The sequence below is a fragment of the Marilutibacter spongiae genome, assembly GCF_014145325.1.
Lineage (GTDB): Bacteria > Pseudomonadota > Gammaproteobacteria > Xanthomonadales > Xanthomonadaceae > Marilutibacter > Marilutibacter spongiae.
Window position 1 is genome coordinate 167473 of sequence record NZ_JACHTF010000003.1, and the last position, 108163, is coordinate 275635.

The 108163-nt window shown below is 69.5% G+C and carries 114 protein-coding genes and 2 pseudogenes (2 of these 116 running past the window's edge); 73 read left to right on the plus strand and 43 right to left on the minus strand.

Translation table 11 applies throughout. The annotated features are described in order from the left end of the window. The 4 genes from H4F98_RS03990 to H4F98_RS04005 all read left to right on the plus strand — a co-directional run. Positions 1-301, plus strand: partial view of a formimidoylglutamate deiminase gene (locus H4F98_RS03990; protein WP_182685341.1) — the 3' end only. 1049 nt of this gene lie to the left of the window's left edge; 301 of the gene's 1350 nt are visible here — the last part of the coding sequence; the start codon falls outside the window, past its left edge; its stop codon occupies positions 299-301. A 134-nt stretch (positions 302-435) separates the two neighbouring features. Next, positions 436-2133, plus strand: coding sequence for a serine hydrolase (locus H4F98_RS03995; protein WP_220479081.1), 1698 nt, complete (start codon positions 436-438; stop codon positions 2131-2133). 2 nt (positions 2134-2135) lie between these two features. After that, positions 2136-3395 carry a sensor histidine kinase gene (locus H4F98_RS04000; RefSeq protein WP_182685343.1) on the plus strand — a complete coding sequence of 420 codons (1260 nt, stop codon included), beginning with the start codon at positions 2136-2138 and terminating at the stop codon, positions 3393-3395. Continuing rightward, on the plus strand, positions 3392-4165 hold the full coding sequence (locus H4F98_RS04005) for a LytR/AlgR family response regulator transcription factor (RefSeq protein WP_182685344.1): 774 nt from the start codon (positions 3392-3394) through the stop codon (positions 4163-4165). The genes H4F98_RS04000 and H4F98_RS04005 overlap by 4 nt, the downstream gene beginning before the upstream one ends. Positions 4166-4186: 21 nt before the next feature. On the opposite strand, the gene H4F98_RS04010 is transcribed toward H4F98_RS04005, so the two are convergent. From H4F98_RS04010 to H4F98_RS04020, 3 genes are all read right to left on the minus strand, one after another. Then, positions 4187-4741, minus strand: coding sequence for a methylated-DNA--[protein]-cysteine S-methyltransferase (locus tag H4F98_RS04010; RefSeq protein ID WP_182685345.1), 555 nt, complete (start codon positions 4739-4741; stop codon positions 4187-4189). Then, the gene (locus tag H4F98_RS04015; RefSeq protein WP_425487566.1) at positions 4738-6294 is read right to left on the minus strand and encodes a DNA-3-methyladenine glycosylase 2 family protein; all 1557 of its coding nucleotides are present in this window, start codon (positions 6292-6294) and stop codon (positions 4738-4740) included. The genes H4F98_RS04010 and H4F98_RS04015 overlap by 4 nt, the downstream gene beginning before the upstream one ends. A gap of 64 nt (positions 6295-6358) precedes the next feature. Further along, positions 6359-7636 carry an alkaline phosphatase family protein gene (locus tag H4F98_RS04020; RefSeq protein WP_343064722.1) on the minus strand — a complete coding sequence of 426 codons (1278 nt, stop codon included), beginning with the start codon at positions 7634-7636 and terminating at the stop codon, positions 6359-6361. A 146-nt stretch (positions 7637-7782) separates the two neighbouring features. Between H4F98_RS04020 and H4F98_RS04025 the strand changes: the two genes are divergently transcribed. Then, on the plus strand, positions 7783-8364 hold the full coding sequence (locus tag H4F98_RS04025) for a YybH family protein (protein ID WP_182685347.1): 582 nt from the start codon (positions 7783-7785) through the stop codon (positions 8362-8364). A 13-nt stretch (positions 8365-8377) separates the two neighbouring features. Here the strand turns inward: H4F98_RS04025 and H4F98_RS04030 are convergent, their stop codons facing one another. Further along, a complete protein-coding gene (locus H4F98_RS04030; RefSeq protein ID WP_246372834.1) occupies positions 8378-9175 on the minus strand; it encodes a ThuA domain-containing protein in 798 nt (265 codons plus the stop codon). A gap of 154 nt (positions 9176-9329) precedes the next feature. On the opposite strand from H4F98_RS04030, the gene H4F98_RS04035 reads away from it, so the two are divergent. The 3 genes from H4F98_RS04035 (at position 9330) to H4F98_RS04045 (ending at position 10601) form a co-directional block, all read left to right on the plus strand. After that, a complete protein-coding gene (locus H4F98_RS04035; protein ID WP_182685348.1) occupies positions 9330-9725 on the plus strand; it encodes a hypothetical protein in 396 nt (131 codons plus the stop codon). 78 nt (positions 9726-9803) lie between these two features. Continuing rightward, a complete protein-coding gene (locus H4F98_RS04040; protein WP_182685349.1) occupies positions 9804-10241 on the plus strand; it encodes a hypothetical protein in 438 nt (145 codons plus the stop codon). Between the two features lie 141 nt (positions 10242-10382). Further along, entirely contained in the window at positions 10383-10601 is a 219-nt protein-coding gene (locus H4F98_RS04045) for a tautomerase family protein (protein ID WP_141516957.1), read from the plus strand. Positions 10602-10628: 27 nt separating this feature from the next. Here the strand turns inward: H4F98_RS04045 and H4F98_RS04050 are convergent, their stop codons facing one another. Together H4F98_RS04050 and H4F98_RS04055 are read right to left on the minus strand one after the other, a co-directional pair. Beyond that, positions 10629-11597 (minus strand): AraC family transcriptional regulator, encoded by a 969-nt coding sequence (locus H4F98_RS04050; protein ID WP_182685350.1) that lies wholly within the window; start codon positions 11595-11597, stop codon positions 10629-10631. Between the two features lie 43 nt (positions 11598-11640). Beyond that, positions 11641-12255 carry a TetR/AcrR family transcriptional regulator gene (locus H4F98_RS04055; protein ID WP_182685351.1) on the minus strand — a complete coding sequence of 205 codons (615 nt, stop codon included), beginning with the start codon at positions 12253-12255 and terminating at the stop codon, positions 11641-11643. A gap of 147 nt (positions 12256-12402) precedes the next feature. On the opposite strand from H4F98_RS04055, the gene hutU reads away from it, so the two are divergent. Further along, a complete protein-coding gene (hutU, locus tag H4F98_RS04060) occupies positions 12403-14079 on the plus strand; it encodes a urocanate hydratase (RefSeq protein ID WP_182685352.1) in 1677 nt (558 codons plus the stop codon). 45 nt (positions 14080-14124) lie between these two features. Here the strand turns inward: hutU and H4F98_RS04065 are convergent, their stop codons facing one another. Then, a complete protein-coding gene (locus H4F98_RS04065) occupies positions 14125-15474 on the minus strand; it encodes a serine hydrolase domain-containing protein (RefSeq protein ID WP_182685353.1) in 1350 nt (449 codons plus the stop codon). Positions 15475-15684: 210 nt separating this feature from the next. Here H4F98_RS04065 and H4F98_RS04070 point away from each other — a divergent pair, with 210 nt between their 5' ends. From H4F98_RS04070 to H4F98_RS04080, 3 genes are all read left to right on the plus strand, one after another. Beyond that, a complete protein-coding gene (locus H4F98_RS04070) occupies positions 15685-16035 on the plus strand; it encodes a metalloregulator ArsR/SmtB family transcription factor (RefSeq protein ID WP_182685354.1) in 351 nt (116 codons plus the stop codon). Positions 16036-16060: 25 nt separating this feature from the next. Further along, complete coding sequence (locus H4F98_RS04075) at positions 16061-17518, plus strand: DUF2867 domain-containing protein (protein ID WP_182685355.1); 1458 nt, start codon at positions 16061-16063, stop codon at positions 17516-17518. A gap of 78 nt (positions 17519-17596) precedes the next feature. After that, entirely contained in the window at positions 17597-17812 is a 216-nt protein-coding gene (locus tag H4F98_RS04080) for an oxidoreductase-like domain-containing protein (RefSeq protein ID WP_182685356.1), read from the plus strand. On the opposite strand, the gene H4F98_RS04085 is transcribed toward H4F98_RS04080, so the two are convergent. Beyond that, positions 17809-19089 (minus strand): MFS transporter, encoded by a 1281-nt coding sequence (locus H4F98_RS04085; RefSeq protein ID WP_182685357.1) that lies wholly within the window; start codon positions 19087-19089, stop codon positions 17809-17811. The two genes, H4F98_RS04080 and H4F98_RS04085, sit on opposite strands and share 4 nt — an antisense overlap. A gap of 207 nt (positions 19090-19296) precedes the next feature. Here H4F98_RS04085 and H4F98_RS04090 point away from each other — a divergent pair, with 207 nt between their 5' ends. Then, positions 19297-19632, plus strand: coding sequence for a zinc ribbon domain-containing protein YjdM (locus H4F98_RS04090; protein ID WP_182685358.1), 336 nt, complete (start codon positions 19297-19299; stop codon positions 19630-19632). A gap of 18 nt (positions 19633-19650) precedes the next feature. Here H4F98_RS04090 and H4F98_RS04095 read toward each other — a convergent pair whose 3' ends face one another. Further along, on the minus strand, positions 19651-19905 hold the full coding sequence (locus H4F98_RS04095; RefSeq protein ID WP_182685359.1) for a GIY-YIG nuclease family protein: 255 nt from the start codon (positions 19903-19905) through the stop codon (positions 19651-19653). A gap of 78 nt (positions 19906-19983) precedes the next feature. Here H4F98_RS04095 and H4F98_RS04100 point away from each other — a divergent pair, with 78 nt between their 5' ends. The 4 genes from H4F98_RS04100 to H4F98_RS04115 all read left to right on the plus strand — a co-directional run bounded on the left by H4F98_RS04100 (position 19984) and on the right by H4F98_RS04115 (position 23593). After that, complete coding sequence (locus H4F98_RS04100; RefSeq protein ID WP_182685360.1) at positions 19984-20664, plus strand: GNAT family N-acetyltransferase; 681 nt, start codon at positions 19984-19986, stop codon at positions 20662-20664. A 33-nt stretch (positions 20665-20697) separates the two neighbouring features. After that, entirely contained in the window at positions 20698-21813 is a 1116-nt protein-coding gene (locus tag H4F98_RS04105; RefSeq protein ID WP_182685361.1) for a DUF1615 domain-containing protein, read from the plus strand. Between the two features lie 64 nt (positions 21814-21877). Then, positions 21878-22966 carry a sulfite exporter TauE/SafE family protein gene (locus H4F98_RS04110; protein WP_182685362.1) on the plus strand — a complete coding sequence of 363 codons (1089 nt, stop codon included), beginning with the start codon at positions 21878-21880 and terminating at the stop codon, positions 22964-22966. Between the two features lie 90 nt (positions 22967-23056). Next, positions 23057-23593: a DUF2058 domain-containing protein gene (locus H4F98_RS04115; RefSeq protein ID WP_182685363.1), complete on the plus strand. Its 537-nt coding sequence runs from the start codon at positions 23057-23059 to the stop codon at positions 23591-23593. Between the two features lie 21 nt (positions 23594-23614). Here the strand turns inward: H4F98_RS04115 and dbpA are convergent, their stop codons facing one another. Further along, positions 23615-25000: an ATP-dependent RNA helicase DbpA gene (dbpA, locus tag H4F98_RS04120; RefSeq protein ID WP_182685364.1), complete on the minus strand. Its 1386-nt coding sequence runs from the start codon at positions 24998-25000 to the stop codon at positions 23615-23617. A gap of 106 nt (positions 25001-25106) precedes the next feature. On the opposite strand from dbpA, the gene H4F98_RS04125 reads away from it, so the two are divergent. After that, on the plus strand, positions 25107-25487 hold the full coding sequence (locus H4F98_RS04125) for an STAS/SEC14 domain-containing protein (protein WP_182685365.1): 381 nt from the start codon (positions 25107-25109) through the stop codon (positions 25485-25487). Between the two features lie 21 nt (positions 25488-25508). On the opposite strand, the gene H4F98_RS04130 is transcribed toward H4F98_RS04125, so the two are convergent. After that, positions 25509-26222 (minus strand): pseudouridine synthase, encoded by a 714-nt coding sequence (locus tag H4F98_RS04130; protein ID WP_182685366.1) that lies wholly within the window; start codon positions 26220-26222, stop codon positions 25509-25511. Between the two features lie 159 nt (positions 26223-26381). On the opposite strand from H4F98_RS04130, the gene H4F98_RS04135 reads away from it, so the two are divergent. Next, positions 26382-27368: a zinc-dependent alcohol dehydrogenase family protein gene (locus tag H4F98_RS04135; RefSeq protein ID WP_182685367.1), complete on the plus strand. Its 987-nt coding sequence runs from the start codon at positions 26382-26384 to the stop codon at positions 27366-27368. 71 nt (positions 27369-27439) lie between these two features. Here H4F98_RS04135 and H4F98_RS04140 read toward each other — a convergent pair whose 3' ends face one another. Genes H4F98_RS04140 through H4F98_RS04160 form a run of 5 tightly spaced genes read right to left on the minus strand, consistent with a single transcriptional unit; the run spans position 27440 to position 30499 of the window. Then, complete coding sequence (locus tag H4F98_RS04140) at positions 27440-27796, minus strand: DUF1428 domain-containing protein (protein ID WP_182685368.1); 357 nt, start codon at positions 27794-27796, stop codon at positions 27440-27442. A gap of 40 nt (positions 27797-27836) precedes the next feature. Then, positions 27837-29114 (minus strand): RNA polymerase sigma factor, encoded by a 1278-nt coding sequence (locus tag H4F98_RS04145; RefSeq protein ID WP_182685369.1) that lies wholly within the window; start codon positions 29112-29114, stop codon positions 27837-27839. A 46-nt stretch (positions 29115-29160) separates the two neighbouring features. Further along, positions 29161-29565: a VOC family protein gene (locus tag H4F98_RS04150; RefSeq protein ID WP_182685370.1), complete on the minus strand. Its 405-nt coding sequence runs from the start codon at positions 29563-29565 to the stop codon at positions 29161-29163. 36 nt (positions 29566-29601) lie between these two features. Continuing rightward, on the minus strand, positions 29602-30042 hold the full coding sequence (locus tag H4F98_RS04155) for a VOC family protein (RefSeq protein WP_182685371.1): 441 nt from the start codon (positions 30040-30042) through the stop codon (positions 29602-29604). A gap of 34 nt (positions 30043-30076) precedes the next feature. Continuing rightward, positions 30077-30499, minus strand: a complete 423-nt coding sequence (locus H4F98_RS04160) for a YciI family protein (RefSeq protein ID WP_182685372.1) — start codon at positions 30497-30499, stop codon at positions 30077-30079. A 557-nt stretch (positions 30500-31056) separates the two neighbouring features. Between H4F98_RS04160 and H4F98_RS04165 the strand changes: the two genes are divergently transcribed. Both H4F98_RS04165 and H4F98_RS04170 read left to right on the plus strand, forming a co-directional pair. Continuing rightward, entirely contained in the window at positions 31057-32139 is a 1083-nt protein-coding gene (locus H4F98_RS04165; RefSeq protein WP_182685373.1) for a COG3904 family protein, read from the plus strand. Positions 32140-32231: 92 nt separating this feature from the next. Further along, entirely contained in the window at positions 32232-33209 is a 978-nt protein-coding gene (locus tag H4F98_RS04170) for a hypothetical protein (RefSeq protein ID WP_182685374.1), read from the plus strand. Between the two features lie 23 nt (positions 33210-33232). Here the strand turns inward: H4F98_RS04170 and H4F98_RS04175 are convergent, their stop codons facing one another. The 5 genes and pseudogenes from H4F98_RS04175 to H4F98_RS04195 all read right to left on the minus strand — a co-directional run. Next, on the minus strand, positions 33233-33463 hold the full coding sequence (locus H4F98_RS04175; RefSeq protein ID WP_182685375.1) for an RNA-binding S4 domain-containing protein: 231 nt from the start codon (positions 33461-33463) through the stop codon (positions 33233-33235). A 19-nt stretch (positions 33464-33482) separates the two neighbouring features. Continuing rightward, positions 33483-34049, minus strand: coding sequence for a hypothetical protein (locus H4F98_RS04180; RefSeq protein ID WP_182685376.1), 567 nt, complete (start codon positions 34047-34049; stop codon positions 33483-33485). Between the two features lie 25 nt (positions 34050-34074). Then, positions 34075-34470: a DoxX family protein gene (locus H4F98_RS04185; RefSeq protein WP_182685377.1), complete on the minus strand. Its 396-nt coding sequence runs from the start codon at positions 34468-34470 to the stop codon at positions 34075-34077. A 65-nt stretch (positions 34471-34535) separates the two neighbouring features. After that, the gene (locus H4F98_RS04190) at positions 34536-35477 is read right to left on the minus strand and encodes a DMT family transporter (RefSeq protein WP_182685378.1); all 942 of its coding nucleotides are present in this window, start codon (positions 35475-35477) and stop codon (positions 34536-34538) included. Next, positions 35451-36427: pseudogene (locus tag H4F98_RS04195) on the minus strand (LysR substrate-binding domain-containing protein); the annotation flags it as partial. The pseudogene H4F98_RS04195 and the gene H4F98_RS04190, both read right to left, overlap by 27 nt. A gap of 157 nt (positions 36428-36584) precedes the next feature. Between H4F98_RS04195 and H4F98_RS04200 the strand changes: the two are divergent. Together H4F98_RS04200 and H4F98_RS04205 are read left to right on the plus strand one after the other, a co-directional pair. Further along, on the plus strand, positions 36585-37463 hold the full coding sequence (locus H4F98_RS04200; protein ID WP_182685468.1) for a DMT family transporter: 879 nt from the start codon (positions 36585-36587) through the stop codon (positions 37461-37463). Continuing rightward, on the plus strand, positions 37460-37693 hold the full coding sequence (locus H4F98_RS04205; RefSeq protein ID WP_182685380.1) for a cyclase: 234 nt from the start codon (positions 37460-37462) through the stop codon (positions 37691-37693). The genes H4F98_RS04200 and H4F98_RS04205 overlap by 4 nt, the downstream gene beginning before the upstream one ends. A gap of 110 nt (positions 37694-37803) precedes the next feature. On the opposite strand, the gene H4F98_RS04210 is transcribed toward H4F98_RS04205, so the two are convergent. Continuing rightward, complete coding sequence (locus tag H4F98_RS04210; protein WP_343064723.1) at positions 37804-38499, minus strand: hypothetical protein; 696 nt, start codon at positions 38497-38499, stop codon at positions 37804-37806. Between the two features lie 117 nt (positions 38500-38616). Continuing rightward, a complete protein-coding gene (locus H4F98_RS04215; RefSeq protein WP_141518411.1) occupies positions 38617-38886 on the minus strand; it encodes a hypothetical protein in 270 nt (89 codons plus the stop codon). A 2947-nt stretch (positions 38887-41833) separates the two neighbouring features. On the opposite strand from H4F98_RS04215, the gene H4F98_RS04220 reads away from it, so the two are divergent. From H4F98_RS04220 to H4F98_RS04240, 5 genes and pseudogenes are all read left to right on the plus strand, one after another. Beyond that, entirely contained in the window at positions 41834-44272 is a 2439-nt protein-coding gene (locus H4F98_RS04220; RefSeq protein WP_343064724.1) for an RHS repeat-associated core domain-containing protein, read from the plus strand. Between the two features lie 527 nt (positions 44273-44799). After that, positions 44800-45738 (plus strand): annotated as a pseudogene (locus H4F98_RS17015) (RHS repeat-associated core domain-containing protein); the annotation flags it as partial. Further along, positions 45735-46061, plus strand: coding sequence for a hypothetical protein (locus H4F98_RS04230; protein WP_182685381.1), 327 nt, complete (start codon positions 45735-45737; stop codon positions 46059-46061). The pseudogene H4F98_RS17015 and the gene H4F98_RS04230, both read left to right, overlap by 4 nt. Before the next feature lie 11 nt (positions 46062-46072). Continuing rightward, the gene (locus H4F98_RS04235) at positions 46073-46510 is read left to right on the plus strand and encodes a hypothetical protein (RefSeq protein WP_182685382.1); all 438 of its coding nucleotides are present in this window, start codon (positions 46073-46075) and stop codon (positions 46508-46510) included. 102 nt (positions 46511-46612) lie between these two features. Continuing rightward, entirely contained in the window at positions 46613-47107 is a 495-nt protein-coding gene (locus H4F98_RS04240) for a hypothetical protein (protein ID WP_220479082.1), read from the plus strand. Between the two features lie 86 nt (positions 47108-47193). Here the strand turns inward: H4F98_RS04240 and H4F98_RS04245 are convergent, their stop codons facing one another. The 5 genes from H4F98_RS04245 to H4F98_RS04265 form a co-directional block, all read right to left on the minus strand. Next, positions 47194-48501: an NTP/NDP exchange transporter gene (locus tag H4F98_RS04245; RefSeq protein ID WP_182685384.1), complete on the minus strand. Its 1308-nt coding sequence runs from the start codon at positions 48499-48501 to the stop codon at positions 47194-47196. Positions 48502-48504: 3 nt separating this feature from the next. Further along, positions 48505-49470 carry an aldo/keto reductase gene (locus tag H4F98_RS04250; RefSeq protein ID WP_182685385.1) on the minus strand — a complete coding sequence of 322 codons (966 nt, stop codon included), beginning with the start codon at positions 49468-49470 and terminating at the stop codon, positions 48505-48507. A gap of 107 nt (positions 49471-49577) precedes the next feature. Then, a complete protein-coding gene (locus H4F98_RS04255; RefSeq protein ID WP_182685471.1) occupies positions 49578-50423 on the minus strand; it encodes a DUF72 domain-containing protein in 846 nt (281 codons plus the stop codon). Positions 50424-50460: 37 nt separating this feature from the next. Further along, a complete protein-coding gene (locus H4F98_RS04260) occupies positions 50461-50886 on the minus strand; it encodes a VOC family protein (RefSeq protein WP_182685386.1) in 426 nt (141 codons plus the stop codon). An 84-nt stretch (positions 50887-50970) separates the two neighbouring features. Next, on the minus strand, positions 50971-52791 hold the full coding sequence (locus tag H4F98_RS04265) for a DUF885 family protein (RefSeq protein WP_182685387.1): 1821 nt from the start codon (positions 52789-52791) through the stop codon (positions 50971-50973). Positions 52792-52902: 111 nt separating this feature from the next. Here H4F98_RS04265 and H4F98_RS04270 point away from each other — a divergent pair, with 111 nt between their 5' ends. Next, the gene (locus H4F98_RS04270; RefSeq protein WP_220479083.1) at positions 52903-53781 is read left to right on the plus strand and encodes a DUF2785 domain-containing protein; all 879 of its coding nucleotides are present in this window, start codon (positions 52903-52905) and stop codon (positions 53779-53781) included. A 7-nt stretch (positions 53782-53788) separates the two neighbouring features. Here H4F98_RS04270 and H4F98_RS04275 read toward each other — a convergent pair whose 3' ends face one another. Then, the gene (locus tag H4F98_RS04275; protein ID WP_182685389.1) at positions 53789-54085 is read right to left on the minus strand and encodes a hypothetical protein; all 297 of its coding nucleotides are present in this window, start codon (positions 54083-54085) and stop codon (positions 53789-53791) included. A gap of 393 nt (positions 54086-54478) precedes the next feature. Between H4F98_RS04275 and speG the strand changes: the two genes are divergently transcribed. Next, entirely contained in the window at positions 54479-55042 is a 564-nt protein-coding gene (gene speG, locus H4F98_RS04280) for a spermidine N1-acetyltransferase (RefSeq protein WP_182685390.1), read from the plus strand. 21 nt (positions 55043-55063) lie between these two features. On the opposite strand, the gene H4F98_RS04285 is transcribed toward speG, so the two are convergent. Continuing rightward, positions 55064-55999: a peptidylprolyl isomerase gene (locus tag H4F98_RS04285; protein ID WP_425487567.1), complete on the minus strand. Its 936-nt coding sequence runs from the start codon at positions 55997-55999 to the stop codon at positions 55064-55066. A gap of 160 nt (positions 56000-56159) precedes the next feature. Here H4F98_RS04285 and H4F98_RS04290 point away from each other — a divergent pair, with 160 nt between their 5' ends. From H4F98_RS04290 to H4F98_RS04300, 3 genes are all read left to right on the plus strand, one after another. Continuing rightward, entirely contained in the window at positions 56160-56525 is a 366-nt protein-coding gene (locus H4F98_RS04290) for a PadR family transcriptional regulator (RefSeq protein WP_141518420.1), read from the plus strand. Further along, positions 56522-57433 carry a sensor domain-containing protein gene (locus H4F98_RS04295; protein WP_182685392.1) on the plus strand — a complete coding sequence of 304 codons (912 nt, stop codon included), beginning with the start codon at positions 56522-56524 and terminating at the stop codon, positions 57431-57433. Before H4F98_RS04290 ends, H4F98_RS04295 begins: the two co-directional genes overlap by 4 nt. Before the next feature lie 105 nt (positions 57434-57538). Further along, positions 57539-57757 carry a DUF6289 family protein gene (locus tag H4F98_RS04300; RefSeq protein WP_182685393.1) on the plus strand — a complete coding sequence of 73 codons (219 nt, stop codon included), beginning with the start codon at positions 57539-57541 and terminating at the stop codon, positions 57755-57757. A gap of 144 nt (positions 57758-57901) precedes the next feature. Here H4F98_RS04300 and H4F98_RS04305 read toward each other — a convergent pair whose 3' ends face one another. Together H4F98_RS04305 and H4F98_RS04310 are read right to left on the minus strand one after the other, a co-directional pair. Beyond that, complete coding sequence (locus H4F98_RS04305) at positions 57902-59146, minus strand: polyhydroxyalkanoate depolymerase (protein WP_182685394.1); 1245 nt, start codon at positions 59144-59146, stop codon at positions 57902-57904. 161 nt (positions 59147-59307) lie between these two features. Further along, positions 59308-59916: a class I SAM-dependent DNA methyltransferase gene (locus H4F98_RS04310; protein ID WP_182685395.1), complete on the minus strand. Its 609-nt coding sequence runs from the start codon at positions 59914-59916 to the stop codon at positions 59308-59310. A 225-nt stretch (positions 59917-60141) separates the two neighbouring features. Here H4F98_RS04310 and H4F98_RS04315 point away from each other — a divergent pair, with 225 nt between their 5' ends. Next, a complete protein-coding gene (locus H4F98_RS04315) occupies positions 60142-60564 on the plus strand; it encodes a CopD family protein (protein ID WP_182685396.1) in 423 nt (140 codons plus the stop codon). A gap of 33 nt (positions 60565-60597) precedes the next feature. Here the strand turns inward: H4F98_RS04315 and H4F98_RS04320 are convergent, their stop codons facing one another. After that, positions 60598-62316: an alkaline phosphatase gene (locus H4F98_RS04320; protein ID WP_182685397.1), complete on the minus strand. Its 1719-nt coding sequence runs from the start codon at positions 62314-62316 to the stop codon at positions 60598-60600. A 138-nt stretch (positions 62317-62454) separates the two neighbouring features. On the opposite strand from H4F98_RS04320, the gene H4F98_RS04325 reads away from it, so the two are divergent. Together H4F98_RS04325 and H4F98_RS04330 are read left to right on the plus strand one after the other, a co-directional pair. Continuing rightward, on the plus strand, positions 62455-63030 hold the full coding sequence (locus tag H4F98_RS04325) for a hypothetical protein (RefSeq protein WP_182685398.1): 576 nt from the start codon (positions 62455-62457) through the stop codon (positions 63028-63030). 85 nt (positions 63031-63115) lie between these two features. Continuing rightward, the gene (locus tag H4F98_RS04330; RefSeq protein ID WP_182685399.1) at positions 63116-63379 is read left to right on the plus strand and encodes a DksA/TraR family C4-type zinc finger protein; all 264 of its coding nucleotides are present in this window, start codon (positions 63116-63118) and stop codon (positions 63377-63379) included. 10 nt (positions 63380-63389) lie between these two features. Here the strand turns inward: H4F98_RS04330 and H4F98_RS04335 are convergent, their stop codons facing one another. Further along, the gene (locus H4F98_RS04335; RefSeq protein ID WP_182685400.1) at positions 63390-63878 is read right to left on the minus strand and encodes an NUDIX hydrolase; all 489 of its coding nucleotides are present in this window, start codon (positions 63876-63878) and stop codon (positions 63390-63392) included. Continuing rightward, on the minus strand, positions 63878-64786 hold the full coding sequence (gene bla / locus H4F98_RS04340; protein WP_182685401.1) for a subclass B3 metallo-beta-lactamase: 909 nt from the start codon (positions 64784-64786) through the stop codon (positions 63878-63880). Before bla ends, H4F98_RS04335 begins: the two co-directional genes overlap by 1 nt. Before the next feature lie 147 nt (positions 64787-64933). Between bla and H4F98_RS04345 the strand changes: the two genes are divergently transcribed. After that, positions 64934-65524: an NADPH-dependent FMN reductase gene (locus tag H4F98_RS04345; RefSeq protein WP_182685402.1), complete on the plus strand. Its 591-nt coding sequence runs from the start codon at positions 64934-64936 to the stop codon at positions 65522-65524. After that, positions 65524-66033, plus strand: coding sequence for an acyl-CoA thioesterase (locus H4F98_RS04350; RefSeq protein WP_182685403.1), 510 nt, complete (start codon positions 65524-65526; stop codon positions 66031-66033). The genes H4F98_RS04345 and H4F98_RS04350 overlap by 1 nt, the downstream gene beginning before the upstream one ends. A gap of 78 nt (positions 66034-66111) precedes the next feature. Here the strand turns inward: H4F98_RS04350 and H4F98_RS04355 are convergent, their stop codons facing one another. Both H4F98_RS04355 and H4F98_RS04360 read right to left on the minus strand, forming a co-directional pair. Beyond that, on the minus strand, positions 66112-66801 hold the full coding sequence (locus H4F98_RS04355) for a C40 family peptidase (protein ID WP_343064725.1): 690 nt from the start codon (positions 66799-66801) through the stop codon (positions 66112-66114). A 127-nt stretch (positions 66802-66928) separates the two neighbouring features. Continuing rightward, positions 66929-67492, minus strand: a complete 564-nt coding sequence (locus H4F98_RS04360; RefSeq protein WP_425487568.1) for a C40 family peptidase — start codon at positions 67490-67492, stop codon at positions 66929-66931. 139 nt (positions 67493-67631) lie between these two features. Between H4F98_RS04360 and H4F98_RS04365 the strand changes: the two genes are divergently transcribed. From H4F98_RS04365 to H4F98_RS04390, 6 genes are all read left to right on the plus strand, one after another. Then, positions 67632-68111 carry an FKBP-type peptidyl-prolyl cis-trans isomerase gene (locus H4F98_RS04365; RefSeq protein WP_182685404.1) on the plus strand — a complete coding sequence of 160 codons (480 nt, stop codon included), beginning with the start codon at positions 67632-67634 and terminating at the stop codon, positions 68109-68111. Positions 68112-68259: 148 nt separating this feature from the next. Further along, the gene (locus tag H4F98_RS04370) at positions 68260-69471 is read left to right on the plus strand and encodes a DUF418 domain-containing protein (protein ID WP_182685405.1); all 1212 of its coding nucleotides are present in this window, start codon (positions 68260-68262) and stop codon (positions 69469-69471) included. A 17-nt stretch (positions 69472-69488) separates the two neighbouring features. Beyond that, on the plus strand, positions 69489-70787 hold the full coding sequence (locus H4F98_RS04375; protein ID WP_182685406.1) for an NAD(P)/FAD-dependent oxidoreductase: 1299 nt from the start codon (positions 69489-69491) through the stop codon (positions 70785-70787). A gap of 60 nt (positions 70788-70847) precedes the next feature. Continuing rightward, positions 70848-72194: a glutathione-disulfide reductase gene (gorA, locus tag H4F98_RS04380; RefSeq protein WP_182685407.1), complete on the plus strand. Its 1347-nt coding sequence runs from the start codon at positions 70848-70850 to the stop codon at positions 72192-72194. Between the two features lie 180 nt (positions 72195-72374). After that, complete coding sequence (hutG, locus tag H4F98_RS04385) at positions 72375-73148, plus strand: N-formylglutamate deformylase (RefSeq protein WP_182685408.1); 774 nt, start codon at positions 72375-72377, stop codon at positions 73146-73148. A gap of 157 nt (positions 73149-73305) precedes the next feature. Further along, positions 73306-74232 (plus strand): DMT family transporter, encoded by a 927-nt coding sequence (locus H4F98_RS04390; protein WP_182685474.1) that lies wholly within the window; start codon positions 73306-73308, stop codon positions 74230-74232. Here H4F98_RS04390 and H4F98_RS04395 read toward each other — a convergent pair. Both H4F98_RS04395 and parE read right to left on the minus strand, forming a co-directional pair. After that, positions 74213-74632 (minus strand): hypothetical protein, encoded by a 420-nt coding sequence (locus tag H4F98_RS04395; protein ID WP_182685409.1) that lies wholly within the window; start codon positions 74630-74632, stop codon positions 74213-74215. The genes H4F98_RS04390 and H4F98_RS04395 overlap by 20 nt on opposite strands. A 176-nt stretch (positions 74633-74808) precedes the next feature. Further along, complete coding sequence (parE, locus tag H4F98_RS04400) at positions 74809-76716, minus strand: DNA topoisomerase IV subunit B (protein WP_182685410.1); 1908 nt, start codon at positions 76714-76716, stop codon at positions 74809-74811. Between the two features lie 173 nt (positions 76717-76889). On the opposite strand from parE, the gene H4F98_RS04405 reads away from it, so the two are divergent. From H4F98_RS04405 to H4F98_RS04450, 10 genes are all read left to right on the plus strand, one after another. Further along, the gene (locus tag H4F98_RS04405) at positions 76890-77294 is read left to right on the plus strand and encodes a globin (RefSeq protein WP_182685411.1); all 405 of its coding nucleotides are present in this window, start codon (positions 76890-76892) and stop codon (positions 77292-77294) included. A 113-nt stretch (positions 77295-77407) separates the two neighbouring features. Beyond that, complete coding sequence (locus H4F98_RS04410) at positions 77408-77689, plus strand: hypothetical protein (protein ID WP_182685412.1); 282 nt, start codon at positions 77408-77410, stop codon at positions 77687-77689. Positions 77690-77856: 167 nt separating this feature from the next. Next, complete coding sequence (pyrG, locus tag H4F98_RS04415; RefSeq protein WP_182685413.1) at positions 77857-79527, plus strand: CTP synthase; 1671 nt, start codon at positions 77857-77859, stop codon at positions 79525-79527. Further along, positions 79524-80357 carry a 3-deoxy-8-phosphooctulonate synthase gene (kdsA, locus tag H4F98_RS04420; RefSeq protein ID WP_182685414.1) on the plus strand — a complete coding sequence of 278 codons (834 nt, stop codon included), beginning with the start codon at positions 79524-79526 and terminating at the stop codon, positions 80355-80357. The genes pyrG and kdsA overlap by 4 nt, the downstream gene beginning before the upstream one ends. An 84-nt stretch (positions 80358-80441) precedes the next feature. Beyond that, positions 80442-81728 carry a phosphopyruvate hydratase gene (gene eno, locus H4F98_RS04425; RefSeq protein WP_182685415.1) on the plus strand — a complete coding sequence of 429 codons (1287 nt, stop codon included), beginning with the start codon at positions 80442-80444 and terminating at the stop codon, positions 81726-81728. 3 nt (positions 81729-81731) lie between these two features. After that, a complete protein-coding gene (ftsB, locus tag H4F98_RS04430; protein ID WP_182685416.1) occupies positions 81732-82091 on the plus strand; it encodes a cell division protein FtsB in 360 nt (119 codons plus the stop codon). Continuing rightward, complete coding sequence (ispD, locus tag H4F98_RS04435) at positions 82088-82807, plus strand: 2-C-methyl-D-erythritol 4-phosphate cytidylyltransferase (protein WP_182685417.1); 720 nt, start codon at positions 82088-82090, stop codon at positions 82805-82807. The genes ftsB and ispD overlap by 4 nt, the downstream gene beginning before the upstream one ends. A 66-nt stretch (positions 82808-82873) precedes the next feature. After that, positions 82874-83347 (plus strand): 2-C-methyl-D-erythritol 2,4-cyclodiphosphate synthase, encoded by a 474-nt coding sequence (gene ispF, locus H4F98_RS04440; RefSeq protein WP_182685418.1) that lies wholly within the window; start codon positions 82874-82876, stop codon positions 83345-83347. A gap of 7 nt (positions 83348-83354) precedes the next feature. Next, positions 83355-84434, plus strand: a complete 1080-nt coding sequence (gene truD / locus H4F98_RS04445; protein WP_182685419.1) for a tRNA pseudouridine(13) synthase TruD — start codon at positions 83355-83357, stop codon at positions 84432-84434. 126 nt (positions 84435-84560) lie between these two features. Further along, positions 84561-84797 (plus strand): hypothetical protein, encoded by a 237-nt coding sequence (locus H4F98_RS04450; RefSeq protein ID WP_182685420.1) that lies wholly within the window; start codon positions 84561-84563, stop codon positions 84795-84797. Positions 84798-84827: 30 nt separating this feature from the next. On the opposite strand, the gene H4F98_RS04455 is transcribed toward H4F98_RS04450, so the two are convergent. Further along, the gene (locus H4F98_RS04455) at positions 84828-85391 is read right to left on the minus strand and encodes a Smr/MutS family protein (RefSeq protein WP_182685421.1); all 564 of its coding nucleotides are present in this window, start codon (positions 85389-85391) and stop codon (positions 84828-84830) included. 179 nt (positions 85392-85570) lie between these two features. Between H4F98_RS04455 and surE the strand changes: the two genes are divergently transcribed. From surE to H4F98_RS04480, 5 genes are all read left to right on the plus strand, one after another. Next, on the plus strand, positions 85571-86356 hold the full coding sequence (surE, locus tag H4F98_RS04460; RefSeq protein ID WP_182685422.1) for a 5'/3'-nucleotidase SurE: 786 nt from the start codon (positions 85571-85573) through the stop codon (positions 86354-86356). Then, entirely contained in the window at positions 86353-87030 is a 678-nt protein-coding gene (locus tag H4F98_RS04465) for a protein-L-isoaspartate(D-aspartate) O-methyltransferase (protein WP_182685423.1), read from the plus strand. The genes surE and H4F98_RS04465 overlap by 4 nt, the downstream gene beginning before the upstream one ends. 79 nt (positions 87031-87109) lie before the next feature. Then, a complete protein-coding gene (locus H4F98_RS04470) occupies positions 87110-87694 on the plus strand; it encodes a YqaA family protein (RefSeq protein WP_182685424.1) in 585 nt (194 codons plus the stop codon). Between the two features lie 73 nt (positions 87695-87767). Next, positions 87768-88526, plus strand: a complete 759-nt coding sequence (locus tag H4F98_RS04475) for a peptidoglycan DD-metalloendopeptidase family protein (RefSeq protein WP_182685425.1) — start codon at positions 87768-87770, stop codon at positions 88524-88526. Positions 88527-88541: 15 nt separating this feature from the next. Next, positions 88542-89006 (plus strand): hypothetical protein, encoded by a 465-nt coding sequence (locus H4F98_RS04480; protein ID WP_182685426.1) that lies wholly within the window; start codon positions 88542-88544, stop codon positions 89004-89006. A 490-nt stretch (positions 89007-89496) separates the two neighbouring features. Here H4F98_RS04480 and H4F98_RS04485 read toward each other — a convergent pair whose 3' ends face one another. Continuing rightward, positions 89497-89871, minus strand: a complete 375-nt coding sequence (locus H4F98_RS04485) for an Mth938-like domain-containing protein (protein WP_182685427.1) — start codon at positions 89869-89871, stop codon at positions 89497-89499. A 25-nt stretch (positions 89872-89896) separates the two neighbouring features. Further along, positions 89897-90202, minus strand: a complete 306-nt coding sequence (gene yhbY / locus H4F98_RS04490; RefSeq protein ID WP_182685428.1) for a ribosome assembly RNA-binding protein YhbY — start codon at positions 90200-90202, stop codon at positions 89897-89899. An 87-nt stretch (positions 90203-90289) separates the two neighbouring features. Here yhbY and rlmE point away from each other — a divergent pair, with 87 nt between their 5' ends. From rlmE to H4F98_RS04560, 14 genes are all read left to right on the plus strand, one after another. Continuing rightward, positions 90290-90937, plus strand: a complete 648-nt coding sequence (gene rlmE / locus H4F98_RS04495) for a 23S rRNA (uridine(2552)-2'-O)-methyltransferase RlmE (protein WP_182685429.1) — start codon at positions 90290-90292, stop codon at positions 90935-90937. A gap of 87 nt (positions 90938-91024) precedes the next feature. Beyond that, positions 91025-92929, plus strand: a complete 1905-nt coding sequence (ftsH, locus tag H4F98_RS04500; RefSeq protein WP_182685430.1) for an ATP-dependent zinc metalloprotease FtsH — start codon at positions 91025-91027, stop codon at positions 92927-92929. A gap of 100 nt (positions 92930-93029) precedes the next feature. Further along, positions 93030-93248: a hypothetical protein gene (locus H4F98_RS04505; protein WP_182685431.1), complete on the plus strand. Its 219-nt coding sequence runs from the start codon at positions 93030-93032 to the stop codon at positions 93246-93248. Positions 93249-93250: 2 nt separating this feature from the next. Then, positions 93251-94147, plus strand: a complete 897-nt coding sequence (gene folP, locus H4F98_RS04510; protein WP_182685432.1) for a dihydropteroate synthase — start codon at positions 93251-93253, stop codon at positions 94145-94147. Between the two features lie 256 nt (positions 94148-94403). Continuing rightward, positions 94404-95915: a sodium/proline symporter PutP gene (putP, locus tag H4F98_RS04515; RefSeq protein WP_182685433.1), complete on the plus strand. Its 1512-nt coding sequence runs from the start codon at positions 94404-94406 to the stop codon at positions 95913-95915. Positions 95916-95949: 34 nt separating this feature from the next. Beyond that, a complete protein-coding gene (gene miaA, locus H4F98_RS04520; RefSeq protein ID WP_182685434.1) occupies positions 95950-96918 on the plus strand; it encodes a tRNA (adenosine(37)-N6)-dimethylallyltransferase MiaA in 969 nt (322 codons plus the stop codon). Positions 96919-97095: 177 nt separating this feature from the next. Beyond that, positions 97096-97389: an RNA chaperone Hfq gene (hfq, locus tag H4F98_RS04525; RefSeq protein WP_141518457.1), complete on the plus strand. Its 294-nt coding sequence runs from the start codon at positions 97096-97098 to the stop codon at positions 97387-97389. 20 nt (positions 97390-97409) lie between these two features. Continuing rightward, positions 97410-98807, plus strand: coding sequence for a ribosome rescue GTPase HflX (hflX, locus tag H4F98_RS04530; RefSeq protein WP_182685435.1), 1398 nt, complete (start codon positions 97410-97412; stop codon positions 98805-98807). A 149-nt stretch (positions 98808-98956) separates the two neighbouring features. Further along, complete coding sequence (hflK, locus tag H4F98_RS04535; RefSeq protein WP_182685436.1) at positions 98957-100066, plus strand: FtsH protease activity modulator HflK; 1110 nt, start codon at positions 98957-98959, stop codon at positions 100064-100066. Next, entirely contained in the window at positions 100063-100926 is an 864-nt protein-coding gene (hflC, locus tag H4F98_RS04540) for a protease modulator HflC (RefSeq protein ID WP_182685437.1), read from the plus strand. The genes hflK and hflC overlap by 4 nt, the downstream gene beginning before the upstream one ends. Position 100927: 1 nt before the next feature. After that, entirely contained in the window at positions 100928-101116 is a 189-nt protein-coding gene (locus H4F98_RS04545) for a DUF2065 domain-containing protein (protein WP_343064726.1), read from the plus strand. Positions 101117-101356: 240 nt separating this feature from the next. Further along, positions 101357-102649, plus strand: a complete 1293-nt coding sequence (locus tag H4F98_RS04550) for an adenylosuccinate synthase (RefSeq protein ID WP_182685438.1) — start codon at positions 101357-101359, stop codon at positions 102647-102649. A gap of 1085 nt (positions 102650-103734) precedes the next feature. Then, a complete protein-coding gene (locus tag H4F98_RS04555; RefSeq protein ID WP_182685439.1) occupies positions 103735-105831 on the plus strand; it encodes a toll/interleukin-1 receptor domain-containing protein in 2097 nt (698 codons plus the stop codon). Between the two features lie 3 nt (positions 105832-105834). Then, positions 105835-106329 carry a hypothetical protein gene (locus tag H4F98_RS04560; protein ID WP_182685440.1) on the plus strand — a complete coding sequence of 165 codons (495 nt, stop codon included), beginning with the start codon at positions 105835-105837 and terminating at the stop codon, positions 106327-106329. 58 nt (positions 106330-106387) lie between these two features. Here the strand turns inward: H4F98_RS04560 and H4F98_RS04565 are convergent, their stop codons facing one another. Further along, positions 106388-108163, minus strand: partial view of a hypothetical protein gene (locus H4F98_RS04565; protein ID WP_182685441.1) — the 3' portion only. It continues 3 nt past the right edge of the window; 1776 of the gene's 1779 nt are visible here — the last part of the coding sequence; its start codon lies off the right edge, out of view; it ends in the stop codon at positions 106388-106390.

Here is a 108163-nt window from a genome sequence, read left to right on the forward strand (position 1 = left end):
TGTCGGCGAGACCCTGCTCGCCGGCGCGGGCGCGAGCGCCGCGTCCTCCTCGGGCCACCGCATCGGCGTACTGCGCGAGGGCGATTGCGCCGATGCGCTGGTACTCGACATGCGCGCGCCGCAGATGCTGGGCGCGCACGATGGCGACGTGGTCGACCGCTGGCTGTTCAGCGGCAACCGCAACCTCGTCGACGAGGTGTTCGTCGGCGGTCGTCGCGTGGTCGAGGGCGGGCAGCACCGCGACCGCGGCGCCATCGCCCAGCGCTATCGCGACGCCCTGGCGTCGCTGATGCAGGACTGAGCGGGCGCGGCGGGATGTTCGCGCCGCCAGCACGCGCCTCGTCGCCCGCAGCGTGCGTTTCGTCGCACGCACGGGCGCGCGCGCGCAGGGACGGGCAGGCTGGTGCCGTCCAGAAAGGAGACCCGACCATGCCCATGCGTCCACGCCCCGTCCTCGCCCTTCCGTTGCTGGCCGCCGCCGTGCTGTTCGGCAGTGCCTGCGCGGCGCCGCCGCCCGCCGCCGCCCCGGATGCCGGCCTGCAGTCCACCCTCGACGCGCGCCTGCGCGGCGATCGCAGCGGTGCCTGCATGGCCGTCGGCGTGGTCGACATGGCCCCGGAGGGCGCGCCGGACCCATCGCCGCGCGTGCGCCGTGCCTATGGGTGCGCCGAAGGCGACGCCGCCCGCATCGGCCCCGACAGCGCCTTCGAGATCGGTTCGATCAGCAAGACCATGACCGCCACCCTGCTCGCGGGCCTGGTCCTGGACGGCAAGGCGCGCCTGGACGACCCGCTGTCGGCCTACCTGCCGGAAGGCACGCCGGTGCCGGATTTCGAGGGACAGCCGATCCTGCTGCGCCATCTGGTGACCCACACCAGTGGCCTGCCGGTACTGCCGCCGATCCCGGTCGCCGATGCCGGCGACCCCTATGCGGCGATGCGGCCGGACGACCTGCTGCAGGCCCTGGGCCGCGTGAGCCTGGCGCAGGCGCCGGGTTCGAAGTTCGCCTACTCCAACTACGCCTCCATGCTGCTGTCGTACGCGGTCGCCCGCCGTGCCGGTACCGGGCTGGAAGCCCTGCTCGACGATCGCCTGTTCACACCGCTGGGGATGGAGGGCGCCCACGTCGCGCATCGGCCCGCGGGCGTGGTCGAGGCGCAGGGCCACATGCCCAATGGCCAGGCGGTGCCGGCCTGGCACTTCGACGATGCGCTGGCCGGCGTCGGCGGCGTGCGCGCGACCCTCGACGACATGATCCGCTACGCCGAGGCGGGCCTGGGCGCGGCGCCCGAGCCGCTGGCCTCGGCGATGGCACTGACCCGGCAACCGATCGAAACCGCGTCCGGGCGACCCATCGCGATGAACTGGATGCGCATGCAGGTCGACGGCCGCGACGTGCTTGCGCACGAGGGAGGCACCGGCGGCTTCTCTTCGCTGATCGCGCTGGACCCGGCGCGCGGTCGCGGCGTGGTCGTGTTGTCCGATACCGCGCTCACCGCGCTCGGTGGGCTGGGCGGGCTGGGCCTGCACCTGGTCGACGAGGCGCGGCCGTTGCCGGGGCCCCGCACCGCCACGCCGGCGCCGGCCGCCCTGGTCGACGCGCTGGTGGGCGACTGGCAGCTCGAAGGCGGGCCCGCGCTGACCCTGCGCCGTCGTGGCGACGGGCTGGAGGTGCAGGCCCCCGGCCAACCGGCGTTCGAGATGGGCCATGACAGCGCAGGCGACTTCTATCCACTGGCCTTCGACGCCTTGCTCTCGCCGACGCGAACGGCCGATGGCCACCACGCGTTCAATTGGCACCAGGGCGGCGCCGTGATGCCTGCCCGGCGCGTGGACGCCTCCGCGCCCACGCAGCCGGCATCGAAGGCGCCGTCGGCCGGGGCGCTGGCCGAGTACGCGGGGCGTTATCCGCTGGCGCCCACTGACATGCTGCTGACGGTCAGCGTGCGCGACGGCGTGCTGCAGGCGCAGGCGAGCGGCCAGGGCGCGTTCGAGCTTTCATCGGCGGGCAAGGACGTCTTCACCGCCCGTGCGTTCGGCATCGAGATCCGCTTCGAGCGCGACGCGCAGGGGCGGGTGAGCGGACTGGCCCTCCATCAGGGCGGCAACGTCCTGCGCGGCGGGAAGCAGTGAGCATGGCCGGGCAGGAGGCGGGCGACGCCTACGCACTGGGCCGTCCATTGCCGCCGGACGTGCTGGTCGGCGGCAACACGGTCTGGGGGCGCTACCGCCAGTACCCGGTCTTCAGCCTGCCGTGGTTGCGCGGACGCAGCGTGTTGTTCGGCGGCCTGATCGGCGCCTATGCGCTGTTGACCGCATTCGGCGTCGGTTTCGCGACGCGCGACTACGGCGTCGGGCTGTTGTCGGGCCTGCACCTGTTCGTCGCCTTCGGCCTGATGGCGACTGCCGGCCCGGTCCTGGCGACGTGGGTGCGCTATCGCCGCTGGCCGGCCACGCGCGAGCGCCGCGCGGTGGTGCTGGCCGTTCTGGCCGGCATCGTCGTCAGCTTCTTCGTCGACCAGTGGGCTTCCAGTTACGTCCAGGCCGTCGTCGGCGACGCGATGCGCGCGGCCGGCCAGCCGCTCCCGAAGGTCGGGGCGGTGTCGGGCGCGGAGCGGCACTTCGCGATCAGCCTGAACCTGCTGATGCTCGTGGCGATCTACGGCATGTTCGGCGGCGGGCTCGCGCTGCGCGCCTACTTCAGCGAGCAGCGGCGCTGGCGCGAGGACCGCCAGCGCCGGGACATGGCGCGGCTGCAACAGGCCAAGCGCGACAGCGACCTGCGCCTGGGCGCCCTGCAGGCGCAGGTGGAGCCCCACTTCCTGTTCAACACGCTCGCCTCGGTGCGCGCCCTGGTGCGGCAGGACGCGGACAAGGCCGAGCGCACCCTCGACGCACTGGTCGACTACCTGCGCGCGAGCATCCCCCGGCTGCGGCCCGGCGAGGACGGCGCGCTGTCGACCCTCGGCGTCCAGCTCGACCTGTGCGAACGCTACCTGGACGTGATGCGGCTGCGCATGGGCGAGCGCCTGGGTTTCGCGATCGAGGCCGACGACGCATTGCGCGACCATGCCTTCCCGCCCCTGCTGCTGATCACGTTGGTGGAGAACGCGGTCAAGCATGGCATCGAGCCGACGCGCGGCCCCGGTGCGATACGCATCGTGGCATCCATCGAAGGCACGCGACTGCGCGTGCGCGTGGAGGACGACGGCGCGGGCCTGCAGCCCGGCGTCGGCGGCGGCGTGGGGCTGGAGAACGTGCGCGAACAACTGCGCGCGCGCTACGGCCGGCATGCCTCGCTGGCGTTGCGCAACGGCAGCGGCGGCGGCTGCATCGCCGAGCTCGACCTGCCGCTGGAGGCGGGCGCCCGGTCCGCGGAGGCGACGCGCCAATGACCGCACGCGGGCAATGCCCCATCGTGATGGTGGCCGAGGACGAGGCGCCGCAGCGCGCCGCGCTGCTGGCGATGCTGGCCGAGGCCTGGCCGGGGGCGGGCGAGATCGTCGCCTGCGAGGACGGCGTGGAGGCATTGCAGGCGGTCGCCGCGCTGCGCCCCGACGTGGCGTTCCTGGACATCCGCATGCCCGGCGTCGGCGGCCTCGACGTGGCGCGCGCGGTGGTGGCCGCGGGCGGCCGGGTGGTCTTCACCACGGCCTACGACGAGTACGCCATCCGCGCCTTCGAGGCAGGCGCGGTCGACTACCTGCTCAAGCCGGTCGCACCGCAGCGCCTGGCGCAGGCCATCAAGCGCGTCCGCGAAGCGCTCGCGCGTCCCGTGTCCGGGGACCTCCAGGCGCGCGTCGACGAGCTCGAGGCCCGCCTGCGACCACAGGGTGCGCAACGCATCCGCTGGATCAGCGCCAGCGTCGGCGACAGCGTGCGCATGATCGGCATCGACGAGGTGCTGTTGCTACAGGCGCAGGACAAGTACGTGCGCGTGCTCACCGACGACGGCGAAGCGGTGATCCGCACGCCGTTGAAGGAACTGCTGGCCGGGCTCGACCCGGATGTGTTCTGGCAGGTCCACCGCGGCATCGTGGTGCGGGTCGCGGCGATCGACCGCGTGCGCAAGGACGAGCTCGGCAAGTGGCGACTGTCGCTGCGCGGGCGCGACGAGGCGCTACCGGTCAGTGCCGGCTTCCTTCACCGCTTCCGCGGCATGTAGCGTGGGGGTGGCGTCGTCGCCTCAGGCGCCGAACAGGTCGGACGGTGCCGCTTCCGCCGGCAGCGCGCCTTCGAGTTCGAGCAGGAAGCGCTTCGTCGGCAGGCCGCCGCCGAAGCCGGTGAGGCTGCCGTCGGCGCCGATGACCCGATGGCAGGGCAGCACGATCGGGATCGGGTTGCGGCCATTGGCGGCGCCGACCGCCCGCATCGCCGCGGGCTTGCCGATCCGGGTGGCGAGCTGGGCGTAACTGACCGTCTGGCCGAAGGGAATCGTCGCCAGGGCATGCCAGACGGTGCGCTGGAAGTCGGTGCCGCGCGGCGCCAGCGGCAGGTCGAACTGCACGCGACGCCCCTCGAAGTACTCATCGAGCTGGGTGGCCAGGACGTCGAGCAGCGGGTGGTCGCCGGCCTGCCAGCCGGCCTGGCCCGGGACCGGGTGGCGCTGGGCGTGGAACTCGACGGCATGCACCCCGGCGTCCGATGCCGCCAGGCGCAGCGGACCGACCGGGCTTTCGTGCAGGCGATGGAACACCGGAGCGTGGATCGGCGCGCCGGCGAGTGCGTGTTGCGCGTTCATGGGGATGTCCTCCGCCGGGCGACCGGCGCTGGGGGTGGCGTGGCCTGTTCGCTGGCCTGTCGCCACAGGTGGATGACAGCGTAGGCGCGCCAGGGACGCCATGCGTCGGCTTCGGCGGCCAGCGCCCGCGCGCCCATGCGGCTGCCGTCGCCCGGCAGCATCTTCTGCAGGACCAGGTCGTCGGCCGGGAAGGCGTCCGGGTGGGCGAGGGCGCGCAGCGCCACGTAATGCGCCGTCCATGGCCCGATGCCGGGGAGCGCCGTCCAGCGCTCGACGAATTCCTGCAGGGTCTGTTCCGGCCGGAAGTCGACCTGGCCGTCGAGAAGGGCGCGCGCGACCGTCCGCAGCGTGCCCGCGCGCGCGGCGGTCAGGCCGATGCCGTCCAGGTCCGCATCGGCAAGGGCGGCTGGCGTCGGGAACAGGTGCTCCAGGCCTTCCGCCAGTGGCGTCGCGACCGGGGTGCCGAAGCGCTGTGCGATGCGGCTGGTCACCGTGCGCGCCGCCGCCACGCTGATCTGCTGGCCGATGATCGCGCGTACCGCGATCTCGAAGCCGTCCCAGCCGCTGGGCAGGCGCAGGCCGGGGTGGCGGCGCAGCAGGGGGCGCAGGCGGGCATCGGCCTCCAGGGTCGCGGCGATGACGCCGGGGTCGGCGTCGAGGTCGAACATGCGCCGGATGCGGCCCACCACCGCCTGCAACTGCAGTGGCGGCACGCCATGGAGTTCGAGCTTGAGGGCCGGCTCGTCCCCGTTCCAGGCGCCGACGCGAAGCCATCCCGGGCGACCGTCGGGCAGGGCCGGGGCGATCACCCGGCGGTAGCTGGCGCCGGTCACCACCTCCACGCCAGGCAGGGCCCGGCCGCGCAGGAAGTCGAGCATCGCGGGCAGGTCGTAGGGCGGGCGGTAGCCCAGGCGGAGGACCAGGGTCTCGCCGCGCGACGCCGCCGGTCGCCGTCGCAACTCGCGCGGCGCCATCCGGTAGGCGTCCTTGAAGCTGGTGTTGAAGCGGCGCAGGCTGCCGAAGCCGGCGGCCATCGCGATGTCGGTGATCGACAGGTCGGTCTCGGTCAGCAACTGCTTGGCGAACAACAGGCGCCGGGTCCCGTGGACCCCCTGCGGCGAGGCCCCGAGGCGCTCGACGAACAGGCGCCGCAACTGGCGCTCGCCCAGGTTCACGCGTTCGGCCAGCGCAGCGACCGGCGCTTCGGCGAGCAGGCCTTCGTGGATCAGCTTGATCGCGCGGGCCACCGCGGCGTCGCCTCGGCGCCAGGCGCCGTCGCCGGGCGCGAGTTCCGGCCGGCAGCGCAGGCATGGCCGGTAACCGGCGGCTTCGGCGGCGGCGGCGTTCGGGTAATAGGTGATGTTGCCGGGCTTGGGGGGCGGCGCCGGACACACCGGCCGGCAATAGATGCCGGTGGTGGCGACGGCGGTGAAGAACAGGCCATCGAAGCGCGCGTCCCGGCTCAGGCGGGCCTGTTCGCAGACCTGCCGCGTGGGCAGGCCCTCGGGCGTGGACGGCATCGGGGTGGACGGCGAGGGGGCGGGAGAGGCCATGGATGCAGGCTAGCACCGCCCCCGGCCCGGGACTCGCCGTTTCCGGACATCAATGCCAACCGGTTCAGTCGCCGCCGGCGGCTGTGGTCGGCGGCGGCGCCAGGGCCGGCAGCAGCGGGGTGATGTCGCCATCGTTGGGGGCCGGCGCGATGCCGACCAGGCGTGCCAGAAGCGGGTACACGTCGACGTTGTCGAAGGCCGGCAACACGACGCCCTCGCGGAAGGAAGGCCCCCGGGCCAGGAACAGCGCGCGCATCGAGGGCAGCGCCGGGTCGAAGCCATGCGAGCCGCGGGTGGCGCCGGGGTCGCGGCGTGCGAGCATCTCCTCCGGCAAGGCGTCCCAGCCTTCGTCCATCTGGCACACGATCGCGGGCACGCGCCGGTTTTCGCCGTATGCCCAGGTGCGCGGCAGGTCCTGCTTGCGCCAGCATTCGTAGTGGTCGTGGCGACCGAGCAGGCGGCGTTCGGCGAAGGCGTCGCGTCCCTGCATGGGTTCGATGCCGACCGACTGGCCATAGGAGACGACCCGCCCGTCGCGCGCGGACACCATGGATTCCACTGCGACCGCGTGGCCCGGGCCCACCGGGGCCATGCCATGGTCGGACACGACGACCAGGTTGACGGCGTCGTCCAGGCCGCGCGCCCGCAGGCCGTCGAGCAGCAGGCCGATCGCGTCGTCGGCTTCGCGGATGGCCGCGGTCGCTTCTGGCGAGTCGGGGCCGTGCTCGTGCCCGGCCTTGTCGACGCGCTCGAAGTACAGCGTCGCCACGCGGGGGCGCGTGGCCGGATCCTCGGCCAGCCAGCCCAGCACCGTCGTTACCCGTTCGGGGAAGGGCATCGACGGATCGAAGGGTTTCCAGCGGTCCGGGCGGACACCCTGCACGGCGGCTTCGCTGCCCGGCCAGAACAGGGTCGCGCTCGGCAGGCCGGCCCGGGCCGCGCCGACCCAGATCGGTTCGCCCGCCCACCAGCGGCCATCGCCCACGGCGTCGCGGTTGCTGAGCATGAACCCGCCCAGTTCCGGATCGGCCATGGTGTTGTGGACGATGCCGTGGTGGTCGGGGCGCAGGCCGGTGACCAGGGTGTAGTGGTTGGGGAAGGTCAGCGAGGGATAGGACGGCGTCATCCATTCCGCGCGCACGCCCCCCTCGGCGATGCGCTGCAGGTTCGGGGTGATGCCCCGCGCGAGGTAGTCGGCGCGGAAGCCGTCGATCGATACCAGCAGCACCGGCGGGGTATCCGGTGCCGGGGCCATCGGCACGCGCGCGGTCCTGCCGCCGGTGGCGCAGGCGGCGAGGAGCAGGAGGGCGCAGAGGGCGGGGGAACGGAGGGCTGGGGGCACGTGATTCTTGGATCGCATGCCCCCGATAGTACCGGGCCCATGTTTCGGGGCGTCGACGGCGGGCATGACTTTGGGCGCTGGGCAGCGGCGGCTGCGTCCGGCGATAGTGGCCCGACCGCGTCCGTCCCCGTCCTGGAGTGCCTTGCATGCGCGCGTTCCTTACCCCCGGTCTCCGGCATCGCCTGGTCCCGGGCGCCCTCGCCATCGCGCTGCTTGCCGCGACGACGGCGCCCGCACAGGGCGGATCGCCGCCATTGCCGTCGTCGCTTCCGGTGCATGGCGATGCCGAGTGCGAAGTGTGGGCGCGGGAGCTGGGCTTCGCCGCCAGCGTGGCCGCGCATGATGTCGAAGCGTTCGCCGCCCATGTCGATCCGGATGCCGCCTTCGGCAGCGGCCAGGTGCGGCCGCTGCGCGGGCGCGAGGCGATCGTGCAGGCCTGGGCGGGACTGATCGCCGGTCGCGAGGTGCGCCTGGCCTGGTATCCCACCCGGGTCACGATCGCGGCGGTGCCGGACATCGCGTGGTCCAGCGGGCCCGCGCTTTACGAGGCCGTCGATCCGGTCGCAAGCCCGCGCCACCGCATCGGTGCCTTCAACTCGGTCTGGCGCCGCGGCAGCGACGGCACCTGGCGGGTGATTTTCGACGACGGCCTGCAGCCGCGCCCGGCGACCGAAGCGGAGGTCGCCGCTTTCCACTTGGGGCGGCGCGAGGCCTGTCCGCGGGGTTGAGGGCGGGCGTGGCTCAGCAGGCGGCGTCGACGCCGCTCGCGAAGCGCAGCCCGCGCGCGAGGTGCCGGCGAAAGCGGGGGTCGGCGTACATGGCGCGGGTATGGCCCAGGCCGGTGTACCAGGCCCGCCCGCGTCCGGGGCGATGGCACCAGGCGATCGGATGGTCGTCGCCCATCGTGCCGCCGTCATAGGTGGTTTCGTCGACCGTGGCGATGACCCGTACCCGGCCCCGTGGATTGCGCCGGTAGTTGTAGATCTCGTCCGTGGCGGGCCACGACTCGCCTTCGTCCAGCACGCCGGGCTGCTCGAAGCGCACCTGCGTGGCCTGCAGGCCCTCGGGGTGGTTCGCGAACCAGGCGCCCACGAGGTCGCCGTACCAGGGCCAGTCGTACTCGGTGTCGGCGGCGGCGTGGATGCCCATGTAGCCACCGCCGTCGCGCATGTAGGCTTCGAATGCGCGCTGCTGTGCGTCGTCGAGGACGTCGCGGGTGGTGCTGGCGAACACGACGGCGTCGTAGCCGGCAAGCGACGCAGGCGAGAACGCGGTGGCGTCCTCGGTGGCGACCACCTCCATGCCGAGCTCGCCCGCGATGGCGCGCAGCGCGGCGATGGCGTCGGGAATGCTGTCGTGCCGCCAGCCGCTGGTGCGGGTGAACACCAGCACGCGGAGGGGCGCGCCGTCCGCCAGCCGCGGGGTGGCGACGGGACGCGATCCGCGCGAACACCCCGCGGCCAGCAGCGCGGCCATTGCGAGGACAGCGCAAGCGGGCAGCAGGATGGACCTGAAGATGCGTGAACGCAGCCTGTTCATGTGTCCAGAGTGCCACACCCGCAGTGGGGGTGAACCCGTATAGTCGCGCTGCCCCGGCCGCCCGTCGGGAAGCAGGGCTGCGACGCCTGGCCGCGTTGCTACGTATCCCATCCATGGCCCGACCGCCCGGGCCCAGACACGGAGTTCGATCGCCATGGATCGCAAGCCCTTCGCATTCCCCCGAGACCCCCGCCATGCATTGCGTGAGCGCGGCGCGTTGCGTGCGCTCGCCGGCCTGGTCGTCATCGCTTTTGCGGCGCCCGTGGCCGCCCAGGCCATCGACGAGCCCGGGGTGCATCTGGTCGATCCCGGTTACGCGCGGACACGACCGGCGATGGAGGCTTCGGCGGATGCGCCGCTGCCGGCACCCGCCGCGCAGGCCTGCACGGTTCGCCCGGGTGGGCGCGACGCCGGGCCCGACGATTGCGTCGCACCCACCGACGCCAAGGCGCGCCAGCGCAACTTGGAGGCGGCAAAGCGCTCGGGCGTCGAGCTCGGCACCCACGTCCGCGATCGCAACCTGCCACGGCCCGCGCAGCGCAGCCACTGAAGCGGCGCACGCGACGGAAGCGCGCACGGGCACGTATCCGGGAGTGCGGTCATGTGATCGCGCCAATGGAGCCCGGCCATGCACGCATCGTCCCCCGTCCAAACCATGCGCCGCCACCGCGGCATTGCGCTTTTTGTTGCCGTCGCCTTCGGCGGCCTCGGCTTCGGCGGGCTACTGGCTGCCGAACCGGTGCAGCAAGGCGATGGCGCGACCACCACCGAGTCGGAGGATGGATCCCAGCAGGTCCACGCCGATGGCGCCGCGGCCTCGCCCGTCGATGGCGAACGCCCGGGAGTTGCCGCGCCCGCGCTCGTGGCCGCTGCCGGCGACGATGACGTGACGGACGCACACTGCATGCGCGACACCGGGTCGCGCATCCGTTCGCGCGAATGCAAGCAGGCGCGGGGGCGCGCCCACGACCGCGCCGCGCGCCAGGCGACGGGCCGGGTCGATGCCGTTCGCCAGGTGCAGGTCGCCGATCCGTCGGCGGTCACCATCAACCGCCTCAACGACTGAACACGGACCTGCCGCGCACGCGTGGCGTTGCGGTCAAGTCCGCTGGCGGATCGGTCATTCCGCGCATCGGCGCCCACGGCGACACTGGACCTGTCGCGGCAACCCCGCCGCGGCATCCCCCGGAAACAAGGAATCCAGACCATGCCGTTGATTACCGTGAAGCTCATCGAAGGCGTCTTCAGCGACGCACAGAAGCAGGACATCGCCACCCGCCTGACCGACACCATGGTGGCGATCGAAGGCGAAGCGCTGCGCCCCGTGACCTGGGTCGTCGTCGAAGAAGTGAAGGGTGGCCACTGGGCCATCGGCGGACAGCCACTGCACGCCGCCGACGTCCACGCGATGGCGAACGCGGCCTGACGCCGACGTCGCCTTCCCGGCGCCAGGTCAAGCCGCGACCGGTTCGACGGCCTGGCCTTGTCGCCATTGCCCGGGCGGCGTCCCGAACTCGCGCTTGAACGCGCGGGTGAAGGCCGCCTCGGCACCGTAGCCGACCTGTTCGGCGACTTCGGCCACCGTCGCGCGGCTGTTGCGCAGGGCCAGCGCGAGACGGTGCGAGGCAAGGTAGCGCATCGGCGGTTCGCCGAGCAGGCTGCCGAACCGCTGGCCCAGCGCCGAGCGCGAGGACGCGGTGGCGCGGGCGAGGCTTTCCACGTTCCAGGCCCGCGCGGGCTGCGCATGCATCAGCGCCAGGGCCTTGCCCACCACCGGGTCGCGCAGCCCCGCCAGCCAGCCGGTGGCGTCGGGCGGCAGCGCTTCGGCATGCCGGCGCAACGCCTCGGCGATCAACAGCTCGGAGAGCTTGGTGAGGATGGTCTGCGCCCCGGCGCTGCCCGCCGAGGACTCGCGCACGCCCATGCGCAGCAGCTCGAGCAGCCACGCGCCGTCGCCGCGATCGAGCAGCGACACCTTGATGACCTCGGGCAGTCCTGCGAGCAGGGCGCGCGACACGCGGCGATTGCAGGCGAGGTAGCCGCAGACGAAACGGACCGCTTCGCCGCCCCCGCCATGGCGCAGCTGGATGATGTCGTCGCTGCGCGTGGGCGGCATCAACGTGTCCGCATCCACGGCGGGCAGGCTCACGTCGCTGCCCACCCGGTGGCGGTGGTTGTGCGGGAACACGACCACGTCCCCCACGTGCAGTTCGGCCTCGCCGCCCCCGCCGTCCAGGCAGGTCAGGCAGTGCCCGTCTGTCACGCAATGGAAGAACACCAAATGGTCCGCGCCCATGGCCCGGACGGCGGCCACCGGCATGCCGTAGCTCGCCATGGCGCACCAGGGCGCGGTGAACTCGGCGTTGACGTATACCGCGCCATCGAGGCGGATCGACTTCAGGACTTCGGAAAGCGGGTCCATGGCAGGTACTCCCGTTCATCGCGCCTGCGGCGATTGGCCGAGGCTAGCACGCCGCGGCGGTGGCATCGCCCGGCGGCGCGGCCAGGCCGGCGAGCAGGCGCTGCAAGGAGTGCTCGTAGAAGGCGGTGAAGGCGCCGGCGTCGAAGGTGAAGCGACCGCTGCGATAGAGCACCACCAGGCCGTGCGTATGCGCCCACAGGGTCATGGTCACGTCCCATACGTCGTCCGGGCGCAGGACGCCGGCGGTCATCGCATCGGCGACGGCATCGGCAACCACGGTGAGGGTCGGCGAGCGCCGGGCCTGGAAGTCCTCGGGATAGCGCCGCGCGTCGCGACGCGGCCGCGAAAACGCCAGGTCGAACAGGTGCGGGTGCGCCAACGCGTAGTCGAGGTACAGCCGGTGCACCGCGATCAGCCGGGTCAGCGGGTCGAGGCCGCGCGCGCGCGCGTCCCAGTGCCGGGCGATGGCGTCGAAACTCGCGTCGCCGATCCGCGCCAGCAGGGCCTCGCGGTTCTCGAAATGGCGATAGATCGCCATCGGCGACAATCCCGCGGCCGCGGCCACGCGCCGCATCGTCACCCCGGCGTCGCCCTCGCGTTCGAACAGGCCGAGGGCGGCGGTGAGGATGCGGTCGGCGGTGTCGGGTCGGGCTGGCATTGTGTACAGCGTATACAAAACAGCCGTGCCGGGCATTTTCGTGGCGGTCCGAGGCGTGTTCGGGGCGCCTGGCCGCCGCGGAAGGGGGCGGCGTGGTGGACGCCGGCGCGATAATGGGACTTCCCAACCACGACACGGAGCCCCGCCATGAGCCAGAGCGCCCACACCCGCCACGATCCCGCGCGCCGCATCAGCGCCCCGCGTGGCACGGCGCTCAACTGCCGCTCGTGGTTGAGCGAAGCCCCGTACCGGATGATCCAGAACAACCTCGACGCCGAGGTCGCCGAGCGCCCCGAGGACCTCGTGGTCTACGGCGGCATCGGCCGCGCCGCCCGCGACTGGGAAAGCTACGACGCCATCCTCGCGTCGCTGGAGACGCTGGGCGACGACGAGACCCTGCTGGTGCAGTCGGGCAAGCCGGTGGGCATCTTCCCCACCCATGCCGACGCCCCGCGCGTGTTGATCGCCAACTCGAACCTCGTGCCGGCGTGGGCGAACTGGGAGCACTTCAACGAACTCGATCGCAAGGGCCTGATGATGTACGGCCAGATGACCGCCGGCTCGTGGATCTACATCGGCTCGCAGGGCATCGTCCAGGGCACCTACGAAACCTTCGTCGAGATGGGGCGCCAGCATTACGGCGGCGACCTCGCCGGCAAGTGGATCCTGACCGCCGGCCTGGGCGGAATGGGCGGCGCGCAGCCGCTGGCGGCCTCGCTGGCCGGCGCCTGCAGCCTGAACATCGAGTGCCAGCAGAGCCGCATCGACATGCGCCTGCGCACGCGCTACGTCGACGAACAGGCCAACGACCTCGACGACGCGCTCGCGCGCATCGGCAAGTACACCGCGGCCGGCGAGGCGAAATCGATCGCGCTGCTGGGCAATGCCGCCGAGATCCTGCCGCGGCTGGTCGAACGCGGCATCCGGCCCGACGCGGTGACCGACCAGACAAGCGCGCACGACCCGGTGCACGGCTACCTGCCGGCCGGGTGGACGGTCGGGCAGTGGGAACGCATGCAGAAGGAGGACCCCACGCGCGTGCGCGATGCCGCCAAACAGTCGATGCGCGTGCACGTGGAGGCCATGCTCGCCTTCGCCGCGCAGGGCGTTCCGACCTTCGACTACGGCAACAACATCCGCCAGATGGCGAAGGACGAAGGCTGCGCGAACGCCTTCGACTTCCCCGGCTTCGTCCCGGCCTACGTGCGCCCGCTGTTCTGCCGCGGCATCGGCCCGTTCCGATGGGTCGCGCTCTCGGGCGACCCGGAGGACATCTACAGGACCGACGCCAAGGTCAAGGAGCTCATCCCCGATGACGCGCACCTGCATCGCTGGCTCGACATGGCGCGCGAACGCATCAGCTTCCAGGGACTGCCGGCGCGCATCTGCTGGGTCGGCCTGGGCCTGCGCCACAAGCTGGGGCTGGCCTTCAACGAGATGGTGCGCAACGGCGAGTTGAAGGCGCCGGTGGTGATCGGCCGCGACCACCTCGACAGCGGCTCGGTGGCTTCGCCCAACCGCGAGACCGAGGCGATGCGCGATGGCAGCGACGCAGTCTCCGACTGGCCGCTGCTCAACGCCATGCTCAACGTCGCCGGCGGCGCGACCTGGGTCTCGCTGCACCACGGTGGCGGCGTGGGCATGGGTTACAGCCAGCACAGTGGCGTGGTCATCGTCTGCGACGGCAGCGAAGCCGCCGATGCGCGCATCGCGCGCGTCCTGTGGAACGACCCCGCGACCGGCGTGATGCGCCATGCCGACGCCGGCTACGAGATCGCCCGCGACTGCGCGCGCGAGCAGGGCCTGAAGCTGCCGATGGCGTAAGCCACGCGGCGGCCCATGCCGGCGCCGCGTGGAATGCGATGGCGCTCAGGGTTCGGCTGTCGCGACCGGCACCGTCGTGGCCTCGCCACCGTCGGCGGGCGAGGCGAGCAGCCCGCCGGCCTCGCCGGGCCGGAACACCACCCCGAAGGCGCGCCAGTGCAGGCCGCCTTCCGCGATCGGGGTGAGGTGGAAGGACCAGTAGGCCGGCTGCCCGGGCATGGTCAGCGTCATGCCGCCGCGGTCGCGGACCTCGGCGATGGCGATGGTGCCGAAGTCGGGATGCACGTAGCGGCCCGCCAGCGCGCGATGCGACGCGGTGAGCGGTACCGCCGCCGGGCGTGCCGGAGACGGCGCCGGGGGCGCCGGTCCCAGCAGGCCGCGCAGCGTCTTGCCCATTCGCAGTACCGGGTAGTCGAACAGATTGCCGGCGAAGGCCACCGACAGGTCCGTGTCGCGCCAGGCGATGGCATTGGCCGAGTAGCCGGGCAGCGTGCCCTGGACCGACACGTAGTCGCCGTTGTCGTCGTGGCCGGTGTCGATCGATCCCAGGGGGTCTTCGTCGACGAAGAGTTCCGGATAGGCGCCATCGGCCAGCGTGCGTGCCCAGCGCGCCAGGTCGGGGGCGGTGGTCACCAGGCCGGAACTGCCGATCTCCAGCGGCGCCGGCACCGGGGTCATGACGCCCTCAGGCTCCGGCCCGGCGGTGTAGGGCAGGGCGCCGCCGGGAACCTGGTCCGCCGTCTGCAGCGCGACCTGGCTGTCGTCCATCCCGGCCGGGCGCAGGACGCGTTCCCGGGCGACCTCGGCGAACGGTCGGCCGCTCGCGCGCGCCACCACCTCGGCCAGCAGGGCATAGCCAACGTTCGAATAGCGCTCCTTGCCGGGCGTTTGCAGGCGATCGGGGTGCGCCGCCAGCCAGGCCGCCACGTCCGCCTCGCCGATGGGGAAGTCGTCGGGCAGGTCGCGCGGCAGTCCCGCGCTGTGGTGCAGCACGGCGCGCAGGCTCATCCCCGGCCGGTCGGCCAGGGCCGGCAGCCAGCGGCCGACGGGCTGGTCCAGCGATACCGTGCCCGCGCGTTCGAGCTGGACGAGGGTCGCGGCCACCACGCCCTTGGTGACCGAAGCGGCGCTGTAGCGCGTGGCGAGCGTGTGCGCCTTGCGCGCAGGCCAGTCGGCGTAGCCGTAATGGCGGACCAGGACCGGACGGTCGCCGCGCATGACCACCAAGGTCCCCGAGAGGTCCGCATGCGCGGCCAGCGGCGCGAAGTAGGCGTCGACGCGCCCGGCCATTGCCGGATCCTCCGCGAGCCTCGCCATCGCGGGCGATGGCGAGGCTCGGGGCGGCGTGCCCGCGCAGGCGCTGGCGAGCAGGACGACGAAGCCCGCCAGGAGCATCGGGGGCGTCCATCGGGGGATTGGGCCACGCATACGCATCATCCATCCTCAACTGTGTTGGTGATATATCACACTATCAAACAAACACACTGGATTGGAAGCGATGCGGCGTTGCAAACGGCTTCCTGGTCCCGGGGTGTCCATCTGCCGCTTGCACGCAACGCCGGGTTGGAGTAAATAGTTAATAAATTAATTAACTATTGTGTCCCGATGTCCATCGACCGTGTCTTCGAAGCCCTGGCGTCCACGCCGCGCCGCAAGATCCTCGCCTACCTCAACGAGGGCGAGATGACGGCCGGCGAGATCGGCGAACGCTTCGATTTCAGCAAGCCGGCGCTGTCGGGCCACCTGCGCGTGCTCGAAGAAGCCGGGCTCATCGTCCGCGAGCGCCGCGGCCAGTTCGTGTACTTCCGCCAGCAACCCGACCGCCTGGCCAACACCCTGTTCGCGTGGGCATCCGAGGTCTGCCCGGTGGCCGGGCCGCTCAAGCGCGAGAGCCAGGGCCGCGCGCGAAGCCTTCGCGCATCGGCGGCGGAAGCGGGTGCACGCGACGATGACTGACACCGCGAACGGCAAGGAGACAGTGATGGAACACACGATCCAGCGCACGGACAGCTTTCCCTCGGTCAGCCTGCGCCACCATGATGGTGGGCTGCCGGTCGAGGTGACCCTGGTCGGGCAGCTCGGCCCCGGCAGCGGCGATCGCCTGATCGCCTCGGTCGGGGCCCGGCAGTCACGGCATCCGCGCCATGTCGATGCGCTCGACGAACCCTCCGCGCGCCTGGGTGCGATCGACCTGGCCCGGGGCGATGCGACGGCGCTGTACTCGTTCGTGGTCGGGCCGCAGGGCCACCCCTTCCATCGCCACGCCGGCCATCGCGTGTTCACCGCGGTGGTCGGAAGCGGTGGCGCCAGCCTGCGTTTCTCGACCGCTTCGCGCGCGCAGCTCGAACGCGATCCCGATCAGTTCTTCCACGCGCTGCACTGCGTGCACGTGCCGCCCGATGCCCTGGTCACCGTGCGTTTCGGTGGCGATACCTGGCACCAGTTCGCGCCCCTGGGCGAGGATGCGCGCAACCCCGTGCTGATGGCCCTGTCCTGCCACACCAACGAACTCGGCGGCATGCTCGATCCCGGGCTCCGCGCACAGGTCGAGGCCGGCGAGGGCGACATACCCACGCTGACGGAACTGCTTCCCCCGTCGCTGGCCGAACGCGTCCCGCGTGCGCTACGCGCCGGTCGCGTGCCGGTGACGTCGTTGTCCTTCAAGGCGCCGGTGTCCAGCCTGTCCTGGCGCGTGTGCATGCACCTGCGCTCGGTGGCCGGTGCGGTCCTGGGCCGTTGGCGACACTGGCGCGCGCCCGTCGGTTTCCTGACGCATCGGCACGTGCGCTACCCGGTAAAGGCACGCGCGACGGTGCCCCCCGACACCCTGCTTGCCGGCGTATTGCCGGGACCGGGCGTGCACGAGGACTGGTTCGAGCTCGGACTGCCGGCCGGCACGCTGGCGCTTTCCCGCGCCACGGACGCCATGGCGGCCGTGCTCGAGGGCTTCCTCGACAACCAGGCGGCCACCGTGTCCGGACTGATGGCCCTGCGCAACGCGCTGGTCAAGCCGTTGGGCCTGCGCACCTCCAGCATCGGCTGTCCCGCCTCGTCACTGCTGGGCAGGCAGGACGGCGCCCGGCTGTTCGCCGCCCGTTTCCCGGTCCTCGACAGTCTGACGAGCGCGGACGGCGCGTGCGTGCAGGTCCTGCTGGGGGCGGACGACCGCCACCTGGCATTCCGCTCCTGCGTCCGCGTGCAACGCCATCCCGACGGACGCGTGGAGGTGGCGCTGGGGACCCGGGTCCGCCCGCTCAACGCCTTCGGTCGCTTCTACATGGCCGCCATCGCGCACGTCCACCGCCACTACATCGCGCCGACCATGCTGCGGTCGGCCGTCGCGCATGCCGTGCGCACGCGCGCCACCCAGCCGCAGCCCGGCCGGGCACCGTTGCCGGGACTGGATGGCAACGTGGCCGATGCGTGGGAAAATGGCTGAGCCGGCGTCGCCCGCCTTGCGGCTTCCCGAGGCGCCGTGCCATCCGCCCTGCTGCCCTCGAACCGACCGCTGTCCGCCATGACGTTCCATAGCGATCCCGATCCCGATCCCGTTGCCGATCCCAGGCCCCTGCCGCCCGAAGAGCCCTTGCCGACCGACTGCTGCGGCAGCGGTTGCCCCGTCTGCGTACTCGATACCTACACCGAGGACCTGCACCGCTACCGGGCCGAACTGGCCGCCTGGCGGGCGCGTCATCCCGGGGCCGACGAGACTCCGCGAACCGACGGCGCCTAGGCCCGCTCGCCCGCCCGTGACGGTCTGGGCTGCAGGGTGACGCGCAGGCGGAGCCCGTCCAAGCGCAGGCGCAGCCCGCGGTGCCGCGCCAGGTAGTGGATACCGACCAGCGCGGCGGCGAAACCCGACGCCGCGCCGATGCCCAGCGACCATCGCGGCCCCCAGGTGTCGGCGACCCAGCCGATGACCGGTGCGCCGACCGGCGTGCCGCCCAGCGCGATCGCCATCAGGATCGCCATCACCCGGCCCCGCATCGCAGGGTCGGTGGACAGCTGCACCGCGCTGTTGACCGACGTGGTGAAGGTCTGCGCGGAAAGGCCGACCAGGACGAGGGTCAGGCCGAACAGCCACTGGCTCGGCATCACCGCCGCCAGGCAGAAGCCGAGCCCGAACACCGCGGCGCCGCCGAGCAGCGCAGTCACCGTCGGCCGCGCGCGCCCGGCCGCAAGCAGCGCGCCGGCCACCGAGCCGATCGCCAGCATCGAGGTCAGGAAACCGTACTGGCCGGCGTCGCCATGGAACACCGTCACCGCCATCGTCGAGATGTAGATCGCGAAGTTCAGGCCGAAGGTGCCGATCAGGAACAGCATCAGGAACATCGCTTTCAGGTCCGGGCGACCCCAGACATAGCCGAATCCATCGGCCAGGCCGATGCGGCCGTCGGCCGGGCGCATCCGTGCCTGCAGCGCGTCCAGCCGCAGCAGGCCGAGCGAGGCGATGACGGCCGCATAGGTCGCTGCGTTGATGAGGAACACCCAGCCGGCGCCGATGTGGGCGATCAGCACGCCCGCCACCGCCGGTCCGATCATCCGGGCGGCATTGAAGGAGGTCGAGTTGAGCGCCACCGCGTTCGACAGGTCGTCCTCGTCGACCAGGTCGGAGACGAAGGTCTGGCGGGCCGGTGCGTCGAACGCGGTCACCGCGCCCAGGGCCAGGGCGAAGCCGTAGACGTGCCAGAGCTGGACGTGGCCGAGGATGCACAGCAGGCCCAGGCCCAGCGCCAGCGCCCCCATGCCGGCCTGGGTGGCGATGAGCAGCTTGCGGCGGTCGAACCGGTCCGCCGCGTAGCCCGTCAACGGCAACAGCAGCACGCGCGGGCCGAACTGCAGCGCGGTGACGATGCCCACCGCGGTGGCGTTGTGGTCGGTGAGCTCGGTGAGGACGATCCAGTCCTGCGCGATGCGCTGCATCCAGGTGCCGATGTTGGACACGATCGCGCCGAGCGCCCAGGCGCGGTAGTTGCGGTTGCGCAGGGAGCGGAACGTACCCCTCCTCATCGGGCGCACCCGCGCACGATGGCAGTGCGGCATGGAGGCGGGCGGTCGCCGGGCATCGGCAGGGCGGGCGTCGGTCGTGCGGGCATGGCGGAAGTGTAGGCGCTCGCGGTGCAAGGCCATGCGAGGACGCGCACCGTCCCGTTGGCGGTCGCACGGCGGCGGGCGTCGCGCGACAATGGCCGGCCATCGCCGCCCGAAGCCCCGCACATGCCCGCACCCTGCACGCAATGCCAATCGGAGTACACCTACGAAGACGGGCACCTGATCGTCTGCCCGGAGTGCGGGCACGAGCAGGCCCGGGATGCCGAGCCCGCGGCCGCGGATGCCGGTCCCGGGGTTCGCGATGCCCATGGCACGCCGCTCAGCGATGGCGACACGGTCACCGTGGTCAAGGACCTGAAGGTCAAGGGCTCGTCGGCGGTGGTCAAGGTGGGGACCAAGGTGCGCAACATCCGCCTGGTCGACGGCGACCATGACATCGATTGCAAGATCGAGGGCATCGGCGCGATGAAGCTCAAGTCGATGTTCGTCAGGAAAGCCTGATGCCGGCCGCGCCGCGCTTCAGCCGGCGATGGTCGTGCACAGGGCCCGCTTGCGGGCCGGGGACAGCTTCTTGATGGCGTGTTCGGCGCGGCTGGCCGATGCGCGGTCGGGATGCCCGAAACTGCCCAGCAGGCGCTCCGGTGGCCAGGCGCGGGTGAAGCGCGCGCCCTTGCCGGCCGCGTGCTCGGCATAGCGGCGCGCGACGTCGGTGGCGATGCCGGTGTAGATCCGGCCGCCACGGCATTCGATCAGGTAGACGTACCAGGGCGCCATGGCGGCAGTGTACCGGCGACGACTGACCGCGCCCGCGTCGTGCGGCACACTGGGGGGCCGCCGACCCGGTCGCGACCCATGCCGCACGCGCTCGACAATCCCGTCTGGGCTTCACTGGCCAGCCTGCATGCCGGCCTGGCGCGTCGCGGCGCGGGCCTGGCGGCCTACCCGGCGGCGATCGCTCCGTTCGCGGCGGTCGAGTCCCCCGACACCGATGCGACCGGCCTGGAGGCGCTGGTCGACCCAGGCCAGTCCGTCCTCTTCGTGGGGCCGGCGCCGACGCTGCCCCCGCAATGGACGTCGACGCCGCCAGTGGCGATCGCGCAGATGACGCTCGAGCATCCGCTGGACATGCCGCCAGGTCCCGAAGTGAGGGCCCTGGGCACGGCCGATGGTGCGGACGTCCTTGAGCTCGTCGCGCGCGTCTACCCGCATTACTTCCGTCCGCGCACGATGGACATGGGGCGCTACTTCGGCATTCGCGTCGATGGCGTCCTGGCGGCGATCGCCGGCGAGCGCATGGGCTTCCCCGGCCACCGCGAGCTGAGCGCCATCTGCACCGACCCGGGGTTCCTCGGTCGTGGCCTGGCGCGGCGCCTCATGGCCCACCTGGCCAACGACATCCTTGCGCGCGGCGATCGCCCTTTCCTGCACGTGAGCCATGCCAACCTCCGCGCGAAGGCCCTCTACGAGTCCCTCGGCTTCGGCCACCGTTGCGACGTGCAACTGCTCCAGGCCCGCCGCCGCGAGCCGGGCTGATAGCCTGAGCGCCCGTCCCGGACCGGTCCCCGCATGCCATCGAACCGTATTTGCCCGCCCCGCGCCCTTCGCGCCCTCGCGTGGGTGGCGCTCGCGCTGTCGCTTGCCGCGTGCGCCTCGCGCGCCCCCTCCAGGGACGGCTGGCGCCCGCCCGCCGAGGTGCGCGCCGAGATCGCCCGGCGCATGCCGGCCGGTGTCGCCGACCGTGAGGGCTGGGCGGCCGACATCCAGGTCGCCTTCGCGGCGCAGGGCCTCATACCGGACGCGGAGAACCTGTGCGCGGTGCTGGCCGTGACCCAGCAGGAGTCGAGCTTCCAGGCCAACCCGCCGGTGCCCGGACTGGCGCGCATCGCGCGCGGCGAGATCGATCGCCGTGCCGCGGACGCGCATGTCCCCGGCTTCCTCGTCGATGCGGCACTGAAGGTGACGTCCGGCGACGGGCGTAGCTACGCCGAGCGCCTGGCCGCGGTACGCACCGAGCAGGAACTCAATGCGATCTTCGAGGACTTCACCGGGCGCGTGCCGATGGGCGAGCGACTCCTTGGCGGTTTCAATCCGGTCCGCACCGGCGGGCCCATGCAGGTCGGCATCGCCTTCGCCGAAGCGCATGCCGAGGGCTACCCCTGGCCGCTGCAGGGGAGCATCCGCGACGAGGTGTTCACCCGCCGCGGCGGCATGTACTTCGGTATCGCCCACCTGCTGGGCTATCCCACCCGCTACACGCGGCCGCTGTATCGCTTCGCCGATTTCAATGCCGGCTGGCATGCCAGTCGCAACGCCGCGTTCCAGGCCGCGGTCACCGAGGCGACCGGCATCGACCTGGCGCTCGACGGCGACCTCCTGCGGCCGGGTGCGCCCCTGGACGCGCCCGGCAGCACCGAGCGCGCGGTGCGCACGCTGGGCCCGCGACTGGGCCTGGACGATCGCGCCATCAGGCGCGCGCTCGAACGCGGGGACCGCCTCGATTTCGAGGACGAAGCGCTGTACCGCGGGATCTTCGCGCTCGCCGAACAGGCGCGGGGCGGGCCGCTGCCACGCGCCGTGCTGCCGGGCATCAAGCTCGAGAGCCCCAAGATCACGCGCGACCTGACCACCGCCTGGTTCGCCAACCGGGTCGACACCCGCTGGCGGCAATGCATGGCCCGCTGAGCGGGCTCGCCAAACGCCGCAGTCGATGCTCCAATGGGGCATCGATCCACCGGCTGTCCCCTGCATGTCCCTGAAAGCCCCGCCGCGTCGCCATCTCTGGGTGTGGTTCCTGTGGCTGGCGCTGTTCTATGGCACCTGGGCGTGGCTGGTCTTCGGCCGCGGGCTCTGGTCCGAGGCGGTGGCCCACTGGCCCATGGCGCTGTCGATGGCCTTCGGCAGCTATATCGCCGGTTCCACGCCGATGGGCGGGGGCACCGTCGGCTTCCCGATCCTGGTGTTGCTGTTCGAGCTCCCCGCGACGCTGGGGCGCGACTTCAGTTTCGCTGTCCAGGCGATTGGCATGACCAGCGCGAGCATCTTCATCCTCGCCCGCCGGCAGCCCCTGGCCTGGGCGATGCTCAAGGGCGCCATGCTCGGCACCGTGGCCGGGCTGCCGTTCGGCATCTTCCTCGTCGCTCCGCACGTGCCCGAGCTGTGGATCAAGCTCGTCTTCGCGGTGGTCTGGGCGAGCTTCGGCCTGTTGCATCTCTACCGGATCCGCGAGATCGCCGGACACAGCGGCATGACCGACTTCGACGAGCGTTGGGACTTCAAGGTCGGCGCGGTGATTGGCGTGCTGGCGGCGGCGACCGTCGCATCGGTGACCGGGGTCGGCATCGACATGGTGCTGTACGCCGCACTCGTGTTGCTGTGCCGCGCCGACCTCAAGATCGCGATCCCCACCTCGGTGGTGATCATGGCGTTCACTTCGGTACTGGGCATCGGCATCAAGCTCGCCTTCACCGGCGTGCAGCCGGGCGTCTTCGGCAACTGGCTGGCGGCCGCGCCGGTGGTGGCGCTGGGCGCGCCGCTGGGCGCGCTGGTGGTGGGCATGATCGGACGCCGGCCGACCCTGGTGTTCGTCGCCTTCCTGTGCGTGGCCCAGTTCGCCTGGACCTGCCACAACCAGTGGGCCGCGATGGGTTGGACCGGCCTGGCCATCGCGCTGGCCGGGGTGGCGCTGTTCCTGTACGGATTCGAACGTCTCCGTCGCTGGGGCGCGGTGCTCGCGGGCGACGCCGGGACCCGGTCGACGCGTGGCGATGCGCGCGAGAGGGTTCCGTTGCCGGCGACGATGGCCGTTCCGGAGGCTGGGCGTCGCGGGTCAGCGTGACCGTGGCCTGCTTCGTCGAAGACCGATCCTGCGACCCGATCGCCGTGGCCACTACAATGCAGGGCGAGACGTCCGCCATCCGGTAGTGCCATGCGAAATCCCCTCCAGGAACAGTTGCTCAAGGCCGGCCTGGCCAAGAAGAGCCAGGTGGCCAAGGCCGTGCGCGAGCAGCAGAAGCAGCGCCAGGGCAAGGCGCCGGCGGGCGAGGACGTCGACCGCGTCGACGCGCGGCGCCTGCAGGCCGAGCGTGCCGAGCGCGACCGGCAGCTGGCGGCCGAGCGCAACGTACAGGCGCGCGAGCGCGAACTGCGCGCCCAGGTCGCGCAGATCGTTGACGCCCACCAGGTGAAGGCCGGGGGCGAGATCGCCTATGCCTTCGAGGACGGCGGGGCTATCCGCCGCGTGTACGTGGACGTCGACCAGCGCGCCCTGCTGGCCCGCGGCGCCCTGGTGGTCGTGCGACAGGGCGACGCGCATGCGCTGCTGCCGCGCGCGGCGGCCGAGCGGATCCGCGAGCGCGATCCGTCGGCGATCGTGCTCGACCATGGCGGCGAACCCGCGCCTGCCGCGGACGACGAAGACGACTACTACAGCCGTTTCCCGGTGCCCGACGACCTGGTCTGGTAGGGCGCCACGCGCGCCCGGCGGCTAGAGCCGGTTGACCCGGAAACGCCGTCCCTTGATCTTCCCCGCGCGCAGGCGCTCGAGTGCGACGGCCGCCTGGGGCCGGGCGATCGCGACGTAGCTGCGGGTGGCGTAGACGTCGATCTTGCCGATGGCGTCCTTGTGGAGGCCGGCCTCGCCGGTCAGGGCGCCGACGATGTCGCCGGGGCGGAGCTTGTCGCTGCGGCCGGCATCGATGCGCAGAGTGGCCATCGTGGCCGCCGGCACCTTGCCCGGCTTGCCCGCCAGCGGTTGCACGCGCTCCCATCGCAGCGGCTGGCCCTGGTCTTCCTCGATCCGCAGGGCGCGCTCGCGCTCGCGCGGGGTACACAGGCTCAGGGCCAGGCCCTTGCGCCCCGCGCGGCCGGTACGGCCGACTCGGTGGCGGTAGGTATCGACGTCGGTGGGCAGTTCGTAGTTGACGACCGCCGAGAGGTCGTCGACGTCCAGGCCGCGCGCGGCGACGTCGCTTGCGACCAGCACGCTGCAGCTGCGGTTGGCGAATCGCACCAGCACCTCGTCGCGGTCGCGCTGTTCCATGTCGCCGTGCAGGGCGAGCGCGCTGAAGCCGTAATGCGCAAGCGACCCGACGACCTCCTCGGTGTCGCGGCGCATGTTGCAGAAGACCACGCAGGACTCCGGGCGGTAGGCCAGCAGCAGGGCCGCCAGCAGCGGCGCCTTGCGACCGGGCTCGACCTCGAAGAAGTGCGCCTCGATATCGGGTGCCTGGCCCGCGCCCTCAACGCTGACCTGCAGCGGATCGCGCAGCATCGCGGTGCCGAGCTCGCGGATGGCCTCGGGGAAGGTCGCCGAGAACAGCAGGACCTGGCGATCGGGAGGCGTGCGCTTGACGATGTCGCGGATCGCCTCCTCGAAGCCCATGTCCAGCATGCGGTCGGCCTCGTCGAGTACCAGCGTGCGGACGCCCCCCAGGTGCAGCGCCTTCTTCTTCGCCAGTTCCTGGATGCGCCCCGGCGTGCCGACCACGACCTGCGGATCGTGCGCCGACAGCGAAGCGAGCTGGGGGCCCAGCGGAATCCCGCCACAAAGCACCGACACCTTCAGGTTGGGGACGCCCACGGCCAGGCGACGCAGCTGCTTGCCGACCTGGTCGGCCAGTTCGCGCGTCGGGCAAAGCACCAGCGCCTGCGTGCGGGTGCTGGCCGGATCGAGACGGTGCAGCAGGCCGAGCCCGAACGCGGCCGTCTTGCCGCTGCCGGTGGGCGCCTGCGCGATTACGTCGCGGCCTTCCAGGATGGCCGGCAGGGACTGGACCTGCACCGGCGTCATCGCGGAGAAGCCCATGGCATCGACGCCCTGCAGCAGGGCCGGGGATAGCGGCAAGGCCGCGAATGGGGGGGTGGCATCCATGCGACATGATCGCAGGTTCGCCGCGACGGTGGCTGAAGCCCGCGCTTTGACGCAGGTTCGACGGTGGCCGGGCTAGCGTGGGGCTCCGCCAAACCGGGAGCCCGAGGTGATCGAAATCCTGCAGGTCGCGCCGCACGTGGCCGCCTTCCACTTCACCGGCCAGTTGACCGGCGAGGACTACGACACCTGCATCGGCGAAGTGGAGACGAAACTCTCGCTCAACCCGCGCATCGGCATCTTCGCCGACCTCACGGGCCTGACCGGCATGAGCGCCGAGGCCATGGCCAAGGACGTCCGCTACGGCCTGGGCAAGCTGGGTGAACTGAAGCGCTTCGCACGCTCGGCCGTGGTCACCGAGCGCGAATGGCTGGCACGGGTCTCGAGCTTCACCGGCAAGCTGGTCCCGGGCATCGATCTGGAGACCTTCGAGCCAGGCCAGCGCGGGGCGGCCATGGCCTGGGTGTCGCGGCCGATCGACCCGCACTGAACGCCGCGCGGCTGCGCGGCGTCACCAGCTCGTGCGGTGCGGCAACAGCGCCTGCAGTTCGGCGTCGGTGAGGTTGCGCCATTGCCCGGGCTTGAGGTGGGCCAGCTTGACGTTGCCGATGCGCACGCGCACCAGCTGCTTCACCCGGAAACCGAAGTGCGCGGCCATCAGCCGGATCTGCCGGTTCAGGCCCTGCACCAGGATGATGCGGAAGCCGAACCGCGCCAGCCGGCTGGTCCGGCAGGGCAGGGTGGTCTGGCCATGGATGGGAACGCCGCGGGCCATTCCGCGCAGGAAATCGTCGGTCACGGCGTGGTTCACCGCGACCAGGTACTCCTTTTCCAGCTTGTTCTCGGCGCGGAGGATCTCGTTGACGATGTCGCCGTTGCTGGTCAGCAGGATCAGGCCCTCGGAGTCCTTGTCGAGGCGGCCGATCGGAAAGATGCGGCGGTCGTGGCCGACGAAGTCGACGATGTTGCCCTTCACCCCGGCTTCGGTGGTGCAGGTGACGCCGACCGGCTTGTTCAGCGCTATGTAGACGTGCTGCCGCTTGCCCTTGGCCGCCGCACGCGTGGGCAGGGCCTGTCCGTCGACCAGGACCTTGTCGCCTTCCCCGACCTCGCTGCCGATGCGGGCGCGGATGCCGTTGACGCTGACCTTGCCGGCGGCGATGAGGCGATCGGCTTCCCGCCGGGAGCAGAGGCCGGAGTCGCTGATGTGCTTGTTCAGGCGCATGGAGGGGTGCGCGAACGCGCGGGCGGGGGCTGGGCGCGCATGCTGTCACACCTTGGGCCGGCGCGCACGCCGGCCCCGGCCGGGGCGATGGGCGGCAGTTCCATCGCCTGCACGCGAAGCGACGTATCCTCGGGGGTCCCTCCCGAATCCTGGTGCAGCATGAAGCATGCCCGTTACACCCAGCGCGGCCCGGTGCCGCAGGATGTCATCGAAGCGGTCGAATTCGGCCTGCCGGCCCTGGCCCCCGGCCAGGCCCTGGTGGAGGTGCTCGCCGCGCCCATCAATCCCTCCGACGTCCTGACCCTGACGGGCGAATACGGCTCGCTGCCGCCGCTGCCGGCGGTGGGCGGCAACGAAGGCGTGGGTCGCGTCGCCGCGGTGGCGGAGGACGTTGCCGGGCTCAGCCCCGGGCAGACCGTGCTGCTGCCGGTCGGCTGCGGGACCTGGACCACGCACCTGGTGGCCGAGGCCAGGGCGCTGGTGCCGCTGCCGGAAGGCGCCGACCCGCAGCAGCTGGCGATGCTGACGGTCAATCCGCCGACGGCGCGGCTGCTGCTCAGCGACATCGTCGACCTGCAGCCGGGCGACTGGGTCATCCAGAACGCGGCCAATTCGGCCGTTGGCGGCTATCTCGTGCAGCTTGCCCGCGCGCGCGGGCTGCGCACGGTCAACGTGGTCCGTCGCCAGGGTGCCGTCGCCGATGTCGAGGCACTGGAAGCGAACGTGGTGCTGGTGGACGGCGATGACCTCGCCGCCCGGGTCGCGGAGGCGACCGGCGGCGCCAGGGTGAAGCTGGGCATCGATGCGGTCGGCGGCATGGCGACCGAGCGCATGGCGCAGGCCCTCGCGCCGGGCGCCACCCTGGTCAACTACGGCGCGATGGGCGGCGAGCCCTGCGCGATCTCGCCCGGATCGCTGATCTTCCGCGGGATCACCCTGCGCGGTTTCTGGCTGGCGCACTGGTTCAAGGTCACCGACGCGGCCACCCGCAACGCCCTGTTCGCCGAGCTGGTCGGCCTCATCGCCAGCGGCCAGCTCAAGGCGCGCGTGCAGGAGACCTACGGCATCGACCAGGTCAAGGACGCCGTCGCGGCGGCCGCGGCGGGCGAGCGCTCGGGCAAGGTGATGATCCTGCCCAATGGTTGAGTCGCCGGCACCGGCGCCAGCGGGGAAGGTGTCTGCCCTTCGCCCGCCCGCGCCATCGACATTGGGCGGCGCTAGGCCTTCACCAGGCTCTTGAAGCCGCCCCAGAACATCCGCTTGCCGTCGAACGGCACGCTCTTCATGTCCATTCCGGCGAGCCGCGGATCGGCCATGACCTGCTTGTTGACCTTGTCGCGCTGGGCGCGCGACTTGTAGACGATGTAGGCGAACACGACCACCTCGTCGTCCTTGAGCTTGACGCTGCGCGGGAACGAGGTGGACTTGCCTACCGGGACGTCGTCCGCCACGGCCTCGTGGTAGGCCAGTGCGCCGTATTCCATCCAGATCCTGCAGGCCTTGCGGGCCAGCTTGCGGTAATCATCGAGCCGGTCGCGCGGGACCGGCAGTACGAAGCCATCGACGTAGCTCATGCGACCTCCTTGCGGTGGGGCGGGTGGTGCGGGGCCGTCCTCAGGACGGCGTGCATCGCGAGGCGCGTTCCAGCAGCAGGGTGCGCTCGCGCTCGTTGCGGGTCAGGGTCGCCGCGCGCCGGAATTCCTCGCGCGCTTCGGCATGCCGTCCAAGGAGGAACAGCAGGTCGCCGCGGACGCTGGGCAGCAGGTGGTAGTGCTTGAGCGCAGGCGCGCCGGCGATGGTTTCGGCATGCGCCAGGCCGGCCTCGGGTCCGGCATGCATGGCGATCGCGACGGCGCGGTTGAGTTCGACGACCGGCGAGGGCACCTGGCGGGCGAGGTCGGCGTACAGGGCCGCGATGGCGCCCCAGTCGGTGTCCTGGGCGGTGACCGCGCGGGCATGGCAGGCGGCGATCGCCGCCTGCAGCGCGTAGGGGCCGCGCTCGATCCCCCGCGCCGTGGCGATCCGCTCGGCCTGTTCCAGCGCGGCCAGCCCGCGCCGCACCAGCAGGCGGTCCCAGCGGCTGCGGTCCTGTTCCAGCAACAGCACGGGACTGCCATCGGCGGCGGTGCGCGCGTGGCTGCGCGAGGCCTGGATCTCCATCAGCGCGACTAGCCCGTGTACTTCGTCCTCGGCGGGCATCAGCCCCACCAGGATGCGGCCCAGGCGCAGGGCCTCCTCGCACAGCGCCGGTCGCAGCCAGTCGTCGCCGGCGGTCGCGGAGTAGCCCTCGTTGAAGATCAGGTAGATGACCTCCAGCACGGACGCCAGGCGCTGCTGCAGGGCCTGGCCGCGCGGCACCTCGAACGCCACGTCGGCTTCGGCGAGACTGCGCTTGGCGCGGACGATGCGCTGGGCGATGGTCGGCTCCTGGGCGAGGAACGCGCGCGCGATCTCGGCCGTGCTCAGGCCGCCAAGCAAGCGCAGGGTCAGCGCGACGCGTGCCTCCGGCGACAGCAGGGGGTGGCAGGCGACGAAGACCAGTCGCAGCAGGTCGTCGCCGATCGGGTCGTCCAGTCCCGCCTGTTCCGCGTCGAAGCGTTCCTGCTGCACGTCCTCGAGTTCGTGCGCGATCTGCACGTGCTTGAGCTCGGCCATCTGTCCGTGGCGGATGCGGTCGATCGCCTTGCGCCGGGCGGTGGTCATCAGCCACGCGCCGGGCTTGTCGGGGATGCCGTCGGCCGGCCATTTCTCGAGCGCCGAGATGAGCGCGTCCTGGGCGATGTCCTCGGCCAGGCCGATGTCGCGCAGCATGCGGGCCAGCGTGGCGATCACGCGGGCCGACTCCATGCGCCAGATGGCATCGATGCGGCGGTTGAATTCATGGTCCGTCATGATCGCCGCATCAGAGCATCCGGCCGCAGGCGGTGCAAGTGCCGGTTCATGCCTGCGGCGGCGGTCCATCCATGTGGAACAGCTCCCACATGTGCCCGTCGAGGTCCTCGTATCCGTGCTGGTACATGAAACCGTGGTCGACCGCGTCGACGGGCGTGCGCGCGCCGGCCGCGACCGCGCGGGCGACCATCGCGTCGACCGCCTCGCGGCCGTCCAGCGACAACGCCAGCAGCACCTCGGTGGCGGCATGCGCATCGCTGACGGGCTTGGGCGTGAAGGTCGCGAAGAACGGCTCCACGAGCAGCATCACCAGGATGTTGTCGTCGACGATCATGCAGGTCGCGTTCTCGTTGGTGTAGGTGGCGTCGAAGGCGTAGCCCAGCGCGGTGTAGAAGGCGACGCTGCGCTGGAGGTCCTTGACCGGGAGGTTGATGAAGATCTTCGATGCCATGTGGCGTTTCCTGTGTTTGGGGGTGGGGAAGGGGATTCAGGCGTGGCCGTGCGGAGGGCAGTCTTCGCCGGCCTTGAGGTGGTTGACCATCCAGGGCTTGCCGAAGCGGTCCACGAGCATGCCCCAGCGATGCGCCCAGGGGGTTTCCTGCAGCGGCATGCGGATGTCGGCACCGACCGAAAGCGCGGCCCAGATGCGCTCGGCGTCCGCGGTGCTGTCGACGCTGATGTTGATCGCGGTGCCTTCGTCGCCGCTGCGCGACGCGGGCGGGCCGTCGGCGCCCATGATCACGGCGTCGCCAGCGACCAGGCAGCTGTGCATGACGAGGCCGGCGGAACCCGGTGGCATCCGCTCGCACACCGGCGACTCGCCATAGGTCGTGCGCCCCACTACTTGGCCACCCAGGGCAAGCGCGTAGAAGTCGAAGGCTTCGCGGCACTTGCCGCCGAAATCGCTCATGTAGGGAATGAACTGCATGACGGGTCTCCGTGCCGCGCGCCGGGCGCGTGCGTCAGTTGCGCGCCAGCTGCTCGCGCAGGCGGTCTTCCTGCTCGCGCAGTTCGGGGGTCATGGCCTCGCCGAAATCGTCGGCTTCGAACACCGGGCGGATCTCGATCGTCGAATCGCCCGGCATCGGGTTCGGGCAGCGCTTGACCCATTCGATCGCCTCGTCCATCGAACGTACCTGCCACAGCCAGAACCCGGCGACGAGTTCCTTGGTCTCGGCGAAAGGCCCGTCGGTGACATGGCGCTCCTTGCCGGAGAACTCGACGCGTGCGCCGCGCGAGGACGGATGCAGGCCTTCGCCCGCGAGCATGATCCCGGCGCGGACCAGTTCCTCGTTGTAGCGGCCCATGTCGGCCAGGAGCTGTTCGCTGGGCATGACCCCGGCTTCGGAGTCGGCAGTGGCCTTGACGATGACGACGACGCGCATGGGTGTTCTCCTTGATGGATGCGGGGGCGGTATCCCCCGCCTGCACCCTGTCGACGGACCAGACCCCGGGGATTCGACATGCAGGCGGAAATTTCCCGCCCGCCACCCGCGTCTCTCCAGATTCGTCATCCCAGCGGAAGCCGGGATCCCGCCCGCCATCCGCGCCTCCCCAGATTCGTCATCCCAGCGAACGCTGGGATCCAGCTCTCGCGCCGGGTCCCACGGACGGGCGAGCCGCCTTCGTGGCCATGGCCCCTCCAGGAGCAAAGGCGGGATCCCGGCTGGAAGCATGCTGGTACGACGTGGGCAGGAGACATCCGCGCGCTTCGTCTCGTCAGCGCGCTCCACCCGGGTCTTTCATCAAGACGGGAACGCACCGGGATGACGCCAGGATGCGGCCAGGATCCCGGCGGTCCAGCGTTCAGGGCCCGGGCACCCCGGAGTCACGCCGCTGCGGGCAGGCATTCACCTTGTGTTGAACACACCGGCGCCGCATCCCCCTAGACTGGAATCGCGGTCCCGGCATGACCGCGCTCCCACTTTTCCCGATGGTCTGCATGCGCCCGATCCCGACGTACACGCTCCTGCTGACGACCTGCCTTTTGGCCGCGGCCTGCACCCCGGAAGCCCCGGTGGAAGGCCCCCGGACGGTCGCCGACGCGCAGGCGCCGGTCGTGCCGACGGACGCCGGGCAGGTGCTGGCCCGCCGCAAGAGCGACTTCGGCGCGACCGTGGTGGAGATGCCCGAAGCCGAGCCCGCGCCGCCGGCCGCCTATGACGAAGCGCCCTCGGAGATCGACTGGACGCCCATGCCGGTGACGGCAGGCAAGGCCTCGATCAGCTGCGATCGCGACTACACCGAGGGCGGCGACGGCGTGCCGCTGTCGTCCCTGGGTTTCTCGCACGTCTGGAAGACCATGTCGCCTTGCCAGAAGACCGACATGGTGCGGCTGCGCTACGACGGCAAGGTCGACGCCGGCTTCACCGCCCTGGTCCAGCGCGTGGCCGACATGGCGGACACCCTCGGGATCGAATCGCGCATCCTCGACATCGACTCCAGCGGGGGGCAGGTCGAGGAGGGCATCAAGGCCGGCGACGCCATGGCCGAGTCGGGATGGATGGTCTGGGTCCGCGAGGACTCGGTCTGCCACAGTTCCTGCGTGCTGATCCTCGCCGCCGGCGACACCCGCCTGGTATCGGGACCGGTCGGCATCCATCGCATGCTGCGGATCGGCTCCAAGGCCACCTCGCGCGCCGAACTCAACCAGGAGCTGCGCGAGGTGCACGGGCAGATGAGCCAGTACCTGCAGCGCAACGGCGCGGCGATCGCGATCGCCGACCTGATGATGACCGTACCCAACCGCAGCCTGCGCCTGCTGACCGCCGAGGAGCTGGCGCGCTTCGGCCTGTCCGGGCGCAATGCCGCCGAGGACGACCTGGACCGGATCCGCCTGGGGCGCAAGTGCGGCGAGGCCTTCGTGCGGCGCAAGGATGCCTTCTTCCGCGATTACGACATGCTGTGCACCACCGAGGGAGAACAGGTCGCCGACATGGGCCAGTGCGGACTGGACCTGAAGAAGCGCTACGGCTTCCCCGACTCCAGCTGTCCGAAGGAATCGCCGTTCTCCGAGTACGACTGAACCGCGGTCGCGTCCTCGCGAGCGGCTGGTGCCCGCGCCCGGTTCCGGGGTAGGGTGCCGGTCCCGAAAAACGGACGCCGCGGACTTCGTCGATGATCATTCCCCAGTACTGGGCCGAGGCCCGCCTGCGCGAAGGCACCCGTCGCAAGCCGGTCACGGTGCGTCGCTTCGGTTGGTCCGACGACAGCCTCGAGGCCGCGCAGGCGCACGCCGATGCCCGCGCGCGCGAAGCGATGGACCGCATCCACGCAGGCGAAGCGCTGCGCCGCATCGAACCCAAGGTCGCCTACAACGGCGCCGAAGGCGTGCCGATCCGCGAGGAAATCGTGCTGCGCGACGGCGACAGCGTCGTCTCGCGCAATGGCTACGGCGCGCTGTGCCTCAACACGCCGGACGTGCTGTTCGCCGACATCGATTTTCCCGCGCGCGCAAGCCGTCGCCTGTGGTGGAGCCTGTTCGCGACCCTGGCCCTGGCCGGCATCGTGGGAGTGGCGGCGAAGGGGTCGACCGGCTGGATACTGGTCGCCCTGCTCGCTTCGCTGGTGGCCACGGCGGGCCTGGCCGATCCGTTCCATCGCGCCTGGCAGGCGCTGCGCGGCGGGGCCGAGAAGGCCGCACTGGGTCGCGTCCGCCGCTTCGTCGCCACGCATCCGGAATGGCACCTGCGCGCGTATCGCACGCCCGCGGGTTTGCGCGTGCTGGCCATGCACCGGCGCTTCGCCCCGGATGCACCCGAAGTCTCGGCGTTGTTCGAGGCCCTGGGCACCGATCCCCTGTACGTGCGGATGTGCCAGCGCCAGCACTGTTTCCGTGCCCGGGTGAGCCCCAAGCCCTGGCGCATCGGCATCGACCGCCACCTGCGCCCACGCCCCGGCGTGTGGCCGGTGGCCGCCGACCGCCTGCCCGAACGCGAGGCCTGGGTGGCGGCGTACGAAAAAGCCGCGCGCCACCATGCCGCCTGCCGTTTCGTGGAAGCCATCGGCAGCGCGACGGTCGATCCCGGTGCGGAATCCGTGCGCGCCCTGCACGACCGGCTGGCGCGCGCCGACGCGGGCCTGGCCATCGCCTGAGCACGGGCCGGGCGCCGCGCGCGTCAAGCCCCGGTGGCGAGCACCTCGATCTCCACGCCTTCCAGCGCCACGCGCTGGCCCGGCCGGATCTTGCAGGTCTTGCGCAGTTCCACCTGGCCATCGACGCTGACCGCGCCACTGGCGACGATCGCCTTGCCCATGCCGCCGCTGTCGCACAGGCCGGCGAGCTTCAGCAACTGGTTGAGTTCGACGTGGTCGCGGTCGGGTTCGAGTTCGAAGCGGATGCGTTGCATGGCAGGCCGGTGGAAAAGGTCAGAGACGATCGTACAGCCGGTAGATCCAGCTGAGTTCGTACAGCAGGGCGCCGGCGACGAACGCGCGGTGGAAGACCTGCGAGCGCGTACGCGTCGCCACCAGGCACAGCACGATGAAGGTCGCGTTGCGCAGCAGGTACTCGGTGCCCAGGTTGCCCAGGTATTCACGGCCCTTGATCAACGTGTCGCCCAGGTCGACCACGTACGACAGCGCCATCAGGCCGAAGAACCAGCGCCGCCGGGACATGAAGTAGTCGCGGTAGCCGGCGTACTCGCGCAGGTCGTCGGGAAACAGCAGCGTGCACAACAGGTAGAACAGCACCGTGTAGCCGACCAGGAACCCGTACATCACGAACGTCCAGTCGCTGACCTTCACCAGCGCATATTCCCACCACCAGAAGTGCACCAGCAGGACGAACATCGTCACTGCCCAGCCGATGTGCACCCAGTACACGCGTTGGCGGTCCGGGTGCTGGACGAACTGGGCCAGGCCCTTGAGCAGGGTGGTGATGGCCAGGCCCAGCACCATGCCCATCAGGATGCGGATGTGCGGGAACTGGTCCATGGCCGTCGGGGCGACCTGAGCGGGCTCAGCGCTGGTTGGCGCTGAAGCGTCCGGGGCCGAGCAGGGCCAGGGCGACCGCGGCGGCGAGGAACATGGCCTGGAGCTCCAGCGCCCAGCCGCCCTGGCCGTTGAGGTCGTCGAGCTGGCCCATGTGCACCAGGACGATGGCGAAGACCATGTTGAGCGCCACCAGCACCGCGCCGATGCGCGCGTGATAGCCGATCACCAGCATCAGCGGCGCCAGCACTTCGCCCACCAGCACGCCATAGGCGAGGAAGCCCGGCAGGCCGTGCGATTCGACCAGTCCGACGATCCCGCCCATGCCGCCCTTGAGCTTGGCCACGCCGTGCAGCAGCACCAGCAGGCCGAGGGTGACGCGCAACACCAGCTTGCCGATGTCGTGTTGGGTGGCGGGATTCATGCGGAGTCCTGGGGCGAAGGGGCGATCGTCCAAGGATAGCGGCGTCGCGCCGGCAGCGGGAGGGATCAGTCGGTGATGTCCTTGGCCTCGCCGACCGCCAGCGCCTCGGGCTGGTTGACCCGGCGCGGCCGGTGCAGCAGCGGGTAGGCCAGCACCACCAGCAGGATGATCGCCACGCCCAGGTAGAAGCGTGGCGAGAGCTCGTGCTGCTCGTCCAGCAGCACGATCGCCAGCACGATCGCGTAGACCGGCTCCAGGTTCACCGCCAGTTGCGCGGCGAACGCGCTCATGTGGCGCAGGGCCACCAGCGACAGCGCGAAGGGCAGCAGCGTGCAGGCCAGCGACAGCGTCAGCAGCAACAGGCCGTCGTGCAGGCTGGGGACGATCAGCAAGGGCCCGGCGAAGGCGGGGAACAGCAAGGGCATGACCGGCGCCAGCACGGTCAACGCCGCGGTGCCCGCGCCCAGTTCCAGCGCGGTGACCGTCAGCGGATCGCCGTGGTCGACCAGGCGCTTGTTGAGCGAGCCGAACAGGGCGACGAAGACCGCGGAGACCGCCCCGACCACGACGCCGATGCGCATGTCGTCGGGCACGCCGTCCACCACCAGGGCCACGCCCGGCAACACCACGATGCCCAGCAGCACCTCGCGCGGGGCGAAGCGGCGACGCGCCAGCCAGGGCTCGATGAGCGCGGTGAACACCGTTGCCAGCGCAATGCACGTCGCCGCCACCGAGGCATTGGCCAGCTTGATCGCGCCATAGAAGGTCAGCCAGTGCAGCGCGACCAGCACGCCCACGCCGGCATATGCCGCGACCAGCCGCGGCGGCATCGCGCGAAGCGAGCGCCACACGCGCGGCAGCAGGGCCAGCGCCAGCGCGACCAGCAGCATCCGCCACCACACCAGCGGCAGCGCCGGCAGCGAGATCAGCTTGCCGATGATCGCCGTGAACCCCCACAGCAGGACGCAGAAATGAATCTGGAGCTGGGCCTTGCGGGTCGGGGACATGGTGGGCGACGTCGGTCGTGGGGCGGCAAGTCTTGCAGATCGGGGCGGGGCAGGCGAGGGGGTCGTCAGGCCTGGTCCTGGCCCAGCAGCCAGTCGACGAATCGCGAGGCCGCCGGCCGCAGCCGCCGGTGCGCGGGATAGACCACGTAGTAGCTCCAGCGCGCCTTGAGCAGGGGGCCAGGCAGGCGGACCAGGCGCCCCGAGTCCAGGTAGGGCTCGGCGATGCGCCGCCTTGCCAGCGCCACGCCCAGGCCATGTGCGGCGGCATTGAGGGCGTCGGAGGTGTCGCTGAAGGTATGGTGCTCGTCGACCGCCGCCCCATGCGTGTCGGTGGCACGGAACCAGTCCATCCAGCCCTGGCGGGAGTGGTCGGCGATCAGCCGGTGGCGCAGCAGGTCGGCCGGGGCGTGGATCTCGTCGAAACCGGGCAGGGACGGCGAGGCCACCGGGAACAGGTCGTCGTCCATCAGCAGGCGTGCGCTCAGGCCCGGCCAGTGGCCCGGTCCGTAGCGGATGCCCAGGTCGGGGCCGCCATCGTCGAAGCGGGTCAAGGCGATCTCGGTGTCCAGGTGCACGCGCAGTTCCGGATGGCGATGGCTGAAATCGGCCAGTCGCGGGATCAGCCAGGTGTAGGACAGCGAGTGCAGCGTGATCACGCGGATCCGCGCCTGCTCGTCGCCCTGGTTGCGCAGCTTGTGGACCACGCCGTCCATGTCGGCCAACGCACTGCCGGCGGCATCGGCGAGCAGGCGGCCCTCGGCCGTCAACGAGACCCCGCGCGCGTGACGCTGGAACAGCGATACGCCCAGTCGCGATTCCAGCTTGCGCACGTGATGGCTGACCGCACTGGAGGTCAGGTGCAGTTCCTCGGCGGCGTGGGTGAAGTTCTGGTGCCGGGCGGCGGATTCGAACACCGCCAGGGCCGGCAACAGTTCGGCGCGCAGGGTCATCGTAGCCTCAAGCCAGTTTTGTGGCTGGTCGGAAAAGTATGCACTTGTTGTGCAGTTGCGTGCTCGCAGAGAATGGACAGCCACGAATCGGACTCGTACCTGCATGGCTTCCGCCCAGTCCACCGCACCCGTCCTACCCCCTGCGCCGCCCCCCTCGATGGAGGCCGGCGGCATCGCCAGCCGCGACTGGATGACCCCCGTCGAACTGTGCCTGCTGGGCGCCATCTGGGGCGCCTCGTTCCTGTTCATGCGCGTCGCCGCGCCCGACTTCGGTTCCTTCCCGCTGGTGGAAGTCCGCCTGGGCTTCGGTGCGGCCGTACTGCTGCCGTTCCTGTGGCGCGCCCGCGCGCAGTTCCCGCTGTCGCTGTGGCCCAAGCTCGCCGGCATCAGCCTGGTCAATTCGGCGGTGCCCTTCGTGCTGTTCGCCTGGGCAGCGCAGCAGGCCCCCGCCGGGGTCAGCGCGATCAGCAACGCGATGACCGTGTTGTTCACCGCGCTGATCGGTTTCCTGTTCTTCGGCGAAAAGATCGGCACCCGTCGCGCCGTCGCACTGATGGCCGGCTTCGCCGGCGTGGTCGTGCTCGCCAGCGGCAAGGTCGCCGGTGCCAGCATCGGTTGGGCGGTGCTCGCCGGCGCGGGCGCGGCCTTCCTCTACGGCATCGGCATCAACCTGGTGCGCCGCCACCTCACCGGCCTGCCGCCCGCGGCGGTGGCCGCGGCCACGCTCGGCTGCGCCACGCTGATGGTCTCGCCGCTGGCCATCCTGCACTGGCCGCAAGCCCCCGTCCCCATGTTGTCTTGGCTGTGCGCCGCCCTGCTGGGCGTGCTGTGCACCGGCATCGCTTTCGTCATGTATTACCGGCTGATCGCCCGTGTCGGCGCCAGCCGCGCTTCCACCGTGACCTACCTGGTGCCCCTGTTCGGCGTCGCCTGGGCCTGGTGGCTGCTCGACGAACCGCTGACCCTGACCATGGGCGTCGCCGGCGCGATCATCCTGGGAAGCGTCGCCTTCAGCCAAGGCAGGACAAAGCCATGAGTGCCGGGGCGCCGACCCAGCACCGCGTCGTGTTCGACTTCGAGATCGACTTCAGCAACGGCGGCGGCCTGCAGGGCCAGGGCTTCCGCCTCGACATCGAAGGCGACGCGATCGACGATGCCGCCTTGGCCGACTACATCGTCCGCGACCTTCGCCTGCTGATGGTCGGCGAGGTGCGCATCCTCGACAAGCGCATCATCCGCGAGGCGCACAAACGGGTAGGGACATAGGCGAACCGGGGCGCCGCTTCCGGTTGTGCGCGGCATCGAGCCGACACCCAGGCGCCCGCACGGGAAGCTTCACGGAGCCCCGTGAGCGGGTGTCACGCACGGGCGCACCCTCAATCGCGGCGTTTGGAGGTCTCGCGGCTTTCCGCGAACTCCGGGAAGGTCTCCGCCAACGAGTCCTTGTCCGGCAGGATGTAGAAGACGCCACCGCGCGCGAACGTCGGACTGACGATGTGCTCGTAGAAGCCGGGCTCGACGTTGATGCAGCCATGGGTGATGCGGTTGTCGTCCGGGGTGGGCGACGCGAGGCGCTCGGGGCGCTTCTCGGCCGGTACGCCCGTGGCGGTCGGGTGCATGGAGACCGCGGAATCGTAGTCCACCCACAGGACGCGGCCGGCGTCGATGGAGGGGCCGAAGCCGCCGACGTATCGACCTGCCGGCGTCGTGCGATCGCGGCCGGGGATTTCGCGAAGCGCCAGGCCGGCGACGCCCGGGGCCGAGTGATCGCCGACCGCCGAGCCGAACAGCCCCGGTGCGGCGCCGATGAGACGGCCGTCGCCACCGAACACCAGGATCTGGGCAGCGGCCTTGTCCATGATCGCGAAGGGATAACCCTCGGTGTCGCGGGTCGCGACTACCCAGCCCGCGAGCTCGATCACGGTGTCGGACACTTCCTGGCCTTCGGGAAGCTGGTCGTTGGTGGCCAACGACGGTGCGGCGGCTTCCTGGGCGTGCGCAGCGCCGAGGCACGCGAACGAAAAAAGCACCAGCGCGAGCGCGCCGTGCACGGCGCGGATCATGGGGGGCATGGACGTACGGATGGGACGACTCCCTACGGCAAAGAAGGACTACGGGAAAAGGACCGGTGGCCAGCAAAGGCCACCAGTCCCGGGTTCAAACGCTCCTCGCGAGTCGTGCGGGAGCGATCAACCGCGCGGCACGCGGCCCGGCGAGCTTTCCAGCCGCTGCACGCGACCCTCGAGCGAGTCCAGGCGCTGGTTGGCCTGCTGCGCCGCCTGGTTGGCCGACTCGGCGCTCTGGGCTGCGCTCTGCACTTGCGAGTCCAGCTGGTCGAGTCGGGAATTGACGCGCGCGAAGTCGTCGTCGTAGGTGGCACAGCCACCCAGGCCCAGGGATGCGGCAATGATTGCCACGCCCAGCGTACGCGTCATCGCGTGGTTCTTGTTGAGAGACATGACAGTTCTCCTTCGTCCGGGGGATCGAAAATCAAATATAGCGACCCGATTGTTAGGGCCGCGAAACGCCTTCAGCAGCGTGCGTCGAAGTGCGTGGATGGATTGTGAAGAGGGGCCGCGCAGGCGGTCAACACGTTCTCGTGGCGGCATCACGACGGCATCGTGCGCGGTGTCCACCCCCGCTGTGAGGGCAGTCACCGTTCAGGCCTTGCGCCCCTCCATGTGCCGTTGCGCCCTCGCCAAACCGCCTCCCGTCACCGCCCAGGCGAGCGCCAGCGCGGCGCCGAAGAGGGCGGCGATCGCGGGCTGGCTGGCGAGCATGTCGACGAGTGTCTTGCTCCAGGCGCTGACGGCGTCGCCGCCGCGGTGTCGATGGACTCCCTACTTGATTCTTTCGTGCCAGAGGCTCGAGCAAGCGTGGCCAGGAAGCGGTCGAGTCAAGAGGTTGCCGCCATCCCCCTCAGCCTGAGGCATGTGCCACCCGGTCGCCCGGCATGGCAATCGAGGATGGCCGTTCCTTGCGACAAGTCTCATGCATCCCCTGGCACTCAGGACTATTGCCTTGGAGCTTCGGGTACTGCTTCTCTAAAAGATGGTGGGCGAGACGAGCGTACGTCCGACAAATCACTCATGCTAGGCTCGAGTCTCGACGACAAGGACGTTGGTTGAATGACAAGCATGCCCCGCGCGCATGTACGGCATCATGTCGTGCAGTTTTGTATCCTGGTTTTCGCGCTTATGTCGACGCCCAGTTGGGCAGCAGTGCCGCCCTCTGCACCCGTTGGACAGTATTGCGTCGAAAGCGACTGTTTCGCCACGTTCGAGCAGGCGCTCACTCGCGTCAAGCAGGAAGCGGGTGGTCATGAGATCCGCGCAGCGGGTCAGGAGCCCAGCTTCGAGCTGGCCTTCCCGCCGGCTCCCGCAACCCAGCCCATTGCCCTGCCGGTCCACCTCTACTATTTCGAGTCTCCCGCGATATCGGTAGGCCCTCTCGAGTCCATCGCATATGGGCATCGTCCGTGGGAGTCAAACGCGTCGGTCGAACCTCCCTTCCCATGCGACGGGCCTTTGTACCCGTTCCTCGCGCCCAAATGTACGTCGGAGCAGCATCTGGTCGAGGGGCTGGCAGGGCTGCTGGAGTATTACTACGGTGATGATTACGTACCAGCAGGCGTTTCAGGTTCGTGGGACACGGTCGTTGATCCCGTTAACCCGTTCCTTCAACAGGTGCCCCTTTATCTCGAGGAGGGAGAGCGGTTCCCCATCGTCAGGACCTGGTCCGGGAAAATCGCCGAATACAGAATCCTGAGCCCGGAAGGGGCGGAGCTGGGAGTCGAAGAGTATCCGCTATTCCGGCATGACGTTTACTCTTGCCCTGAAGGGCGTATATGGGGAGGTGCCGAGTACGCTTGGCCCGTGATATGCACCGATCCGAACCAGTATGTAATCAAGCGACGCGTCGACTATGGCTGTGATCCGTGCGGAGGCCAGGGGGCCGATATTTCCCGTGCCTCTTATACGGCCAGCGTACCCCTTGCCTCGGTCGAAGGTACGAGCGTCGGTCTGCGATACGACTCGATCACTCGTGCATGGGCTCTCTCGTTCGAGCCGCGCATCCTGTGGGCTTACAACTTCGGGCCGGGCGGCAAGCTGATCGTCCTGAGGCTGAAGTCCGGCGCACTGGCGCAGCTCGTCGATCGTGGAAATTCCACCTTTGGTGTCGAGGGGCGGGAGGGCGACGTCGTGGTCGAGCATCATGATGGAACCTATACCTACCATTCCGAGGGACAGGCGTACTTTTTCGACGAGGCCGGGCAGTTGTCTGCATTCGGGCCGCCGGGCTCGCCCTCAGTCAAGCTTGTACGTGAGGACGGTGAGGCGGTGTCCGAGTTGGTTTTCCCAAGTGGTCGTCGCTTGAGTTTTGAGTACGACGGCATACGTCTGTCCGCCGTGATCGGGCCCGACCATCGGGTAGATCTGCAGTACGACGAGTTGGGGAATATGGTCTTGCTTGACCGCGGCGACTCGACCTTGCAGTTCGTCTATGGTGAGACCGCCTTGGCAGCCGGCGGCGATCGGAACCTTCTGACGGGTTTGATTGACGAAACCGGAAGCCGCGTCAAGAGTCTGGGCTACGACGAAGCAGGTCGCCTGGCCTCGGTCAGTAGCGGTCCGACGGGCTCGGCGCTGACCACCCATTACACGTATCCCAGCGGCACACAGGTGGAGGAGCATGGCCCGTTAGGAGCCACCCGTACATTTACGCTTGCCAGCAACAGCTATCGGAGGCCGTTGGCCGTTGCCGACGCTGCTGGCAGCACTTCGAGTGCGTACGATGAGGACGAGCGTCTGAGCAGCCGCACGGATGCTCTGGGGGTTGAAACGCGATACACCTATCCGGATGCCCTCAACATCAGTCGCACCGAGGCTTCTGGCACACTCGAACAACGTCGAGTGGAAGAGGTTCGAGACGCGGGGCACGGCCAATTACTGGAGCGCCGAGTCTACGACGATGCTGAAGTCCTTGTGGGGGAGGAAACCTGGACCTACAACGCACGGGGGCAGGTGACGGCGCACTCGCGCATCAGTCCGGCAACGGGCGCCGTCCGCACCACGACGTCGATCTATTGCGAGAGTGCCGATCGTCAGGCTGGACTGTGTCCGAAAGTGGGTCTTTTGACCGCTGTAGATGGTCCAAGAACCGACGTGTCGGACATTGTTCGCTACACCTACCGCAAGGGCAACGCATCCTCATGCGCCAGTTCGCCGGCCACTTGCTCATTCCGGAAAGGGGACCTGTGGAAAGTGACGGACGCACTGGGCCACGTGATGGCGATAAGGGAATACGATGGCGCGGGCCGCATCTTGTCGTTCAAGGACATCAACGGCGTGATCACCGACCTTGAGTACAACGCCCGTGGATGGTTGACTGCCCAGAAGGTTCGCGGTGGGACTGGCGCCGTCGAAACAGATGATGCCATCACGCGGTTGGAGTACTGGCCGCCGGGTCTTGTCAAGAAGATCGTCCAGCCTGGGGGGGGCGTTCACGCAATACGTTTACGACGCGAGTCAGCGCCTTGTCCAGATTTCAGACAATAGCGGGAACAAGATCGACTTTACGCTGGATAATGCCGGCAACCGCGTCATGGAGGAGGTTCAGGATGCAGGCGGCGTCCTGAGGCGGGCGCTCTTCAGGGTCTACGATCAGTTAGGTCGACTGCAGACCCATGCCGATGCGCAAGCAAACCCTACTGACTTCAGCTATGACCCGCGTGGCGATCTGGACACGGTGACAGATGCACTGGGCCGGGTAACCGATCATGAGCGGGACCCGCTGGGCCGGCTGAAGGGCACGTTGCAGGACGTCGGCGGCATCGCAGTGGAGACCAGCTTCTCATACGATGCTCAAGATAAGCTGACTTCCGTCACCGATCCGAAGGGGCTTGACACGACTTATACGTACGATGGCCTGGGCGACTTGGTCGAGCTTTCCAGTCCGGATACGGGAACTACGCTTTATACGTACGACAGCGCGGGAAATCGCCAGACCCGAACAGACGCGCGCAGCCAGACTTCGGCCTATGAATACGACGCGCTGAACCGCTTGACAGCCGTGGCGTACGGAGATCCATCCCTAGATGTCGGCTATGTCTATGACACTCCGCCCAGCGTGTGTGCCTCTGGAGAGACCTTCGGCAAGGGGCGTCTGGCAGCGATGATGGATGCCAGCGGTGAAACTGCTTACTGCTACAACCGCTTCGGCCATCTGGTGCGAAAGGCGCAGATCACCAACGGCACGATGTTCACTGTGCAATATGCCTATACCCGATCCGGCTTGTTGAGCCGGCTAACCTATCCCGACGGCGCAATCGTCGATTACGTCCGTGATGTTCAGGGCAGGATCGAGGAAGTGGGTTATACCCGGGCAGGGGGGCAGCGGGAGGTGTTGCTCGAGCAGGTCAGCTATGCGCCCTTCGGGCCGACGACCGGATGGCGCTATGGCAATGGCCGGCAGATGCAACGCATCTTCGATCAGAACTACCGGTCCGCGGCCATCCTCGATCCAACGTTGGATGGGCTCGATTTGAGCTACGACTACGACGCCGTGGGCGATCTCGTGCAGTTGGGAACCGCCACCAGTACGCTTCCAGTTGCCAACTTCGTCTATGACACGTTGGGCCGGCTGACCGATTTTCGTGACGGAGTCAGCAATGCCGTCATCGAATCGTACGCATACGACAGCACCGGCAACCGAACCCAGTTCACCAATAGCGCCGGATCGACGGTATATACGTATCCGGCAAGCAGTCACCGGCTAAGTAGTGTCGGTCCGACGGCGCGCACTTACGATGCAGTTGGGAATACCACGCAGATCGGGGGAGCCGCCAGGCAGTTCGTATATGACGCCACTGGACGCATGAGCCAGGTCAAGTCGGGCAACGCGGTGACCATGAACTACCGGTACAACGGACGTGGCGAACAGGTCCACAGATTCCTGGGGGCTGTCGATACTTACACGCTCTATGATGAGGCCGGGCACTGGTTGGGTGATTACGACGACACGGGCGCCGTCCTGCAACAGGTCATCTGGATGGGCGATCTGCCAGTGGGGTTGGTCGCCCACGGCGATCAACTGCATTACATCCAGCCTGATCATCTTGGCACCCCTCGTGTCGTGGTGGACGTGATGCGCAACGTTCCGGTATGGCGCTGGGACATGAAGGGGGAGGCGTTCGGCGACACCATGCCTGATCAGGATCCTGACGGAGACGCGACGGCATTTGTCTTCGACATGCGGTTCCCCGGGCAGCGGTTCGACGCCGCCTCTGGACGGAACTACAACTACTTCCGTGACTACGAGCCCTCTACAGGACGATATCTGCAGAGTGATCCAATTGGGTTGCAGGGCGGGCCGAATACTTACGTCTATGTGTCGAACAATCCCTTTGGTTTCGTCGATCCGCTGGGTCTTGAAAAGCTCGTGTTGTTTGAGCCCGGTACAAACTTATTCTATCAAGGAGCTTCCGTAGACATTGATATTCCTGGCACTTGGTCGGTTTATGGTCACATGGCGCCAGATCGGATCATTGATCAGAGTTCAGGAAAAACAGTCCGGTTAGATGTAGATGGGATTGCAAAGGCACTAAAGGAAGCAGGTTGGGAAGAAGGCGAGCCTGTGGAGTTTAAGGGGTGTCGATCTGGCCAAGGCGAGAACTCCATCGCAGAGCAGTTTGCCAAAAAGTACAAAACTCCAACTTCTGGAGCGACGAACTTTATGTGGTACAGCAGGAGTGGGATCACAGGTATATGGGGGAAATTGCCTTATTTGCATACGAAGAACTATCTGGCGCCAGGCACGATGCGCTCTTTTTCTCCTGGGCCGTAGGCTGTGGTTATGAAGTCATACTATCGTTGGATTGCGCTTACTCCGGCAGTTGTAGGTGGCTTGGCAGCAACCCTGCTACTTATCTGGCCCCTGCGCCATCTATTGGTGCATCTATGCCCAAGGGGGAAAAGGTTGCTGGAAGGAACTACGAGTCTTTCACAACCCAACTATGTAGTAACCATTCAGAGCTGTTCGGCTGATTGGTTCCCGATTGCTGAAAGTTCATTACTTATTGCAATGTGCTTTCTCGCAGTGGGAGTTTCAGGTGCGATCGGGTGGCGCGTAGCCCCCGCGCGAAAAGCAATTTGTGGATCACTGTCGGTTGCGTTGGCAATTATTTTTATTGTCTTTACTTATACGGCAGGTAGTAGGTAAGTCTATGAGCGCAGCGGGCCTGAATTGCCGCGGCTTTAATGGATCGCCATTGGTCTGGAAGGCCCGCTCGTCGTTTTGACTCTGCCGGAGACACGCCTCCAACAGGAGCATTTCGACGTTTGGGGTTGTGGAAGTGACCTCCCCCACTGATCCGGTACAACGGACGTGGCGAACAGGTCCACAGATTCCTGGGGGCTGTCGATACTTACACGCTCTATGATGAGGCCGGGCACTGGTTGGGTGATTACGACGACACGGGCGCCGTCCTGCAGCAGGTCATCTGGATGGGCGATCTGCCAGTGGGGTTGGTCGCCCACGGCGATCAACTGCATTACATCCAGCCTGATCATCTTGGCACCCCTCGTGTCGTGGTGGACGTGATGCGCAACGTTCCGGTATGGCGCTGGGACATGAAGGGGGAAGCGTTCGGCGACACCATGCCTGATCAGGATCCTGACGGAGACGCGACGGCATTCGTCTTCGACATGCGGTTCCCCGGGCAGCGGTTCGATGCCGCCTCTGGACGGAACTACAACTACTTCCGTGACTACGAGCCCTCTACAGGGCGATATCTGCAGAGCGATCCGATTGGGTGGCAGGGCGGGGCGAATACTTATGCCTACGTGTCGGGGAATCCGGTTAACAAAGTTGATCCACTTGGGCTCAAGGATTATTCAGTTTGCGAGACCAAGGAGCTCATGGATCTTGCGAAGGAAGCCGCAGTATCCGGATCTGCTTCCGAAAGAACGAACGCTGTCCTGTCGAATCATAGTTCGCTAGGAAGAAATGGCCCCGATATTGGGATACTGGATACAAAAATTAGATCAGGCGTTGGCGACACATATTCTTACGGCGGCCGAAAGATGAATCCAGCTCAATTTGGGAATTATGTTGCTGGATATGCCGGATACTACTACGGGGGTACTTACGGCTTGGCAGCAATGATGTGGGGTGGAGTCCTTTATGACATGAACGACAATGGCTCGATATTTAGATTTGACTTGGATAGTCGCGATGACATAGCTGACGGTGCCCGAAGAGCTAGGGCCGAGATTGAAAATGGTCTTTCGACCTGCGGGTGTGCGAAATGAGCGATCTCGTAACGTCAAGCGCGCTTGTTGGATGCGTAGTTGTCGCAACTATTGTTTTCGTCAACTACAAGGCCGATGGCTCAATAGTGCGAAAGATTTCAGTGCTTGCGCTTTTGTGCTACGTCGCATACTTCATGACTATTGGTGATGTCAGTCTGCGTGCGCTGGCAGACATTGCCAAGTCTGAAGGGAAGTCCTTTGAATATATTGAGGGCTTGGCGCGGATGAAGGCTGCGATGACGCCTGCGAAAGTCCAAAGCTTTGTTGCGGTGCTCGGGATTTCATTTATTGGACTCACTGGGCGTAGACAGAAGACTTCATAGCTGACGGCAACATGACCTACAACCCGGTCGATGGCGGCAGGACGTACAGCTATGACGCCTTCAACCGCTTGAGCCGGGTCGTGAAGGACGGTGTGACCACGAACTATTGGGTCAATGCCCTGGGTCAGCGAACCTACAAGGCCCAGGGTGCGCCGAATGCCAGCGGCTACGTCTACGGCCTGGGTGGATTGTTGATGGCCGAGCGGAGCTGGGATGGCAGCGGTTGGAAGAACTATCTGCGACTGCCGAACGGAGAGCTTGTGGGACTGGTCCAGGGCGCGGGGCTGTACACCGTCCACACCGATCACCTCGGCCGTCCGGAACTGGTCACCAACGCGAGCCAGCCTGCGGGCTGGCTGGCGAGCATGTCGACGAGCGTCTTGCTCCAGGCGCTGACGGCGTCGCCGGGTCGACGAAATATGGATACCCTTCAAGCAGTCACCGGCTGATGCGATGCCTTTGATGACAAAGCCAAGAAATCTAGGACGGCAGGTTTGGAGGCTGGTCTCCCGCTGATGGGCTTTCTGCCAAAGAGTTGGTTAGATACATGAATGCAACCAATGGCCTTCCTTTTGAGTGATTTGAATAAAAAATTGCGGTGGGGATGGGCGTTGGCTACACCCTTGGTGTCCATCGGCCTGGCAGTATGGCCTGTTGCGAAAGAGGTGGGAGGTCAGGCTCACGCGCTTGTTTTAGGCATGCTCGTTTCATACCTGGTGATGTCCACCTATCTTGTCTTTCGAGCGGTGGTGTGGATCGATGCCAGGAGCCTGAGGTTTGGGAAGGTCGCTGGTATTTGGGTTTCGACGCTTCTGTTGCTCGCAACTTCATGGGCAGTGTTCGGTAGATATTTTTACCTTTCCTCTGCGTATGGGTTGCAGTCCAGCGATCAGATGGTCGTGGATTTTGTTGTAAGGAGATCGCTGCAGGTACAGCTGGTGATCATGGTGCTCTTGTCCCTCTTTGGAATAAGGAAGGGCAGTACGATTGATCTGGTGGCCTCGCTCTTGATCGCCGGTGTCCTGACAGTTCTTGTACTTGGATAGCGGTGGCGACGTCGTCTCTCTCCGGTAGATTTTGAAAGACGGTCGGAAGGCCCAGTCCGTCAGGTGTCTACGAGACCCGGCGCGATTCACGCCTCCAACTTCCGTTGCGCCCGTGCCAAACCACCTCCCGTCATTGCCCAGGCGAGCGCCAGCGCGGCGCCGACGAGGGCGGCGATCGCGGGCTGGCTGGCGAGCATGTCGACGAGCGTCTTGCTCCAGGCGCTGACGGCGTCGCCGCCGCGGTAGACGACGGTGTCGATGAAGTTCTTGCCCTTGTACTTCGCCTCGGGCGAGACGACGGTGTAGAGCATCTCGCGGCCGGGGCGGACGAAGCCGTACTCGCCGGCGCGGCGCACGATCATCACGACGGCGAGCACGGCGAAGGTGGGCGCGAAGGCCAGCCAGAGGAAGCCGCACATGACCACCAGCGGCACGGCGACCAGCAGCACGCCGATGCCGAGCTTCCGGGCGATGCGGCCGGTGATGAAGAGCTGGGAGAGGATCGCCAGCGACTGCACGATGGTGTCGATGGTGCCGAACACGCGGGTCTGGTCGGCGCGGTCGGGGAAGGTGGCCTCCACCAGGCGGGCCTGTTCGAAATAGAGGAAGGTGGTCACGCTCGCCAGCAGCAGCACGAACACGGCGATGCCCAGCAGGTAGGGCGAGCGCAGCACGGTGGTCGCGCCGGCGAAGGGGTTGCCGCCCAGCCGGGTCGAGCGCGAGGCCGCGTCGTGGGCGAGGTCGGCGGCGGCGACGGGGTTGTGGTCGCGCCAGCGCTGCAGCGCCATCGCCTGGGCGATGGCGGCCAGCAGGAGGACCGCCGCCAGCACCAGCAGGCCGGCATGGCCGATCGGCCCGACCAGGGCGACGCCCAGGAGGGGGCCGGTCAGGCCGCCCAGGCTGGCGCCCGCGGCCATCAGGGCGAAGGTGCGCTTGGCCTGCGCGGTCGGGAACAGGTCGACCAGCACGCTCCATGCCAGCGAGATGGCGATCATGTTGAACACCGACAGCCAGACATAGAACGTGCGTGCGACCCACACGTCGTCGGGGCGGTGGCCGATGGCCGCGGCGAAGGCCAGCAGGTTGGCGGCGAAGAAACCGTAGACCCAGGGCAGGATGCGACGTCGGGCGACGCGTCCGGCCAGCCAGCCGAACAGCGGCATCGCCGCAAGCGTGGCGACGAAGGTCGCGGTGAACAGCCATTGCAGGTTGTCCACGCCGCCGGCGATGCCCATGGTCTCGCGCACCGGGCGCAGCATGAAGTAGCCGGTGAACAGCAGGAAGAACAGCAGCGCGCCACCGGCGACCGGCAGGGCCTCGTCCGGCTCGAGGCCGAACAGGCGCGACAGCGTACGGGCGAGGAAAGGTGGCGGCGCCGCGTCCCCGGTCGGCATGGCTCAGGCCAGCGCCGCGACCAGGGCCTCGCGCTGCGCAGCGTCGAGGAAGGGCTCGACGCCGGCCTTGAGGTTGTCGGCCTGGTGGCGCGGCTTGGACGTCGCCGGGATCACCACGTTCACCGCCGGGTGGGCGAGCACGAACTTCAGGAACAACTGGCCCCAGGAATCCGCGCCCACGTCCGCGGCCCAGCCCGGCAGGGGCTTGTCCTTGACCTGGGCGAACAGGCGGCCGTCCTCGTAGGCGCGGTTGATGATGACGGCGATGCCCAGTTCCTGTGCGAGCGGCAGCACCTCGCGCTCGGCGCCGCGCGACACCACCGAGTAGTTGATCTGGACGAAGTCGGGCTTGTGCCGGCGCATCGCCGCGGCCAGGTCCGCCTGCGCGCTTTCCTGGTAATGCGTGAGTCCCGAGTAGCGCACCTTGCCCTGGTCCTTGAGCGACTCGATGAGTGCGTACTGGGTGGCGGTATCGCCCAGGTTGTGGACCTGCAGCAGTTCGACGCGATCGGTCTTCAGGTCGCGCAGCGAGCCCTCGAACTGCGCCAGGCCCTTGTCGCGGCCATTCACGCGCGAGAGCTTGGTGGCGAGGAACAGGCGGTCGCGCACGCCGGCCTGGGCGATGAGGTCGCCGAGCACGGGTTCGGAGCGGCCGTAGGTGGGCGCGGTGTCGATGAGCGTCGCGCCGGAGGCGACGAACAGTTGCAGGACCTGGAGCAGGGGTTCGCGCGCGGCGACGTCATCGCCGACGTCCAGGCTGCCCGAGGTGCCCATGCCGATCACCGGTAGCGGGGCCTTGTCGCGCGGAATGGGGCGGCTCGCCAGCGGTTTCGCCACCTTCGTGGTCGTCGCGGCCATCGGCGCCGGGGCGGTGGGTGCCGGTTCCTGGCTGCAGGCGATCAGCGGGGACAGCGCGAATGCGCCGGCGGCGAGGGCGGTCGATCCCAGGAATTCGCGGCGACTGGCCATGGCAGGCTCCAAAGTGTCCGGAAGGGTCGGAGTCTGCCCGAGCCTGCGTTAACGCCTTGCAGGCGGATAGTGCCGATCGGCATGTCCGGCGATGGCCGGCGCGCGCCTCAGCCCGCCTGCAGTCGTGCCTGCAGGGCCATCGCCGCGGCCGGATTGCGGGCTTTCGCCGCGCTGATGAAATAGACGAACACCTCGCGTCGCGTGGCATCGGGCGGCTCGGCGCTGCCGACGTGGGGCAGGTCGTCGGGGTCGCCGCCCCCCGCCCAGGTCCGCGCGCGGCCGGCCCAGGCGTCGAGTTCGCCCGCCGGATAGCCCTGCGGCGCATCCTCGCGCGAACGCATGAGCCGCGCGTAGACGAAGGGGGCGGTGAGGTCGGCGATGGACGGGTGCTCCGGGGAGTCGGTGAACACCGTCGCGACGCCGCGCGCCCGCGCCAACGCGAGATAGGCCTCGCAGGCGAAGCTGTCGTGGCGCACCTCGAGCACGTGTCGCAGCGGGCGGCCATCGAGCGTGGCAGGCAGGCCGTCGAGGAAGGCGGCGATGTCGCCGGCATCGAAGCGGCGGCTGGGCGCGAGCTGCCACAGGATCGGCCCCAGGCGCTCGCCGAACTCGGCCAGGCCGCCGTCAACGAAGGCCTTCGCGCTGCCGGTCGCGCCGTCCAGCCGCGCCTGCTGGGTGATGCGCCCCGGCGCCTTCAGCGAGAACATGAAACCCGGCGGCGTCTCCGCGGCCCACTTGGCGTAGGTCGCCGGCTTCTGCGCGCTGTAGAAGGTGCCGTTGACCTCGATGCTGGACAGGTGGCGGCTGGCATACTCCAGCTCGCGTCGCTGCACCAGGCCCCGCGGATAGAAATTGTCGCGCCACGGCGCGAAGGTCCAGCCGCCGATGCCGACGCGGATGCCCTCGGCCGGCGCGACGCCCTCGTCGTGCCGCCGGGCGCCGGGCGTGGCCATTCCCTCGAACAGATCCATGCCGAAGCCTCGCGTGGGGTCAGGCGTCCGGATGCCCGGCCGTCCAGGGATCGTAGCTGCCGAACCACCACAGGTGGCCTTCGGGGTCGCGGCACATGTAGCCGCGACCGCCGTAGTCCTGGTCGGCGATCTCCATCTCGATCGTCGCGCCGGCCGCCCTGGCGCGTGCGTAATGCGCGTCGGCGTCGTCGACGATCACGCAGGGACTCTGCGTCTCGCGCATGCCGATGTCGCCCGGTTGCGCGATGCGGTCCGCCCACTCGCCCTCCTTCATGGCCGAGCCGAGCATGACCATGCCATCGCCGAAGGTCAGCTGGGCGTGGTGGACGACGTCGCCATCGGCGTACACGGCGTGCTTCTCGAAGCCGAACGCCTCGCACAGGAACGCGATGGCGGCGTGCGCGTCACGGTAGGTCAGGCAGGGGATGATGCGGCTTCCGGCCATGGCGGCGCTTCCTTGGGTGGGCCCCCGACGATACCGCAGGGACATGGCGGGCCGGCGACCGCGCATCGGCCGCCGGCCCGGGCCTCAATGGATGGGTTCGTCGAGCATCAGCTGGCGAACGAAACGCACCGGTGGCGAGCCGAACGACAGGACCTTGTCGTGGTAGGCCTTGAGGTCGAAGGCGTCGCCTTCGCGCTGCTCCATCTCCCGGCGCAGGTCCAGGTGTTCGCTGTAGCCGACGTAGTAGGTCGGCAATTGCGCCGATGTCAGCTGCGCGCGCACCCACTTGCCGGCGGCCTCGCGTTCCTGCTGGAAGGTGGTGACGGTCATCAGTTCCATCGCCTCGTCGCGGGTCATGCCGTCGACGTGGATCGCCTGGTCGAGCAGGGCATTGGCCATCGCCCTCAGGTTCCACTTGCGGTTGATGAGCTTCATCAGCGGGTCGCCGTCCATGTAGCCGGCATCGGACATGACCTTCTCGCCGTACATCGCCCAGCCTTCGATGAAGGGACCGGAGCCGAGCACCGCGCGCAGGGTCGACGGGTACTTGTTGGAATGCGCGATCTGCAGGAAGTGGCCGGGCATCGCCTCGTGGATGCTCAGCTCATGGATCGAGCGCGTGTTGTACTCGCGCAGGAACGAATCCACCTGCGCGTCGTCCCAGTCGTCGGGGATCGGCGAGACCGCGTAGAAGGTGTCCAGGCCCTTGTCGAGCGGGCCAGGCGAGTCGCAGTAGGCGACCGCGACGCCGCGCTGGAACTCGGGCATCAGGATGATCTTCACCGGGGTGTCGGGCACGGTGACCAGGTTGTTCTCGCGCACGAAGGCGGTGGCTTCCTCGGTGGTGCGGGTCGCCAGCTCGACGACCTCGTCGCGGCCCGGGCGGTCGGCGTAGGCCAGTTCCAGCGCCGCTTCGATCACCTGTTGCTGCTGCCCGGGCGAGGGAGAATCGGGCATCGCCTCCGGGGCGTCCGGGCGATCGGCCAGCACGCCCCGCGCGATGTCGTACATTTCGGCGCGGGTGCTGGCGATGTCGGCTTCCACCCGGGTGCGGATTTCCTGTCGCGTCATCGGCGAGTTCAGCGCGAAGGCAAGCTTCTCGTCGTAGAGGCTTTCGCCGATGCGGAAGTCGCCCTTGGCATTCGGCACCAGGGTGTCGTCGAGCCAGGCCTGCTGCTCGGCGACCGCCGCGCGCAACGTGGCGATCGCGGCATCCAGGCTCTTGCGTTCCTCACCCTTGAGCTGGTCGGCATTGGGCACGATCAGCTCGTCGACCAGGCTCAGGACGCCGGCGTTCTGGCGGGCCACCGTTTCGGCATGGATCCGCGGGACCCGCGCCGGGTCCAGGTTGGCGCGCATCTGGGTGAACAGCGCCGGGATCTGCTGCATGCGGGCGGTCGCCGACTTCAGGCGCTCGGGCATCGGCGCGAAGTCGCGCGCCATCAGGCCGTACAGGGCACCGCCGGCGAGCTGGCTGTAGACCTGCGGGTCCCAGGCCCAGGACTGCAGGGTTTCGGAGGACCAGATTTCGTAGCGCAGCTGGTTGCGCAGGATCGCCGCGTCGACCTGGTTCTCGCGCGACAATCGCGCGACCTCGAGGCTGTCCAGCTCGGCGAGGAACTTCTTCGCCGCGTCCAGGCTGGCGGCGCGGCCGCCCTTGCTCATGTCGTCGATGCGACCGTCGAAGCGATGGTCGCCCATCTGCGTGGCGGTGATCGGCGACAGTTCCATGGCCTTGTCGAGGAAGCGCTTGGACAGCAGCTCGAACTGCTGGTCGAGCTTCGCGTCCGCCGTCGCGGCGGGCGCCGCGCTCCCGGTGGCGGCCTCGGGCGCGGGGCTGGGTTGGCAGGCCGACAGCGCCAGCAGGAGGGCGGCCGCCAGGGGCAGGGAACGGAAGCTGTGCATGCAGGAGACCTCGGTCGGCATGTCGATGGGATTGGGGCAGGATACTGTGCGCCGATACCGGATGCATGGCGGCCGGGCCGCCGGGAGGGACACATGGGACGAGGGTGGCGCGTGCGTGGGGCCGGACTGTGCCTGCTGATGGGGATTTCGATGCCCGTGGCGGCGACCTGTCCGCCGGACGGATGGGACGCGCGAGCGTTGGCCTCGCTGCGCGAGGGCGGGTTTGCCGTCGACGACAGGGCGCGTCGACAGGCGCTTGCATTGGCCCTCGTCGACTGTCTCGGCGCCCCGGACCCCGGCCTGCGGGACGACACCGGGTACGCGGCCCTGTCGGCCTGGATGCGCGGCGGGCAGCTGGATGCAACGACGCTGCGCGCGCTGCGCGACGCGCTGTACGTCCGCCTCGATGGGCCGGCGGGCGAGGGCTTCTCGCGTCCTTTCTCGGCGCTGGTCCTGGCCGAAGTCGCGCGCACCGATCGCCGCGTGCCGTGGATGGACGCAGGCGAACGCGACGCCATGGTCGATCGGGCGACGCGCTACCTGCGCTCGGTGGACGACTACCGCGGCTTCGACCCGGCGAGCGGCTGGCGCCATGGCGTCGCCCACGGCGCCGACTGGCTGATGCAGCTATCGCTGAACCCGGCCCTCGACCGGGCGCAGCTCCGGCGCCTGGTGGATGCCGCCGGCAGCCAGGTCGTGCCGGCCTCGCATGCCTACGTGTTCGGCGAACCCGAACGACTCGCCGCCCCGGTCCTGTACGCCGCGGGCCGCGATGTGATGGATGCGGACGCCTGGATAACCTGGTTCGGCGAGCTGTCCGCGGGCCTGGGCGACGAAGCGCTGGCCTGGAAGGACCGCGACTGGCTCTACCGTCGGCACGACCTGCGGGCCTTCCTGATGGCGCTGCGGGTGGCGGCCGCCGCCCGCGAGGACGCGGCCACCCGTGCCCTGCTGCCGGGCGTGGACCAGGCCTTGGCGTCGATGCCCTGACCCGGGCTCAGCGCTCTTCCTCGGTCTCGATCTCGACCATCGCGTCGAGTTCCAGCGCGAGCTCCTCGACCGCACGCCGCACCTTGTTGGCGGAATAGGCGTTCGAGGTCTCGACTTCCAGTTCGTGCACGCCCGGGCCGCGGTCGTCGGGCAGTCCGGCCGAGCTGGAGTCGGGATCGTCCATGTGGGGCATCAGGTCGGCGACCTCGTCGATGTGGTCGACGCCCTCCAGGCTGGAGAGCAGGTTGCCGATGGCGCGGGCGGTGTCCTCGCTTCCGGTGATGCGAAGGCGCAGGAGGGGCATGGTGGCGCTCCGTGTCGTTGACGTGGGGGAGTGTTGGACGCCGGTTTACAGGCGGGTTTTCAGGCTAGGGAGCGGCCGGGAAAGGTGGCGTGAACGCATCGCCGTGACGTTCATGCCGCGCGCCTGCGGGCAGCGGCAGGCAAGCGGTTTCGCTCGATGGTTTGCGCGCAGCAGGATCCGTGCTGCGCCGTGGCCTCCAGCGACGGTGGGTATCGCCTTCGGCTCGCCCCACCCTATGGCGCAGCCGCGCCCGATACCGTCCGGCAACCCGAAACCAACCCCTCACATCCGGGCCCCGGGTGCGCGTCGCTTACCCGGGCTGCGTTCGCCCCCCGGCCCGGGCGCCGGGCAGGTTTCACCCCGGTGCGCGCGATGCTGGATTACCCTGTCTGCATGGATGAGAACGCACCGATCCAGGACGCGCCATCGCACGTGACGCTGCGCCCCCTGGAGCGCGACGACCTGCACTTCGTGCACGTGCTCAACAACAATCGCAGCGTCATGGCGTACTGGTTCGAGGAGCCCTACGAGTCCTTCGTCGAGCTCGAGGAGCTGTATCGCAAGCACATCCACGACCAGTCCGAACGGCGCTTCATCATCGAGAGCGACATGCACCAGCCGGTCGGGATGGTCGAGCTGGTGGAGATCGACCACCTGCACCGGCGCGCGGAGTTCCTGGTGATGGTCTCGCCCGAGCACCAGGGCCGCGGCTTCGCGCGGGCGGCGACGCAGCGCGCGATCAACTACGCCTTCCGCGTGCTCAACCTGCGCAAGCTCTACCTGCTGGTCGACGTCGACAACGCCCGCGCGATCCGGATCTACGAGAGCGCCGGCTTCCGCCGCGAGGGCGTGCTGGTCGACGAATACTTCAGCGACGGCCGCTACCACAGCGCCATCCGCATGTGCCTGTTCCAGCACGAGGTGCTGGGTCAGGAAGCCTCGCGCCGCAACGCCTGAGCGGTCGCGGCGCGCCTGGCCTCAGGGCGTCTGGGTGGCTTCGACCTTGCGGGTGGGCAGCGGCACATTGCACAGGTCGATGTGGCCGGCCGGGCGCTTGTACCACTCGTCGCGGCGGTTGCGCCGTGCCTCCACCAGTTCGTCGAACAGGGGCGTGTCGCTGCGCAGCACTTCGATCGCGCTGCGCTCGGCGTCGGGGACTTCCGACGCCAGGCGGATCGCGCGGATCGGCACGCGCTGGCCGGCCTCTTCGTAAAAGCCCAAAGGACCGGTTCCGCGCGGCAGGACCGACAGCAGTTCGATGCCTTCGATGACGCGGCCGACGACCGTGATGTTGCGGTCCAGCTGGCGCGGCGACTGGCCGGTGACGACGTACAGCTCGCTGCCGTTGCTGGAGTCGGCCTCCATCGCGCGGCCGGCGCCGACCATGCCGTAGCAATGGGCCAGCCATGCGCGTCCTTCTTCGGGGTCGCGCGCGGCCGGGAAGCCTTCGGCGAAGCCGGTCTGCGGCGCCCAGCCATCCGGATCGGGCAGGGCATGGAAGGCCAGGCCTTTGCTGGGCCGGTCGAACTCGGCCGGCAGCCTGGCGTCGGCGCTGCCCAGGGACCTGGGATGGTCGCTCTCGCCGTCGGGGTCGCCCCACTGGACCACGAAATTGTCCTGCGAGCGGTTGATGCTCATGCCGTCCCAGTAGGCCTCGCGGGCGAGCGTGCGGATGTTGGCGACGTGGCGTGGCGCGAAGCCAGGGGCCAGTTCGATCACCACCCGGCCGCTGTCGAGTTCCAGATAGAGGGTGTTCGCCGGATCGGGGCGGCGCCAGTCGGACGGTGAGGAGGCCTCGATGATCTCACCCATCGAGCGGTAGGGTGTCGCGGCCTCGTCCTGGGCCCGCGCGGGCGACGCGCCCGCGGCGCAGCAGGCAATGAAGGCGGCAGTCAGCAGCGGGGTCTTGGGCACGGGGGACTCCATTCGTCATGAACGGCCGATTCTGGCCCAGCCCGACCGTGGCGGCCAGCAGCGGGGCGAGGCATGACTAGCGGCACATTCGGTATACATAAGAAAGCAATAGTGTTGAGTCCGAAGCAGCAAACCGTCATCCCGACGGGTGGAGGCCTCGATGACCGACCTGGAAGCCCAGCTCCGGAAATTCCAGAAAGAACTCAGCTCGGGAACCGTGTCGTTGACCCTGCTGGCGGTGGTCGCGTCGGCGGAGGCGCCGATGTACGGCTACCAGATCGCCAAGCGGCTCGAACGCGAGGGGGCCGGCGTGCTCACGGGCAAGCAGAGCGCCCTGTACCCGGTCCTGCGCAACCTGGGCGCCGCGGGCCTGCTCGACAGCCATGTCGAGCCCTCGGTCTCCGGGCCGCCGCGCCGTTACTACCAGATCACCGACGCCGGGCGCGAGGCCCTGCGTGACTGGGTCGCCGCCTGGCGTGCGACCCGCGACTCCGTCGATACCGTCCTGGAGGCTTTCCCGGAATGAACACCGCCACGCTCCCCACCACCATTCCCCAGTACCTGGAACAACTGCGGCGGGCCCTGTCCGATGCCGATCCGGCCATGGTCCAGGACGCGCTCTACGACGCCGAGGAGTACCTGCGGGCCGAGCTTGCCGAAAGCCCCGGCCGGACCGAGGCCGAGGTGATCTCGGCCGTCGCCGGCAGCTACGGCGCGCCGGAGGAGGTCGCCGAGATCTACCGCGACACCGAAGTCAGGGTGCAGACGGCGTTGCGCGTGCCGCCGCCGCGCCCGCACCGCTCATGGTTCGGACGATTCTTCGGCGTCGCCGCCGAGCCGCGTGCCTACGCCGCGCTGTTCTACATGCTGCTTTCGCTGGCGACCGGCATTTTCTACTTCACCTGGGTCGTGACCGGCGTATCCATTTCGGCCGGACTGCTGGTCCTCATCATCGGCGTCCCCCTGCTGATCCTGTTCGTGGGTTCGACACGCGTGCTGGCGCTGGTCGAGGGCCGGCTGGTCGAAGTCATGCTCGGTGAGCGGATGCCGCGGCGGCCGCTGTACAGCGCGCAGGGCAAGCCGTGGCTGGAGCGGATCAAGGACATGTTCACCGACCCGCGCACCTGGGGCACGTTCCTGTACATGTTGCTGATGATGCCGCTGGGCATCGCCTACTTCACGGTGGCGGCCACGATGACGACCGTCGCGCTGTCGCTGATTGCGTTGCCGGTGCTGCTGGCGCTGGGCTACGAGTCGCATGTCTACCTGGATGGCGTCCTGCTCACCGGCGACGTCGCGATATGGGAATCGGTGCTGGCGATGGTGATCGGCGCGCTCCTGCTGTTCGTCACCCTGCACGTCGCCCGCGGCATCGGCTACCTGCACGGCCAACTGGCGAAGCATCTGCTGGTGAAGGGCTCGCGGGCGGTCTGAAAAGGGCGGCGCGGTGAACGCAATGTGCCGCCGGTACCAGAAGTGCCCATCCCATCGGGCCAGTATGGCGACGGGGGGAGACCATTCCATTGAAGGAGAATCACCATGCGTCGTACCAGGATCATTGCCGCCACCCTGAGCGTGGCCCTGCTGGCCGCCCTGTCCTTCGCCGCCACCGCGTCGTGGCAGGGCACGTGGAACTACTACAACGACGAAGGCGCCCTCGTCGGCCAGTGGACCGCCGGTTGCGGCGAGCTCGACGGCAGCTGGGGGACCCGGACCGCGAACAAGTCCTTCACCCAGGGCTGCGCCGTCGACATGTGACGACCCACCCCGGGCGCAACGCAAAAGCCCCGCGATCGCGGGGCTTTTGCCTGGGGCCGGGCAATGCCCGGACACGCTGCGCTGCGTTGCACCTGTCGCGCGCCGCGCCGGGTGGGTGCCCAGCGCGCGTGCCGACGGGCGGGGTCAGGTCGAATAGCGGGCGATGAAGTCGCGCACCTTCGGATAGACCTGGGTGCGCCAGCGGCGGCCGCTGAAGATGCCGTAGTGCCCCGCGCCCTTGACCTCGATGTGGTGCGTGTCGTCCTTGGCGATTCCGGTGCACAGGTCGTGCGCGGCCCGGGTCTGGCCCTGGCCCGAGATGTCGTCGAGTTCGCCTTCGATGGTCAGCAGGGCGGTGCCGGTGATCGCGGACGGATCCACGCGCGTACCGTCGACGTCCCATTCGCCTTTCGGCAGCAGGTGCTCCTGGAAGACCACGCGGATGGTGTCCAGGTAATACTCGGCCGGCATGTCGAGCACGGCGTTGTATTCGTCGTAGAAGCGGCGGTGCGAGTCGGCGTCGTCGAGGTCGCCCTTGAGCAGGTCCTGGTAGAAGTCCCAGTGCGACTGTGCGTGGCGCTCGGGGTTCATCGCCATGAAGCCCATGTGCTGCAGGAAGCCCGGGTAGACCTGGCGACCGTGGCCGGGGTAGTTGGCCGGCACCGGGTGGATCACGGTGTTCTGGAACCACCACAGGGGCTTTTCGGTGGCCAGGTTGTTCACCGCCGTCGGGCTCTGGCGGGTGTCGATCGGACCGCCCATCATGACCATCGAGCGCGGCGTCGCCTCGCCCTTCTGCGCCATCAGCGAGATCGCCGCCAGCACGGGCACGGTGGGCTGGCAGACGCTGATCACGTGCAGGTCGTTGGCGCCGATCTGGCGGATGAACTCCTGGATGTAGGCCACGTAGTCGTCGAGGGTGAAGTCGCCCTCGGCGGTGGGCACCATGCGCGCGTCGATCCAGTCGGTGATGTAGACCTTGTGGTCGCGCAGCAGGGTGCGCACGGTGTCGCGCAGCAAGGTGGCGTGGTGGCCCGAAAGCGGCGCGACGACCAGCACCGGCGGGTCGTCCTTGAGTTCCTTCAGGTTTCCGGCGTCGTCGGTGTAGCGCTTAAAGCGCAGCAGGCGGCAGAACGGCTTGCGCGCCATTTCGCGTTCGATGACGGGGAAGATGTCGCCGTCGATGTCCAGCGAGTGGATGCCGAACTCCGGCTTCTCGTAGTCCTTGCCGATGCGGTACAGCAGCTCGTAGCCGGCGGCGGCGCGCGCGGCGCCGGGCAGGTTGGAGAGCCAGCTGCCGGAGGCGCCGAACATCTTCGCGCTGGCATCCGCCCAATACGTGACCGGGGCCATCCATGCGCGGCCGAATTCGTGCATCTGGTAAAGCATCATCGGATCGTGGTCTCCCGCCAATGAGTACCCGGGGCGTCCGTGGGGCGCGGCCGGGGCTGCATCTGTTGCGACGCAGCATACCCGAGCGCAGGGACATGTTTGTGAACTGGCCGACCGGTGGACATCACGGTGGGCACGCCGGCTGCGGGTGGGTCGGCTCAGGCCGGGCGCTCAAGCGCGGTGGTCGCCCCGGCCAGCGCCGGCGACAGCCACAGGTGCGAGCCCAGGGCGGTGAAACCCACGGCCTCGAAGCGCTGGCGGTAGAAGCGGGCCGGCCGCCGCCTGAAGCCCTCGGTGTCGCCGTCGATGCCGTCTTCGCGGGTGAAAGTCTCCAGAAAGGCCACGCCGCCGCACAGCTCGGCCAGGCCCGGAAGTCCACGGTCCAGCTCGCGGGCGTCGAGGTAGTGCATGACGTCGCTGCAGACCACAAGGTCGACCGGGGCGCAGGGACGCAGGTGCTGGAAATCGCCGAACCGCGCGAAGTGCAATTGCCGCCGACGCCCATGGCGGGCGATCGCGTACTCGCTGCTGTCGAAGCCCAGGTAGCTGGCGCGGGGCCGCAAGCGGAGCAGGGGCGCCCGCCACGCGCCTTCGCCGCACCCCACGTCCAGCACGCTGCGGAGGGGCCGCTCGAGATGGTACTCGGCGGTCGCCACGGCCAGGGCGACCTTGCGCCCCAGGCGCGCCCGCCCACCAATGGCGGCGTCCTTCAAGGCCGGATCGCGGTACCAGCGCTCGAAGTAATGGCGATCGTATTGTTTGCGCATCCCGGGGTCTTTTTTCAGTGCAGGTCGTGGACGTGGCATCCTAGCGCCGCGCGCTTTGGCGCGCTTGCGCGCGTGGGAATAGGGAATAGGGAGTAGGGATAAGGTCAGAAGCCAAAGCCACTGCCCCGACACTGCGCCCCATTCCCCATTCCCGAACCACCAATCACCAATCACCAATCACCAATCACCAATCACCAATCACCAATCACCAATCACCAGCAGCCCATGACCGCCTACCTCGTCACCAAGACCGCCCACCTCGTCTTCGTCATCGCCTGGATGGCGTCGGTGTTCTACCTGCCGCGGATCCTGGTCAACCTGGCCGAGGCGGGCGCGTCGCCGGACGTGCGTGCGCGCCTGGTGCTCATGGGGCGGCGCCTGTATCGCTTCGGCCACGTGATGTTCGGCATCGCCGTGCTGTTCGGCCTGGCGCTGTGGCTGCATTTCGGCATGAGCGGCGGCTGGTTGCACGCCAAACTGCTCCTGGTGGCCTTGATCCTGGCGCACTTCATCGTGGCCGGGCGCTGGCTCAAGGGCGTCGACAAGGGCCGGGCCCTGCCGTCGGCGAAGGCCCTGCGCTGGTTCAACGAACTGCCGGTGCTGCTGCTCGTGGGCGTGGTCTGGCTGGTGCTGGCCAAGCCCTTCTGATCCCGGCGCCCCGGGGCGGGGGCGCCGACAGGTTCAGGGCCCGCGGAAGGCCTCGAAGTCGGGCAGCTGCACCGGCACACCGTTGGCGTCGCAGCCGTCGCGCTCGCACAGCGCCTGGCGCAGGCGTGGCGTGGACTGCAGCACGAAGTGGAAGATCGCGTTCTGCTCGACCGAGCCGCGCACCGCCTCGCTGCCCGGGCCGCGCGCCCACAGGCCGACGTCGTCGCCGCCGTGGGTTTCGTCCTTCGAGGGCACCAGCGCTTCCTGCATGTAGTCCGGGTCCTCGGTGTCGACGCCGGTCAGGTCGGGGCGGCCGCCGCGCGCCTGCTGGAAGTGGTCGGGCGAGTGCGGGAAGTGCTTGGGGCCTTCGGGCTGCAGCTCGCTCGCGCCGATGTAACCAGGGCCGTTGGCGTAGCTGAGGGTCGTGTAGGGCAGGCCCGTCGCGTCGGTGGCCAGGTGCGACTCGCCGTTGTCCTCGGCCAGCGAACCGACGACTTTGCCGAGGATCGGGTTGCCCCGCCGCGGATAGCCGACGAAGGTCAGCGTGTGCGAGTGGTCGGCGGTCACCAGGACCAGGGTGTCATCGGCCGATGTCATGTCGCTGGCGACCTGCACCGCCTCACTGAGCGCGATGGTGTCGGTCAACGCACGGTAGGCGTTGCCGTAGTGGTTGGCGTGGTCGATGCGGCCGCCTTCGACGAGCAGGACGTAGCCGCCGGGCGCGTCGCGCAGGCGCGAGATCGCCACCCGGGTCATCTCGGCCAGGCTCGGTTCGCCGCCGGCGTCGCCGGCGCGATCGTGTTCGAACTGCATGTGGCTGGGCTGGAACAGGCCCAGCAGCGGTCCGGTGGCGGGCGCGGCGGCCAGTTGCGCGCTGCTCCAGACATAGGTGCCTTCGGGGTGCCGCGCCTGCCATTCGGCCACCAGGTCGCGGCCATCGCCGCGCTTGCCGGTCGTGCCGGGGTACTCGGGGTCGGCCTGGTCGTCGCGCATGAACATCGAGCGGCCGCCGCCCATCAGGACGTCGGGCCCGTGCCCGAAGGGCGTTTCCACGATCTGGCGCGCAATGTCCCGGCAACCGGCCCGCAACGCCGCGGCCGGCATGTCGCCGTCGTGCTCCCAGTTGCGGTCGGCGGAATGGCTGAAGGTGGCGCCGGGCGTGGCGTGGGTCAGGCGCGCGGTGGACACCACGCCGGTGGCCATGCCGCTGGCGGCGGCCAGTTCCCAGAGACTCAGCATCGGGGTGGCGAGCGCGCCGTCGCAGTCGCCGCGCATCGGCGCCTGACCAATGCTGAGGACGCCGGCGCGGGTCTTCACGCCAGTCGCCATCGCACTCATGGTGCCGGCCGAGTCCGGCGTCTGGCTGTCGGTGTTGTAGGTGCGGCTGAGCGCGGTCGACGGGAAGCGCTCCCAGCTCAGGCGGTTCTCCTCGCCGGGACCGCCCTTGCGCTGGCCGTCGAGGATGCGCGCGGCGGCCACGGTGTTGAGGCTCATGCCGTCGCCGACGAACAGGATGACGTTGCGCGCTTGTCCGCCCATCGCGCCACGCGCCGCGGCCTGCGCCGCGCCATCGCGGAACCACCATGCGGGGGTCTCGCCGTCGGGCCGCGCGATCGCGGGTACGTCCACCTGGATGACCGGATCGGCGCGGCGGGCGGTGGTGGCGGGTTGGCTGGCACAGGCTCCCAGCAACACGCTGGCGGGCAGGGCGAGGGCGGCGAGTGTGCGGGGCGTGGAGCGGCGTGGCGTCATGCGGGGTCGGGTGAGTCGGCGAAGCCGTCGATTATGCCGCGTGCAGATGTCGGCGATCTGGCACTGGCTGGCGCTTCGACCCGTTGAGATACCCGGTCGAGGCGTGGGAAGGTAGACGTCACGCATCGGGAGGACATCATGGCAGGGATCGCGACACTTTCTGGAGGAACCCGCCTGGGGGGCGGGCTGGCCCTGGCCCTGGCCTTGGCCGCCTGCCGCAGCGCGCCGGCGCCGCGGGAGGCCGATACGCTCGATGGGCGGGTCGGCATGCAGGACATCACCCGGGCCATGCCGGCGGGCGCGTGGCAACTGGCCGACAACGAAACCCTGCTGATGCCGCTGGAGGAAAGCGGCAACCGGGCGCCGGACTATCCGCAGGCGCTGCTCTCCGACCGCTTGCCGCCCGTACAGGTGTGCCTGCGCCTGTCGATCGGGACCGATGGACGCGTCGCCCAGGCCGATCCGATCGCGCCCGGCGAGGACTGCCAGGCGGCCGATGCCATCGCCCCGGGCTTTCTGCAGGCGGCCCGCGATGCCGTGGCCGGGTGGCGCTTCGATCCTGCGTTCCGCTGCGTATACGCAAGCGCCGCGGACAAGGCTGCCGCGGGCGACGGCTGCGAAGGTGGCGAGGTGGTTCCCGAGGCCATCAGCCTGGCCTATCGCTTCGTCTTCGAGCAGCACGAGGGGCGGGGCACGGTTCGCATCGGCCCCTGACGGCGTTCAGCTTCGACTTGAACCGGGCGCGCGAAAGGCGCATATGTGGTGGTCGACACGACAGGATTTTCGAGAGGAGGGTGTCATGGCCGGTGGATGGACCAGCGACACTTCGGTGCAGGACCAGATCGATGCGACCGTCGAGGACGCGATCAAGCGCGCGCGCAGCCGAATGGCGCAGGGCCCGGGCCTGAGCCACTGCGAGGACTGCGACGCCCCCATTCCCGAGGCGCGGCGCAGGGCCGTGCCGGGCGTCCGGCTGTGCATCGCCTGCCAGGAGGCCGAGGACGAACAGCAGGCGGCGGCCGGATTCAATCGTCGCGGCAGCAAGGACAGCCAGCTGCGCTGACCCGCGCGGCTCAGACCCGCGAAAAACGCCAGGACTGCATGCGGCCGTCGAGGTAGGGCATGACGCCGTGGAACGCGCGCGGGTCGTCGTCGAAGACCATCGGCAGGAAGTTGCGGTCGCCTTCCCACATCGGCAGGGCGTCCAGGTCCTCGAGCGCCACCCATTCCAGCGTGCCTTCCGGGTTGCGCTCGAAGGGCGTGCCGGTGAAGGCGGTGACCAGGAACACGAAACCCAGCCAGTCCTCGCCGTGCTTGCCGAAGCCCGGCCAGCTGATCGTGCCGCGCAGCTGCAGCTCGGTGCAGTCGATCCCGGCTTCTTCGTGGATCTCCCGGCGCATGCCCGCGACCACGTCCTCGTCGGCTTCCAGCTTGCCGCCCAGGCCGTTGTACTTGCCCAACTGGTGGTCCTCCGGCCGCGCGTTGCGATGGACCATCAGGACTTGCCTGTGGTCGGGCGAGAGGACGTAACCGAGGGTGGCGACGATCGGCGTGTAGGGCATCAGTCGCCTGCCTTGGCGGCACGCTGTTCGGCGATCCGCTGGTCCAGGGCGCGTTCGCCGGCGTCGGCGTAGTCGCGGCAGCTCATGGGCCGCGGCAGGCGATCGTCGGCATTTGCCGGCGTCCAGCCGCTGGCGTCCGGGTGCGGTGTCACGAGCAGGCCGCAGGGCAGGGCGCGAATGGCCTCGAAGCCACGGCGGTAGTCGTCGACGATGCGCGGGTAGCGCGGGTTGTCCAGCAGGCGATAGCCCGGGGCGCTGATGCTGTCGACGTAGGCGATCGCGGTGTCGCGCCCGTCGCGGCGGTCGGTCCAGGTCCAGCTCATCGAACCGGGCGTGTGCGCGGGGGTGAAATGCACGGTGAAGCGCATCCCGCCCAGCTCGATCGACTCGCCATCCATGACCAGGCGGCCGGCGCGGGCGGGCGGGTACACGATGGCGTCGCCGAAGTGGATGTCGTCGCTGCCGCCGCGGGCGAGCAGGACCGCCGACTCGGCGTTGCTGACCAGGGTCGCACCGGTGGCGCGCTGGATCGCGGCGACCGGGCCCGCGTGATCGCCATGGGCGTGGCTGTGCAGGATGTACTTCAGGTCGCCCGGTGCCACGCCCAGTGCGGCCATGTGCGCGAGCAGCATGTCCGCGGCCTGCGGCATGCCGCCGTCGATCAGGACGGCGCCGGCATCGGTCTTGACCAGCAGCGCGCTCAGGCCCTGCGTGCCGATGTACCAGGTGTGTTCGGCGATCCGGAAGGGCTCGATGGGCTGGCGCCAGGACTCGCGCACTTCGTAGGCCTGCAACTGCGGCAATGGCGCATCGGCGGCGAACGCGGGGAGTGTGGACAGGGCGAGCAGGGTGGCCAGCGCGGCGCGCGCGCTTGACGGCAGGCGGCCGGGGGAGCGGGTCGAGGGCATGCGGGGCATCGCGAGGGGCGTCGTCTTCCGTAGGGGACGTCCAGTGTCGGCGATTCATGGCGACGCGGCCAGCGCGACGGCATCCATACGCCGGCTGCACGCGCGCGCCGGCATACTGTGGCCTTCGATCCCGAGGGGAACACGCCGATGCCCGACACGCCGCCCCGACTGCTCGCCTTCGCGGGCAGCCTGCGCGAGGCTTCCTACAACCGTCGCCTCATCCCCGTGCTTGCCGCGGGCGCGGAAGCGGCCGGCGCGACGGTGACCCTGGTCGAGTTGCGCGACTTCCCGTTGCCGGTCTACGACGGCGACATCGAGGCCGCCGGCATGCCCGGCAACGTACGGCGCCTGCAGGCGCTGCTCGGCGAGCACGACGGCCTGCTCGTGAGCACGCCCGAGTACAACGGCTCCATGCCGGCCCTGGTCAAGAACACGCTCGATTGGATATCGCGTCCGATGGAGGACGGCCGCCCGGGCACTGCCCTGTTCGCCGGCAAGGTCGCCGGCATCGTCTCGGCCTCGCCGGGACCGCTCGGGGGGCTGCGCTCGCTGCTCGTCCTGCGCGACGCACTGGCCAAGCTGGGTCTGCTGGTCGTGCCGCAGCAGGTCGCGGTGGGCCAGGCCGCCGAGCGCTTGCCGGCGCGCGGCGTGCTCGAGGACGCACGCCTGCGCGAATCCGTGCATGCGGTCGGCGCGGCGGTGGCCGCCTGGGCGCGCGGCGTGGGGAGGGCGGCGTGATGGCGGGCGAACAGCGAGAACTGACCCTGCGGTTCCTCGCCGAACCCACCGACGTGAACTACGGCGGCAAGGTGCACGGCGGCGTGGTGATGAAATGGATCGACCAGGCCGGTTACGCCGCCGCGGTCGGATGGAGCGGCCGCTACAGCGTGACGGTGGCGGTGGGCGGCATCCGCTTCGTGTCGCCGATCCGGATCAGCGACCTGGTCACCGTGCGCACCAAGCTCGTCCATACCGGCACCACCAGCATGCACTTCGCGGTCGACGTGATGGCCCGCGACCCCGGGGTCAACCAGGACGAATCCGGGCGCCCGCGCCTGTGCACGCACTGCGTGATCGTCTTCGTGGCCCTGGACGGCGTGGAGGGACAGCCCACGCCGGTGCCCTCCTGGGTGCCTGCCAGCGAAGACGACAAGCGGCTCGCCGAGTACGCCCTGAAAGTGATGGAACTGAGCAAGGGCATCGAGCAGACCGTCGAGCGCTACCGCGGCGCCGCGCACGAGGATTGATGGCGCCGTGGGGCGACCGCCCGGCAAACAAGAAGGCCGCCCCGGGGCGGCCTTCATCGTGATGCGCGACGGTGGGGCTCAGATGCCCTCGACCCGGCGCGCCTCCATGAACTTGTTGGCCCAGTAGCCGCTGTCCATGCGAGACACGCTGACCGTGCGGCCGGTGCGCGGGGCATGCACGAAACGGCCTTCGCCGAGGTAGATGCCGACGTGGTCGACGCGGCCGCGACGGCCGAAGAAGACCAGGTCGCCGGCGCTCATGGACGCGCGGTCCTTCACCGCCTCGCCGTTGCGCGCCATCTCGCGGGAGATGCGCGGCAGCTCGATGCCGAGCGCATTGTGGAACACGTAACCGACCAGGCCGCTGCAGTCGAAGCCCTTCTCCGGGCTGGTGCCGCCCCAGCGATAGGGCGTGCCAAGGAGGGCGAGGGCCTTCTGGAGGACCGCGCCGATGCGCCCGTCCTTGTCTTCGACCTCGGTGTCCGCGCCGGCCTGGGCGGCGCCCTGGCCCATCAGGCGGTTCAGGTCGGTGGCCAGGAGCAGCGCGCGATCGGACATGCCCATGGCTTCGGGCAGCATGGGGCGGGTGATCGCGGACGGCATGTCGGCCGAATCGCCCGCCAGCGAAGGGCTGGGCAACTGCTGCGCGGCGGCCGGCAGGGCAATGGCCGCGAGGGCAAGGCAGAGGAGGTAGCGATGGAATGGCCGCGTGAGGCGGTGGGCGAGGTGGCCGGCACGGCGGCCAAGTCGGATTTCGTCGGTCTTCACGCGGTTATCACAAGATTGCAGTGGCACGATGATGCCTGCACGCCATCGTCATGAAGTTAAAAAAGACGTAACAAAAGCGCGAATTTTGTGAAGTCCGTCACTTTTTCGGCACTCAGACCCCTGTGAGTTATTTCAGGACGCGCTTCGCCCCGGTGTAGTGGTCGCGCCAGTAAGGACCGTCGAGGTGATCCAGTCGCACCGTGCCACCGGTGCTCGGTGCATGGACGAAGCGGCCTTCGCCGACATAGATCCCCACGTGGCTGACGCGACCCCGGCTGCCGAAGAACACCAGGTCGGCGGTGGCCAGCTTCCGCGGGCTGATCTTCGGGCCCTGGTACGCCGCGAGCTGGCTTGACGTGCGCGGCAGCTTCAGCGCCAGCATGTCGTCGTAGACGTAATTGACCAGGCCGCTGCAGTCGAAGCCGCCCTCCGGCGTGCTACCGCCGTAGCGATACGGCGTGCCGACCAGGCTGAGCGCGCGCATCAGCACGGCATTGGCGGCGGCCGGATCTTCCGGCGCCACCACAGGCCAGGCGTCGCCGCCGGGCGCGGCCGGGCGCACCTTGTCGCCGCCCCCGCAGGCGGCCAGCAGCAGCGACAGCGCCAGGGCGGCCGCGGCCGCGACGACGGGGCGCCGGCGGCTGGCTGGCGCGAACCCGGGCTTGCCGGGATAATGCACGGTCTTGTTCACGGCTCTAGCTTGGCGGGTACGCGCCGTCGCGACAAGTTCCACTTACCTTGGCCCGCCGGTGCCCCGCTTCCGGTCGGTCAGCCCCGTCCAAGCGCCGACCGCGCGTCCTGCCCGCGGAGCGCCCCTGCCGAGTCCATCCATGAAGATCGAGAAAGACCGCGTCGTCCGTTTCCACTACACCGTTTCCGAACAGGGCCAGGACGCCCTGGAGAGCTCCGAGGGTCGCGATCCGCTGGCCATCCTGTTCGGCCACAACAACGTCATCCCGGGTCTCGAGAAGGCGATGGAAGGCCATGAGGCCGGCGACAAGTTCGAGGTCGACGTGGCGTCGGCCGATGCGTACGGCGAAGTCCGCGAGGGCCTGACCCAGCGCGTCCCGAAGAAGTACTTCAAGGGCCAGAAGATCGCCGTCGGCGACCAGACCGTGCTTCAGACCAACTTCGGCCCGCGCGCGGTGAGCATCGTCAAGATCGGCATGAGCGTGGTCGACGTCGACCTCAACCACCCGATGGCGGGCAAGGACCTGCACTTCGCGATCGAGATCATCGACGTGCGCGAAGCCAAGCCCGAAGAGATCGAGCACGGCCACGTGCACGGCGAGGGCGGCGTCGAGCACTGAGTCCCGCTCGACGCAGGTACCGACGGCCCGTCCTGTGCGGGCCGTTTCCGTTCCTGGCCCCGTACACTGCCCATCGACCAGGGCAGACGGGGCGAGCATGCAGCAGGCAAGGATGGCACCGATCGGTGCCGTGGGGCGGATCGCGTCCATGGACGTTCTTCGTGGACTGGCCCTGCTGGGCATCTTCCTGGTGAACGTGGCCTGGTTCACCACGCCGCTGGTCGGCCGCGCTGAAGGCATCGATCTCGACCTCCAGGGACCGGCATTGTGGCTGGACGTGGCGATATACGTCTTCGCCAGCAGCAAGTTCTGGACCCTGTTCTCGCTGTTGTTCGGCATGGGCTTCGCGCTCATGCAGGCCCGCGCCGAGGCCGCTGGCCTGCCGTTTGCCGGGCTGTACCTGCGCCGGACCTGCGGCCTGCTGCTCATCGGCGTACTGCATGCCTGCCTGGTCTGGTCGGGCGACATCCTGGTCGCCTACGCGCTCACCGCGTTCGCGCTGCTGCTCGTTTTCCGCCGCGCGCCCACTACCGGTCTCTGGGCGTGGGGCGTCGCCCTGTACATGTCGATCGTCGTCCTGCTGATGCTGATCGCGCTGTTGTTGGGCCTGCTGGGGGATGCCGCGGCGCCGGACGACGCGGCCCGGCGCGCCGCCGAAACGCTGGCGTTTCAGCAACAGGAGGTGGCGGCCTATTCGCGGGGCAGTTACCTGGATGCCACGCACATGCGCCTGCGCTTCCAGCAGGCCTATTTCTTCAACGGGCTCTTCCTGCTGCCGATGACCCTGGGCCTGTTCGTGTTCGGTACCTGGCTGATCCGGCGCGGCGTGCTTGCCCGGCCGGGCGAGCATCGGCGCCTGCTGCAGGCGATGGCCTGGGCGATCGGTCCCGCGGGCCTGGCGGTGACCTTGCTGGGGGTCGCGATCGACCCGCGCCCCGACCTGGAAGGTTCCGACAGCGTCGGCGCCCTGTGGGCGAGCAGCCTGCACATGGCAGGCGGCGCGATGATGACCCTGGGCTACCTGGGCATCGTGGTCCTGGCGCTGGAGCGAGGCGCGCAAGCGCTGCGCGTACTGGCCCCGGCCGGGCGCATGGCGCTGACCCTGTACCTGATGCAGTCGCTGGTCGGCACCTGGGTCTTCTACGGCCACGGCCTGGGTCTGTGGGGACAGGTCGGGCGGGTGGGGCAGGTCGTGCTGGTCCTGTCGGTTTTCGCCGGGCAGCTGGCCTTCGCCCACCTGTGGATGGCACGCTTCCGCCATGGCCCGGTCGAGTGGCTGTGGCGGGCGTTCACCTACCTCCAATGGCCCTCGCTGCGTCGCCTTCCGTCCGCGCCGCCGCCGTTGCCGCCCCACCCCTGACCCCGACGCCTTCGCCCATGCACGCCACCCCGGACACGGACTTTCCCACCCAGAATCCCTTCGACGTCGTCATCGTGGGCGGTGGGGTGATCGGCCTGGCCTGCGCGCTGAGCCTGATCGAGGCCGGCCGCAGCGTCTGCGTCGTCGAGGCCGGCCGTGTCGGCGGCGGCAGCTCGCACGGCAACTGCGGCACGATCACGCCCAGCCACGCACCGCCGCTGGCCGCACCGGGAATGGTCGCCACCGCGCTGCGCTGGATGTTCACCCCCGATGCGCCGCTCTACATCAAGCCCAGGATCGACCCCGCGTTGTGGCGCTGGCTGCTGGCCTTCGCCCTGCGTTGCAACGAACGCGACTGGCGCGCCAGCAGCATGGCCAAGGCGCGCCTGCTGAACGACTCGCGCGCGCGGCTCGAGGACTGGATGACCCGGCATGGCCTGGACTGCGAGTTCCGTGCCTCGGGCGAGGACTACGTGTTCCGCGATCCCCGCGAGTTCGAGCACGGCCAGAAGGAACTGGTGCTGCTGGAGGAGGCGGGCATCCCGTACCGGCTCGTCGACGGTCCCGCCTACGAGGCCGGCGAACCCGCACTCAAGCCTGGCGTGGCCGGTGCGATCTGCTTCGACGGCGACGCCGCGCTGCGCCCCGACCGCTACGTCGCCGAGCTGGCGCGCGTGGTCCGCGCACGCGGCGGCACCATCATCGAGCACTGCGCGGTGACCTCGGTCGAATCCGGCAGGCCGGCGCGCGTGCGCACCGCCCGCGGCGACCTCGCGGGTCGCGACGTGGTCTTCGCGGTCGGCGCATGGTCGCCGCGGATGGCCGATGCATTCGGCGTGCCGGCACTGCGCGCGCTGCTGCAGCCGGGCAAGGGGTACTCGATCACCTATTCGCGACCCTCGCGGGTACCGCGGCGCCCGCTGGTCCTGCACGAACGCTCGGTCTGCGTCACGGTCTGGGAAGCGGGTTTCCGGCTCGGCAGCACCATGGAGTTCTCCGGCTACGACACCGAACTCAATCCGCGACGGCTCGCCGCACTCGAGCGCGGTGCGGCCGAGTACCTGCACGAGCCGGTCGGCCCGGTCGTGCAGGAGCGCTGGTACGGCTGGCGGCCGATGAGCCGCGACGATGTCCCGCTGATCGGCGCCGTACCCGGGCGCGAGGGCCTGTGGCTGGCGACCGGGCACGGCATGATGGGCGTGAGCATGAGCGCCGGCACCGGCCAGCTGCTCGCCGACGTCATCTGCGGGCGTACGCCCGAGATCGACCCGGCACCGTACGGGATACAGCGTTTCATCCGCGGCGCGGCGGGGTAACGCACTTTTCGCGACGCGCCTGCGACACTGCGACGGTCTTTCCGATATCGCGGGGCAAGCATGCAACGGGACTACGACCTCATCGTGATCGGCGGCGGTTCCGGCGGCCTGGCCGGCGCCTTCCGCGCCGCCGGGCATGGCGCGCGGGTCGCGCTGATGGAGCCGGCGGCACTGGGCGGCACCTGCGTCAACGTCGGCTGCGTGCCGAAGAAGGCCATGTGGCTGGCCGCCGAGGTCGGACGGCGCATCGGCATGGGGCGCGTCCTCGGCTTCGATGCCACGGCCTGCGCGCTCGACTGGCCGACCTTCGTCACCCATCGCGAGCGCTACATCCACAACATCCACGAGAGCTACAGGCGCCGACTGGACGCGGCCGCCATCGTGCACGTGCCCAGGCGCGTGCGCCTGGTGGACCCCCGCACGGTGGAATGCGACGACGGCGTGAGCGTTTCCGCGGAGCGCATCCTCATCGCCACCGGCGGGCACGCGCTGCGCCCCGATATTCCCGGTGCCGACCTGGCCGCGGTGTCGGACGACTTCTTCGACTGGCGGCAGGCGCCGGAGCGCGTCGCGGTCGTCGGCGGCGGCTATGTCGCGGTCGAACTGGCCGGGGTGCTGCAGTCGCTGGGCAGCCAGGTGGACATGTGGGTGCGCGGCGACCGCCTGCTCCACGGCTTCGACGAGGATGTCGCCGCGCAACTGGCCGACGACTACTGCCAGGCGGGCATCCGCCTGCACCTGGGCAGCGGGACGACCGCGATCGAGGCGGACGGCGAGCGCCGTCGCCTGCGCGATGGACGCGGCGAGTGGCACGGTCCCTACGACCAGGTCCTGCTGGCCACCGGGCGCGCGCCGAACACCCGCGACCTGGGCCTGGACGCGGTGGGGGTGGACACCGATGCGCGCGGCCACGTGCGCGTCGACGAACGCCACCAGACCACCTGCCCGGGCATCCATGCGGTCGGCGACGTGACCGCGAGCGTGGCGCTCACGCCCGTCGCCATCGCCGCGGCGCGGCGCCTGATGGACCATCTGTTCGGCGGACGCGCGGACGCGTCGCTGGACCTCGAACAGGTCGCGACGGTGGTGTTCTCGCACCCGCCGCTGGGCAGCATCGGCCTGACCGAGGCGGCCGCGCGCGAGCGCCACGGCGACGACGTGCACGTCTACTCCACCGGCTTCCGCCCGATGCTCGAAGCGCTGACGGACACCCCGCAACGCAGCCTGTTCAAGCTGGTCTGCGTGGGCGAGGAGCGTCGCGTGGTCGGCCTGCACCTGCTCGGGGAGTCGGCCGACGAGATACTCCAGGGCTTCGCGGTCGCCATCCGCAAGGGCATCACCCTGCAGGACCTCAACGACACCATCGCCATCCACCCGACCAGCGCCGAGGAAGTGGTGTTGATGTGATTGGGGATTCGTGATTAGTGATTAGTGATTAGTGATTAGTGATTAGTGATTAGTGATTAGTGATTAGTGATTAGTGATTAGTGATTAGTGATTAGTGATTAGTGATTAGTGATTAGTGATTCGAAGGGATCGCTTCCCGCTCCCCAATCACCGCCCAAAGCCCAAAGCTACAATGACGGGATGGATACCTGCACCCTGCACACGGGCCGAACGCCCCTGCTCGTCAGCCTGCCGCACGACGGCAGCCTGATTCCCCCGGATATCGCGGCGCGCATGCAGCCTGCGGCACGGCGGGCGCCGGACACCGATTGGCACGTCTCGCGGCTGTACGACTTCGCGCGGGACATGGGCGCGTCGGTGCTGGTGCCGCGTTACTCGCGCTACGTCGTCGACCTGAACCGTCCGCCGGACGACGTATCGCTTTATCCCGGGCAGAACACGACCGGACTGTGTCCCGCGGTGATGTTCAGTGGCGAGCCGGTCTACCTGGACGGCCAGGCACCGGCCGCCGGGGAAATCGCCGAGCGCGTGGAGCGTTACTGGAGGCCCTATCACCAGGCCCTCGCCGGCGAGCTGGAGCGCATCCGCGCGGTCCACGGCCGTGCGGTGCTGTGGGAGGCCCACTCGATCCGCAGCGAGGTCCCGTTCCTGTTCGAGGGGCGCTTGCCGGACCTGAACCTGGGCACGGCGGGCGGCACGAGTTGCTCGCCTGCGCTGGCCGCGCGCCTGCAGGCGGTGCTCGATGGCCAGTTGCGCTACAGCCACGTCGTCGACGGACGCTTCAAGGGCGGGCACATCACCCGTCACTACGGCCGGCCGGAGGCGGGCGTGGAAGCGGTGCAGCTGGAGCTGGCGCAGCTGAACTACATGGACGAGGACGACTGGACTTACCAGCCCGGGCGTGCAGCCGAGCTGCAGGCGCTGATCCGTCGCCTGCTCGAATGCGCGCTCTGAGGCGGGCGCCGCGGGCATGGTGAGCGCCTCCTCGCCGGGGGGCGACGGCGAGGTCGACGACAGTGTCGACCGGGAGGCCGATGCCGAGCTGGCCCAGCCGCTCGATGTCGCGCCGGTGCGATCCACCCACGGCGTTCCGGCCTCGCCCGTGGCTGCGATGCTGCCCGGCCATCGTGCCGGCGGCGTGCTGCTGGCGGTGTTCGGCGCGATCGCGTTCTCCGGCAAGGCGATCATCGTCAAGCTGGCCTATCGCTACCAGGTCGACGCGATCACCCTGCTGGCGCTGCGCATGGTCGTGGCGCTGCCGTTCTTCCTGCTCATGGCGGCCTGGGCCTGGCGCACGTTGCCGCCGCTGGCCCGGGGCGACCGCTGGCGCATCGCGCTGCTCGGGGGGCTGGGCTACTACCTGGCCAGCTTCCTGGATTTCGCGGGCCTGGCCTACGTCACCGCGACGCTGGAACGGCTGATCCTCTACCTCAATCCGACCCTGGTGCTGCTGATCGGCGTGCTGTTCCTGGGCCGCTCCGTCAGCCGCACCCAGCTCGTGGCGCTCGCGCTGAGCTATGCCGGCGTGGTCCTGGCGGTCGCGCACGACCTGGACGTGGGCGGCAGCAACGTGGCCCTGGGCAGCCTGCTGGTGTTCGGCAGCGCGCTGTCGTATGCGCTGTACCTGATCGGCAGTGGCGAGGTGGTGGAACGGGTCGGCGCGGTGCGCCTGACCGCCTATGCCAGCACGGTCGCCTGCGCGTTGTGCATCGGCCAGTTCCTGCTGCTGCGGCCGCTGGACGGGCTGGCCTCGCTGGCCCCGCAGGTGTTCGCGCTGTCGCTGCTCAACGGCACCGTGTGCACGGTACTGCCGGTGCTCGCGGTGATGATGGCGGTCGCCCGCATCGGCTCGGCGCAGGCGGCCCAGATCGGCATGCTCGGCCCGGTCTCGACGATCGTGCTGAGCGTGTTCCTGCTCGGCGAGCCGATGGGGCCATGGCAGGTGGCCGGCACCGTGCTGGTGCTGCTAGGGGTCTTCCTGGTCGGACGTGGCCCCACGAAAAGCGGGCGGCAAGCCGTCAGAAAGCGCAGTGCATGACCGTCGCGCAGAGGCCGCCCTGGTTCACGATCAGGCCGGCAAGGCAGCCGGCGCTCGCGATCAGGGCAATGCGTGGCCAGGTGGTGGCGGCGCGTTTCTTGGCGATCAGTCCGGCGGCCAGCGTGCCGATGGCAGCGCCGGGCAGCGAAAAGAAGTAGCCCAGCCACAACAGTCCATCGGGGTGCGGCGTTGAAGCCGACCAGGCCATGTAGCCGCCCAGGAACGCCGCCAGCACGCAGGCCGAACCGAAGAAAGCCGCGCCGCGGGCACTGACGAGGCCACCCAGGCCAGCGATCAGCAGCGGGATGCCCCCGGACAGGGCAAAGGTCTCCAGGGAGAAACTCCAGTGGCCGGAGCGAAAGTGGAATGCGAGCCAGGCCGCCGGCAGCAGGCAGACCACGACAGCCCACCAGGCGAGATGGGGCTCACGCGCCGAAGGCGGGTGTTCGTTCGAAGAGACAACTGCCATGTGTGCGCTTCCATCTCCTTGGCCTACTCTTCAAGCGTCTCCAGGTCGTGCTGTCCGACGCCGGGATGTCGATGCCGTCGCCACGGCCCCGGACAGTCAAGGGTCGATCATACCTCGAGTGTCGCCAGGTCGCCCTTGGTCTCCAGCCACGCCTTCCGGTCGCCAGCCCGCTTCTTGCCCAGCAGCATGTCCATCAGCGATCGGGTGCTCTCGGCGTCCTCGACGGTCAGCTGGACCAGCCGCCGGGTGTCGGGGTGGATGGTCGACTCGCGCAACTGCGACGGGTTCATCTCGCCCAGGCCCTTGAAGCGGGTCACGCTGATGGCACCGGCGGCGCCCTTCTTCTTCTCGGCCTTCTCGCGTTCGATCTTCTCCAGCAGGATGCGCTTCTCTTCCTCGTCGAGCGCATAGAACACCTGCTTGCCCAGGTCGACGCGGAACAGCGGCGGCATCGCGACGAAGACATGGCCCGCCGCGACCAGGGCGGGGAAATGCTTCAGGAACAGCGCGGTGAGGAGGGTCGCGATGTGCAGGCCGTCGGAGTCCGCGTCGGCGAGGATGATGACCTTGCCGTAGCGCAGGCCGCTGATGTCGTCCTTGCCCGGGTCGCAGCCGATCGCCACCGCCAGGTCGTGCACTTCCTGCGACGCCAGCACGCTGCCGGAAGCGACCTCCCAGGTGTTCAGGATCTTGCCGCGCAGGGGCATGATGGCCTGGAAGTCCTTGTCGCGCGCCTGCTTGGCACTGCCGCCAGCGGAGTCGCCTTCCACCAGGAACAGCTCGGTGCGGGAGAGGTCCTGGCTGGTGCAGTCGGCGAGCTTGCCGGGCAGGGCGGGGCCCTGGGTGACCTTCTTGCGGGTCACCTGCTTCTCGGTCTTCAGGCGCGCCGACGCACGCTCGATGGCCAGCTGCGCGATGCGCTCGCCCAGCTCGACGTGCTGGTTGAGCCACAGGCTGAAGGCATCGTGCGCGGCGCCCTCGACGAAGCCCGCGGCCTGGCGCGAGGACAGGCGCTCCTTGGTCTGGCCACTGAACTGCGGGTCGGTCATCTTCACCGACAGCACGAAGGCCACCCGGTCCCAGACATCCTCGGGCGCGAGCTTGACCCCGCGCGGGAGCAGGTTGCGGAAGTCGCAGAACTCGCGCAGCGCGTCGGTGAAGCCGGTGCGCAGGCCGTTGACGTGGGTGCCGTGCTGGGCGGTCGGGATGAGGTTGACGTAGCTTTCCTGGACCAGCTCGCCGTCGACCACCCAGGCCACGGCCCAGTCCACGGTCTCGGTGTCCTTGCTCAGGTTGCCCACGAACAGCTCGGGCGGCAGCAGTTCGCGCTCGACGAGCTCGCCGCGCAGGTAGTCGCGCAGGCCATCCTCGTAGTGCCACTCGAGGGTTTCGCCGCTGGCGAGGTCGTTGAGCTTCACCGTCAGGCCGGGGCACAGCACGGCCTTGGCGCGCAGCAGGTGCTTGAGCGCGCGCACGTTGAACTTCGGCGTGTCGAAGTATTTCGGGTCGGGCCAGAACTGGACCCGGGTGCCGGTGTTCCGGCGACCGACGCTGCCCACCACTTCCAGCGGACTGTCGCGGTCGCCGTCCTTGAAGGACATCTTGTATTCGTTGCCGTCGCGCTTGATGAAAATGTCGACGTGCTTCGACAGCGCGTTGACCACGCTGACGCCGACGCCGTGCAGGCCGCCGGAGAAGGTGTAGTTCTTGTTGCTGAACTTGCCGCCGGCGTGCAGGCGCGTGAGGATCAGCTCGACGCCCGGGATGCCTTCCTCGGGGTGGATGTCGACCGGCATGCCGCGGCCGTCGTCGGCGACCTCGCAGCTGCCGTCGGGATGCAGGGTCACCTCGATCGACCGGGCATGGCCCGCCAGCGCCTCGTCCACCGCGTTGTCGATCACTTCCTGGGCCAGGTGGTTGGGCCGGGTGGTGTCGGTGTACATGCCGGGCCGACGCTTCACGGGGTCCAGGCCGGACAGGACTTCGATATCGGCGGCGTTGTAGCGGGAATTCATCGGGCGGGCGGTCTGCGTGGTCTGGGGCGTGGGGGGATGGTCGGGTGCGGGGGCGGGAAATTCAACCGCGCCGGCGAGGCCGTCGTGTGCTAGATCGTGACACGTTTGATCCCGGTCAAGCGCGGGCGGCGCCCCGGCGGGCATCCTGCCGCCCGCCACCACCGGGACCGCCCATGAACGACAGCTTCGACGACCTCCAGCAGAGTTACGGCCGCTGCCTTGCCCGCCGCGGGTTCATCGAGCGCTTCTACGAGATATTCATGGCCCGGCACCCGGACATCGAGGCGATGTTCGCCCGCACCGACTTCCAGAAGCAGCGCCTGGCGCTGCGTCGCGGCATCAGCGTCGCGATACTGCACGCCGGCGGCAGCGCCATGGTCGAACGCACCTGCGCCGGCATGGCGGGGGTGCATGCGCGCGAGGGCCGGGCACCGGTCCCGCCGGAACTCTATCCCCACTGGATCGAGAGCCTGCTCCAGGCCGTGGCGGAATTCGACGAGGACGCCGACACGCGCCTGCTCGCGCGCTGGCGGCAGGCGATGTCGCGGATGGTCGACTTCTTCGTCCAGCGCTACTGAGCGCGACGTTCAGGCGCGGGCAGGGGAGGAGGGACCAGGATCGAGGTCGCCGCCGAGGCAGCGGCGGCCGGAGGGCCCGGCCCTTCGCGCGCCCCACACCGGGAGATCCAACCATGAAGATCCCAATCCCCGCCGCAGGCCTGTGCCTGGCCCTGTGGGCGGCCGCTCCCTGGGCCCAGGCCCAGCAGGCGGGCGCCGCGCCCCCACCCGAACCGCAGGCCCGCCCCCAGGTCCAGGCGTCGCCCAGGCCCGTCGCGCGGGACGCGACCACGACCGGCCAGGAGGCCGACGCCCAGGCCGTTGCCGGTCCGGCCAGCCAGGCGGACCAGGACGCGGAACCGCCCGAAGAAGAGGGCCCCATCGAACCCGAAGAAGAGGACGACGGGCGAGGCTGAGCCCGTCGTCGCGCGCCCCGCGGCGCCTTGCAGGACGCTGCGCCGCCCGCCTCCGGGACCCCGATCGCCGGGGCGTCGGGGCGGAGCGCGCCGGCGCGCGTCCGTCAAGAGGTCGCAGTCGTCACTGCCAGCCGGTAGACTATGGCTTTCCAGCGGCAGTAAAACGCATGACTCCCCTGATCTTCGTCACCGGCGGCGTGGTGTCCTCCCTTGGCAAGGGCATCGCGGCGGCCTCGCTGGCGGCCATCCTCGAAGCGCGCGGCCTGCGCGTGACGATGATGAAGCTCGACCCCTACATCAACGTCGACCCGGGCACGATGAGCCCGTTCCAGCACGGCGAGGTCTACGTCACCGACGACGGCGCCGAGACCGACCTGGACCTGGGCCACTACGAGCGCTACCTGCGCACGCGGCTGAGCCGGAAGAACTCGGTCACCACCGGCCGCATCTACGAGAACGTGATCCGCAAGGAGCGCCGCGGCGACTACCTGGGCGGCACCGTGCAGGTGATCCCGCACATCACCGACGAGATCAAGCGCTGCATCGGCGAGGCGACCCGCGACTACGACGTCGGCCTGGTCGAGATCGGCGGCACCGTGGGCGACATCGAGTCGCTGCCCTTCCTGGAGGCGATCCGCCAGATCCGCACCGAGCGGGGCCCGGACAAGGCGCTGTTCATGCACCTGACCCTGGTGCCGTGGATCGCCGCCGCGGGCGAGCTGAAGACCAAGCCGACCCAGCACTCGGTCAAGGAACTGCGCTCGATCGGCGTGCAGCCCGACATCCTGCTGTGCCGCTCCGAGCAGCCGTTGCCCGACAGCGAGCGCCGCAAGATCGCGCTGTTCACCAACGTCTCCGAGCGCGCGGTGATTTCCGCCGTCGACCTCGACAACATCTACCGGATGCCGCAGCGCTTCCACGAGCAGGGCCTCGACACCCTGATCGTCGAGCGCCTGCGCCTGGAGTGCCACGAGCCCGACCTGGCCGAATGGGACGCAGTGCTGGACGCCAGCGAGAACCCGGTCGACGAAGTCACCATCGGCGTCGTCGGCAAGTACGTCGACCACCAGGACGCCTACAAGTCGGTCGGCGAGGCGCTCAAGCACGGCGGCCTGCGCCAGCGCACCCGGGTCCGGCTCAAGTGGATCGAATCCACCGACGTGGAGCGCGACGGCGAGCGCGCGCTGGAGGACATCCATGGCGTGCTCGTGCCCGGCGGCTTCGGCGACCGCGGCTTCGAGGGCAAGGTGATGACCGCCCGCCATGCGCGCGAGCACAAGGTCCCTTACTTCGGCATCTGCTACGGCATGCAGGCGGCGGTGGTCGACTACGCCCGCCACATCGCGGGCCTGGAAGGCGCCAACAGCACCGAGAACGACAAGACCTGCCCGCATCCGGTGATCGGCCTGATCACCGAGTGGCGGACGGCCAGCGGCGATGTCGAGAAGCGCAGCGAGGACAGCGACCTGGGCGGCACCATGCGCCTGGGCCTGCAGGAGCAGCGCATCAAGCCCGGCACCCTGGCCCACAAGCTGTACGGCAAGGACATCGTCGGCGAGCGCCACCGCCACCGCTACGAGTTCAACAACCGCTACCTCAACCAGCTCGAGAATGCCGGCCTTGTGTTCAGCGCCAAGTCGCTGGACGAGACCCTGGTCGAGATGGTGGAACTGCCGCAGGACCGCCATCCCTGGTTCCTCGCGTGCCAGGCCCATCCCGAGTTCCTGTCCACCCCGCGCGACGGCCATCCGCTGTTCGTCGGCTTCATTCGCGCCGCGCGCGAGTACAAGGCCAACGAAGGCGCCGCCGGCGGCCTGCTGAAGGAAGCCAAGGCATGAAGCTGTGTGGTTTCGAGATCGGCCTCGACAAGCCGTTTTTCCTCATCGCCGGTCCCTGCGTCATCGAATCGATGCAACTGCAGCTCGACACCGCCGGCACCCTGAAGGAGATCACCGGCGCGCTGGGCATCCCCTTCATCTTCAAGTCCAGCTTCGACAAGGCCAACCGCACCTCGGTGTCGGGTTTCCGCGGGCCGGGCATGGAGGAGGGGCTGAAGGTGCTGTCGGAGGTCAAGCGACAGCTCGGCGTGCCGGTGCTGACCGACGTGCACGAGTACACCCCGATGGACGAGGTCGCCTCGGTGGTCGACGTCCTGCAGACGCCGGCCTTCCTGTGCCGGCAGACCGACTTCATCCAGAAGGTCGCCTCGGCCGGCAAGCCGGTCAACGTCAAGAAGGGCCAGTTCCTGTCGCCGTGGGAGATGAAGCACGTCGCCGACAAGGCGCTGGCGACCGGCAATCGCGAGATCATGGTCTGCGAACGCGGCGCGAGCTTCGGCTACAACAACCTGGTCAGCGACATGCGCTCGCTGAGCGTGATGCGCGAGACCGGCTGCCCGGTCGTGTTCGATGCCACCCATTCGGTGCAGCTGCCCGGCGGCGCCGGCGGCAAGAGCGGCGGCCAGCGCGAGTTCGTGCCCGTGCTCTCGCGCGCGGCGATGGCGGTCGGCATCAGCGGCATCTTCATGGAAACCCATCCCGACCCGGACAAGGCCCTGTCCGACGGCCCGAATGCCTGGCCGCTGCCGAAGATGCGCGCGCTGCTGGAGGTCCTCAAGCAGATCGACGAGGTCACCAAGCGCAATGCCTTCCTCGAAACCGGGCTCTAGCACGGCGACGCCCCATGCGTCGCGGCGGTCGACAGGACGCCTGCCCGCCCACATCGAATCCCCGACGGAGTTCAACGAACCGCAATGAGCACGATCGCCAAAGTCCACGCCCGTGAAATCCTCGACAGCCGCGGCAACCCGACGCTGGAAGCCGAAGTCACCCTCGCCGACGGCAGCTTCGGCCGCGCGATGGTGCCCTCCGGCGCCTCGACCGGCACCAAGGAAGCGGTCGAGCTGCGCGACGGCGACAAGACCCGCTATCTCGGCAAGGGCGTCCGCCAGGCCGTGGAGAACGTCAACACGGTGATCGCCAGGGCGCTCGACGGCTTCGATGCCGGCGACCAGGCCGGACTGGACCGCCGGATGATCGACCTCGACGGGACCGAGAACAAGGGTCGCCTGGGCGCGAACGCGCTGCTGGGCGTTTCGCTGGCGAACGCGCACGCGGTCGCGGCCTCGCGCAGGCAGCCCCTGTGGCAGCTGCTGGCGGGCGATCGCGCCCCGGTGCTGCCGGTGCCGATGATGAACATCATCAACGGCGGCGCGCATGCCGACAACAACGTCGACCTGCAGGAGTTCATGATCCTGCCGGTAGGCATGGACAGCTTCTCCGAGGCGCTGCGCGCGGGCACCGAGGTGTTCCATGCGCTGAAGTCGGTGCTCAAGGGCCACGGCCTGAGCACGGCCGTGGGCGACGAGGGCGGCTTCGCGCCGGACCTGCGCAGCAACGAGGAAGCCCTGGAAAGCATCCTCGAGGCCATCGGCAAGGCCGGCTACAAGGCGGGCGAGGACATCCTGCTGGGCCTGGACTGCGCCTCCAGCGAGTTCTACGACAACGGCAAGTACAACCTGACCGGCGAAGGCAAGCGCCTGACCTCGGACCAGTTCGTCGATTTCCTCGGCAACTGGTGCGCGCAGTACCCGATCATCACGATCGAGGACGGCATGGACGAGGGCGACTGGGACGGCTGGAAGCAACTCACCGACGCGCTCGGCAAGAAGGTGCAGCTGGTCGGCGACGACCTGTTCGTGACCAATCCGCGCATCTTCCGCGAAGGCATCGAGAAGGGCGTCGGCAATGCGATCCTGATCAAGGTCAACCAGATCGGCACGCTTACCGAGACCCTGGAGGCCATCGCCATGGCCGACGCCCACCACTACGCCTCGGTCGTTTCGCATCGTTCCGGCGAGACCGAGGACACCACCATCGCCGACATCGCGGTGGCGACCGCGGCGACCCAGATCAAGACCGGCTCCCTTAGCCGCAGCGACCGCGTGGCGAAGTACAACCAGTTGCTGCGCATCGAGGAACAGCTCGGTGCCGCCGCCCGCTACGCCGGTCGCGAAGCCTTCGTGTCGCTGAAGCGATAGGCCATGGCGCGGACGACGGGCAAGCGCTGGATGCCGGTGCTGCTGCTGTTGCTGGCAGTCCTGCTCGTCGTCCTGCAGTCGATGCTCTGGACCGGGGAGGGCGGCCGCGAAGCCGTGTCCGGGCTGCAGCAGCAGGTCGAGCGGCAGACCCACGACAACGCCTCGCGCGAGCAGCGCAACGCGGCGCTGTCGGCGGAGGTCGCCGACCTCAAGAACCTGGCCTCGGGCGGTGAAGCCGTCGAGGAGCGCGCGCGCAGCGAGCTGGGCATGATCAAGCCCGGCGAAGTGTTCTACCGCGTGGTCGAACCCGACGGGGCGGAGGCGCCGCAGGCTCCCCCGCCGGCGGATCCGCCCGCGCCATGAACGACGCGGTCTGGGCCATCGTGCCCGCGGCCGGGCGCGGCAGCCGGTTCGGCGGGGACCGTCCCAAGCAATACCTGGAAGTGGCGGGTCGGACGCTGCTCGAACATGCGCTCGATGCCCTGCTGGTGCATCCGCGGGTGGCGGGCGCGGTCGTCGCCCTGTCCGCGGACGACGCGTACTGGCCGGGCGAAGCCGCGCGCCAGGGCAAGCCGGTGCTTGCGTGCGTCGGCGGCGGAGAACGCGCGGACTCGGTGCTGGCCGCGCTCGATGCGCTGCCCGCCGATGTCGGCGACTCCAGCCTGGTGCTGGTGCACGACGCCGCGCGCCCGAACCTGCGCCTGGACGACCTCGATCGCCTCATCGCCGCCGCCGGCGCGCATGCCGACGGCGCCATCCTCGCCGCGCCGGTCCGCGACACGCTCAAGCGCGCGGCGGCCGACGGCGGCATCGCCTCCACCGAGCCGCGCGAATCCTTGTGGCGGGCGATGACGCCGCAGGCGTTCCGTCGCGGCCCGCTCGCATCGGCCCTTCGGGCCGCGCGTGGCGACGGCGTGGTGGTCACCGACGAGGCCATGGCGATCGAACGCCTGGGCGGCCGGCCCCGGCTGGTCGAGGGCCGCGAGGACAACCTGAAGGTCACCACGCCGGCGGACCATGCGCTGGTCGAGTTCCTGCTGGCCCGGGGCGACCGCGGCGCATCGGAACGCTCGACATAGCCTGGTTCCCAATTACCGATACATCATTCCCGCTTCCCCATTCCCCACCCGCAAGAGAACCCAGACATGCGCATCGGCCAGGGATTCGACGTCCATGCCTTCGGTGAAGGCGATCACGTGATGCTCGGCGGCGTTCGGGTGCCGCACGACCGCGGCGTGCTCGCGCACTCCGACGGCGACGTGGTCCTGCACGCACTGTGCGATGCGATGCTGGGCGCCCTGGCACTGGGCGACATCGGACAGCATTTCCCGCCCTCGGATGCGCGCTGGAAGGACGCCGACAGCCTGGATTTCCTGCGCCACTGCGATGCCCTGGTGCGAGAGCGCGGCTGGATGGTCGGCAATGCCGATGTCACCGTCGTCTGCGAGCGGCCCAAAGTGGGGCCGCATGCCGCGGCCATGCGCGAGGCGATCGCCGGGGCGCTGGGCGTGATGATGGACGATGTCAGCGTCAAGGCCACGACCACCGAAGCCCTGGGCTTCACCGGGCGGCGGGAGGGCATCGCCGCGCAGGCCGTCGTCCTGCTGCGGACGCTCTGAGGCGCGGATGGACGACGCCCGCGACTCGATTGCGCCCGACCTGCCCCGTGCCCATGGCGGCGCCGTGCTGGCGGCCGACCTGCGCAGCGCCCCCGAGGACTTCTTCGTCGAGGAATTGCCCGGCTTCGAACCCAGCGGGTCGGGCGAGCATCTGCTGCTGACGATCGAGAAGCGCGGCATGAACACCGCCTTCGTCGCCCGCCGCCTGGCCGGGTGGGCGGGCGTCGAGGAACGCGGCATTGGCTATGCGGGCCTGAAGGACCGCCACGCGGTGACGCGCCAGCGCTTCAGCGTCCATCTGCCCGGGCGCGAGGATCCGCCGCTCGAAGCGCTGGCCTTCGAGGGCGAGGGGGGCGAAGCGCTGAAGGTGCTCGAGAGCACCCGCCACGCCCGCAAGCTGCCCCGTGGCGCGCTCGCCGGCAACCGCTTCGTGCTGCGCCTGCGTGGCGCCCGCGGCGATCGCGAAGCGGTGGAGTCGCGACTGCGCGACATCGCCGACCGGGGCGTACCGAATTATTTCGGCGAACAGCGCTTCGGTCGCGGCGGCGGCAACCTGCACGCGGCGCTGGCGATGTTCGGCGGCAAGCGGGTGGGGCGCGAGCAACGCAGCCACCTGCTGTCGGCCGCGCGTTCGAGCCTGTTCAACCGCGTGCTGGCTGCACGGGTTGCCGGCGGCAACTGGGACAGCGGCGTGGAGGGCGAGGCCTGGATGCTCGATGGCAGCCGGAGCGTTTTCGGGCCCGAGCCCTGGAGCGATGCCCTGGCCGAACGCCTGGCCCGCTTCGACATCCACCCCAGTGGCCCGCTCTGGGGCCAGGGTGAACCCCGCAGTGCCGGCGAGGCGCGCCGTATCGAGGTCGAGGCCCTCGCCGCGCCGCCGGGCGCGGCCCTGATGGCGGGGCTCGAACGCGCCGGCCTGAAGCAGGAGCGCCGGGCCCTGCGGCTCCGGCCCGCCGGCCTGCAATGGCACTGGTCGGATGCCGACGAGCTGGCGCTGCGCTTCGAGCTGCCGCCCGGCGCCTATGCCACGGTCGTGCTGGCCGAGCTGGGCGCGATCCGCGACGTTTCCGCACACCCCCGCGACTGACCGTCCGTCGGAGCCGTGGAAACCGGCACTGGAAGTCCCGGGTACAGGGGTATATGCATGAATGGCAGGCCCGGCACGGGGTCGGGCCCGGGGTGCGCGAGCGCCCCATCCACCGGAGGTATCGTCATGAACTCCAAGCTCCGTATCGTCTTGCTCTCACTGCCGCTGCTGGGCCTCTCGGCCTGCGCGAGCGCACCCGCGCCCAGGACCGCGCCTGCGCCCGAGCGGTCGTCCAGCAACGCGGTGGCCATCGACGAGGCGTATGTCGCCTATGTCGAGCGCGTCGCGCGTCGCCGCGGCATCAACGTGACCTGGGTCCACCAGCCCCGGGCGCAGCTGCCCAGGACCTCCACGGACGAGTGAGGCCTGCCACCGGGCATCGCCTGGCGGTCTTCAGCGACGACCAGGCGGCGCCAGCAGGACCAGCACCGCACCCGTGCCGCCCTGGGCGACCGGCGCGGAATGAAATCCCAGTACGTCGCTCCGGTGCCGCAGCAGCCGGTCGACCAGGTTCTTCAGCACCGGCGCTCCGTCGCCGTGCAGGCCCTTGCCGTGGATCACCCGCACGCAACCCAGCCCGTGGCGGTGCGCGTCGGTGACGAAGGCGCGCAACAGGGCTTCGGCGCTGCGCGCGTCCTCGCCGTGCAGGTCCAGTTCCTCCTGTGCCGATATCTCGCCGCGCCGCAGGCGCTGCCATGCGCGCGACGGGAGGGCGTCGCGGCGGTAAGACAAAGGATCGCCCGCCGCGAGCGTGGGCAGGTCCTGTCCGCGCCGGAACGCCTCGCGGGCATCGATCTCGTCGAGCTCGGCCATGCGCGCCCGTGGCCGCGGGCGCGGGCGCGAGGGCACCGGCGCGGGTGCCTTGAGTTCACGGACCGGTCCGATCGCATCGCGGAACAGCGCAGCGTCGTCGTCGCTGTCCGGCGCGGGGCCCGGTGGTGGAGGGGTCCGTTTCATGACGCCAGCGTAGCGTGGCGCCCGCGGGGATCAAGTCGCGCGCGGCGCGCGATCCGGCGGCCGGAAGCGGGGAGGCATCGGCTATCATGGTGGCCCGAGGACCGGGTCCGTCATCCGATCGGCCCGCCTGCCCCGTCCATGTCCATGTCCGCCGCGCCCGGCGGCATCCAAGGGAGTCCATGCGAGTTCTGGTCTCAAACGACGATGGTGTCGACGCCCCCGGCATCCGCTGCCTCGCCGAAGGCCTCAGGGCCGCCGGCCACGAAGTCCTGGTGGTCGCCCCCGACCGCGACCGCTCCGGCGCCAGCAACTCGCTGACCCTCGACGCGCCCGTCCGCGTCGTGCAACTGGACGCGCATACCTGGCGCGTGCACGGCACCCCCACCGACTGCGTGCACGTGGCGATCACCGGCATGCTCGAGGTCGAACCCGACATCGTCGTGTCGGGGATCAACAACACCGCCAACATGGGCGACGACGTCATCTATTCCGGCACCGTGGCCGCGGCGATGGAAGGGCGCTTCCTCGGCCTGCCGGCCGTGGCCGTCTCGCTGAACACCGTCGACCACAAGGGCCTGCACTTCGAAACCGCCGCACGCGCGGCGGCCGAGATCATCGCCCGCCTCAGCACCGATCCGCTGCCGGCCGACACCATCCTCAACGTCAACGTGCCCGACGTGCCCTGGAGCGAGATCGCCGGCTTCGAGGTCACCCGTCTGGGCAACCGGCACCGCGCAGAGGCCTGCGTGCCGCAGCGCGACCCGCGCGGCCGCCAATGGTGGTGGATCGGCGCGGCCGGTCCGGAGCAGGACGCCGGTCCCGGCACCGACTTCCACGCCCTGCGCACCGGCCATATCGCGATCACCCCGATCCAGGTCGACCTGACCCGCTACCAGGCGCTGGAACAGGTCGCCAGCTGGGTCGGCGGCCTGGCCGGCACGCTGGACGGGAAGGGCGCGACATGAGCGTGCGCCTGCGCCTGCAGCCCGAAGCCATCGGCACCGGCATGACCTCCCAGCGCGTGCGCGACCGCCTCGTCCAGCGCCTGCGCGACGAAGGGATCGCCGACGAACGCGTGCTCAACGCCATCCGCACCGTGCCGCGGCACCTGTTCGTCGACGAGGCGCTGGCGACCCGCGCCTACGAGGACACCGCGCTGCCCATCGGCCATGGCCAGACCATCTCGCAACCCTGGGTGGTCGCGCGGATGACCGAGGCCCTGCTTTCGGCCAGTCCCGGCAAGGTCCTGGAGATCGGCACCGGCTCGGGCTACCAGGCCGCGATCCTGGCCGCGCTCGGACTCGAGGTGCATACCGTCGAGCGGATCGGGGAACTGTTGCGCGTGGCGCGCAAGCGCTTCCGGTCGCTCGGCCTCAACATCCGCAGCAAGCACGACGACGGCCGCATCGGCTGGCCGGAGAACGGCCCGTTCGACGCGATCATCGTCACCGCGGCCGCGCCCGCGCTGGTCGACGCGCTGGGCGAGCAGCTGGCCACCGGCGGCGTGCTGATCGCCCCGGTCGGCGGCGCCTCTTCGCAGTCGCTCATGCTGCTGCACAAGCAGGCCGACGGCAGCCTCCGCCAGCAGGACCTGGGTGCGGTGGTGTTCGTGCCCCTGCTGTCGGGGATGATCGATTGAACCGCGCGTCGCGCCGCGTCGCGCGCCACGCCGCCTTCCCCCTGTTCCCGTCGCGCCCCGGGCGCGCGAGGCTGCCCCGATGAAGCTGTTCGGCCCCCTGTACGACCGCTGCCTCGCCTGGGCCGCCCACCGCCACGCACCGCGCTACCTGGCCGCCCTGAGCTTCGCCGAGTCGATGTTCTTCCCGGTGCCACCGGACGTCATGCTCGCGCCGATGGCGCTGTCCACGCCGCAGCGCTGGTACCGCCTGGCGGCGATCTGCACGCTGGCCTCCGTCGTCGGCGGCCTGATGGGTTACGTGCTGGGGCACTTCGCGCTGGATGCGATCTGGCCGTGGATGGTCAAGCTGGGTTGGGACGGTGCTTTCAGCACGGTCCAGGCCTGGTTTGCCGAGTACGGTTTCTGGATCGTCTTCGTCGCGGCGTTCACGCCGATCCCCTACAAGGTGTTCACGATCGCTTCGGGTGCGACCGGCATCGGCCTGATACCTTTCCTGCTGGGTTCGGCGATCGGGCGGGGCGCGCGCTTCTTCCTCGTCGCCGGCCTGGTGGCCTGGGGCGGCGCGCGCCTTGAGCAGGTGCTGCGCCGCTACATCGAACTGCTGGGCTGGATCGTCGCCGTGCTGGTGATCGTCGCGGTGGCCTGGCTGGAACTGCGCGGCTGAGCGCGTGTCCAAACCGGGGGAACGGCGCGCGACGCCGGGGTTCCCCATCATCAAGGAGGCCAAGAAACGGCGTATGAGCACGACCTACCGCACATTTGCCACCGGCATGCTGGCGCTTGCACTGGCCGCATGTTCAAGCTCGGTCGTCCGTGAGAGCGGCTCGGGCAGCGGCCCCGTGACCAGCTCCCGGGCCAAGCCCGGTGCGACCGTGGTCGTGAAGCGGGGCGACAACCTCTACCGGATCGCGACCGACAACGGCATCACCCTGCACGACCTCGCCGCCTGGAACGGCATCCCGTCGCCTTACACGATCCATCCCGGCCAGCGGATCCGGCTGTACCCGTCGACCGGCAGCGCCACGTCGCCGGGTCGCCGCGCGACCGCGGGCACGCCGCCCCGTAGCGGCAGTTCCACGCCGCCGTCGCGACCCGCCACGCCGCCGCCCGCGCCCGTCGACAGCGGCCTGTCCTGGCGATGGCCGGCCGACGGCGAGCTGATCGGGCGCTTCGCCGGTGGCGATCCGACGAAGCAGGGCATCGACATCGCCGGCAAGAGCGGCGCGCCGGTGCGCGCGGCCAGCGACGGCGTGGTCGTCTACTCGGGCTCCGGCCTGGTGGGCTACGGCGAGCTGATCATCATCAAGCACAACGACCAGTGGCTGTCGGCCTATGGCCACAACCGCAACCGCCTGGTCAACGAGGGCGCGGTGGTCAAGTCCGGCCAGCAGATCGCAGAGATGGGGCGCAGCGGCGCCGCGCGCGACATGCTGCATTTCGAGGTGCGCTACAACGGCAAGCCCGTCGACCCCCTGTCCTACCTGCCGCGGCGCTAGGCCGCACGCCCGGGCATGAAGCGCGGCGAACCGCTCCATCGCAAGCTCAACACCCAGACCCACGGAGTGGCGCACCGGACCGGGGGCGACTTCCGCACCGTTCGCTGCGACCGGCGGATGCTGGCGGAGGAAATCACGCGCCTGCCGATGAAGCAGGGCCAGCGCCGGGGGCGGGATTACACCCCGCTCCATCGTTTCCTCCGCTCGCGCGTGGGGCAGCCCTGGGACGTGGTGTTCGCCGAGGCGGTGGGCCGGCTCGACAGCCGGGATCCCATCTTCGACGTGGTGGCGCTGCATCCGGACGCGGGCGTGCCCGTGGTCCGGGTCGGGGAGTCGAGCTACGTCAGCGGCCTCCATGTCGATGCCGGGGGCATCCTGCGCCTGGTCGATCCAGGCCTGGACGCGGCCGGCATGGTGCCGGACTGCACGTGCTGCACGCATACGTTCAACGGGGTCGTGTTCGGCACGCCGTCCGCGTAGCCCGGGCAGGCAAAGCGCGCCCTGGGCCCCGATGTGAGCGGGCGCACTTGGGCTGCCGGACGAGGCTTGGCCGCGCCACCGACGGGTGGGTAGAGGCGAAGGCGAAACCCACCGTCGCGTGTTTGCACGGACGATGAGTGATGGGTTTTGCTTCGCGCTACCCATCCTACGGTGTTGCCTGTCACCCCGCCTCGTAGGGTGGGTAGAGCCAAAGGCGAAACCCACCGTGGCGTGCTCGCACGGACGATGAATGATGGGTTTTGCTTCGCGCTACCCATCCTACGGTGTTGCCTGCCACCCCGCCTAGTAGGGTGGGTAGACCAAAGGCGAAACCCACCGGGGCGTGTTCGCACGGACGATGAGTGATGGGTTTTGCTTCGCGCTACCCATCCTACGGTGCTGGAAAAGCGTGCTGCATGGGATACGGAGCGCACTCCCGACTTCCCGGCGGCGTGCCCACCGTTCCGGCGGGAACACGCCTGCCAAGGCCTCAACCGGCGAGGATGAACCCCGCGACCACGCGGCGGCCTTCGCCGGCCAGGACATTGAACGTGCGGGCGGCGGCGTCGTTGGACATGGCCTCCAGGCCGATCCCGCGGGTCAGGCAGGCGGCCATCACAGACGCGGGCGGGAAGGCCTGGGTGGCGCCGGTGCCGAGCAGCACCACTTCAGGCTCCAGCGCCAGCACCGGGTCCAGGGAGGCCGGGGTCAGCGCGGCCACGTGCGTGGCCGCCCAGTCCTCGAGCAGGTGGTCGGGCGCGAGGATGAAGCTGCGCGACAGGACCCGGTCGTTGACCCGGGCGAGGGCGCCGTCGGCGCCGCGCATCGTGAAGGCGTGGTCGGACTGTTCCAGGTTCAGGGGCATCGTCGCCGGGTCGCCTCCGCCGGTCTCAGGCGCGGGGCAGGACGATCTGCCGCTTGTCCCTGCTCTGGCGGTACAGGACCGCGGTGTGGCCGATCCGCTGCACCAGGGCGGCGTGGGTGCGCTCGGCCAGGGCTTCGATCATCGCGTCGCGGGCCTCGCGGTCCTCGGCCCCGACCTTCACCTTGATCAGCTCGTGGTGCTCCAGGGCATTGTCGATCTCGGCCACCAGAGCGTCGGTGATGCCCTTGCCCCCCACCTGGAGCATGGCTTTCAGGCCATGGGCCTGGCCGCGCAGGAAGCGGGTCTGGGCGGCGGTGAGCAGGGTCGGCATGGGGTCACGTGAACGGGCAGTCTGGGGCGCTCAGGGTATCATGGCGGCCTGATTCCCGACCTGAAGGACAGGGCTTCCCCCGCGCCCATGGCCACCCGCAGCAAAAGCAGCCAACGCTGGCTGAAGGAACATTTCTCCGACCCCTTCGTGAAGAAGGCCCAGTCCGAGGGCATGCGTTCGCGCGCGGCCTACAAGCTGGAGGAGGTCGTCGCCCGCGATCGACTGCTCAAGCCCGACATGACCGTGGTCGACCTGGGCGCGGCCCCCGGCGGCTGGTCGCAGTGGGTCCGCCAGGAGCTGGACCGGATCGACGCCCGGCGCCCGGGCCGGGTCATTGCCCTGGACATCCTGGAGATGCCGCCGCTGGCCGGGGTGGAGTTCCTTCATGGGGATTTCAGGGAGGATGGCGTTTTATCCCAACTGGTCGCTTCGCTGGGGGGCAAGCCGGTGGACCTTGTGCTCTCGGATATGGCCCCCAATAAGAGCGGTGTGGATGCGGTCGACATGCCCCGCGCGATGTACCTGGCGGAGCTGGCCATGGATTTCGCCGACCACCACCTGCGGGTGGGCGGCGCGTTCCTGATCAAGCTGTTCCAGGGCGTGGGGTTCGACGACTATGTGAAGGAGCTGCGGCGGCGGTATGACAAGGTGGTCATCCGCAAGCCGGCGGCCTCGCGCAAGCGCTCGCCCGAAGTCTATGCACTGGCACAGGGCAAGCGCGCGTCGATCAAGTAAGGTGTGGCCGGGCGCCGCCTTCCGCGGCGGCCCGGATGGTCCCATCGCCCCGGACGCATGTCGCGCCGGGCGGCAACAGGTAGGCAAATGAACGACTTGGCCAAGAATCTTCTGCTCTGGGTGATCGTCGCCGTCGTCTTGATGGTGGTGTTCCAGGCGTTCGGCCCGCGCACCGCGGCGACCGAGAACCTGGCCTATGACCAGTTCATCCACCAGGTGCAGAACGATCGTGTCGCCAAGGTCAAGATCGACGAGGACCGGACCACGATCACCGGCGAGCGCAAGGACGGCAGCAAGTTCACCACCCACAGCCCGGGCGACAAGGACCTGGTCAACGACCTGATCAACCACGACGTGGCGATCGAGCAGGCGCCGCCGTCCAGTGGCCTGTCGCTGGGCGTCATCCTGATCAACGTGCTGCCCTGGCTGCTGTTCATCGGCATCTGGATCTACTTCATGCGCCAGATGCAGCAGGGCGGCAGCAAGGGCGCCATGAGCTTCGGCAAGTCGCGCGCCAAGATGCAGGGCGAGAACGAGGTGAAGGTGACCTTCGCCGACGTCGCCGGCTGCGAGGAGGCCAAGGAAGAGGTCGAGGAACTGGTCGAGTTCCTGCGCGATCCCTCGCGCTTCCAGAAGCTCGGCGGCAAGATCCCGCGAGGCGTGCTGATGGTCGGCCCGCCCGGCACCGGCAAGACCCTGCTGGCGCGTGCGATCGCCGGCGAGGCCAAGGTGCCGTTCTTCAGCATCTCCGGCTCCGATTTCGTCGAGATGTTCGTCGGCGTCGGCGCCAGCCGCGTGCGCGACATGTTCGAGCAGGCCAAGAAGCACGCGCCGTGCATCATCTTCATCGACGAGATCGACGCCGTCGGCCGCCATCGTGGCGCCGGGCTGGGCGGCGGCCACGACGAGCGCGAACAGACCCTCAACCAGTTGCTGGTGGAGATGGACGGCTTCGAGGGCGGCGAGGGCGTGATCGTGATCGCCGCGACCAACCGTCCCGACGTGCTCGACCCGGCGCTGCTGCGCCCGGGCCGCTTCGACCGACAGGTCGTCGTGGGCCTGCCCGACGTCAAGGGCCGCGAGCAGATCCTGCGCGTGCACATGCGCAAGCTGCCGATCGCCGACGACGTCGAGCCCATGACGATCGCCCGCGGTACGCCGGGTTTCTCCGGCGCGGACCTGGCGAACCTGTGCAACGAGGCGGCGCTGTTCGCCGCGCGCGAGAACGCCCGCGAAGTGCGCATGGAGTTCTTCGACAAGGCGCGCGACAAGATCCTGATGGGCGCCGAGCGCCGCTCGATGGCGATGAGCGAGGACGAGAAGAAGCTCACCGCCTACCACGAGGCCGGTCATGCCATCGTCGGTCGCGTCGTGCCCGAGCACGATCCGGTCTACAAGGTCACGATCATCCCGCGCGGCCGCGCCCTGGGCGTGACGATGTACCTGCCCGAGGGCGACAAGTACTCGATGAACCGCGTCGCGATCGAATCGCAGCTGTGCTCGCTGTACGGCGGTCGCGTGGCCGAGGAGCTGATCTTCGGTGCCGACAAGGTCACCACCGGCGCATCCAACGACATCGAGCGCGCGACCAAGATGGCGCGCAACATGGTCACCAAGTGGGGCCTGTCCGACGAAATGGGGCCGATCGCCTACAGCGAGGACGAGGACGAGGTGTTCCTCGGTCGTTCGGTGACCCAGCACAAGAGCGTCTCCGACGAGACGGCGCGCAAGATCGACACCGTCGTGCGTGGCATCCTCGACAAGGCCTACGAGGAGACCACGCGGATCCTCAAGGACAACATCGACAAGCTGCACGTGATGGCCGACGCCCTGCTGCAGTACGAGACCATTGACGCGCACCAGATCAACGAGATCATGGCCGGTCGCGAACCCGGCCCGCCGCAGGATTGGGTGAAGTCGGGGCGCGCGCCGAAGGACGACGCCGGCAGCACCCCGCCGGGCGCGGTGGTCGGGCCGGCGGCGCAGACCTGAGGCGCGTATCGCCGCCCGGTGCTTGCCTCGTTCCAATGGAAAGGCCAGAGTTCGACTCTGGCCTTTTTTTATGCCCCGATCGGGGCGGGAGCGGACGCGCATGAAGCAGGGTGGCGAGCGGGCGGGCAGGGCGGGCCGCGACAAGGCGGGCGCCGGGCTCGCGATCGGCATCGGATGCGGTCTGGCGATCGGTTCGGGCCTGGGCGTGGCACTCGGGAATTCCGCCCTCGGGATATCCCTGGGCGTGGCGATCGGCGCCGGCCTGGGCCTCGTGTTCGCCGCGGCGTTGAGCGCCAAGTCGTCGGGGAGCGGACGCTGAGCATGTTCGACATCGCCCCCCGCCTGGACTGCAACGGCCGTGAACTCGTGCTCGACCGCACACGGGTCATGGGCATCGTCAACGTCACGCCCGACTCGTTCTCCGATGGCGGCGAACACGCCGGCGTGGAGGCAGCCGTCGCGCATGGCCTCAGGCTCGTGGACGAGGGCGCGGACCTGCTCGACATCGGCGGGGAGTCGACGCGGCCCGGCGCCGACGAGGTATCGCTCGAGGAAGAGCTGGCCCGCGTGCTGCCGGTCATCGAGCGCCTTGCCGCGGCGGTCGCGGTGCCGATTTCCATCGACACGTCCAAGCCGGCCGTCATGCGTGCGGCGGTGGCCGCAGGCGCCGGGATCATCAACGACGTCTACGCGCTGCGCCGCGACGGCGCGCTGGAGGCCGCGGCCGAGTGCGGCGTGCCCGTGGTGCTGATGCACATGCAGGGCGAGCCGCGCTCGATGCAGTCCGCGCCAGGCTACGACGACGTGGTCGCCGAGGTGCACCGTTTCCTCGCCGAACGGATCTTCTCGGCGGAGATGGCCGGCATCGGGAAGAAGCGCATCGTCGTCGACCCGGGCTTGGGTTTCGGCAAGACGCTCGAGCACAACCTCGCCTTGCTGGCACGACTGGAGCGGTTCCGCGAGCTGGGCGTCCCGGTGCTGGCCGGTCTGTCGCGAAAGCGTGCGATCGGCGAGCTGACGGGGCGCGAGGCACCGCGCGACCGCGTCCACGGTTCGGTGGCGGCGCACGTGCTTGCGGCGCAACGCGGCGCGCGCATCGTGCGCGTGCACGACGTGGCCGCGACGGTCGATGCGCTGAAGGTCTGGGCCGCGGTCGATGCCGTGCCGGTGCCGCGCGGGACGGGCAGTGCGACGCCCGCGTGGCCCGACGAGGATTGACATCCGGCGTTCGATCGTGTCGCCCGGCGCCGGGATACAGGTGCATGAACAGGTGGTCAAAATTTCGCCATGCAAGCCATGGGCCCCGTGGCTGCGACGTATCGCGATGTTGTCCACAGGTTCGTCCGTGCGCTTGTCCACAGGCTCTGTGAACAACCCGGGCTGAACGAAATCCGCATCTGCGTTAGGCTGGCCCATTCGCGCGTCGCCTGCGGCGGCGCCCATTCGCTTCAAGTCACGGGGGAACCTGTTGCCTATGACAGCCAGCACGCCGCTACTGGTTACGTTCTCGATCTACCTCACCGCCGTCGTCCTGATCGGCCTCGTCGCGTGGAAGTCGACCAAGAATTTCGACGATTACATCCTCGGCGGCCGGTCGCTCGGTCCGTTCGTGGTCGCACTCGCGGCCGGCGCCTCCGACATGAGTGGGTGGTTGCTGATGGGCCTGCCCGGCGCGATGTACCTGGGCGGCGTCTCGGAGGGCTGGATTGCCTTCGGCCTGGTGCTCGGTGCCTGGATCAACTGGAAATACATCGCCGGTCCCTTGCGCGTCTACACCGAGCGGACCGGCAACGCGTTGACGATCCCCGACTACTTCACCCACCGCTTCCAGGACCGCGACCGCATCCTGCGCGTCCTGTCGGCGCTGGTGATCCTGGTGTTCTTCGCGGTCTACTGCGCCTCGGGCGTGGTCGCCGTCGCGCGCCTGTTCGAGTCCGTCTTCGGGCTGCCCTACAACCAGGCCCTGTGGTGGGGCGCGGGCGCCACGATCCTGTACACCCTGGTGGGCGGCTTCCTGGCGGTCAGCTGGACCGACACCCTGCAGGCGACGCTGATGTTCTTCGCCCTGCTGCTGACGCCGGTGATCGTGATCATGACCAACGGGGGCTACGAGGCGAGCATGGCGCTGATCCGGCAGGCCGACCCGGGCAACCTCGACTGGTTCCGCGGCGGCGAGCTGGGCTTCATCGGCATCGTCTCGCTGCTGGCCTGGGGCCTGGGCTACTTCGGCCAGCCGCACATCCTCGCGCGCTTCATGGCGGCCGACAGCGTCCGCACCATCCCTGCGGCGCGGCGCATCGGCATGACCTGGATGATCCTGTGCCTGGCCGGCTCGCTGGCCGTCGGCTTCTTCGCGATCGCCTATTTCGCCGCCAACCCGGGCCAGGCCACGGGGGTGGACGAGAATTCCGAGCGGGTCTTCATCGAACTGGCCAACCTACTGTTCAATCCCTGGGTGGCCGGCGTGCTGCTCTCGGCGATCCTCGCCGCGGTGATGAGCACGCTGTCGTGCCAGTTGCTGGTGTGTTCGAGCGTCATGACCGAGGACTTCTACCGCGGCTTCATCCGCAATGGCGCCAGCCAGCGCGAGCTGGTCTGGGTGGGGCGGATCTCGGTGGGCCTGATCGCCCTGCTGGCCCTGTGGCTGGCGCGAGATCCGGACAGCCGCGTGCTCGGCCTGGTGAGCTACGCCTGGGCCGGCTTCGGCGCCGCGTTCGGCCCGGTGGTCCTGCTGTCGCTGTTCTGGGAACGCATGACGCGCAACGGCGCGCTGGCCGGCATCGTGCTGGGCGCCGGTACCGTCATCGCGTGGAAACAGGTCGCCGTGCAGCAGTTCGGCTCCGGACTGTACGAAATGGTGCCGGGCTTCATCGTCGCGACGCTGGGTATCGTCGTGGTGAGCCTGCTGGACCGCAAGGGGCCGAGCGACGAGATGAAGGCGACCCACCAGCAGGTCCGCGCATCGCTGCGCGAGACCGGCTACTGACGGACGCCGCCGGCGCACGCCCGGGATGGACGACATGGCGGCGGGCGGAGTCTCCCCGGGCGACACCCGCCCGCTCGCCATCGCGCTGATGGGGCCGACCGCCTCGGGCAAGACCGCGCTCGCGCTCGAATGGGCCGAGCGCCTGGGCGGCGAGGTGGTCAGCGTCGACTCGGCCCTGGTCTACCGCCACCTCGACATCGGCTCGGCCAAGCCTTCGGCGCTCGAGCAGGCGCGCGTCCCGCATCACCTGCTCGACCTGCGCGAGCCCTGGCAGCCCTATTCGGCCGCGGAATTCGCCGTCGACGCGCGCCGCGCCATGGACGAGATCCGTGCGCGCGGGCGCCTGCCGATCCTGGCGGGGGGCACCGGCCTCTATTTCCAGGCCCTGCTCAGGGGGCTGTCGCCGATGCCCGAGGCCGATCCGGCCCTGCGCGCGGCGATCGAGGCCGAAGCCGCCGATCGCGGCTGGGACGCGCTGCACGCCGAACTGGGTCGCGTCGATCCCGCCGCCGCCGCGCGCATCCACGCCACCGATGCCCAGCGCATCCAGCGGGCGCTGGAAGTCTGGCGCCTGTCCGGACGCGCCATCAGCGACTGGCAGCGAGAGCGGTCGCCGCGCCTGCCCTTCCGCGTACTCAGGCTGGTGTTGTCGCCGCCCGACCGCGCCGTGCTCCACGCCCGCATCGCGCGCCGCTTCGACGCGATGATCGCGGCGGGCTTCCTGGACGAGGTGCGCGCGTTGCGGGCACTCCCGGGCCTGCAGGCGCACCCGGCGCCGCTGGAGCTGCCGGCGATCCGGGCCGTCGGCTATCGGCAGGCCTGGGAATACCTGGACGGGGCGGGCGAAATGGCCACGTTCCGCGACCGCGGCATCTTCGCCACCCGCCAGCTGGCCAAGCGGCAGATCACCTGGCTGCGCAGCCAGCTCGACGCCCGCTGGTTCGACCCCGAACACGATCGAGAGCGCCTCGAACGCGCCCTTCGCCTGTTCATGCCGGCCTGAGGGCATGCCCGGCTTGCCGGGATCGGGACTTTTCGATAAATCCAGTGCCAGTCACGCCGCGCGGCGCCGGACTTGCGTTACCATCGGCCGGTCGCCGCCATGGGGAGCGTGACCGGCGACGGGCTCCGCCTGGCGGGCATGCCCTCCTATAACTAGAACTTTGCTGGGGAAAACTTGATGTCCAAGGGACAGTCTTTGCAGGATCCATTCCTGAATGCACTTCGACGCGAGCGCGTGCCGGTTTCGGTCTACCTGGTCAACGGCATCAAGCTGCAGGGCACCATCGAATCCTTCGACCAGTTCGTCGTGCTGTTGCGCAATACCGTCAGCCAGATGGTCTACAAGCATGCAATCTCCACCGTCGTACCCGCCCGCAACGTGCGCGTGGGCCCGGGTGGCGGCTACGTGCAGACCGGGCAGGGCGAGGGCGGCAACGGCGGCGTCTCGGTGGACGACGACGAGAACGAATGAGTCCAGGAGCATGACCGCGCGTGTTTGAACGATCCCGCAAGGGCGAACATGCGCTGCTGATCCAGCCCCATGCCGGCGGCCCGCCGGACGAGGAGCTGCTTGAGGAGTTCGCCGACCTGGCGCGTTCGGCCGGCGCCACCGTCGCGTCGCTGCTGACCGCGCGCATCGACCGTCCCAACCCGGCCACGCTGATCGGCAGCGGCAAACTGGAGGAAGTGCGCGCGGCCGCCGACGCCAGCGGCGCCGACCTGATACTGGTCAACCATCCGCTCAGCCCGGTTCAGGAGCGCAACCTCGAGCGCGCGCTGCAGCGGCGCGTGGTCGATCGCACCGGCCTGATCCTGGACATCTTCGCCCAGCGTGCGCAGAGCCACGAGGGCAAGCTGCAGGTGGAGCTGGCGCAGCTGCGCCACCTCGCCACGCGCCTGGTGCGCGGCTGGACCCACCTCGAGCGCCAGCGCGGCGGTTCGATCGGCCTGCGCGGCCCGGGCGAGACACAGCTGGAAACCGACCGCCGGCTGTTGCAGAAGCGCGTCGACATCCTGCAGAAGCGGCTGGAGAAGGTGGAGGTGCAGCGCACCCAGATGCGCCGTGCCCGCGTGCGCAGCGAGCTGCCGCGGGTGGCCCTGGTCGGCTACACCAATGCAGGCAAGTCCACCTTGTTCAACACGCTGACCGGTGCGGAGGCCTATGCCGACGACCGCCTGTTCGCGACGCTCGATCCGACCGTGCGCCGGATCGAACTGTCCGGCGGCAGCGCGGTGCTCGCCGACACGGTGGGCTTCGTGCGCGACCTCCCGCACGAGCTGGTCGCGGCCTTCCGTTCGACCCTGTCCGAAGCCCGCGAGGCCGACCTGCTGCTGCACGTCGTCGATGCGGCCGATCCGGCGCGCCAGGAGCGCATCGCCCAGGTGGACTCGGTGCTCGCGGAGGTCGGCGCGGGGGACCTGCCGCAGGTGCTGGTGTTCAACAAGATCGATCGCCTCGCCGAACCCGTCGATCCCGGTGCGGGCACGAGCGATGCCGGCGATGGCACCGGGGAGGGCGATCCGGTCGGGATGCGCCGCTTCGCGCCGCGCCTGGACCGACCCGCCGGCGGCCGACCGCGGGTGTGGCTGTCGGCCCGCGAGGGCCAGGGGCTGGCGCTGCTGCGGCAGGCGCTGGTCGAGGCCCTCGAGCTCCGGCACGTCGCCGGTCGCGTCCGGATCCCCCCGCAGGCCGCGAAACTGCGTGCCCGCCTGCATGAGCTGGGCGTGGTGCGTGGGGAGACGGGCGACGAGGCGGGCTGGGAGGTCGAGGTCGACATGGCCATCAGCGATCTCCAGCGGCTGTTCGCGCAGGCCCATGGCGAGTGGCTCAGGCCCCTCATCGAGGCCGCCGGCCTGGAAGGCGATCCCGCGGACGCACCGTTCGACTGACGCGGCCCTGGTTCCCGGTCCCGGATGTGGCCGGTGCGGGTCGCAAGCGGGCCTTGCTTGAGCACCGACCAGCCCCCACCTAGAATCGACCGATGCCGATTCCGGCGGGGCCACCCGTCTCGGCCACGATTTCCGAACATGGAGCAGGCATGGCCTGGAATACCCCCGGCAGCAAGAATTCCGGCAACGGCAACCGGCCGTCGCGACGGCCCCCCGGCGGAGGCGGCTTCGACGCCGTCCTCGACCAGCTCCGTGGACTCTTCGGCGGCAGCGGCGGTGCCGGCGGCATCGGCCGCTGGCTGCTGTTGCTGGTCGGCCTCTGGCTGGCCTTCAACTGCTTCGTGCTGATCGCCGAGACCGAGCGCGGCGTGGTCCTGCGTTTCGGCCAGTTCTCGCGCGTCATGCAGCCCGGCCCGCACTTCAAGATGCCCTGGCCCTTCGAGCGCGTCACCAAGGTCAAGGCGACCCAGATCCGCACCATGAGCGACAACGTGCCGGTGCTGACCAGCGACGAGAACATCGTCCACGTCGAGATCAACGTGCAGTACCAGGTCAACGATCCCCAGCGCTACCTGTTCGGTACCCGCGATCCCGACGAGGTCCTGCGCCAGGCCGCGCTGAGCACCATGCGCGAGCAGGTCGGTCGCTCCACCCTGGACACGGTGCTGGGCGCGCGCAACGCGCTGGCGGTGTCGTCGCGCGAACAGTTGCAGGCCTCGCTCGATGCCTATCGCACCGGCCTGATCGTCACCGAGCTCAACCTGCCCAACGCGCGTCCGCCCGAGCAGGTCAAGCCAGCCTTCGACGACGTCAACAGCGCCCAGCAGGAGCGCGAGCGCCTGATCAGCGAGGCGCGGGCGTACGCGGCCAAGGTGGTGCCCGAGGCGCGCGGTGGCGCCGCCCGCATCCGTACCGAGGCCGAAGGCTACAAGACCGCCAAGGTGGCCAAGGCCAACGGTGACGCGGACCGCTTCTCGCTGCTGGTCGACGAGTACAAGCAGGCGCCGGAGGTCACGCGCAAGCGCCTGTGGCTGGAGACGGTGCAGGAGGTCCTGGCCGCGAACCGCAAGATCGTCGGCGACGACTCGCGCCAACTCATCTACTCGCCCATGGGCGGCGGTCGCGCGAGCGGCGCCACGCCCGCGATGTCCCCGGAGTTGCTGGCGCCCACGCTGAGCACGCCGGACCCGGCACCGGCGCGTTCCTCGCGCGGCGCCCGGCCGTCCCGCCCTGATGGCCGAGAGGAGGCCCGCCAATGAAGGCTCCCGTCTGGATTGCCGTGATCGTCGCGGTGCTGTTCGGCCTGCTGGGCTCGATCTTCGTCGTCAAGGAAGGCGAGACCGCCATCGTCCTCAACCTCGGCCGCGTGTCACGGGCCGACCTCGGCCCCGGCCTGCACTTCAAGGTGCCGCTGGTGGAGAACGCACTGGTCTTCGATCGCCGCCTGCAGGTGCTCGACAGCAGCCCCGAGCGCTACCTGACCTCCGAACGCAAGGACGTCCAGGTCGACTTCTTCTCGATCGGCCTGATCGCCGATGCGACGGCCTTCTTCCGCGCCACCGGCGGCGACGAGAGCGTGGCCGTGGCCCGGCTGGTGCCGATCGTCAAGGATTCGCTGCGCAACGAGATCAACGCGCGCACCCTGCAGCAGGTCGTGTCCGGCGACCGCTCCGAGATCATCGAAGCGCAGCTGGGCAAGATCAACGAAGGCGCGGCCACGCTTGGCGTTCGCATCATCGACCTGCGCATCAAGCAGATCGACCTGCCCACCGACAGCGAGGTCATCACCAACGTGTTCGCGCGAATGAGCGCCCAGCGCCGCCAGGTCGCCAGCGCCCTGCGCGCCGAAGGCGAGGAGCAGGCCCGGACCATCCGCGCCGAGGCCGATCGCGAACAGACGGTCATCCTCGCCGAGGCCGAGCGCGACGCCCAGCGCCTGCGCGGCCAGGGCGATGCCGAAGCGGCGCAGACCTACGCGGCGGCGGCCAACAAGGACCCGGCGTTCTACGCCTTCCAGCGCAGCCTGGAGGCCTACCGGCGCTCCTTCGCCGATGGCGAGGCCCTGATCGTGCTGGACCAGGACGACCCGTTCCTGCAGTACCTCGAGAACGATCGTTGAGGTGAGCGACGCCCTGCTGTCGGCGATCTGCCTGGTCGCCGTGCTCGAAGGCCTGTTCCTGTTCGTGGCGCCGGACGGCTGGCGCCGTGCCGCCGAGCAGTTGCATGCGATGCCGAACCGGCAGTTGCGCTTCGTCGGAGCGATCTCCATCGCCCTGGGCCTGCTGGCCCTGTGGTGGGTGCGCCGCTGAGGGGGCGCGTTCGAGGGCCTGGCCGACCGCCCCCTGAACCGCCGGGGGCGTCCACGTCGTCTTCACGCCGCAAGGCTGGCCCCGGCGCCCCGAAACCCGGATAATGCACAAAAGCCGGATGGGCCCGCTCCTCGACGAGTCGCCCGCCGGCTTTTTCCGTGTCCGGCCCGCGCTCCATCGCGCGCGGCCACCCCCAGCGGCTGCGGCCGCCACCCCCAACATCTGCGGAGTACAACCGTCATGGGTCAGTCAGTCGTCGTTCTCGGTGCCCAGTGGGGCGATGAAGGCAAGGGCAAGATCGTCGATCTGCTGACCGAGGAAATCGGTGCCGTCGTCCGCTTCCAGGGCGGCCACAATGCCGGCCACACCCTGGTCATCAACGGCAAGAAGACCGTCCTGCACCTGATCCCCTCGGGCATCCTGCGCGAAGGCGCGCTGTGCCTGATCGGCAATGGCGTGGTGCTGAGCCCGGCGGCGCTGCGAAAGGAAATCGACGAACTCGAGGCGACGGGCGTCGACGTGCGCTCGCGGCTGAAGATCAGCCCGGCGACGCCCTTGATCATGCCGTACCACATTGCCCTGGACCAGGCGCGCGAGAAGGCGGCCGGCGGCAAGGCCATCGGCACCACCGGGCGCGGCATCGGCCCGGCCTACGAGGACAAGGTCGCCCGCCGCGGCATCCGCGTCGCCGACCTGCATTACCCCGACCAGCTGGCCGAGAAGCTGCGCACGGCACTGGACTACCACAACTTCGTGCTGACGAAGTACCTCGGCGTGGACGCGGTCGACTACCAGAAGATCCTCGACGAGGCGCTCGAGTTCGGCGAGTACGTGCAGCCGATGAAGTCCGACGTCGCCGGGATCCTCCACGACCTGCGCAAGCAGGGCAAGCGCGTGCTCTTCGAGGGCGCGCAGGGCTCGCTGCTCGACATCGACCACGGCACCTATCCCTACGTGACCTCGTCCAACACCACCGTGGGCGGCGCGCTGGCCGGCGCGGGCGTGGGCGCCGACGCGATCGACTATGTGCTGGGCATCTGCAAGGCCTACGCCACGCGCGTGGGTGGCGGGCCGTTCCCGACCGAGCTGCACGACGAGATCGGCCAGGGCATCCGCGATCGCGGGCAGGAATACGGTGCGACCACCGGCCGACCGCGCCGTTGCGGCTGGATCGACATCGTCGCGCTCAAGCGCGCGGTCGCGATCAATGGCATCACCGGCCTGTGCATCACCAAGCTCGATGTGCTCGACGGCATGGACACGCTGAAGATCTGCATCGCCTACGAATACCGGGGCAAGCGCACCGAGTACGCGCCGCTCGATGCGGCGGGCTGGGAAGAGTGCACCCCGGTATACCTGGAGTTCCCGGGCTGGGACGAGAACACCCACGGCATCACCGAGTGGGACCAGCTCCCCGCCGCCGCGCGTGCCTACCTGCGCGCGCTGGAAGAGCTGGCCGGTTGCCCACTGGCGATCGTGTCCACCGGTCCGGACCGCGCCCACACCATGGTCCTGCAGGATCCCTTCGCCTGACGCCTTGCCGTCGCGCGTCTGCAAAGCCCCGCTCCGGCGGGGCTTTTTCATGGTTCTTGACCCAGGTCCGGGGAGCACGCGCCAATTCGCGAAATCCCCTGGCTCCCGTGTTCGTTGGCGGGCGATGGATCCGTCCGCGAAGGCATCGCACAAGCCGGCATTGAGGATGCCCCGCGGTCCACGCACCCCGGGGCGCCGGCGTGGGTCGCATGGGCAATGCGTTACCCACCGTGGCGTTTGGACACGACACCCGATGGGTTTTGCTTCGCGCTACCCATCCTACGGTTCTGCCTCCCATCCCGCCTAGTAGGGTGGGTAGAGCCAAAGGCGAAACCCACCGTCACGGTATTTCACGCAGGACGCACGATGGGTTCTGCGTCGCGCAATCCCTCCCGCGAGGGGTGGTCTGAAACCAAGTCAAAGTCAAAGGCTTCCGCCCTGTGGGCGGGTGCCTTTTGTCTTGGCAAAAGGCACCAGAACCGCCGGCTCCATCGGCCGCCGGTCCGGCTTCGCCGCACCGGTTCCCTGTGCGCCTCGGCCGTGTCGGCACGGCGCCCAAACTCGCTTCGCCCGGACAAGGGCGCCTCTCCGGCCGCCACGCCCTGCGGTGCTCGGCGGCCTCGAAGTCGCGAAGTTCAAGATCAAGATCGACGGCAACGGCAACGGCAACGGCAACGGCAACGGCCACACGCCGCGTAGCCGGGGTAAGCGAAGCGCACCCGGGGCCCCGGTCAGGCCAAGGCTGGATCCCAGTGAGCGCTGGAATACGCCGGGCACCCTTCTTCCCCCGGCCGGGTGAAGCACCCTTTCGTCGGGCCCCGGCCAGGGCCGTGGCAGGCCCTGGCCGGGGCGCACGCGCCGTTCGTCCGGGAGAGGCGACGCCAGGGATCGGCTGCTGGCCGCATTGCCGGGGCCGCTGCGTTGTAGCCGGGAGGACGGGTCGTCCCGCCAGGCCGTTGCATCGTGGCCGGGTCGGGGGCAGGGCGTCCGGCGCACTCCACAGGGGACTCCTCCCGGCCGGGCCTGGCGGGTTTTGCAGTGTCACGTGCCGTCCAGGGAGGGGCGCGGTAGCGGAGAGCGGCATCATGGCGGGCAGGGCATCCACCTACCATGCATTCATCAGCTACAGCCATGCCGATCGCGCGACGGCGCGCTGGCTGCATCGGGCGCTCGAAACCTACCGCCTGCCGCGTCGCCTTGTCGGTCGGCCCACCGCGCTGGGCCCGGTGCCGCCGAACCTGTCGCCGATCTTCAAGGACCGCGAGGAACTTGGCGCCGCCGCCGACCTGTCGGCCGAGCTCCGCAGCGCCCTCGACGGAAGCCGTTTCCTGGTCGTCGTCGCCTCGCCCGACGCGGCGCGTTCGCGCTGGGTCAACGAAGAGATCCGCGTGTTCAAGCAACGCCATGGCGACGCGCGGGTGCTGGTACTGGTCGTGGCCGGCGAGCCCGGCGCCAGCGGCATGCCGGGTCGCGAGACGGAGGAGTGCTTCCCCGAAGCCCTGCGCTTCCATGTCGACGGGGAGGGCCGGATCACCAGGCAGCCGGCCGAACCCGTCGCCGCCGACCTGCGTCCGCACGGCGACGGCAAGCGGCTCGCGTCGCTGAAGCTGGTCGCCGGCCTGACCGGGCTTCGACTCGACGACCTGGTCCAGCGCGAAGCGCAGCGCAGGCAGAAGCGCCTGGCCTGGCTCGCGACCGCCGCCACGGTCGGCATGCTGGCCATGGGCGGAATGGCCCTGATGGCACGGCAGGCACGCGACGAGGCCCAGCACCAGCGCGCACAGGCCGAGGGGCTCATCGAGTTCATGCTGACCGACCTCCGGCGCAAGCTCGAGCCCGTCGGTCGCCTGGACGTGATGGACAGTGTCGGCCAGCGTGCCATGGCCTATTACGGCCAGCAGCAGCCGGCGCGGCTGGACGCGGACGCCCTGGGCCGCCGCTCGCGCGCATTGTTGCTGGTGGGCGAGGTCAGGAACCTGCGGGGCGACCTGGACGGTGCGCTGGCGACCTACCGGCAAGCGGCCGACACCACGGCCGAGCAATTGCGACGCGATCCGGGCAACCCCCAGCGCATCTTCGATCACGCCCAGAGCGAGTTCTGGGTCGGCTATATCGCCTGGCAGCGGGGCGACGCAGCGCCGGCGAGGCGGCACCTGGGGCGCTACCTGGCGTTGGCGGGCCGCCTGACCACGATCGATCCGGCCAACGTCGACTGGCTGGTCGAGCGCGTCTATGCCGAGACCAACCTCGGCGCGCTGGAGCTGAGCGAGGACCGGCCGGGCGAAGCCCTGGCGCACTTCGACCGGGCGCTCGATGGATGGCTCGAGTTGCGCGAGCGCAGTGGCGACGCGCCGGAGCATGCGTACCAGTTCGCGCAGACCCTGGCCTGGCAGGCCGACGCCAGGCGCCGGATGGGCGAGAGCGTCGCCGCGCTGGAGCTGCGACGCGATGAAGGTGCGCTCTACCGGCGCCTGCTCGTCGACGACCCAAAGAACACCAAGATCCGCGAGGCCTTGTCCATCTCGCTCGTCCGCGCGGCGCAGCTGGAGCTCGAGCGTGGAAACGACGCCGGCGGGGCGGCGCTCGCCCGGGAGGGCGTGGCGACGATCGAGTCGCTGCGGGCGCAGGATCCCGCGAACCGGCTTTGGCTCGAGATGGCGGTGAAGGCCGCCAACGTGCATGCCGAGTCCCTGATGCTGTCCCATGACTGGGCGGGCGCGGCGGAAGCCAATGCCCGTGCGCTCGCGGACGCGAACGCACTGGTCGGGGGCGACGCCAGCGTCACGGCATGGCGCACCGATGGACTGCTGCCGGCGCGTTGGATGCAGGCGGCGATCCTCGTGGCGCGCGGCGATCACGAGGCGGCCGCACCGGCGCTGGACCGATTCGCCCGCGACTTCGCCCCGGACGCCGATGCGACGTCGCCCGAAGCCCGGTTCGGCTGGCTGGTGGCGAAGCTCCTGGCCGCGCGCAACGCGGGTGCGCTCGACGACGACGCGGCCGCTGCGCGGGCGCTCGAAGAAGCGCGTGCCTATCTCGCATCGCTGGACGGCGGACAGGACGCGCGATTCCGCGCCGTCGCCGATTGGCTGGCCGACCCCGACCCCCGATCCCCCCGACCCGAAGGCGGCGCTGACTACCGCCTGACGGCCCTGATCAGCGAACCAACCCACCGGAGATAGACCATGGGCGACAAACAGGACATGACCCTCGGCATTAACGTCACCGTCAGCGGCAGCGTCGACGCGAACGGCAACTTCACCGCGAGCGCGACCTACTCGCAGGGCGCGAGCAACCCGGCCAGCAGCAACGTCGTGCAGTCCGACGGCAGCGTCAACCTGGGCAACATGGCGTTCTCGGGCAGCGACTACAACCGGCAGACCGACATCACCTTCACCCTGGGCGGAACGGTCACCAATGCGGCCGGGACGAGCCTGCCCTTCAGCTTCCCCACCGATCCGGCGTCCGCCATCACCATCACCGGTCGCGACGGCAATGGCGTGGACGGGATGACCGCCGTCGCCGGCAGCAGCGTGCAGAGCGTGGTTCTCGACGACGAAGACAAGCGCAACCGATCGTACAACTACTGCCTGACGATCTGGGCGCGTACCGATTCGCCGAATCCAGGCGATGGCGTCAGTTGCACGCTGGACCCGGTGATCGTCAACCGCGCCGATTGAGGCGCCCCTGCATCAGGGCGCGCGCGTGCGGTCGCCGCACGCGCGTCGCGCCCGGCATTCATCCCGGCAGGCTCAGCGGCCGCGCCTGGTAGGTCGTGCGCCAGTGCGCGATGTCGGCCAGCATCACGTCGGACAACCGGCGCAGCCGTGCCTGCAGGCGACCGAAGTCGTCGGGATCGCCGGCGATGGCCCGTTGCAGGGCCTCGAGCCGGGCCGAGGTCGTCAGGGAACGGTCGGCGACCCCGTTGAAATCGCCCTGCATCCGGATGCCATACAGGGCCGCGCCGAGCGCCGGCAGGACGGCGGTGGCGATGGTCACGGCGACCGTCATGTCGAGCCCGGCCAGGTTGCCCGGCTCCAGTCCGGCCAGCTTCACCGCGATCCATGCGATGCAGGCCATCGCGGTGAGCGCGAACAGATACCCGCCCAGGCGATGCAGGCGATGGTCGAGCAGGTGCATGCGGCGCGCATTGTCGCGGTGATAGGCGGCCTGGTCCTCGATCATGGCCTGCGCGGCGCCGCGGACGCGCCGGAGGTAGCCTGCATCGACCACCGCGTGCGGCAATCCCAGCTCGCGCGCGGTGGCGCGGGCGTACCAGCGCACCCAGCCCGGTGCCATGCCCCGGCTGTCGGCATCGGCATCGCGCAGCGCGAGATCGCCGAGCAGGCTGCTGACCGAGACCGTGCGCAATTGCTCGGCCAGGTGCCGGTTGTCCATCCAGCGTTCGTGCCAGCCCACCCGTGTGCCGAGCCGCGTGTTGGCGAGGATCAGCACGATCACCAGCAGTTCGGTGCCGATCAGCCACGATTTCAGCCCGGGCGCGACCAGCCCCGACAGTGCCAGCAGCACCGCGACCGCGGCCAGGGCGAAGTTGGCGACGTAGCCGCTGCGGAACAGCTGGGCGAAATACGTGGCCGCCGCGTCCGACAGGCCGAAGCGCGGCAGGAGGATGCGCGAGAGGCGGGCCGAGTGGCCCCCGGTGGGAGGCAGGTTCCCCAGTCCGCGGCCGAGGCGCTGGGCGCAGTCGACCGGCCGCGGGGGCGCGAGGTCGGCAGCGCGCATCCGTCGCACGCCGGTCGTCGCCAGCAGCAGGGGCCAGGGCAGTGCAGGCGTCCGGCGCATGATCCGTTCGCGATAGAAGCGGCGCAGCATGCGCACGTCGACGGGGTTGCCCGGCGGTGCGGTCAGCATGTCGAGCACGCTTTCGAGGACCTCGGCCACGGGGGCCCGCGGCACGGTGTCGAGCGTGGGCTGTTCGAAGTCCAGGTCGGACAGGCCGGTCCACAGGAGCTGGGGTCCCGTACCCGGGCCCGCGAGCGCGGCCGGGTCCAGGTGGATCACCGGGATGTGGCGCGCAACCGCCTCGGCGACGATCTGCGCCGTACCGCCGCGACCACGTGCCGGGTCGCCGTCCCAGACCGCCAGCAGGATGTCGGCCTGGTCCAGCACGACCCGGCCGACCGCCTCGTAGGCCGCGGTGGCGGCGTCGCGTTGCCCGGGCAGCGCGAACACCGCCTCGGCACGCGCCAGCAGGCCCCGGAATCGCGAGAGGGCGGGGCCTTCCCCGAAGTCCGCCGCATAGTCGGCGGGCGGGAACGGCAGGCACGCATCCAGCTGCCAGCCCAGGTCGAGCGCGGCTTCCGCGACCAGGGAGTCCGCGCCTTCGGCCAAGGCGGAGACCAGGCGATGGCAGGGCAACTGGGCCGAGAGCCAACGGCTGTGGCGGCGCTGGATGCCGCGTAGCGCGGTGGTGAGGCGTTCGAGCAGCGGCGCGAGCGCCGCCTGCAGGGGCGCGATGTCCGCGGCGCCCAGGCGGGGAGGCCGATGTCCGGT

What these genes read in the sequence shown, in the direction of transcription:
- H4F98_RS03995 (WP_220479081.1), top strand. Translation starts at nt 436, where the DNA reads ATGCGTCCACGCCCCGTCCTCGCCCTTCCGTTGCTGGCCGCCGCCGTG.
- H4F98_RS04000 (WP_182685343.1), top strand. Translation starts at nt 2,136, where the DNA reads ATGGCCGGGCAGGAGGCGGGCGACGCCTACGCACTGGGCCGTCCATTG.
- H4F98_RS04005 (WP_182685344.1), top strand. Translation starts at nt 3,392, where the DNA reads ATGACCGCACGCGGGCAATGCCCCATCGTGATGGTGGCCGAGGACGAG.
- H4F98_RS04010 (WP_182685345.1), bottom strand. Translation starts at nt 4,741, where the DNA reads ATGAACGCGCAACACGCACTCGCCGGCGCGCCGATCCACGCTCCGGTG.
- H4F98_RS04015 (WP_425487566.1), bottom strand. Translation starts at nt 6,294, where the DNA reads ATGGCCTCTCCCGCCCCCTCGCCGTCCACCCCGATGCCGTCCACGCCC.
- H4F98_RS04025 (WP_182685347.1), top strand. Translation starts at nt 7,783, where the DNA reads ATGCGCGCGTTCCTTACCCCCGGTCTCCGGCATCGCCTGGTCCCGGGC.
- H4F98_RS04030 (WP_246372834.1), bottom strand. Translation starts at nt 9,175, where the DNA reads ATGAACAGGCTGCGTTCACGCATCTTCAGGTCCATCCTGCTGCCCGCT.
- H4F98_RS04035 (WP_182685348.1), top strand. Translation starts at nt 9,330, where the DNA reads ATGGATCGCAAGCCCTTCGCATTCCCCCGAGACCCCCGCCATGCATTG.
- H4F98_RS04040 (WP_182685349.1), top strand. Translation starts at nt 9,804, where the DNA reads ATGCACGCATCGTCCCCCGTCCAAACCATGCGCCGCCACCGCGGCATT.
- H4F98_RS04045 (WP_141516957.1), top strand. Translation starts at nt 10,383, where the DNA reads ATGCCGTTGATTACCGTGAAGCTCATCGAAGGCGTCTTCAGCGACGCA.
- H4F98_RS04050 (WP_182685350.1), bottom strand. Translation starts at nt 11,597, where the DNA reads ATGGACCCGCTTTCCGAAGTCCTGAAGTCGATCCGCCTCGATGGCGCG.
- H4F98_RS04055 (WP_182685351.1), bottom strand. Translation starts at nt 12,255, where the DNA reads ATGCCAGCCCGACCCGACACCGCCGACCGCATCCTCACCGCCGCCCTC.
- hutU (WP_182685352.1), top strand. Translation starts at nt 12,403, where the DNA reads ATGAGCCAGAGCGCCCACACCCGCCACGATCCCGCGCGCCGCATCAGC.
- H4F98_RS04065 (WP_182685353.1), bottom strand. Translation starts at nt 15,474, where the DNA reads ATGCTCCTGGCGGGCTTCGTCGTCCTGCTCGCCAGCGCCTGCGCGGGC.
- H4F98_RS04070 (WP_182685354.1), top strand. Translation starts at nt 15,685, where the DNA reads ATGTCCATCGACCGTGTCTTCGAAGCCCTGGCGTCCACGCCGCGCCGC.
- H4F98_RS04075 (WP_182685355.1), top strand. Translation starts at nt 16,061, where the DNA reads ATGGAACACACGATCCAGCGCACGGACAGCTTTCCCTCGGTCAGCCTG.
- H4F98_RS04080 (WP_182685356.1), top strand. Translation starts at nt 17,597, where the DNA reads ATGACGTTCCATAGCGATCCCGATCCCGATCCCGTTGCCGATCCCAGG.
- H4F98_RS04085 (WP_182685357.1), bottom strand. Translation starts at nt 19,089, where the DNA reads ATGAGGAGGGGTACGTTCCGCTCCCTGCGCAACCGCAACTACCGCGCC.
- H4F98_RS04090 (WP_182685358.1), top strand. Translation starts at nt 19,297, where the DNA reads ATGCCCGCACCCTGCACGCAATGCCAATCGGAGTACACCTACGAAGAC.
- H4F98_RS04095 (WP_182685359.1), bottom strand. Translation starts at nt 19,905, where the DNA reads ATGGCGCCCTGGTACGTCTACCTGATCGAATGCCGTGGCGGCCGGATC.
- H4F98_RS04100 (WP_182685360.1), top strand. Translation starts at nt 19,984, where the DNA reads ATGCCGCACGCGCTCGACAATCCCGTCTGGGCTTCACTGGCCAGCCTG.
- H4F98_RS04105 (WP_182685361.1), top strand. Translation starts at nt 20,698, where the DNA reads ATGCCATCGAACCGTATTTGCCCGCCCCGCGCCCTTCGCGCCCTCGCG.
- H4F98_RS04110 (WP_182685362.1), top strand. Translation starts at nt 21,878, where the DNA reads ATGTCCCTGAAAGCCCCGCCGCGTCGCCATCTCTGGGTGTGGTTCCTG.
- H4F98_RS04115 (WP_182685363.1), top strand. Translation starts at nt 23,057, where the DNA reads ATGCGAAATCCCCTCCAGGAACAGTTGCTCAAGGCCGGCCTGGCCAAG.
- dbpA (WP_182685364.1), bottom strand. Translation starts at nt 25,000, where the DNA reads ATGGATGCCACCCCCCCATTCGCGGCCTTGCCGCTATCCCCGGCCCTG.
- H4F98_RS04130 (WP_182685366.1), bottom strand. Translation starts at nt 26,222, where the DNA reads ATGCGCCTGAACAAGCACATCAGCGACTCCGGCCTCTGCTCCCGGCGG.
- H4F98_RS04135 (WP_182685367.1), top strand. Translation starts at nt 26,382, where the DNA reads ATGAAGCATGCCCGTTACACCCAGCGCGGCCCGGTGCCGCAGGATGTC.
- H4F98_RS04140 (WP_182685368.1), bottom strand. Translation starts at nt 27,796, where the DNA reads ATGAGCTACGTCGATGGCTTCGTACTGCCGGTCCCGCGCGACCGGCTC.
- H4F98_RS04145 (WP_182685369.1), bottom strand. Translation starts at nt 29,114, where the DNA reads ATGACGGACCATGAATTCAACCGCCGCATCGATGCCATCTGGCGCATG.
- H4F98_RS04150 (WP_182685370.1), bottom strand. Translation starts at nt 29,565, where the DNA reads ATGGCATCGAAGATCTTCATCAACCTCCCGGTCAAGGACCTCCAGCGC.
- H4F98_RS04155 (WP_182685371.1), bottom strand. Translation starts at nt 30,042, where the DNA reads ATGCAGTTCATTCCCTACATGAGCGATTTCGGCGGCAAGTGCCGCGAA.
- H4F98_RS04160 (WP_182685372.1), bottom strand. Translation starts at nt 30,499, where the DNA reads ATGCGCGTCGTCGTCATCGTCAAGGCCACTGCCGACTCCGAAGCCGGG.
- H4F98_RS04165 (WP_182685373.1), top strand. Translation starts at nt 31,057, where the DNA reads ATGCGCCCGATCCCGACGTACACGCTCCTGCTGACGACCTGCCTTTTG.
- H4F98_RS04170 (WP_182685374.1), top strand. Translation starts at nt 32,232, where the DNA reads ATGATCATTCCCCAGTACTGGGCCGAGGCCCGCCTGCGCGAAGGCACC.
- H4F98_RS04175 (WP_182685375.1), bottom strand. Translation starts at nt 33,463, where the DNA reads ATGCAACGCATCCGCTTCGAACTCGAACCCGACCGCGACCACGTCGAA.
- H4F98_RS04180 (WP_182685376.1), bottom strand. Translation starts at nt 34,049, where the DNA reads ATGGACCAGTTCCCGCACATCCGCATCCTGATGGGCATGGTGCTGGGC.
- H4F98_RS04185 (WP_182685377.1), bottom strand. Translation starts at nt 34,470, where the DNA reads ATGAATCCCGCCACCCAACACGACATCGGCAAGCTGGTGTTGCGCGTC.
- H4F98_RS04190 (WP_182685378.1), bottom strand. Translation starts at nt 35,477, where the DNA reads ATGTCCCCGACCCGCAAGGCCCAGCTCCAGATTCATTTCTGCGTCCTG.
- H4F98_RS04200 (WP_182685468.1), top strand. Translation starts at nt 36,585, where the DNA reads ATGGAGGCCGGCGGCATCGCCAGCCGCGACTGGATGACCCCCGTCGAA.
- H4F98_RS04205 (WP_182685380.1), top strand. Translation starts at nt 37,460, where the DNA reads ATGAGTGCCGGGGCGCCGACCCAGCACCGCGTCGTGTTCGACTTCGAG.
- H4F98_RS04210 (WP_343064723.1), bottom strand. Translation starts at nt 38,499, where the DNA reads ATGCCCCCCATGATCCGCGCCGTGCACGGCGCGCTCGCGCTGGTGCTT.
- H4F98_RS04215 (WP_141518411.1), bottom strand. Translation starts at nt 38,886, where the DNA reads ATGTCTCTCAACAAGAACCACGCGATGACGCGTACGCTGGGCGTGGCA.
- H4F98_RS04230 (WP_182685381.1), top strand. Translation starts at nt 45,735, where the DNA reads ATGAGCGATCTCGTAACGTCAAGCGCGCTTGTTGGATGCGTAGTTGTC.
- H4F98_RS04235 (WP_182685382.1), top strand. Translation starts at nt 46,073, where the DNA reads ATGACCTACAACCCGGTCGATGGCGGCAGGACGTACAGCTATGACGCC.
- H4F98_RS04240 (WP_220479082.1), top strand. Translation starts at nt 46,613, where the DNA reads ATGCAACCAATGGCCTTCCTTTTGAGTGATTTGAATAAAAAATTGCGG.
- H4F98_RS04245 (WP_182685384.1), bottom strand. Translation starts at nt 48,501, where the DNA reads ATGCCGACCGGGGACGCGGCGCCGCCACCTTTCCTCGCCCGTACGCTG.
- H4F98_RS04250 (WP_182685385.1), bottom strand. Translation starts at nt 49,470, where the DNA reads ATGGCCAGTCGCCGCGAATTCCTGGGATCGACCGCCCTCGCCGCCGGC.
- H4F98_RS04255 (WP_182685471.1), bottom strand. Translation starts at nt 50,423, where the DNA reads ATGGCCACGCCCGGCGCCCGGCGGCACGACGAGGGCGTCGCGCCGGCC.
- H4F98_RS04260 (WP_182685386.1), bottom strand. Translation starts at nt 50,886, where the DNA reads ATGGCCGGAAGCCGCATCATCCCCTGCCTGACCTACCGTGACGCGCAC.
- H4F98_RS04265 (WP_182685387.1), bottom strand. Translation starts at nt 52,791, where the DNA reads ATGCACAGCTTCCGTTCCCTGCCCCTGGCGGCCGCCCTCCTGCTGGCG.
- H4F98_RS04275 (WP_182685389.1), bottom strand. Translation starts at nt 54,085, where the DNA reads ATGCCCCTCCTGCGCCTTCGCATCACCGGAAGCGAGGACACCGCCCGC.
- speG (WP_182685390.1), top strand. Translation starts at nt 54,479, where the DNA reads ATGGATGAGAACGCACCGATCCAGGACGCGCCATCGCACGTGACGCTG.
- H4F98_RS04290 (WP_141518420.1), top strand. Translation starts at nt 56,160, where the DNA reads ATGACCGACCTGGAAGCCCAGCTCCGGAAATTCCAGAAAGAACTCAGC.
- H4F98_RS04295 (WP_182685392.1), top strand. Translation starts at nt 56,522, where the DNA reads ATGAACACCGCCACGCTCCCCACCACCATTCCCCAGTACCTGGAACAA.
- H4F98_RS04300 (WP_182685393.1), top strand. Translation starts at nt 57,539, where the DNA reads ATGCGTCGTACCAGGATCATTGCCGCCACCCTGAGCGTGGCCCTGCTG.
- H4F98_RS04305 (WP_182685394.1), bottom strand. Translation starts at nt 59,146, where the DNA reads ATGCTTTACCAGATGCACGAATTCGGCCGCGCATGGATGGCCCCGGTC.
- H4F98_RS04310 (WP_182685395.1), bottom strand. Translation starts at nt 59,916, where the DNA reads ATGCGCAAACAATACGATCGCCATTACTTCGAGCGCTGGTACCGCGAT.
- H4F98_RS04315 (WP_182685396.1), top strand. Translation starts at nt 60,142, where the DNA reads ATGACCGCCTACCTCGTCACCAAGACCGCCCACCTCGTCTTCGTCATC.
- H4F98_RS04320 (WP_182685397.1), bottom strand. Translation starts at nt 62,316, where the DNA reads ATGACGCCACGCCGCTCCACGCCCCGCACACTCGCCGCCCTCGCCCTG.
- H4F98_RS04325 (WP_182685398.1), top strand. Translation starts at nt 62,455, where the DNA reads ATGGCAGGGATCGCGACACTTTCTGGAGGAACCCGCCTGGGGGGCGGG.
- H4F98_RS04330 (WP_182685399.1), top strand. Translation starts at nt 63,116, where the DNA reads ATGGCCGGTGGATGGACCAGCGACACTTCGGTGCAGGACCAGATCGAT.
- H4F98_RS04335 (WP_182685400.1), bottom strand. Translation starts at nt 63,878, where the DNA reads ATGCCCTACACGCCGATCGTCGCCACCCTCGGTTACGTCCTCTCGCCC.
- bla (WP_182685401.1), bottom strand. Translation starts at nt 64,786, where the DNA reads ATGCCCTCGACCCGCTCCCCCGGCCGCCTGCCGTCAAGCGCGCGCGCC.
- H4F98_RS04345 (WP_182685402.1), top strand. Translation starts at nt 64,934, where the DNA reads ATGCCCGACACGCCGCCCCGACTGCTCGCCTTCGCGGGCAGCCTGCGC.
- H4F98_RS04350 (WP_182685403.1), top strand. Translation starts at nt 65,524, where the DNA reads ATGGCGGGCGAACAGCGAGAACTGACCCTGCGGTTCCTCGCCGAACCC.
- H4F98_RS04365 (WP_182685404.1), top strand. Translation starts at nt 67,632, where the DNA reads ATGAAGATCGAGAAAGACCGCGTCGTCCGTTTCCACTACACCGTTTCC.
- H4F98_RS04370 (WP_182685405.1), top strand. Translation starts at nt 68,260, where the DNA reads ATGGACGTTCTTCGTGGACTGGCCCTGCTGGGCATCTTCCTGGTGAAC.
- H4F98_RS04375 (WP_182685406.1), top strand. Translation starts at nt 69,489, where the DNA reads ATGCACGCCACCCCGGACACGGACTTTCCCACCCAGAATCCCTTCGAC.
- gorA (WP_182685407.1), top strand. Translation starts at nt 70,848, where the DNA reads ATGCAACGGGACTACGACCTCATCGTGATCGGCGGCGGTTCCGGCGGC.
- hutG (WP_182685408.1), top strand. Translation starts at nt 72,375, where the DNA reads ATGGATACCTGCACCCTGCACACGGGCCGAACGCCCCTGCTCGTCAGC.
- H4F98_RS04390 (WP_182685474.1), top strand. Translation starts at nt 73,306, where the DNA reads ATGCTGCCCGGCCATCGTGCCGGCGGCGTGCTGCTGGCGGTGTTCGGC.
- parE (WP_182685410.1), bottom strand. Translation starts at nt 76,716, where the DNA reads ATGAATTCCCGCTACAACGCCGCCGATATCGAAGTCCTGTCCGGCCTG.
- H4F98_RS04405 (WP_182685411.1), top strand. Translation starts at nt 76,890, where the DNA reads ATGAACGACAGCTTCGACGACCTCCAGCAGAGTTACGGCCGCTGCCTT.
- H4F98_RS04410 (WP_182685412.1), top strand. Translation starts at nt 77,408, where the DNA reads ATGAAGATCCCAATCCCCGCCGCAGGCCTGTGCCTGGCCCTGTGGGCG.
- pyrG (WP_182685413.1), top strand. Translation starts at nt 77,857, where the DNA reads ATGACTCCCCTGATCTTCGTCACCGGCGGCGTGGTGTCCTCCCTTGGC.
- kdsA (WP_182685414.1), top strand. Translation starts at nt 79,524, where the DNA reads ATGAAGCTGTGTGGTTTCGAGATCGGCCTCGACAAGCCGTTTTTCCTC.
- eno (WP_182685415.1), top strand. Translation starts at nt 80,442, where the DNA reads ATGAGCACGATCGCCAAAGTCCACGCCCGTGAAATCCTCGACAGCCGC.
- ftsB (WP_182685416.1), top strand. Translation starts at nt 81,732, where the DNA reads ATGGCGCGGACGACGGGCAAGCGCTGGATGCCGGTGCTGCTGCTGTTG.
- ispD (WP_182685417.1), top strand. Translation starts at nt 82,088, where the DNA reads ATGAACGACGCGGTCTGGGCCATCGTGCCCGCGGCCGGGCGCGGCAGC.
- ispF (WP_182685418.1), top strand. Translation starts at nt 82,874, where the DNA reads ATGCGCATCGGCCAGGGATTCGACGTCCATGCCTTCGGTGAAGGCGAT.
- truD (WP_182685419.1), top strand. Translation starts at nt 83,355, where the DNA reads ATGGACGACGCCCGCGACTCGATTGCGCCCGACCTGCCCCGTGCCCAT.
- H4F98_RS04450 (WP_182685420.1), top strand. Translation starts at nt 84,561, where the DNA reads ATGAACTCCAAGCTCCGTATCGTCTTGCTCTCACTGCCGCTGCTGGGC.
- H4F98_RS04455 (WP_182685421.1), bottom strand. Translation starts at nt 85,391, where the DNA reads ATGAAACGGACCCCTCCACCACCGGGCCCCGCGCCGGACAGCGACGAC.
- surE (WP_182685422.1), top strand. Translation starts at nt 85,571, where the DNA reads ATGCGAGTTCTGGTCTCAAACGACGATGGTGTCGACGCCCCCGGCATC.
- H4F98_RS04465 (WP_182685423.1), top strand. Translation starts at nt 86,353, where the DNA reads ATGAGCGTGCGCCTGCGCCTGCAGCCCGAAGCCATCGGCACCGGCATG.
- H4F98_RS04470 (WP_182685424.1), top strand. Translation starts at nt 87,110, where the DNA reads ATGAAGCTGTTCGGCCCCCTGTACGACCGCTGCCTCGCCTGGGCCGCC.
- H4F98_RS04475 (WP_182685425.1), top strand. Translation starts at nt 87,768, where the DNA reads ATGAGCACGACCTACCGCACATTTGCCACCGGCATGCTGGCGCTTGCA.
- H4F98_RS04480 (WP_182685426.1), top strand. Translation starts at nt 88,542, where the DNA reads ATGAAGCGCGGCGAACCGCTCCATCGCAAGCTCAACACCCAGACCCAC.
- H4F98_RS04485 (WP_182685427.1), bottom strand. Translation starts at nt 89,871, where the DNA reads ATGCCCCTGAACCTGGAACAGTCCGACCACGCCTTCACGATGCGCGGC.
- yhbY (WP_182685428.1), bottom strand. Translation starts at nt 90,202, where the DNA reads ATGCCGACCCTGCTCACCGCCGCCCAGACCCGCTTCCTGCGCGGCCAG.
- rlmE (WP_182685429.1), top strand. Translation starts at nt 90,290, where the DNA reads ATGGCCACCCGCAGCAAAAGCAGCCAACGCTGGCTGAAGGAACATTTC.
- ftsH (WP_182685430.1), top strand. Translation starts at nt 91,025, where the DNA reads ATGAACGACTTGGCCAAGAATCTTCTGCTCTGGGTGATCGTCGCCGTC.
- H4F98_RS04505 (WP_182685431.1), top strand. Translation starts at nt 93,030, where the DNA reads ATGAAGCAGGGTGGCGAGCGGGCGGGCAGGGCGGGCCGCGACAAGGCG.
- folP (WP_182685432.1), top strand. Translation starts at nt 93,251, where the DNA reads ATGTTCGACATCGCCCCCCGCCTGGACTGCAACGGCCGTGAACTCGTG.
- putP (WP_182685433.1), top strand. Translation starts at nt 94,404, where the DNA reads ATGACAGCCAGCACGCCGCTACTGGTTACGTTCTCGATCTACCTCACC.
- miaA (WP_182685434.1), top strand. Translation starts at nt 95,950, where the DNA reads ATGGCGGCGGGCGGAGTCTCCCCGGGCGACACCCGCCCGCTCGCCATC.
- hfq (WP_141518457.1), top strand. Translation starts at nt 97,096, where the DNA reads ATGTCCAAGGGACAGTCTTTGCAGGATCCATTCCTGAATGCACTTCGA.
- hflK (WP_182685436.1), top strand. Translation starts at nt 98,957, where the DNA reads ATGGCCTGGAATACCCCCGGCAGCAAGAATTCCGGCAACGGCAACCGG.
- hflC (WP_182685437.1), top strand. Translation starts at nt 100,063, where the DNA reads ATGAAGGCTCCCGTCTGGATTGCCGTGATCGTCGCGGTGCTGTTCGGC.
- H4F98_RS04550 (WP_182685438.1), top strand. Translation starts at nt 101,357, where the DNA reads ATGGGTCAGTCAGTCGTCGTTCTCGGTGCCCAGTGGGGCGATGAAGGC.
- H4F98_RS04555 (WP_182685439.1), top strand. Translation starts at nt 103,735, where the DNA reads ATGGCGGGCAGGGCATCCACCTACCATGCATTCATCAGCTACAGCCAT.
- H4F98_RS04560 (WP_182685440.1), top strand. Translation starts at nt 105,835, where the DNA reads ATGGGCGACAAACAGGACATGACCCTCGGCATTAACGTCACCGTCAGC.